The sequence below is a fragment of the Actinoallomurus liliacearum genome, assembly GCF_039542035.1.
In the GTDB taxonomy this organism is placed as follows: domain Bacteria; phylum Actinomycetota; class Actinomycetes; order Streptosporangiales; family Streptosporangiaceae; genus Actinoallomurus; species Actinoallomurus liliacearum.
Window position 1 is genome coordinate 823,988 of the sequence record NZ_BAABHJ010000008.1, and the last position, 110,455, is coordinate 934,442.

Annotated in this window: 120 protein-coding genes (2 of these 120 cut by a window edge); 56 read left to right on the forward strand and 64 right to left on the reverse strand. The window is 70.7% G+C overall.

Translation table 11 applies throughout. The features are described from left to right. The 3 genes from ABD978_RS18640 to ABD978_RS18650 all read left to right on the forward strand — a co-directional run. A protein-coding gene (locus tag ABD978_RS18640; RefSeq protein WP_345355449.1) for an SDR family NAD(P)-dependent oxidoreductase crosses the window boundary here: on the forward strand, positions 1-475 show its 3' portion. 290 nt of this gene lie to the left of the window's left edge; the window shows 475 of its 765 coding nt (coding positions 291-765); its start codon lies off the left edge, out of view; the stop codon is at positions 473-475. 100 nt (positions 476-575) lie between these two features. Then, the gene (locus tag ABD978_RS18645) at positions 576-1,463 is read left to right on the forward strand and encodes a class I SAM-dependent methyltransferase (protein ID WP_345355452.1); all 888 of its coding nucleotides are present in this window, start codon (positions 576-578) and stop codon (positions 1,461-1,463) included. Positions 1,464-1,572: 109 nt separating this feature from the next. Then, positions 1,573-2,283 carry a hypothetical protein gene (locus ABD978_RS18650; RefSeq protein WP_345355455.1) on the forward strand — a complete coding sequence of 237 codons (711 nt, stop codon included), beginning with the start codon at positions 1,573-1,575 and terminating at the stop codon, positions 2,281-2,283. A 24-nt stretch (positions 2,284-2,307) separates the two neighbouring features. On the opposite strand, the gene alaS is transcribed toward ABD978_RS18650, so the two are convergent. From alaS to ABD978_RS18665, 3 genes are all read right to left on the reverse strand, one after another. Beyond that, positions 2,308-4,851, reverse strand: coding sequence for an alanine--tRNA ligase (gene alaS / locus ABD978_RS18655; RefSeq protein ID WP_345355458.1), 2,544 nt, complete (start codon positions 4,849-4,851; stop codon positions 2,308-2,310). A 182-nt stretch (positions 4,852-5,033) separates the two neighbouring features. Next, on the reverse strand, positions 5,034-5,492 hold the full coding sequence (locus ABD978_RS18660) for a hypothetical protein (RefSeq protein ID WP_345355461.1): 459 nt from the start codon (positions 5,490-5,492) through the stop codon (positions 5,034-5,036). Between the two features lie 104 nt (positions 5,493-5,596). Further along, the gene (locus tag ABD978_RS18665) at positions 5,597-5,728 is read right to left on the reverse strand and encodes a hypothetical protein (RefSeq protein WP_345355464.1); all 132 of its coding nucleotides are present in this window, start codon (positions 5,726-5,728) and stop codon (positions 5,597-5,599) included. A gap of 115 nt (positions 5,729-5,843) precedes the next feature. On the opposite strand from ABD978_RS18665, the gene ABD978_RS18670 reads away from it, so the two are divergent. The 5 genes from ABD978_RS18670 (at position 5,844) to ABD978_RS18690 (ending at position 11,077) form a co-directional block, all read left to right on the forward strand. Next, a complete protein-coding gene (locus ABD978_RS18670) occupies positions 5,844-6,203 on the forward strand; it encodes a BlaI/MecI/CopY family transcriptional regulator (protein WP_345355467.1) in 360 nt (119 codons plus the stop codon). Between the two features lie 6 nt (positions 6,204-6,209). Then, positions 6,210-7,127, forward strand: a complete 918-nt coding sequence (locus ABD978_RS18675) for a M56 family metallopeptidase (RefSeq protein ID WP_345355470.1) — start codon at positions 6,210-6,212, stop codon at positions 7,125-7,127. Between the two features lie 132 nt (positions 7,128-7,259). Next, positions 7,260-7,394, forward strand: coding sequence for a hypothetical protein (locus tag ABD978_RS18680; protein WP_345355473.1), 135 nt, complete (start codon positions 7,260-7,262; stop codon positions 7,392-7,394). A gap of 599 nt (positions 7,395-7,993) precedes the next feature. After that, positions 7,994-8,185, forward strand: a complete 192-nt coding sequence (locus ABD978_RS18685) for a DUF6229 family protein (RefSeq protein ID WP_345355476.1) — start codon at positions 7,994-7,996, stop codon at positions 8,183-8,185. Positions 8,186-8,203: 18 nt separating this feature from the next. Further along, positions 8,204-11,077, forward strand: a complete 2,874-nt coding sequence (locus ABD978_RS18690) for a type 2 lanthipeptide synthetase LanM family protein (protein ID WP_345355479.1) — start codon at positions 8,204-8,206, stop codon at positions 11,075-11,077. Here ABD978_RS18690 and ABD978_RS18695 read toward each other — a convergent pair. The 5 genes from ABD978_RS18695 to ABD978_RS18715 all read right to left on the reverse strand — a co-directional run bounded on the left by ABD978_RS18695 (position 11,051) and on the right by ABD978_RS18715 (position 15,609). Continuing rightward, entirely contained in the window at positions 11,051-11,980 is a 930-nt protein-coding gene (locus ABD978_RS18695; protein WP_345355482.1) for a sulfotransferase domain-containing protein, read from the reverse strand. The two genes, ABD978_RS18690 and ABD978_RS18695, sit on opposite strands and share 27 nt — an antisense overlap. 6 nt (positions 11,981-11,986) lie before the next feature. After that, positions 11,987-12,088 carry a DUF397 domain-containing protein gene (locus tag ABD978_RS18700; RefSeq protein ID WP_345355485.1) on the reverse strand — a complete coding sequence of 34 codons (102 nt, stop codon included), beginning with the start codon at positions 12,086-12,088 and terminating at the stop codon, positions 11,987-11,989. A gap of 275 nt (positions 12,089-12,363) precedes the next feature. After that, a complete protein-coding gene (locus ABD978_RS18705; RefSeq protein ID WP_345355487.1) occupies positions 12,364-13,374 on the reverse strand; it encodes an ADP-ribosylglycohydrolase family protein in 1,011 nt (336 codons plus the stop codon). A gap of 153 nt (positions 13,375-13,527) precedes the next feature. Further along, on the reverse strand, positions 13,528-14,334 hold the full coding sequence (locus ABD978_RS18710) for an alpha/beta fold hydrolase (RefSeq protein WP_345355490.1): 807 nt from the start codon (positions 14,332-14,334) through the stop codon (positions 13,528-13,530). A gap of 465 nt (positions 14,335-14,799) precedes the next feature. After that, entirely contained in the window at positions 14,800-15,609 is an 810-nt protein-coding gene (locus ABD978_RS18715) for a helix-turn-helix domain-containing protein (protein ID WP_345355493.1), read from the reverse strand. A gap of 109 nt (positions 15,610-15,718) precedes the next feature. Here ABD978_RS18715 and ABD978_RS18720 point away from each other — a divergent pair, with 109 nt between their 5' ends. The 3 genes from ABD978_RS18720 (at position 15,719) to ABD978_RS18730 (ending at position 18,250) form a co-directional block, all read left to right on the forward strand. Next, complete coding sequence (locus tag ABD978_RS18720; RefSeq protein WP_345355953.1) at positions 15,719-16,318, forward strand: ATP-binding protein; 600 nt, start codon at positions 15,719-15,721, stop codon at positions 16,316-16,318. A gap of 62 nt (positions 16,319-16,380) precedes the next feature. Beyond that, positions 16,381-17,220 carry a methyltransferase domain-containing protein gene (locus tag ABD978_RS18725; protein ID WP_345355496.1) on the forward strand — a complete coding sequence of 280 codons (840 nt, stop codon included), beginning with the start codon at positions 16,381-16,383 and terminating at the stop codon, positions 17,218-17,220. A gap of 394 nt (positions 17,221-17,614) precedes the next feature. Continuing rightward, positions 17,615-18,250 carry a styrene monooxygenase/indole monooxygenase family protein gene (locus ABD978_RS18730; RefSeq protein ID WP_345355499.1) on the forward strand — a complete coding sequence of 212 codons (636 nt, stop codon included), beginning with the start codon at positions 17,615-17,617 and terminating at the stop codon, positions 18,248-18,250. Between the two features lie 29 nt (positions 18,251-18,279). Here the strand turns inward: ABD978_RS18730 and ABD978_RS18735 are convergent, their stop codons facing one another. After that, positions 18,280-18,630, reverse strand: coding sequence for a MerR family transcriptional regulator (locus ABD978_RS18735; RefSeq protein ID WP_345355502.1), 351 nt, complete (start codon positions 18,628-18,630; stop codon positions 18,280-18,282). Positions 18,631-18,691: 61 nt separating this feature from the next. On the opposite strand from ABD978_RS18735, the gene ABD978_RS18740 reads away from it, so the two are divergent. Beyond that, positions 18,692-19,255: an RBBP9/YdeN family alpha/beta hydrolase gene (locus ABD978_RS18740; protein ID WP_345355505.1), complete on the forward strand. Its 564-nt coding sequence runs from the start codon at positions 18,692-18,694 to the stop codon at positions 19,253-19,255. Between the two features lie 80 nt (positions 19,256-19,335). Here ABD978_RS18740 and ABD978_RS18745 read toward each other — a convergent pair whose 3' ends face one another. Further along, complete coding sequence (locus tag ABD978_RS18745) at positions 19,336-19,731, reverse strand: MerR family transcriptional regulator (protein ID WP_345355508.1); 396 nt, start codon at positions 19,729-19,731, stop codon at positions 19,336-19,338. Between the two features lie 94 nt (positions 19,732-19,825). On the opposite strand from ABD978_RS18745, the gene ABD978_RS18750 reads away from it, so the two are divergent. Together ABD978_RS18750 and ABD978_RS18755 are read left to right on the forward strand one after the other, a co-directional pair. Continuing rightward, positions 19,826-20,566 (forward strand): SDR family NAD(P)-dependent oxidoreductase, encoded by a 741-nt coding sequence (locus ABD978_RS18750; RefSeq protein ID WP_345355511.1) that lies wholly within the window; start codon positions 19,826-19,828, stop codon positions 20,564-20,566. 326 nt (positions 20,567-20,892) lie between these two features. After that, entirely contained in the window at positions 20,893-21,027 is a 135-nt protein-coding gene (locus ABD978_RS18755; RefSeq protein ID WP_345355514.1) for a hypothetical protein, read from the forward strand. 19 nt (positions 21,028-21,046) lie between these two features. Here ABD978_RS18755 and ABD978_RS18760 read toward each other — a convergent pair whose 3' ends face one another. Continuing rightward, positions 21,047-23,248 (reverse strand): MMPL family transporter, encoded by a 2,202-nt coding sequence (locus ABD978_RS18760; RefSeq protein WP_345355517.1) that lies wholly within the window; start codon positions 23,246-23,248, stop codon positions 21,047-21,049. Between the two features lie 129 nt (positions 23,249-23,377). On the opposite strand from ABD978_RS18760, the gene ABD978_RS18765 reads away from it, so the two are divergent. Continuing rightward, entirely contained in the window at positions 23,378-24,001 is a 624-nt protein-coding gene (locus ABD978_RS18765; RefSeq protein WP_345355520.1) for a TetR family transcriptional regulator, read from the forward strand. Positions 24,002-24,146: 145 nt separating this feature from the next. Next, positions 24,147-25,172: an ArsR/SmtB family transcription factor gene (locus tag ABD978_RS18770; protein ID WP_345355523.1), complete on the forward strand. Its 1,026-nt coding sequence runs from the start codon at positions 24,147-24,149 to the stop codon at positions 25,170-25,172. Positions 25,173-25,274: 102 nt separating this feature from the next. Here the strand turns inward: ABD978_RS18770 and ABD978_RS18775 are convergent, their stop codons facing one another. Continuing rightward, positions 25,275-25,841 (reverse strand): hypothetical protein, encoded by a 567-nt coding sequence (locus tag ABD978_RS18775; protein WP_345355526.1) that lies wholly within the window; start codon positions 25,839-25,841, stop codon positions 25,275-25,277. A 225-nt stretch (positions 25,842-26,066) separates the two neighbouring features. Between ABD978_RS18775 and ABD978_RS18780 the strand changes: the two genes are divergently transcribed. Next, the gene (locus ABD978_RS18780; RefSeq protein ID WP_345355529.1) at positions 26,067-27,458 is read left to right on the forward strand and encodes a LamG-like jellyroll fold domain-containing protein; all 1,392 of its coding nucleotides are present in this window, start codon (positions 26,067-26,069) and stop codon (positions 27,456-27,458) included. Positions 27,459-27,518: 60 nt separating this feature from the next. On the opposite strand, the gene ABD978_RS18785 is transcribed toward ABD978_RS18780, so the two are convergent. Then, positions 27,519-28,244 (reverse strand): alanyl-tRNA editing protein, encoded by a 726-nt coding sequence (locus ABD978_RS18785; RefSeq protein ID WP_345355532.1) that lies wholly within the window; start codon positions 28,242-28,244, stop codon positions 27,519-27,521. Between the two features lie 50 nt (positions 28,245-28,294). Here ABD978_RS18785 and ABD978_RS18790 point away from each other — a divergent pair, with 50 nt between their 5' ends. After that, on the forward strand, positions 28,295-29,020 hold the full coding sequence (locus ABD978_RS18790) for an SGNH/GDSL hydrolase family protein (protein WP_345355535.1): 726 nt from the start codon (positions 28,295-28,297) through the stop codon (positions 29,018-29,020). Between the two features lie 18 nt (positions 29,021-29,038). On the opposite strand, the gene ABD978_RS18795 is transcribed toward ABD978_RS18790, so the two are convergent. From ABD978_RS18795 to ABD978_RS18810, 4 genes are all read right to left on the reverse strand, one after another. Then, entirely contained in the window at positions 29,039-29,371 is a 333-nt protein-coding gene (locus ABD978_RS18795; protein WP_345355538.1) for a DUF2516 family protein, read from the reverse strand. A 182-nt stretch (positions 29,372-29,553) separates the two neighbouring features. Continuing rightward, positions 29,554-29,934, reverse strand: coding sequence for a hypothetical protein (locus ABD978_RS18800; protein ID WP_345355541.1), 381 nt, complete (start codon positions 29,932-29,934; stop codon positions 29,554-29,556). Between the two features lie 8 nt (positions 29,935-29,942). Next, positions 29,943-30,329: a helix-turn-helix domain-containing protein gene (locus ABD978_RS18805; RefSeq protein WP_345355544.1), complete on the reverse strand. Its 387-nt coding sequence runs from the start codon at positions 30,327-30,329 to the stop codon at positions 29,943-29,945. Positions 30,330-30,429: 100 nt separating this feature from the next. After that, positions 30,430-31,035, reverse strand: a complete 606-nt coding sequence (locus tag ABD978_RS18810; RefSeq protein WP_345355547.1) for a LysR family substrate-binding domain-containing protein — start codon at positions 31,033-31,035, stop codon at positions 30,430-30,432. Between the two features lies 1 nt (position 31,036). On the opposite strand from ABD978_RS18810, the gene ABD978_RS18815 reads away from it, so the two are divergent. Continuing rightward, the gene (locus tag ABD978_RS18815) at positions 31,037-31,846 is read left to right on the forward strand and encodes an alpha/beta fold hydrolase (protein ID WP_345355550.1); all 810 of its coding nucleotides are present in this window, start codon (positions 31,037-31,039) and stop codon (positions 31,844-31,846) included. A 63-nt stretch (positions 31,847-31,909) separates the two neighbouring features. Here ABD978_RS18815 and ABD978_RS18820 read toward each other — a convergent pair whose 3' ends face one another. Both ABD978_RS18820 and ABD978_RS18825 read right to left on the reverse strand, forming a co-directional pair. Further along, positions 31,910-33,079, reverse strand: coding sequence for a neutral zinc metallopeptidase (locus tag ABD978_RS18820; protein WP_345355553.1), 1,170 nt, complete (start codon positions 33,077-33,079; stop codon positions 31,910-31,912). A gap of 13 nt (positions 33,080-33,092) precedes the next feature. After that, the gene (locus ABD978_RS18825) at positions 33,093-33,941 is read right to left on the reverse strand and encodes a neutral zinc metallopeptidase (protein WP_345355556.1); all 849 of its coding nucleotides are present in this window, start codon (positions 33,939-33,941) and stop codon (positions 33,093-33,095) included. Positions 33,942-34,266: 325 nt separating this feature from the next. Here ABD978_RS18825 and ABD978_RS18830 point away from each other — a divergent pair, with 325 nt between their 5' ends. Further along, positions 34,267-35,925: a DUF2207 domain-containing protein gene (locus tag ABD978_RS18830; RefSeq protein ID WP_345355559.1), complete on the forward strand. Its 1,659-nt coding sequence runs from the start codon at positions 34,267-34,269 to the stop codon at positions 35,923-35,925. A gap of 16 nt (positions 35,926-35,941) precedes the next feature. On the opposite strand, the gene ABD978_RS18835 is transcribed toward ABD978_RS18830, so the two are convergent. The 3 genes from ABD978_RS18835 to ABD978_RS18845 all read right to left on the reverse strand — a co-directional run bounded on the left by ABD978_RS18835 (position 35,942) and on the right by ABD978_RS18845 (position 39,255). Next, complete coding sequence (locus ABD978_RS18835) at positions 35,942-36,862, reverse strand: asparaginase (RefSeq protein ID WP_345355562.1); 921 nt, start codon at positions 36,860-36,862, stop codon at positions 35,942-35,944. A gap of 114 nt (positions 36,863-36,976) precedes the next feature. Next, on the reverse strand, positions 36,977-37,807 hold the full coding sequence (locus ABD978_RS18840) for a beta-keto acid cleavage family enzyme (RefSeq protein WP_345355565.1): 831 nt from the start codon (positions 37,805-37,807) through the stop codon (positions 36,977-36,979). A 170-nt stretch (positions 37,808-37,977) separates the two neighbouring features. Further along, on the reverse strand, positions 37,978-39,255 hold the full coding sequence (locus ABD978_RS18845; RefSeq protein ID WP_345355568.1) for a serine hydrolase domain-containing protein: 1,278 nt from the start codon (positions 39,253-39,255) through the stop codon (positions 37,978-37,980). A 139-nt stretch (positions 39,256-39,394) separates the two neighbouring features. Here ABD978_RS18845 and dtd point away from each other — a divergent pair, with 139 nt between their 5' ends. After that, positions 39,395-39,838, forward strand: a complete 444-nt coding sequence (dtd, locus tag ABD978_RS18850; protein ID WP_345355571.1) for a D-aminoacyl-tRNA deacylase — start codon at positions 39,395-39,397, stop codon at positions 39,836-39,838. A 36-nt stretch (positions 39,839-39,874) separates the two neighbouring features. Here dtd and ABD978_RS18855 read toward each other — a convergent pair whose 3' ends face one another. From ABD978_RS18855 to ABD978_RS18870, 4 genes are all read right to left on the reverse strand, one after another. Further along, positions 39,875-40,327, reverse strand: coding sequence for a hypothetical protein (locus tag ABD978_RS18855; RefSeq protein WP_345355574.1), 453 nt, complete (start codon positions 40,325-40,327; stop codon positions 39,875-39,877). 90 nt (positions 40,328-40,417) lie between these two features. Next, positions 40,418-41,380 (reverse strand): CAF17-like 4Fe-4S cluster assembly/insertion protein YgfZ, encoded by a 963-nt coding sequence (ygfZ, locus tag ABD978_RS18860; protein ID WP_345355577.1) that lies wholly within the window; start codon positions 41,378-41,380, stop codon positions 40,418-40,420. A 10-nt stretch (positions 41,381-41,390) separates the two neighbouring features. Further along, positions 41,391-41,807 carry a Fur family transcriptional regulator gene (locus ABD978_RS18865; RefSeq protein ID WP_345355580.1) on the reverse strand — a complete coding sequence of 139 codons (417 nt, stop codon included), beginning with the start codon at positions 41,805-41,807 and terminating at the stop codon, positions 41,391-41,393. Between the two features lie 531 nt (positions 41,808-42,338). Beyond that, positions 42,339-42,824 carry a heme-binding beta-barrel domain-containing protein gene (locus ABD978_RS18870; protein ID WP_345355583.1) on the reverse strand — a complete coding sequence of 162 codons (486 nt, stop codon included), beginning with the start codon at positions 42,822-42,824 and terminating at the stop codon, positions 42,339-42,341. 89 nt (positions 42,825-42,913) lie between these two features. Here ABD978_RS18870 and ABD978_RS18875 point away from each other — a divergent pair, with 89 nt between their 5' ends. The 3 genes from ABD978_RS18875 to ABD978_RS18885 all read left to right on the forward strand — a co-directional run bounded on the left by ABD978_RS18875 (position 42,914) and on the right by ABD978_RS18885 (position 44,713). After that, entirely contained in the window at positions 42,914-43,639 is a 726-nt protein-coding gene (locus ABD978_RS18875; RefSeq protein WP_345355586.1) for a GIDE domain-containing protein, read from the forward strand. A 62-nt stretch (positions 43,640-43,701) separates the two neighbouring features. Further along, positions 43,702-44,340, forward strand: coding sequence for a GIDE domain-containing protein (locus ABD978_RS18880; protein WP_345355589.1), 639 nt, complete (start codon positions 43,702-43,704; stop codon positions 44,338-44,340). A gap of 10 nt (positions 44,341-44,350) precedes the next feature. After that, the gene (locus tag ABD978_RS18885; protein WP_345355592.1) at positions 44,351-44,713 is read left to right on the forward strand and encodes a DsrE family protein; all 363 of its coding nucleotides are present in this window, start codon (positions 44,351-44,353) and stop codon (positions 44,711-44,713) included. A 79-nt stretch (positions 44,714-44,792) separates the two neighbouring features. Here ABD978_RS18885 and ABD978_RS18890 read toward each other — a convergent pair whose 3' ends face one another. The 4 genes from ABD978_RS18890 to ABD978_RS18905 all read right to left on the reverse strand — a co-directional run bounded on the left by ABD978_RS18890 (position 44,793) and on the right by ABD978_RS18905 (position 48,033). Continuing rightward, on the reverse strand, positions 44,793-46,217 hold the full coding sequence (locus ABD978_RS18890; protein WP_345355595.1) for a purple acid phosphatase family protein: 1,425 nt from the start codon (positions 46,215-46,217) through the stop codon (positions 44,793-44,795). A 173-nt stretch (positions 46,218-46,390) separates the two neighbouring features. After that, positions 46,391-46,792, reverse strand: coding sequence for a VOC family protein (locus tag ABD978_RS18895; RefSeq protein ID WP_345355598.1), 402 nt, complete (start codon positions 46,790-46,792; stop codon positions 46,391-46,393). A 164-nt stretch (positions 46,793-46,956) separates the two neighbouring features. Beyond that, complete coding sequence (locus tag ABD978_RS18900; RefSeq protein WP_345355601.1) at positions 46,957-47,496, reverse strand: thermonuclease family protein; 540 nt, start codon at positions 47,494-47,496, stop codon at positions 46,957-46,959. 240 nt (positions 47,497-47,736) lie between these two features. Further along, complete coding sequence (locus ABD978_RS18905) at positions 47,737-48,033, reverse strand: EthD domain-containing protein (protein WP_345355604.1); 297 nt, start codon at positions 48,031-48,033, stop codon at positions 47,737-47,739. Positions 48,034-48,195: 162 nt separating this feature from the next. On the opposite strand from ABD978_RS18905, the gene ABD978_RS18910 reads away from it, so the two are divergent. Beyond that, positions 48,196-48,579, forward strand: a complete 384-nt coding sequence (locus ABD978_RS18910; protein WP_345355607.1) for a MerR family transcriptional regulator — start codon at positions 48,196-48,198, stop codon at positions 48,577-48,579. 76 nt (positions 48,580-48,655) lie between these two features. Here the strand turns inward: ABD978_RS18910 and ABD978_RS18915 are convergent, their stop codons facing one another. From ABD978_RS18915 to ABD978_RS18925, 3 genes are all read right to left on the reverse strand, one after another. Further along, entirely contained in the window at positions 48,656-51,544 is a 2,889-nt protein-coding gene (locus ABD978_RS18915) for an ATP-binding protein (RefSeq protein WP_345355610.1), read from the reverse strand. Between the two features lie 10 nt (positions 51,545-51,554). Beyond that, positions 51,555-52,559, reverse strand: coding sequence for a phosphotriesterase family protein (locus tag ABD978_RS18920; RefSeq protein WP_345355613.1), 1,005 nt, complete (start codon positions 52,557-52,559; stop codon positions 51,555-51,557). A 166-nt stretch (positions 52,560-52,725) separates the two neighbouring features. Continuing rightward, on the reverse strand, positions 52,726-54,657 hold the full coding sequence (locus tag ABD978_RS18925) for a coiled-coil domain-containing protein (protein WP_345355615.1): 1,932 nt from the start codon (positions 54,655-54,657) through the stop codon (positions 52,726-52,728). Between the two features lie 290 nt (positions 54,658-54,947). Here ABD978_RS18925 and ABD978_RS18930 point away from each other — a divergent pair, with 290 nt between their 5' ends. From ABD978_RS18930 to ABD978_RS18940, 3 genes are read left to right on the forward strand one after another with little or no spacing between them, the layout of a single operon-like run. Next, a complete protein-coding gene (locus tag ABD978_RS18930; protein WP_345355618.1) occupies positions 54,948-55,517 on the forward strand; it encodes a hypothetical protein in 570 nt (189 codons plus the stop codon). Next, a complete protein-coding gene (locus tag ABD978_RS18935; RefSeq protein ID WP_345355621.1) occupies positions 55,514-56,134 on the forward strand; it encodes a DUF4352 domain-containing protein in 621 nt (206 codons plus the stop codon). Before ABD978_RS18930 ends, ABD978_RS18935 begins: the two co-directional genes overlap by 4 nt. Continuing rightward, positions 56,131-56,634 (forward strand): hypothetical protein, encoded by a 504-nt coding sequence (locus ABD978_RS18940; RefSeq protein WP_345355624.1) that lies wholly within the window; start codon positions 56,131-56,133, stop codon positions 56,632-56,634. Before ABD978_RS18935 ends, ABD978_RS18940 begins: the two co-directional genes overlap by 4 nt. Here ABD978_RS18940 and ABD978_RS18945 read toward each other — a convergent pair. The 8 genes from ABD978_RS18945 to eccD all read right to left on the reverse strand — a co-directional run bounded on the left by ABD978_RS18945 (position 56,570) and on the right by eccD (position 64,968). After that, complete coding sequence (locus tag ABD978_RS18945; RefSeq protein ID WP_345355627.1) at positions 56,570-57,724, reverse strand: hypothetical protein; 1,155 nt, start codon at positions 57,722-57,724, stop codon at positions 56,570-56,572. The two genes, ABD978_RS18940 and ABD978_RS18945, sit on opposite strands and share 65 nt — an antisense overlap. Before the next feature lie 40 nt (positions 57,725-57,764). Continuing rightward, a complete protein-coding gene (locus ABD978_RS18950; protein ID WP_345355630.1) occupies positions 57,765-59,120 on the reverse strand; it encodes a S8 family serine peptidase in 1,356 nt (451 codons plus the stop codon). 84 nt (positions 59,121-59,204) lie between these two features. After that, entirely contained in the window at positions 59,205-60,485 is a 1,281-nt protein-coding gene (locus tag ABD978_RS18955) for a hypothetical protein (protein WP_345355633.1), read from the reverse strand. A 34-nt stretch (positions 60,486-60,519) separates the two neighbouring features. After that, positions 60,520-60,993 (reverse strand): hypothetical protein, encoded by a 474-nt coding sequence (locus tag ABD978_RS18960; protein WP_345355636.1) that lies wholly within the window; start codon positions 60,991-60,993, stop codon positions 60,520-60,522. Between the two features lie 137 nt (positions 60,994-61,130). Continuing rightward, positions 61,131-61,424 carry a WXG100 family type VII secretion target gene (locus tag ABD978_RS18965; protein ID WP_345355639.1) on the reverse strand — a complete coding sequence of 98 codons (294 nt, stop codon included), beginning with the start codon at positions 61,422-61,424 and terminating at the stop codon, positions 61,131-61,133. Positions 61,425-61,468: 44 nt separating this feature from the next. Next, complete coding sequence (locus ABD978_RS18970; RefSeq protein WP_345355642.1) at positions 61,469-61,792, reverse strand: WXG100 family type VII secretion target; 324 nt, start codon at positions 61,790-61,792, stop codon at positions 61,469-61,471. Positions 61,793-62,073: 281 nt separating this feature from the next. Then, entirely contained in the window at positions 62,074-63,516 is a 1,443-nt protein-coding gene (gene eccB, locus ABD978_RS18975) for a type VII secretion protein EccB (protein ID WP_345355645.1), read from the reverse strand. A gap of 15 nt (positions 63,517-63,531) precedes the next feature. Then, positions 63,532-64,968: a type VII secretion integral membrane protein EccD gene (gene eccD / locus ABD978_RS18980; protein ID WP_345355648.1), complete on the reverse strand. Its 1,437-nt coding sequence runs from the start codon at positions 64,966-64,968 to the stop codon at positions 63,532-63,534. Positions 64,969-65,092: 124 nt separating this feature from the next. Here eccD and eccCa point away from each other — a divergent pair, with 124 nt between their 5' ends. The 4 genes from eccCa (at position 65,093) to ABD978_RS19000 (ending at position 70,510) form a co-directional block, all read left to right on the forward strand. Further along, complete coding sequence (gene eccCa, locus ABD978_RS18985) at positions 65,093-69,055, forward strand: type VII secretion protein EccCa (protein WP_345355651.1); 3,963 nt, start codon at positions 65,093-65,095, stop codon at positions 69,053-69,055. Positions 69,056-69,132: 77 nt separating this feature from the next. Beyond that, positions 69,133-69,648 carry a hypothetical protein gene (locus ABD978_RS18990; protein WP_345355654.1) on the forward strand — a complete coding sequence of 172 codons (516 nt, stop codon included), beginning with the start codon at positions 69,133-69,135 and terminating at the stop codon, positions 69,646-69,648. Positions 69,649-69,722: 74 nt separating this feature from the next. Further along, entirely contained in the window at positions 69,723-70,028 is a 306-nt protein-coding gene (locus ABD978_RS18995) for a hypothetical protein (RefSeq protein ID WP_345355657.1), read from the forward strand. Between the two features lie 80 nt (positions 70,029-70,108). After that, a complete protein-coding gene (locus ABD978_RS19000; protein WP_345355660.1) occupies positions 70,109-70,510 on the forward strand; it encodes a YbaB/EbfC family nucleoid-associated protein in 402 nt (133 codons plus the stop codon). Positions 70,511-70,522: 12 nt separating this feature from the next. Here ABD978_RS19000 and ABD978_RS19005 read toward each other — a convergent pair whose 3' ends face one another. Further along, positions 70,523-71,473, reverse strand: a complete 951-nt coding sequence (locus ABD978_RS19005) for a hypothetical protein (RefSeq protein ID WP_345355663.1) — start codon at positions 71,471-71,473, stop codon at positions 70,523-70,525. 159 nt (positions 71,474-71,632) lie between these two features. Here ABD978_RS19005 and ABD978_RS19010 point away from each other — a divergent pair, with 159 nt between their 5' ends. From ABD978_RS19010 to ABD978_RS19020, 3 genes are all read left to right on the forward strand, one after another. After that, positions 71,633-72,067 (forward strand): hypothetical protein, encoded by a 435-nt coding sequence (locus ABD978_RS19010; protein ID WP_345355666.1) that lies wholly within the window; start codon positions 71,633-71,635, stop codon positions 72,065-72,067. A gap of 118 nt (positions 72,068-72,185) precedes the next feature. Next, entirely contained in the window at positions 72,186-72,605 is a 420-nt protein-coding gene (locus tag ABD978_RS19015) for a hypothetical protein (protein ID WP_345355669.1), read from the forward strand. Positions 72,606-72,716: 111 nt separating this feature from the next. Beyond that, positions 72,717-73,460 carry a hypothetical protein gene (locus ABD978_RS19020; protein ID WP_345355672.1) on the forward strand — a complete coding sequence of 248 codons (744 nt, stop codon included), beginning with the start codon at positions 72,717-72,719 and terminating at the stop codon, positions 73,458-73,460. A gap of 9 nt (positions 73,461-73,469) precedes the next feature. Here ABD978_RS19020 and ABD978_RS19025 read toward each other — a convergent pair whose 3' ends face one another. Together ABD978_RS19025 and ABD978_RS19030 are read right to left on the reverse strand one after the other, a co-directional pair. Beyond that, the gene (locus ABD978_RS19025) at positions 73,470-73,925 is read right to left on the reverse strand and encodes a YbaB/EbfC family nucleoid-associated protein (RefSeq protein WP_345355675.1); all 456 of its coding nucleotides are present in this window, start codon (positions 73,923-73,925) and stop codon (positions 73,470-73,472) included. Positions 73,926-74,009: 84 nt separating this feature from the next. After that, entirely contained in the window at positions 74,010-75,380 is a 1,371-nt protein-coding gene (locus ABD978_RS19030; RefSeq protein WP_345355678.1) for a S8 family serine peptidase, read from the reverse strand. Between the two features lie 208 nt (positions 75,381-75,588). Here ABD978_RS19030 and ABD978_RS19035 point away from each other — a divergent pair, with 208 nt between their 5' ends. From ABD978_RS19035 to ABD978_RS19070, 8 genes are all read left to right on the forward strand, one after another. After that, positions 75,589-76,419 carry a hypothetical protein gene (locus ABD978_RS19035; RefSeq protein ID WP_345355681.1) on the forward strand — a complete coding sequence of 277 codons (831 nt, stop codon included), beginning with the start codon at positions 75,589-75,591 and terminating at the stop codon, positions 76,417-76,419. A 4-nt stretch (positions 76,420-76,423) separates the two neighbouring features. Beyond that, entirely contained in the window at positions 76,424-76,759 is a 336-nt protein-coding gene (locus ABD978_RS19040) for a hypothetical protein (protein ID WP_345355684.1), read from the forward strand. Between the two features lie 4 nt (positions 76,760-76,763). Further along, the gene (locus ABD978_RS19045) at positions 76,764-77,258 is read left to right on the forward strand and encodes a WXG100-like domain-containing protein (RefSeq protein ID WP_345355687.1); all 495 of its coding nucleotides are present in this window, start codon (positions 76,764-76,766) and stop codon (positions 77,256-77,258) included. A gap of 115 nt (positions 77,259-77,373) precedes the next feature. After that, complete coding sequence (locus ABD978_RS19050) at positions 77,374-77,835, forward strand: hypothetical protein (RefSeq protein ID WP_345355689.1); 462 nt, start codon at positions 77,374-77,376, stop codon at positions 77,833-77,835. A 26-nt stretch (positions 77,836-77,861) separates the two neighbouring features. Then, positions 77,862-78,452, forward strand: coding sequence for a hypothetical protein (locus ABD978_RS19055; RefSeq protein ID WP_345355691.1), 591 nt, complete (start codon positions 77,862-77,864; stop codon positions 78,450-78,452). Between the two features lie 81 nt (positions 78,453-78,533). Further along, positions 78,534-79,133 (forward strand): hypothetical protein, encoded by a 600-nt coding sequence (locus ABD978_RS19060; RefSeq protein WP_345355693.1) that lies wholly within the window; start codon positions 78,534-78,536, stop codon positions 79,131-79,133. Then, entirely contained in the window at positions 79,130-79,714 is a 585-nt protein-coding gene (locus tag ABD978_RS19065) for a hypothetical protein (RefSeq protein ID WP_345355695.1), read from the forward strand. The genes ABD978_RS19060 and ABD978_RS19065 overlap by 4 nt, the downstream gene beginning before the upstream one ends. Positions 79,715-79,725: 11 nt before the next feature. Further along, on the forward strand, positions 79,726-80,310 hold the full coding sequence (locus tag ABD978_RS19070; protein ID WP_345355699.1) for a hypothetical protein: 585 nt from the start codon (positions 79,726-79,728) through the stop codon (positions 80,308-80,310). On the opposite strand, the gene ABD978_RS19075 is transcribed toward ABD978_RS19070, so the two are convergent. From ABD978_RS19075 to ABD978_RS19115, 10 genes are all read right to left on the reverse strand, one after another. Beyond that, positions 80,195-81,487: a hypothetical protein gene (locus tag ABD978_RS19075; protein WP_345355701.1), complete on the reverse strand. Its 1,293-nt coding sequence runs from the start codon at positions 81,485-81,487 to the stop codon at positions 80,195-80,197. The genes ABD978_RS19070 and ABD978_RS19075 overlap by 116 nt on opposite strands. A gap of 103 nt (positions 81,488-81,590) precedes the next feature. Further along, the gene (locus ABD978_RS19080) at positions 81,591-81,899 is read right to left on the reverse strand and encodes a DUF1416 domain-containing protein (protein ID WP_345355703.1); all 309 of its coding nucleotides are present in this window, start codon (positions 81,897-81,899) and stop codon (positions 81,591-81,593) included. A 42-nt stretch (positions 81,900-81,941) separates the two neighbouring features. After that, complete coding sequence (locus ABD978_RS19085; protein WP_345355705.1) at positions 81,942-82,781, reverse strand: sulfurtransferase; 840 nt, start codon at positions 82,779-82,781, stop codon at positions 81,942-81,944. A gap of 78 nt (positions 82,782-82,859) precedes the next feature. Then, positions 82,860-83,282 (reverse strand): DUF4395 domain-containing protein, encoded by a 423-nt coding sequence (locus ABD978_RS19090; RefSeq protein ID WP_345355708.1) that lies wholly within the window; start codon positions 83,280-83,282, stop codon positions 82,860-82,862. A gap of 56 nt (positions 83,283-83,338) precedes the next feature. Then, entirely contained in the window at positions 83,339-83,584 is a 246-nt protein-coding gene (locus tag ABD978_RS43925; protein WP_425550728.1) for a putative leader peptide, read from the reverse strand. A gap of 1 nt (position 83,585) precedes the next feature. Beyond that, the gene (locus tag ABD978_RS19095) at positions 83,586-84,002 is read right to left on the reverse strand and encodes a thioredoxin family protein (protein WP_425550729.1); all 417 of its coding nucleotides are present in this window, start codon (positions 84,000-84,002) and stop codon (positions 83,586-83,588) included. A gap of 114 nt (positions 84,003-84,116) precedes the next feature. Further along, the gene (locus ABD978_RS19100) at positions 84,117-84,833 is read right to left on the reverse strand and encodes an anti-sigma factor family protein (RefSeq protein ID WP_345355710.1); all 717 of its coding nucleotides are present in this window, start codon (positions 84,831-84,833) and stop codon (positions 84,117-84,119) included. After that, complete coding sequence (locus ABD978_RS19105; protein WP_345355713.1) at positions 84,830-85,339, reverse strand: sigma-70 family RNA polymerase sigma factor; 510 nt, start codon at positions 85,337-85,339, stop codon at positions 84,830-84,832. The genes ABD978_RS19100 and ABD978_RS19105 overlap by 4 nt, the downstream gene beginning before the upstream one ends. Before the next feature lie 79 nt (positions 85,340-85,418). Continuing rightward, positions 85,419-86,123, reverse strand: a complete 705-nt coding sequence (locus ABD978_RS19110; RefSeq protein ID WP_345355715.1) for an LmeA family phospholipid-binding protein — start codon at positions 86,121-86,123, stop codon at positions 85,419-85,421. Positions 86,124-86,321: 198 nt separating this feature from the next. Further along, the gene (locus ABD978_RS19115) at positions 86,322-86,576 is read right to left on the reverse strand and encodes a MoaD/ThiS family protein (protein ID WP_345355717.1); all 255 of its coding nucleotides are present in this window, start codon (positions 86,574-86,576) and stop codon (positions 86,322-86,324) included. Between the two features lie 135 nt (positions 86,577-86,711). Between ABD978_RS19115 and ABD978_RS19120 the strand changes: the two genes are divergently transcribed. Continuing rightward, complete coding sequence (locus tag ABD978_RS19120) at positions 86,712-87,419, forward strand: winged helix-turn-helix transcriptional regulator (RefSeq protein WP_345355719.1); 708 nt, start codon at positions 86,712-86,714, stop codon at positions 87,417-87,419. 285 nt (positions 87,420-87,704) lie between these two features. Here ABD978_RS19120 and ABD978_RS19125 read toward each other — a convergent pair whose 3' ends face one another. Both ABD978_RS19125 and ABD978_RS19130 read right to left on the reverse strand, forming a co-directional pair. Continuing rightward, entirely contained in the window at positions 87,705-88,007 is a 303-nt protein-coding gene (locus ABD978_RS19125) for a hypothetical protein (protein ID WP_345355721.1), read from the reverse strand. 40 nt (positions 88,008-88,047) lie between these two features. Further along, positions 88,048-88,782, reverse strand: coding sequence for a chromosomal replication initiator protein DnaA (locus ABD978_RS19130; protein ID WP_345355723.1), 735 nt, complete (start codon positions 88,780-88,782; stop codon positions 88,048-88,050). A 129-nt stretch (positions 88,783-88,911) separates the two neighbouring features. Between ABD978_RS19130 and mshD the strand changes: the two genes are divergently transcribed. From mshD to pstB, 5 genes are all read left to right on the forward strand, one after another. Further along, positions 88,912-89,754, forward strand: a complete 843-nt coding sequence (gene mshD, locus ABD978_RS19135; RefSeq protein ID WP_345355958.1) for a mycothiol synthase — start codon at positions 88,912-88,914, stop codon at positions 89,752-89,754. A gap of 289 nt (positions 89,755-90,043) precedes the next feature. After that, a complete protein-coding gene (pstS, locus tag ABD978_RS19140; RefSeq protein WP_345355725.1) occupies positions 90,044-91,144 on the forward strand; it encodes a phosphate ABC transporter substrate-binding protein PstS in 1,101 nt (366 codons plus the stop codon). Positions 91,145-91,251: 107 nt separating this feature from the next. Beyond that, the gene (gene pstC, locus ABD978_RS19145) at positions 91,252-92,229 is read left to right on the forward strand and encodes a phosphate ABC transporter permease subunit PstC (RefSeq protein WP_345355727.1); all 978 of its coding nucleotides are present in this window, start codon (positions 91,252-91,254) and stop codon (positions 92,227-92,229) included. After that, positions 92,226-93,122 (forward strand): phosphate ABC transporter permease PstA, encoded by an 897-nt coding sequence (gene pstA, locus ABD978_RS19150; protein WP_345355729.1) that lies wholly within the window; start codon positions 92,226-92,228, stop codon positions 93,120-93,122. Before pstC ends, pstA begins: the two co-directional genes overlap by 4 nt. Positions 93,123-93,135: 13 nt before the next feature. Then, positions 93,136-93,912 carry a phosphate ABC transporter ATP-binding protein PstB gene (pstB, locus tag ABD978_RS19155; RefSeq protein ID WP_345355731.1) on the forward strand — a complete coding sequence of 259 codons (777 nt, stop codon included), beginning with the start codon at positions 93,136-93,138 and terminating at the stop codon, positions 93,910-93,912. Between the two features lie 86 nt (positions 93,913-93,998). Here the strand turns inward: pstB and ABD978_RS19160 are convergent, their stop codons facing one another. Next, a complete protein-coding gene (locus tag ABD978_RS19160) occupies positions 93,999-94,997 on the reverse strand; it encodes an inorganic phosphate transporter (RefSeq protein ID WP_425550730.1) in 999 nt (332 codons plus the stop codon). Between the two features lie 79 nt (positions 94,998-95,076). Further along, positions 95,077-95,694 (reverse strand): DUF47 domain-containing protein, encoded by a 618-nt coding sequence (locus ABD978_RS19165; RefSeq protein ID WP_345355735.1) that lies wholly within the window; start codon positions 95,692-95,694, stop codon positions 95,077-95,079. A 223-nt stretch (positions 95,695-95,917) separates the two neighbouring features. Between ABD978_RS19165 and ABD978_RS19170 the strand changes: the two genes are divergently transcribed. Further along, the gene (locus ABD978_RS19170; protein ID WP_345355737.1) at positions 95,918-96,199 is read left to right on the forward strand and encodes a metal-sensitive transcriptional regulator; all 282 of its coding nucleotides are present in this window, start codon (positions 95,918-95,920) and stop codon (positions 96,197-96,199) included. 87 nt (positions 96,200-96,286) lie between these two features. Here the strand turns inward: ABD978_RS19170 and ABD978_RS19175 are convergent, their stop codons facing one another. Beyond that, positions 96,287-96,475: a hypothetical protein gene (locus ABD978_RS19175; RefSeq protein ID WP_345355739.1), complete on the reverse strand. Its 189-nt coding sequence runs from the start codon at positions 96,473-96,475 to the stop codon at positions 96,287-96,289. 96 nt (positions 96,476-96,571) lie between these two features. After that, positions 96,572-101,086 (reverse strand): hypothetical protein, encoded by a 4,515-nt coding sequence (locus ABD978_RS19180; RefSeq protein ID WP_345355740.1) that lies wholly within the window; start codon positions 101,084-101,086, stop codon positions 96,572-96,574. Between the two features lie 205 nt (positions 101,087-101,291). Here ABD978_RS19180 and ABD978_RS19185 point away from each other — a divergent pair, with 205 nt between their 5' ends. Both ABD978_RS19185 and ABD978_RS19190 read left to right on the forward strand, forming a co-directional pair. Continuing rightward, a complete protein-coding gene (locus ABD978_RS19185; RefSeq protein ID WP_345355742.1) occupies positions 101,292-101,879 on the forward strand; it encodes an RNA polymerase sigma factor in 588 nt (195 codons plus the stop codon). Further along, positions 101,872-103,020, forward strand: a complete 1,149-nt coding sequence (locus ABD978_RS19190; protein WP_345355745.1) for a CU044_5270 family protein — start codon at positions 101,872-101,874, stop codon at positions 103,018-103,020. The genes ABD978_RS19185 and ABD978_RS19190 overlap by 8 nt, the downstream gene beginning before the upstream one ends. Positions 103,021-103,214: 194 nt before the next feature. On the opposite strand, the gene ABD978_RS19195 is transcribed toward ABD978_RS19190, so the two are convergent. Next, complete coding sequence (locus ABD978_RS19195) at positions 103,215-103,742, reverse strand: gamma carbonic anhydrase family protein (RefSeq protein WP_345355747.1); 528 nt, start codon at positions 103,740-103,742, stop codon at positions 103,215-103,217. 214 nt (positions 103,743-103,956) lie between these two features. Here ABD978_RS19195 and ABD978_RS19200 point away from each other — a divergent pair, with 214 nt between their 5' ends. From ABD978_RS19200 to ABD978_RS19215, 4 genes are all read left to right on the forward strand, one after another. Next, complete coding sequence (locus ABD978_RS19200) at positions 103,957-104,892, forward strand: DivIVA domain-containing protein (protein WP_345355749.1); 936 nt, start codon at positions 103,957-103,959, stop codon at positions 104,890-104,892. 57 nt (positions 104,893-104,949) lie between these two features. Continuing rightward, positions 104,950-105,480, forward strand: coding sequence for a peptide deformylase (gene def, locus ABD978_RS19205; protein ID WP_345355751.1), 531 nt, complete (start codon positions 104,950-104,952; stop codon positions 105,478-105,480). A 191-nt stretch (positions 105,481-105,671) separates the two neighbouring features. Next, positions 105,672-106,415, forward strand: a complete 744-nt coding sequence (locus tag ABD978_RS19210; protein WP_345355754.1) for a GNAT family N-acetyltransferase — start codon at positions 105,672-105,674, stop codon at positions 106,413-106,415. 126 nt (positions 106,416-106,541) lie between these two features. Beyond that, entirely contained in the window at positions 106,542-107,483 is a 942-nt protein-coding gene (locus ABD978_RS19215; RefSeq protein ID WP_345355757.1) for a type IV toxin-antitoxin system AbiEi family antitoxin domain-containing protein, read from the forward strand. A 75-nt stretch (positions 107,484-107,558) separates the two neighbouring features. Here ABD978_RS19215 and ABD978_RS19220 read toward each other — a convergent pair whose 3' ends face one another. From ABD978_RS19220 to arfB, 3 genes are all read right to left on the reverse strand, one after another. Next, positions 107,559-108,122, reverse strand: a complete 564-nt coding sequence (locus ABD978_RS19220) for a hypothetical protein (RefSeq protein WP_345355760.1) — start codon at positions 108,120-108,122, stop codon at positions 107,559-107,561. Between the two features lie 428 nt (positions 108,123-108,550). Further along, positions 108,551-110,011 (reverse strand): DHA2 family efflux MFS transporter permease subunit, encoded by a 1,461-nt coding sequence (locus ABD978_RS19225; RefSeq protein ID WP_345355763.1) that lies wholly within the window; start codon positions 110,009-110,011, stop codon positions 108,551-108,553. Positions 110,012-110,299: 288 nt separating this feature from the next. Next, on the reverse strand, positions 110,300-110,455 hold the 3' portion of the coding sequence (gene arfB / locus ABD978_RS19230; RefSeq protein WP_345355766.1) for an alternative ribosome rescue aminoacyl-tRNA hydrolase ArfB. It continues 273 nt past the right edge of the window; 156 of the gene's 429 nt are visible here — the last part of the coding sequence; its start codon lies off the right edge, out of view; it ends in the stop codon at positions 110,300-110,302.

Here is a 110,455-nt window from a genome sequence, read left to right on the forward strand (position 1 = left end):
CGCGAACACGGACCCGGCCGACTGGCAGTGGATGTTCGAGACGAACGTCCTCGGACTGATGCGCGTCACCAAGGCGCTGCTGCCCAAGCTGATCGACAGCGGCGACGGCCACATCGTGAACGTCACCTCGCTGGCGGGGCACGTCGTCTACGAGGGCGGCGCCGGATACACCGCGGCCAAGCACGGGGCCGCCGCGGTCAACGACACGCTCCGTCTCGAGCTGTACGACCAGCCGGTCCGCGTCACCGAGGTCGCTCCGGGGATGGTCAAGACCGACGAGTTCTCCCTCGTCCGGTTCAAGGGCGACGAGGACAAGGCGAACAAGACGTACGAGGGCGTGGCCGAGCCGCTGGTCGCGGAGGACGTCGCCGACTGCATCGCCTGGGCCGTGACCCGCCCGTCGCACGTCAACATCGACCGGATCGACGTCAAGCCGCGCGCCCAGGCCGCCGCCCACAAGGTGCACCGGGTCTGAGGTCGCAGCGGTCTTAGCGGCCGTGGTGGTCAATGCGGCCACGGTGGTCATTGCGGCCGTGGCGGTCGTGGCGGTCCGCCGGTGGCCGCACACTTGGTGCGTGTCCCGTCCCCCACGGCCCGAAGGCGTCATCACCCGCGGCACGACCGCGCCCAACCGGCTCCGCCGCGCCGACCGCTGGATCGTCTCGGTGCACGGCCCGCTGCTCCGGCGGGCCGACCGGCCCCTCGTCGTGGACCTGGGGTTCGGGGCCTCGCCGGTCACGACGGCCGAGCTGTTCGGGCGGCTGCGCGCGGCGCATCCCCGGGTGGAGGTGGTCGGCGTCGAGATCGATCCCGCCCGGGTGGCCGCCGCGAAGCCGCGCGAACGCGAGGGGCTGTCGTTCCGCCTCGGCGGCTTCGAACTGCCCGTCGACCGCCCGCCCACGCTGGTCCGGGCGTTCAACGTGCTGCGCCAGTACGGAGAGGGCGAGGCGTGGGCGGCCTGGGAGCGGCTGTGCGCGGGCCTGGCCCCCGACGGCGTACTGGTGGAGGGCACCTGCGCGGAGACCGGTCGCCGCGCCGCGTGGGTCACCCTCGGCTCCCGGGACGCGGGCCGGGCGCGGGACCACCGTGCGGTACGGCCGGGCGTGTCCGGCTCGCGGACGCCGGCGGGAGCGCGCCCGGGAGTGTCCGATCCGCGGACGATCACGTTCGCCGTCCACCTTCCGTCGCTGTCCCGGCCGTCGGACCTGGCCGAGCGCCTGCCCAAGACGCTGATCCACCGCAACGTCCCCGGCGAACGGGTGCATGACCTGCTGGCCGCCTTCGACCGCGCGTGGGCGACCGCCGCGCCGCAGTCGGTGTTCGGGCTGCGCCAGCGCTGGGTCACCGCGGTGGAGTTGCTGGCGCGCGACCATCCGGTGCTCACCGTGCCGCCGTTCGGCGGCCGGGCCCGCTGGCGGCTCGGGGAGGTCACGCTCCCCTGGTCCGCCGTCGCCCCGGACTAGATCTCCTTGATGCCGTCTTTGCGCGAATAACGACTTTTCGCCATAGATACGGCATTTCGGGCGAACGACCGTTGGAGTACTGGTCGATTCCACCGAGGGGATGATTCTCATGGGCGAACGCCACGAGATGCGCTGGGGCGGGCTGGCCGGTATCGCCGCCGTCGTCTTCGCGGCCGTCGGCCGGATCGTGCTGGGCCGCATGCCGCGACTCACCGACCCCGCCGGAGTGGTCACCATGTACCTGGCGACCCATCGGGCGCAGATCATGTGGGGAACGATCCTCTACGCCATCGGAATCGCCCTCTTCCTGTGGTTCGGCGCCGCGCTGTCGACGGCGTTCCGGCGCGCGGACGAGGACAGCGCCGCCCCCGCCGTCGTCCTCGCCGGCTTCATCGTCGTCTCCGCGCTCGCGTTCATGGCCTTCTCGGCGTTCGCCGGGATGACGTACGCCATGACGGAGTACCGGGCGCTGCTGCTGTTCGCGCCCGCTCCGTACGCCACGATGACGGTCCTGGGGACGGTGGGGGGCGTGGCCACCGCCCTGACCTTCGCGGCCATCGCCGTGGCCATCGCCCGTACCCACGTCTTCCCCAGGTGGATGGCGTTGTTCGCCGGCATCGTCGCGGTGGTCCGGCTGCTGGCCGCCTTCACCCTCGGGGTCACCGGAGGCGTCCTGGTGCCCGGCGGATGGCTGGAGACCTACGTCCCCGGCATTCTGGCGGCGCTCTGGATGCTGACCGCCAGCGGGCTCCTCATCCATGAGCACCTGCCGGCCCTCCGGATGCGCGCGCCCCGCGTCATGGGCCCCCACCGCGCCTGACCGGGGCGCACACCGACGAACCGGTCAGCCGCTGCCGAGGAGGGCGCGGGCGGACGTCGCGGCCAGTCGCAGCGCCTCGTCCAGCCGTCCCGTGTGCCGGCCGCCGGCGTTCGCGACGGTCCCCTTGCCGCCCGCGCCGCCGCCGATCGCGGTCGCCGCGGCGGTCAGGACCGTACGCGCCGGCTCGCCGAGGTCCGGGCTGACCGCCGCGACCAGCAGCGCCCGGCCCCCGATCTGCGCGCCGAGCACGACGACGCCGCCCCGGCGTTCCAGCACCTCCGCCGCCAGGGGCCGCAGTTCGTCCGCGTCGACGCCGGACACCCGCTGGACGACCAGCCAGCCCTGGCCCACGCGCTTGGCGTGCCCGGCCAGGCGTACGGCCTCCGTGGTCAGCTCCTCCCTCCGGTGCCGCTCCAGCACGCGACGCGCCTCCGCCAGCTCGGCCAGCCGCTGCCGCAGGCGTTCCGGTGCCTCGTCCGTCCGGACCCGCAGCAGGTCGGCGAGCTCGGTGAGCAGCGCCCGCTCGTGATCCTGGTGCCGCAGCGCGTCCGCGCCGGTCAGCGCCTCGATGCGGCGTAGGCCCGAGCCGATCGAGGACTCGCCGAGCAGGTGGACCGGCCCCGCCTGGGACCCGTGGCCCACGTGGGTGCCGCCGCACAGCTCACGGGAGAAGTCGCCGATGTCGACGATCCGGACCCGCTCGCCGTACGTCTCGCCGAACAGCGCCACCGCCCCGGCCGCCTCCGCCTCGGCCCGGTCCGCGTGCCACACGCGGACCTCCGGGTCGCCGAGCAGCCGCTCGTTGACCAGCGTCTGCACCGCGCGCAACCGTTCGGGCGAGAGGGGTTCGAAGTGCGCGAAGTCGAACCGCAGCCGCCCCGCGTCGACCAGCGAACCCCGTTGCGTCGCGTGCGCGCCCAGCGTCCGGCGCAGCATCGCGTGCAGCACGTGCGTCGCGGTGTGGGACCGCGCGACCGCCGCCCGCCGCTCGGCGTCCACGACCGCCTCCACGTCCCCCGGCACGACCTCGCCGGACTCGACCCGCGCGACGTGGACGTGTCCGTGGCGGGTGTCGGTCACGGTGAGCACCGCGCCGGACGCCGTACGGATCACGCCGCGGTCGCCGACCTGGCCGCCCGCCTCCGCGTAGAACGGCGTCCGGTCGAGCAGCACCTCGACCTCGTCCCCCTCGACCGCCGCCGGAACCTCCACCCCGTCCCGCAGGATCGTGCGCAGCCGCGCCTCCGCGCGCGTCGCGTCGTACCCCACGAACGCGGTCGTCCCGGAGCCCGGTCGCGGTCCCCTGCCCGGTTCCGTACGGCCGGACCGGCTGCGCCGCCTGCGCTCCGCCAGGAGGGCGGCGAACGCGTCCTCATCGACGGTGAGACCCGCCGCGCGGGCCGCGTCCACCGTCAGGTCGAACGGGAATCCGTACGTGTCGTGCAGGTCGAACGCGACCTTCGGCGACAGGCGCCGCTCCCGGATCGCGGTGTCGAGGATCCGCGACCCCTGCCGCAGCGTCCGCGCGAAGCCCTCCTCCTCGGCGGTCACGACCTTCTCGATCAGCGGGCGCGCCGTCTCCAGCTCCGGCCAGGTCGTCCCGTGCAGATCCACCACCGCGCCGGTGAGCGCGGGCAGCACCGCCTCGTCGACGCCGAGCAGCCGCGCGTGCCGGATCGCCCGGCGCAGGAGCCGCCGCAGAACGTAGCCGCGCCCGTCGCCCGACGGCAGGACGCCGTCCGCGATCAGGAACGCCGCCGCCCGCGCGTGGTCCGCGACGATCTTCAGCGAGGTGTCGTCCCCGCCGCCCGCCAGCTCCCGTACGGTCTCCAGGATCGGGAGCAGCAGGTCGGTGTGGAAGATGTCGGGCACGTCCTGGAGCACGATCGCGAGGCGGTCGACGCCGAGGCCCGTGTCGATGCTCCTGGCCGGAAGCTCCCCCACGATGCGGAAGTCCTCGTCGCGGACGTCCTGCATGAAGACGAGGTTCCAGAGCTCCAGGTAGCGCTCGCCGTCGACCGCCGGGCCGCCGCCGGGACCGTACGCCGGGCCGCGGTCGTAGTGGATCTCCGAGCTCGGCCCGCACGGGCCCGCCATGCCCATCGACCAGTAGTTGTCCGCCTTGCCGAGCCGCTGGATCCGCTCGCCCGGCACGCCGAGCCGCCGCCACAGGCGCTCGGCCTCGTCGTCGTCCTCGTAGACGGTGATCCAGAGCCGGTCGCGCGGCAGGCCGAACCCCTCGGTGATCAGCTCCCACGCCCACGCGGTCGTCTCCTCCTTGAAGTAGTCGCCGAAGGAGAAGTTGCCGAGCATCTCGAAGAACGTGACGTGCCGGGCGGTACGGCCGACGTTGTCCAGGTCGCCGGTGCGCGCGCACTTCTGCAACGTGGTCGCGCGGCGGAAGTCCGGGGTGGTGCGGCCGAGATAGTAGGGCTTGAACTGGTTCATCCCCGCGTTGGTGAGGAGGAGCTCCGGGTCGGGTGAGACCAGGGAGCTCGAGGGCACCTGACGATGCCCGCGCGCGGTGAAGAAGTCGAGGAAGGTCGAACGGATCTGCGTGGAACGCATGGCGGAGCCTCACGAGGTCGGCGGGACGGTGGCACGCACTCGCCGAGCCGGGCCGGGCCGGGCCTACCCGTCCCCCGGCTCGGCGCGGCTAGCTCGCCGCCCCACCTCGTGCAGATCCATGGTCCGGGACCGTACCTACACGGTCCCGGACGACACAATCGTTTTTTCGCCCGGTGGCGTGACTAGCCGCAGAGGACCTTCTTGCCGGTGACCTCGACCTTGGTCCAGCTGTTGGTGTTGATGGAGCCGTACACGTAGAGGCACCGATGCGGCGCGTACACGTAGACCGGCCCGGCGTACCAGCTGTACCTCTTGCCGTAGCCGTCGGTCTTGCAGCTGCCGTACTTGGTCCGGGCCTTGTTGTAGACGCAGAGCTTGAGCTTGGCGCTGTAGAGCGGCATCGACCCCTTACGGACGACCAGCGCGCAGTTATAGCCGTTCGAGGAGTTGTAGTAGACCTTGAGGTAGCCGCGGAGGCTGGAGTTGATGTACATCCGCTGGGTGCTGCGCAGGGCGTACCTGGACCCGCAGGACGGACCCGACGCGCTCGCCGGCGTGCTCGAGGCCAGCACGGTCGTCAGCGCGAGGGTGGGAAGCACGGCGGCGGCCAGGGCCAGCGAACGCCTTCCAGAAAGGATCATGAGCCGTACCGTCCAGCCGCCGGACCATTCGGCCATCGTCGTACGCGAAGGCCGGAAAGGCCGGATCCGGCCGCCGCGCGACCGGTCGCCGGAGGGCGGCGGCGTTAGGCGCCGGCGTCTCCGGCCGAGCCGGGTTCCGGGCCGTACGTCCCCCAGCCGGAGACCACCAGGCCGCCGTTGAAGATCAGCACCTCGTTGACGAGCTGCCCGGCCTGGTTGCGGTAGTTGATGACCACCGAGTCGATGCCGGCGTAGACCCCGACGACCTCGAAACGGAGGACCGATCCACGACCCGCATCTACATACCGTAGTACTACAGTCAGTAGTACTACGAGAGATAGGATGCATCCCGTGAAGGGTCTCGGAGAGCTTGAACGCACGGTCATGGAGGTCCTGTGGGACCGGGAGAACGGCGCGACCGCCCGTGAGGTCGGCCGTGCCCTCGCCGACGATCGCGACCTGGCGCACACCACGGTCATGACCGTTTTGGACAGGCTGGCAAAGAAAGGTTTCCTGGTTCGGGAGAGGGAAGGCCGCGCCTGGCGCTACCGTCCGGTAGCGACGAAAGAGGCGTACGTCGCCGAGCTCATGCTGGGGGCGCTGAACATGACGGGCGACCGCGACGCCGCACTGGCGCACTTCGCACGCTCCGTCTCCGGCGACGAGGCCGACCTGCTGCGCCGCGCACTCGACGAGGTTGAAGGGACATAACCCGGGATGACCGGCACGGCCCTACTCGCCCTGGTGGCGGCCGGTAGCGCATTCGGCGCACACCGGCTGACGCGCGCCCGCTGGACCTGGCGGACGCCGCGCACCGCGATCCTTCTCTGGCAGGCCCTCGGCCTGGCCTGGGGCCTGGCCTCCATCGGCACCCTGCTCGGGTTCGGCGTCGCGCCGTACGGCCAGGGCGTCTTCGTCGGCGTCGCCCACTTCTTCACGGACCCGCACGCCCTGTCACCGATCCGCATCGCCTCGGTCGCCGCCGGCCTCACCTTCATGCTGATGCTGATCGCCGTGCTGCTGGTCGCGATCGCCGGCGTCGTACGCGCGCGGCGGCGGCACCGCGCCCTGCTCGCCCTGGTGGCGCACGGCGACCCGGAGATGCCCGGCACGCTCGTCCTCGACCACCCCGCGGCCGCCGCCTACTGCGTCCCCGGCGTCCGTTCGCCCAAGGTCGTGGTCAGCGCCGGCACGCTGGAGATCCTCGGCCCGTACGAGCTGGCGGCCGTGCTCGACCACGAGCGCGCACACGTCCGCGAACGCCACGACCTGGTCCTGCTGCCCTTCACCTCGCTGCGCCGGATCTTCCCGCAGGCCCGCATCGTCGGCCGCACCCTCGACGCGGTCGAACTGCTCGTCGAGATGGCCGCCGACGACCGCGCCCGCCGCCACCGCCCCGACAAGGAGCTGGCCACCGCGCTGCTCCGCTTCGCCGCCGCCCGCCCGGCCCCGACCCCGGCCGGCACCCTGGCCGTCACCGGCGCCATCCCCGCCGACGAGACCAGCCCGACCCTGGTCCGCGTCCGGCGGCTGCTCTCCCCGGCCCCGCTCCCCCGCCCGCTCCGCGGCGCGATGCTCGCCGCCGCGACCTTCGTCGCCGTCCTCCCCCTGATCCTCTACGCCATCCCGGCCTGACACCGACCTCGCCCTCGGTGGCCGTGGCCCCTCAACGTCGGACGGTCCTTACCGGTCCAGCCATCAAGAGGCTGACCGTTCCCGCCGGGCGTTTCCGGGAGGGGACGAAGACAGAGCGAGGAGAGGATCCAAATGCCCGACCAGCTTGCGTGTGGCTGCATCGGCACGTGCAACGGCGACTGCGACCGTGCCCTCCGCGAAATAATCGAGCAAGGACAACAGGCCCTGCGCGACGAGGCCGTCCGACGCGCGCTCTCGGACGACTGATCGACAGCACTGGCCGACTCGGGCCGGCCGAAGCGCGGCACCCTTCAGAAGCCAGCGGGCCTACCCGGGTTCCGCTCGTGTCACGCGGTGAGCCGGTGCTCAGTCGACCGGCATCAGCGGCGAAGGGATGACAACGTCAGGCCTTCGCCATCGGAGGGTCCGGTCACCACGCCGGACCCTCTTTTCCCTTATCGCAGAATCCGCAATCAGACCTGTGTAGAGGCGCCTTCCCCGCCGTCCCGCCGACCGTACTGGCGCTCCGCTCGCGGCGTTCCCTGCGGGCCGCAACGCGGTGGGCTCGGGGAACACGGGCGAACGGAAGCGTTCCACGGCGAGTGCCAACGCACCGTTTTCCCAATTTTCGACGCATCAGAATCGGCGATTCGTGTTGAGCGTCGGCTTTTTATGAGATTCGCTGCTGCCCCAAAATAGCGAGCCGGAACGGATGTATCGAGCCCGATACTGAAACGTCACTGCCGAGGATGACTGCGGGTCCTTTAAGCCAGTTCGTGGTCCATTCTGCCGATGGCACGATGAGCCGGATTGGTGATCAGGCCAATTGGCATACTGCCACCCCGCCGACACGCCGGAGGCACCACATGACCGTCAAGGATCTCCAACTCGCCGAGCAGACCGTCGAGCAGTGGCGGACCGTCGCGTGCGCCGACAACCCCGCCGGCCCGCTCTACGCGTCCGGGACGTTCGCCGAGGCGGACCTCATCGAGGCGGAGACGAGCTACACGGGCATCTGCAGCGCGTGCAGCGCCTCGCACACCCACCCCTGCTGCTGAGCCTCCCGGACGCGGGTGGTGAGCACCGACACGAGCGCCGCCATCGGTGACCTCACCCGGTCGCTGAGCTGCCTGGTCGAGCCGGCTCTGGACGAACTGTGGAAGGAACTCGCAGCCGTCCCGGGCCTGGCCGAGTGCGAGCGGACGGCGATCCGGGAAGGAACGGCGGCCGCGCTCTATGAAACGGCGCACCGTAAGGTCGCCCGCGTCCTGATTCTGGAGCTCAACGCCGCGCGGATCACCGGCCGGTTGACGGCCGGTGATCCCGCCGCGCGCTGGGCCGAATTCGCGGAGATGTCGTCGTCTCCGCACTACTGGGAGTCATTGACCCGGCATTACCCGCCGCTGCTGTCCCGGATGCACACGGTGCTGTCCGGGCGGAGCGCCGCGGCGCTGGCGCTGGCCCGCCGGCTGGCCGCGGACCGGGACGCGCCGGCGAGGCTGCTCGGCGCGGATCCCGGACCCTTGTCCCGGGTCGCCTTCGGCGCCGGGGACAGCCACCGGGCCGGCCAGACGGTCGCCGTCCTGGAGTTCGGCGCCGGCACGGTCGTCTACAAACCGCGGCCGGTGAACGTGGACGCCGTGCTCGGCGAAGTGCTGGCCGAGGTCTTCCGCGACGTCCCGGAGAAGGCGCGGATCCGGGTCCCCCGGGTGGTGCCCGGTGACGGGTACGGCTGGGCCGAGTTCGTGACCCACCGCTACTGCGCGGACGCCGGGGAGCTGTCCGACTTCTACCGCGGCATCGGGCACTGGCTGGGCGTGATGCGGCTGCTCGGTGGCAGCGACCTGCACGCTGAGAACATGATCGCCTGCGGACCCGTGCCGGTCGTGGTGGACTGCGAGACGCTGTTCACGCCGGTGCACCCGATTCCTCCGTCCGGGCTCGGGCTGGCGCCCGACCGGGCACGCGCGCTGGTCGGCGCGACCGTACTGCGGACCGGGATGCTGCCCAACCGGGGGACGGCTCTGGGCTGGCGGGGCGTGGACGCCTCCGCGGCGGGATCGCTGCCCGGCGAGCAGCCGCTCACCGAGTTGCCGGTCATCGTCGACGCGGGCAGCGACCAGGCCCGGATCGGGACCCGGCCGGTCGAGCCGGCGATCGGCGCGAGCCACCCCAGCCCCGAACCGGTGCTGGCCGACCACTGGGAACGCGTCCTCGACGGCTTCGCCGAGGCGACGGAGGCGTTGCGGTCGCTCGACCGGACCGGCGCCCTGGAACCACTGCTCACCCGGTTCGCCGACTGCCCCATCCGCGTGGTCCTGCGCTCCACCGAGGCCTACACCGAACTCGCGCGGATGCTGTGGCATCCGGTGTCACTGCACGACCCCGGCCCCGCCACGGACCGCGCCGCCGACCTGCTGACCGCGATGGCCGAGCACGTTCCCGGTGCGCCCGGCGACCCGAAGGTCGTCGCGGCGGAGGTCGCCGACCTGCTCGACGGCGACGTCCCGTTCTTCGCCACCACTCCCCGCCGCGGGCGGTTGGACGGCCCGCGCGGCACGTCGTACCTGCCCGAACAGGACCTCGTGACGGCCGCGTTGCACCGGTGGCGTACGGCCGACCTCCGGCTGGACACCCAGGTCATCCGGGCCACGCTGGTCAGCGCGTACCTCAACGACGGCTGGCTGCCGGGCGATCGGCGGATGCGGGCGGATCGGCCGCGCCGCGACGACCTGGACCGCAGGCGGCGCCGGATCGCCGCCGCGCTGATCCGCGAACTCCGCGACGCCGCGCTCCGCGCCGATGACGGCACCGTCACGTGGATCGCGCCGGTGCTCGGCCCGGCCGGCTGGGCCGTGCAACCGCTGGGACCGGACACCTACGGTGGCCTGTCCGGAGTGGCCGTCCTGCTCGCCGCGTACCGCCGGGAGAGCGCCGCCGGCCGGGCGGACGACGTCGACGGCATGGCCGGGCTGCTCGACGACGTGGTGCGCACCGTACGCGCGGCGGAGGACAAGGACGCCGCCGTACGCCGGGCGGAGACCCGGTTGCGCCCACCGCCGCCCGGCGGGTACATCGGGCTCGGGTCGCAGATCTGGGCGTGGCTGACGCTGCACTCCTGGGAGGCGGCCGGCCCGGACGGCCTGGACCGCGCCCGCGCGCTCGCCGCGGTGCTGCCCGAGGCCGTCGCGGCCGACGACAAGTTCGACCTGCTGATCGGGATGGCCGGGGCGGTCGTGCCGCTGCTCCGACTCGCCGCCGTGACCGGCGAGGAGCGCTGGACACGCCAGGCCGTCGTCATCGGCGATCGGCTCATCGCCGGCGCCCGGCGCATGGCGGGGACCCTGTACTGGCCCTCGCAGCGTTGGCCCGGCGGCATCGGCGGCTTCGCCCACGGCGTGACCGGCATCGGGTGGGCGCTGGCGCGGCTCGCCCTGGCGACCGGCGACACGCGGTTCGCCGACGCCGCACGGGCGGCGTTCTCCTTCGAGGAGACGCTCTACGACCCGGCCGCCGGCGGCTGGGTCGACCTGCGCGACCCGGACGAGGACGTGTTCTCGGCCGCCTGGTGCCACGGCGCCGTCGGCATCGGAATCGCCGCCGCCGACCTGGCGCGGCGCGGCTGGGACGGCGCGGACGTCATCGTAGGGCGGGCGGCCGGCCTCTCCGCCCGGCGCGGGTTCGACTGGAACCACACCCTGTGCCACGGTGACCTGGGCTGCTGGGAACTGTTCGACGACGCCCTGGCACTCGGCCGTGCCCCGGCCGAGCTGGACCGGCACGGGCTCGACGCGCGGATCATCACCAGCCTGGAGGACAACGGACCGGCCAGCGGACTGGCCCGGGACGCGTACTCCCCGGGCCTGCTCGCCGGCCTGGGCGGCATGGCCTACCAGTTGCTACGACTGCACCCCGACAGCGACCTACCGTCGGTCTTGAAGCCGGACTGACCCTGAACCACCGGGCGCGTGGAGCCAGGCGACGAGGTCCGGCGCCGCCAGCGACGCCACGCGGGCGCGATAGGCGGCGAGCTCCTCCCCGGTGAGGATCTCCTCGGCGGCGCCTGGCCGTCCACGCCGGAAGAACGACGTGCCGCTCTTGATGATCCCGCCACCGGGGACGTACCGATCGGCGCCGCCCCGCATCCGCTCGAAGGTCGCCGCCCGCACCAGCGTCGGCCAAGCGGATTCGGGCACCGCGATCCCCAGCCGATCCGCGAGCCCGCGCATCTGACCTTCCAGGTCGCGGCACAGGTCCTCATAGCGGATCAGCAGCACGTTGCCGTCGCCGCGCCTGGCCCAGGCACCGCCCAGGTGCCGCATGACGCCGGGCAACGAATCCGGGTTCGTACGCGGGTCCGCGTCATGGGAGATCCAGTCGAGCAGCCAATCCCGGAGCGTCTTGCGCGCCGCCGACGGCTCGGTGGGCAGGTCGTTGCCGGTCAGTTCCCGCATCCGGCCGATGTCGATGTTCGTGGTGTGGTGGTACAGCGACACCGCCAGGTCGAGCGGCTGTCTGGCCGTCACGATGTACGTGACACGGCGATCGACCGGCAGAGCGTCCAGCGGCATATGCGTCTTGATGAACCGGCGGTGCCGCTGCCGCGCGAGCAGCGCGTACACCTCGTCACGCGGCATCGTCAGATGATCGAGCCACGGCGACAGGCGGCCCAGTGGGGCGGGCAGGTCCGGCGTCTGAAAGATCAGCAAGGCACAGATCATCTGCGTCCAGGTCGTGCCGCTCCTGGGCCGCGTGCTGATCACGATGTCGCCGTCCCGAAACGGAAACCCGTCCCAACGGCCGCTGTCGGCATCAAACGACCGATGCCGAAACGGCCCCGACGCCCCGCCCACAGATTCTCAGCCGCGCCGGTCGGCGACGGTCCCGAGGACAGTCACCTCGACGCAGTCGGATTGAGTGCTGGTGCCACCGCTGTAGCTGGACTTCCGCCAGATGGTCATGAGACTCGCTCCATCGCTTCGACGATCAGGCCCGACAAGGCACCTTGGGCAACGCGACATCGCCGATAAGATCGAACCACACGTGGTAGGAATCTGTCCCAGCCGCCGCCGGTGCGCAAGCCACGAAATGCGGGCGTGCGGGACGCTCGGCCAACGTGGCTCGACGGGTCCGTTTTACGGCGACTCGCTGCCCTTGAAGATCCCCCAAGGGCACCTTCACCGAGCATTCGGCCCGCGCCGCCCGAGAGCGCCCTGCGGCTGCGGCCGGTAACGCGTCACTCGTCCCAGGCGGCGCCGAGGGCCAGCAGACGATCGCGGTACTCGATGTCACGCGCCCATTCACCGGGCCAGGCGTCCGCGCCGTGGTACGCGCCGGCGAAGGCCCCCGCCAGAGCGGCGATGGAGTCGGAGTCGCCGGAGGAGTACGCCGCCCGCCGGACGACCGCCTGCGGCTCCTCAGGCAGCATGAGGAAGCAGTACAGGCCGGTGGCGAACGCCTCCTCGGCGATCCAGCCCTCCCCGGTGGCCAGGCACGGGTCCGCCTCCGGGTCCGCGGCGGCCAGCGCGGTCTCCAGCCGGTCGAGCACGGCCAGGCACTCATTCCAGCCCCGGGCGATGAAGGACTCCCGGTCAGGGTCGTGCGCGTACTCGGCCAGGTCCCCGAGCCAGTCGGCGCGATAGACGGTACGGGAGCGCAGGGCGTGATCGCGCAGCGCGGACAGCAGTTCGGCGGGGTCGGCGCCCTCGGCCAGCAGCCAGATCGCGTACGCGGTCAGATCACTGGCCGCCAGCGCCGTCGGGTGGCCGTGCGTGAGGGCGGACTGCAACTGAGCGGCACCCGAACGCCGCCGGTCGTCCAGCCCCGGAATGAGCCCGACCGGCGCGACCCGCATGTTCGCTCCGCAGCCCTTGGAACTCACCTGGCTCGCCGCCTGCCAGACGCCGTCATGGCTCAGCGCCTCACACGCCTGGAGGCAGGTCATCCCCAGTGCACGATTGTTCTCCGGCGATCGAGACCACTCGACGAAGCGCGTACGGACCGGTGGTTCCATCCGCTCCGCCGTCAGCGAACCGGCCGCGAGGGCTTCGACCAGCCCTTCGCCCAACGCCAACGTCATCTGCGTGTCATCGGTGACGTACGCCCGCCCGGAGGCCACGGGCAACGGCATGGTCCGCCAGGGCCCGCACTTGGCGGCGATCTGCGCCATATCGTTGAACTCCGTCGGGAACCCCATGGCATCCCCGATCGCCAACCCCAGCAAAGCCCCCGTCGCCGCCCGCTTCACGCCGCCCGTCCCTCCTCGCGTACCAGCGGGCAAGCTTCGCCCACCGACGAGAACAGATCAACCGCAGCGATCACCCCGTCGTTCCTACGAGCAGGTCCGACAAAGGGTTCGTGGGCAACGCGACGCCACCGATCGAACCACCCGGCCATCGGGTCAGGCCGGCGTGAGGAACTCGTCGATCAGCCGGTTGATCTGTTCTGGATTCTCGAGGGCGGCGAGGTGGGCGACCTCGTCCAAGGCCAGGAACGTGGATCCGGGGATCGCGTCGGCCATGGCGCGGGTCTCCGCGACGGGGAAGGTCCCGTCCTCTTTCCCGGCGATGACCAGGACCGGGATTTCGATCGTGTTGAGCAGACCGAGTTGGTCCGGGCGGGCCGGTACGACGCTCTTGACCGCCCAGGAGGCCGAACGAATGTCGACGCGCTCCAGTGCTTCACGAACGGTTGCCACGACCGCGGGTCGGGTGCGGAGTGTGGTGGGGCCGAGGAAGGCCTTGACGGCCGACCGGGTCACCGGCGGTCGGATGCCGCCCAGCGTCTTGGCCATGCGGAGCAAAAGGGCGAACTCCGCCTTCTGCCGCCGGCCGGCCGCCGAGCCGGTGCAGTTCATCAGGACGGCGCTGCCGATCCGATCGGGGTGGCGCGCGGCGAAGGTGCCACCGATCATCCCGCCCCAGGAGTTACCGACGAAGTGCGTGGTGGTGATCTGGAGATGGTCGAGGATCTGAGTGATACAGCGGACGTTGTCCTCGAAGCTGAACATCGAGGTGAGCGGCTCGCTACGGCCGTGGCCCGGCGGATCGACCAGGATCACCCGGTACCGGTCGGCGAAGTGGGTCGCCTGGGCCGCCCACATATCGCCGGTCATGAGCAGACTCGGCCAGAACATCATCGCCGGGCCCTCACCGCCGACCCGCACATGGATCCGGCCGAGCACGGTCGGGACCTCATGATCGATCATGCCAACGCCCACCTTCACGGAAGCAGCCCCACCAACGACACCATTGAACCGAATGCGGTTCAGCTCCCGTCAGCCGCCACTGCCGCCAGACCTAGCTCATCCTCTCGAGCCGAAGCCCGCCCGCGGCGGAGTGGAGCGTTCCCGAACGCCCCGCCCGGCCATCTGCGGACGGTCAGCGCGCACAAGTCTCGGCGACCACGGCCGAACGTGCCCGCTTCAACCCCATTGGCCGCCTTTGGCGGGCCCGGTCGGGCCCTTTCACCGAGCGTTCCGTCCGCACCAGGATGCCCAGCGGTGGACTGAAGCGCTCCAGCCAGCTACGCAGCAGCCGATTCCATTACTGCCGAGGATTTCGGTCGCTCCCACGACCGAAATCCTCGGCAGAGACCAGGAAGATCCGAGCCACCTCGACGCAGTCGGATTGAACGCTGGTACTACCGCTGTAGCTGGACTTCCGCCAGGTGCTCATGAGAATCGCCCCATCGCTTCTACGAGTAGGTCGAACGAAGCGTCCTTGGGCAACGCAACGTCGCCAACGAGATCGAACCACACGCGGAAGGAATTTGTCTCGGTTGCGTCCTGAATGAGCCGTCCTCCGCCAGGGGCGAGCGTGTAGACCGTATCCGTACCAGCGACAGTCATGATTTTGAACGAGCCGTCTCGACCGACGTGAGCACCGACGGATTGGGGTACCACTCGTACGCTGATATGCGGCAGCCTGGCCAGTTCGATCACCTGGACGAGTTGCTCGCGCATGATCTCCGCCGAGCCGACCGGTTGCGTCACCACCCGCTCATCGATGATCACCCACACGCGAGGAGAAGGCGTACGGTGCAGGCATTGCTGTCGCTCGAGCCGGGCCTTGACCCCTTCTTCGGCGCCCTCGATACCCGCCGCTTCGAACATCGCGCGGGCGTAGTCCTCCGTCTGGAGGAGACCGGGCATCCAGCTGAGCTCCCAGATGCGAAGTTCGTCGGCGTTGGCCTCCAGCTCTAGGTGGGTCGCGGACCAGGTGACGTCGTGCCCGAGCTTGGCGAATCTGACGAGGCGGCTGTAGAGGCCGCCGGTGCGCCAGGCGTCGTCGATCTTGACGGCGTGCTTCTCCTGGAGCTTCGTTGTGCCGTTTTCAACGTAGGCGACCAGAGATCGATCCCGTCCGATGATGTCGCCGACGACGTTGAGGGATATGTCGCGCTCCTGGCGCTGTCGCCTGAGGTCGAAGGCGATTAAGTCCCACAAATTCTTGTCCGGATCGAACCCGGCGCGGTAGCGCATTGTGACTCCTTGCGTTGAATTTCGTGATCTCTCCTGGTCAAGTTAGCCAACCAGGGCGCATGCTGTCAGGCGATCACAGAAAGTGGTGAACAGAAAGCGATCGGTGACGATGATGACCTTCGACGAACCTCAGATCGCGGGCCACTCGAGCCCCGGCCGCCACGCGGCGCCGGCCGTGGATCCGCTGGCCGCCCTCCCCGCGGCTCCGGCGGTCAGCCGGCCGTCGTGGATCGCGCTCAGCGTCAGCCGTACGTCGGTGGCGAAGGCCAGGCGGTTCGCCGCCGAGGTCATCCGGGACCACGTCAGCGACCCCGACCACGCGGATTCGATCGTGCTCGTCGTCTCCGAGCTCGTCACGAACGCCCGGCGGGCCGCCGCAGAGGTCCGGCGATGGGAGCCCCACGACCTTCCCCTGCGGTTCGGCCTCCTGGCCACCGACCGCTGGGTGCACCTCTACGTGACGGACCCCGATCCCCGGCCCCTCCAGCCGAACCCGGCTCCGGCCAATGGCTGGGGCCTCGGGATCGTCGACACGTACGCCGCCGCCCGCTGGGTCGGCTACACCCAGGTCGACAAGACCGTCCACGCCCTCGTGCCCGCACCGGGCGTCACGCTGACCGCGGCAGAGCTGAAGGAGAGAACAAGAGACATGGGCACGCACAAGCAGGAAGCGGACTGCTCGGCCTGCAACGGGAAAGGCGGCTCCTGAAAGACCCACGACGGAGACCGATTCTGGGCACCCTGTGTGCTGTGCAACGGAACGGGGAAGCAGTGAACGCTCATGAGGCCCTCGCGGCGATCCCCAGAGAGTCCTTCATCCCCGACGAGATCTTCGTTTCGGACGAGCAGGGCCGGCTGGTGCCGATCACGCGCTCCGACGACCCTGAACTCTGGCACCGGCACGTGGCAGCCGACGCTCCGGTCGTCACCCGTACCGCCTTCGACCCCGACGTGCCCGCCGAACTGTGCGACGCGGCGGCGGGCAGGGGCGTCGAGGCGACCAGTTCCAGTAGCGCCCCGTACATCATGGCCCGAATGATCGACGCGCTTGAGCTGCGACGCGGTATGCGGCTCCTCGAGGTCGGGACGGGTACCGGTTACAACGCCGCCGTCCTGGCCCACCTGCTCGGCGCCGAGAACATCGTCTCCATCGAGATCGATCCGGTGGCCGCCGCAAGGGCCGGCAGGGCGCTGGAGAAGATCGGCCATCCGGTAGAGGTGATCGTCGGGAACGGCGAGAAGGGTCATCCGGCGCGGGCGCCGTACGACAGGATCCTCGCCACCGCGTCCGCGCACACCGTCCCGTACGCGTGGGTGGAACAGGTTCGGCCGGGCGGAGTCATCGTCGTTCCCTGGGCGCCCACGTTCCACCCGGACTGGCCCCTGTGCCGTCTCGTCGTGCGGCCGGGCGGAACCGCCGAGGGCCGCTTCGTCGGGCCGTCGCTGTTCATGCCGCTGCGCGATCAGCGCGTACGGCCACGTGTCATGCAGCAGGCCGAGGAGCGATGGATCGCAGCGGGAAGGCCCGACTGCAGCCGTTATGGGGTAACCGTCTCCCCCGAGGGCCAGCACGTCTGGCTCGACACACCGGACAACCCGATCGACTGCTGATGCCGGGTCGACGTCGCGACGTGATTTCCTGGCGAATACTGCGTTCTATCAGCAGCATCTGCCAGTGATCACGGCGACGATAATTGTCGTTACCGACATAGGTCAATTTTTCCCGCTATTCGGAATCGGGATATGCGGGGCCGGGTGAAGAGCGTCCCTCTGATGAGCACGCTCCGATCCCCTTGGTGACCATTACGTCACCGTGCGGAGGCTCCCCGGCGGCGCGTGGTTCTCGTAGGTTCCGCGTGGCTGGAGGGAGTGCCGCAATGGGAGGCACGCCGAGCGAGTCGACCGTTCCCTACGCGCGAAGCGGAAGATCTTAATCGTCGGGGCCGGTCAGGCCGGGCTCCAGCTCGCGCTGAGTCTGCCTGCCGACCGCTACGACGTCACGGTCATGACCGCGCGGACCGCCGAGGAGATCCGCGACGGGCGGGTCATGTCGACCCAGATGATGTTCGGCCCGGACTTGGACCGGGAACGCGAGAACGGCCTGAATCTCTGGGAGAGTCAGGCTCCGGCCGTCGCCGCGTTGAACGTGACCGTGGCCGGGCCGCCGGGAGCCGAGCCGCTCCGCTTCACCGCCGCGCTCGACGCCCATGCCCAGTCGGTCGACCAGCGGGTGAAGATGTCCTCGTGGCTGGAGAGGTTCCGCGCCCGCGGCGGCGAGGTCATCGTCCATCACGCGACGGCCGCGGAGCTGCCCGCTCTGACCGAGCGGTACGACCTCACGATCGTCGCCGCCGGCAGGGGCGACCTGGTCGAGCTGTTCGACCGCGACCCGGACCGCTCGCCGTACGACCGGCCGCAGCGCACGCTATCCGTCATCTACGTCCACGGCATGGCGCCCAGGGACGGATTCTCCGCCGAGCACGTCGGCATCACGGTGCTCCCGGGCGTCGGCGAGCTGTTCACCATGCCCGCCCTGACGACATCCGGTCGGTGCGACATCATCTTCTTCGAGGCGGTTCCCGGCGGCCCGCTGGACCGCTGGGACACACTGCTCTGCGTTGCGTCCTCGACAGTCGCATGACGTCCGCCAGAGCACGGCTCCGGCGGACGTCATGTCGCTGATACGAGCCCGCACAAGCGTCGCCGCGTCTCGCGGAGCTCGGCCTGTTGAGCGTCGAGGCGGGTGGCCAGGGCGTCCAGCTCGGCCCGCAGGTCCGGGCACATCTCAAGGTAAATGCCGTGATCGCCGGTGCGCACGCAGTCGAGGTACCGCTGGATGGTCGAGGTTCCCAGGCCAGCGGAGATCATCGCCTTGATCTGGGCTACGCGCGTGACATCGGACTCGGCGTAGTCCCGGTACCCGCTGCCGTCGCGTGCCGGGACCAGCAGTCCTCGGTCCTCGTAATGGCGTAGCGCTCGCGCACTCACGCCGGTCAGCTCGGCCAGCTCGCTGATCAGCACCGTCGATCCCTCTTCATCGGCTTGACCTTCACGCTGGTGTGAAGGCATAGCGTTCCGCGCCATGACGACTGGAACAACCCGGCGACGTGCCTCGATCATCCACGGCTACGGCGCGACTCCCGAAGATCACTGGTTCGGCTGGCTCGCCGAGCGACTCGAAGCGGGCGGCATCGCGACCACGGTCCCGGCTCTGCCGAACCCCCAAGCCCCGGACCCCGCGCGGTGGGCGGAGGCCGTACGCGCCGACGTGGGGACCCCTGACGAGAACTCGGTGATCGTCGCGCACAGCCTGGGCAGTCTGACCGTGCTGCGCCATCTGCGTTCACTGCCGGATACCTGGCACCTTGGCACCCTCGTGCTGGTCTCCGGATTCGTCGACCGGCTACCCGTGCTCCCGGAGCTGGACTCCTACATCGGAGACGGCTGTGACGTGGAGGGGCTCAGCAAGCACATCGATCGGCTCACGGTCATCCGGTCGGACGCGGACCCGCTCGTTCCGCCTGGTCACACCGACCGTCTTGCCGACCTGCTCGGAGTCTCCGCGGCGGTGGTTCCCGGAGCCGGTCACTTCCTCGGTTCTGACGGCGTCACTTCGCTCCCCGAGGTTCTCAAAGCGATCGTGTGACGCCCCCGCAGCGCCGCGACGCGACGTGGCTCTCTGGCGGATGCCGCTGTCCATCAGCAGCACCCGCCGGAGACCGGCGTTCAGCGTCGACGCGCGAGTGAGGCCGGGTCGGTGGTCGCGCCGTCCGCCGCCGTATCGATCACTTCGTCCAGGACGTCCCGGGAGCGCAACAGGTCGGTGATCATGCGGTCGATGCGGTCGCGCTCCGTGGTGAGCTCGTTGACCAGCGTGGGGGTGGCGATCTCGTTCGGGCGCCCGTCCGCGTCTCTCATGCAGGGCAGCAGTTTCGCGATCTTCTTGCTGTTCAGACCCGCGGCGTAGAGCGTCTGGATGCGTATGACGCGGTCGACCGCCGACTCGGCGTAGTGCCGGTGGCCGCCGGACGTACGCTCCGACTGCAGCAGCCCTTGTGTCTCGTAGTAGCGCAGGGAGCGCTCACTCACCCCGCTGCGCCGGGCCAACTCGCCGATCCGCATTCCTCACCTCGCATGACGACGACTTGAACCTGACATTGATGTCAACTTCTACCATGCCGGCGCGACGAGCACGCCATCTACGGAGGAGGCATCGATGAGTGAGCTGACCGGCAAGGTAGCGCTGGTGACCGGCGGCAGCCGAGGGATCGGCGCGGCGATAGCGAAACGGCTGGCCGACGCGGGAGCGGCGGTCGCGCTGACCTACGTCCAGGCAGCGGACCAGGCGCACGAGGTCGCCGAGCGGATCGAGTCCGACGGTGGCAGGGCCGCGGTCATCCAGGCCGACCTGACCCGTCCGCAGGCCGCGACGGATGCGGTGGAGCGGACGGTACGGGAACTGGGCCGCATCGACATCCTGGTGAACAACGCGGGCTTCCTCACCTACGGCCCGCTGGCGGAGGTGTCCGCCGCGGAACTGGACCGGGTGCTCGCCGTCGACGTCCGGTCGGTGTTCCTGGCCGCGCAGGCCGCCGCCCGGCACATGGGCGACGGCGGGCGGATCATCAGCGTCGGGTCGTGCTTCAACGGCCGCGTTCCCGGCTCGAACTTCGTCCTTCAGGCGATGGCCAAATCCGCGCTCACCGGGCTGACCAAGGGACTCGCCCGGGAGCTGGGACCGCTCGGAATCACGGCCACCATCGTGGACCCGGGCCCGATCGACACCGACATGAACCCGGCCGACGGCGAGACCGCCGACTTCCAGCGCTCCCTCACGGCCCTGGGGAGTTACGGCGAGGCCGAGGACATCGCCGCCGCGGTGGCCTACCTGGCAGGACCCGGCGGCCGCTACATCACCGGCACCGCCCTCGCCGTGGACGGCGGATACACCATCTGACGGTAAGCCGTCCCGGCCCACTCTCCGCGGCCCGACGGAGCACTCGCTCAATCAACGCCGAGGATTTCGGTCGCTCACACGACCGAAATCCTCGGCATAGACCGAGGGCCCATACCTGGTCCTCGGGGTCGGCGGGTTCTATCTGCCGCCCAAGACGCTGGCCCTGTGCCAGGACGATCCGCGGTTCCCCCACTGGCACAACGTCCATGGGGCGATGGTGCACGGCATCGAGGCGGCCTTCCTCGTCTCGCTGATCGCGCTGGTCACGTTGTTCAGCCGGCGACGGCGAACATTCGTGCGCGCTGCGCCTCGCGCTCCTGGTGATCGTGGTGGCCCTGGTCGTCTACGAGGCCTTCGTCAGCTCCGACGTCATTCGCACGGCGACCAAGATGTACTACTCCGGGGACTGCGAGAAGCCCCGCGTCAACATGATCCTGCCCAACGGTGTGCTCCAGCCATAGGTGCCGCCCGGCAGAGAGCTCAGACGTGTTCGAGGGTGCGCTTCTCGGGGTGGACCGGGGGTGCGGTGGGACGGCGGCGGCCGGGGAACCACCAGTTGGCGTGGCCCAGCAGGCTCATCAGGGCCGGGACCAAGACCAGGCGGACGATGGTGGCGTCGACGGCGACGGCGGCCGCCAGGCCGAGGCCCATCATCTTGACCGTCGTGTCCGGCTGCGGGAGGAACGACAGGAAGACGCAGATCATGATGAGCGCGGCCGAGGTGATGAGGCGGGCCGTGGAGGCGATGCCGGTGACGACGCTGCCGTGCGGATCGTTGGTGCGGAGGTACTCCTCGCGGATCCGGGACAGCAGGAACACCTCGTAGTCCATGGACAGCCCGAACAGCAACGCGAACATGAAGAGCGGGACGAACGCCACGATCGGGACCGGTCCGTCGAGGCCCAGCAGGTTGATGCCCCAGCCCCACTGGAACACCGCCACCACCACGCCGTACGCCGCGCCGATCGACAGCAGGTTCATCACGGCGGCCTTGATCGGCACGATGATCGACCGGAACGCGATGACGAGCAGCACGAGCGCGACCGTCACGACGGCGATGACGACGTACTGCATGCGCTGCTTCACGATGGTCGCGATGTCGATGATCGCCGGTGACTCCCCGCCGAGGTAGGCGCGCGCTCCGGGGAACCGGGCGACGGTCGGGGGGATCACCGACTTCCGCAGGTGCCGTACGAGGTCGGCGGTCGCGGCGGCCTGCGGCGGCGAGGTGGGCACGATCTTGACGGTCGCGCTGTCGCCGACGACCAGCGGTGCTTCGGCGGAGGCGACGCCGGGCACCTTCTGGAGGCTGCGCCGCAGCTCGTCGCCGAGGCGGCGGGCCTCTGGATTCGGGGTGGGCCGGTCGTTCGGGCTGAGCGCCAACCGGCCGCCCGGCTCCTGCCGCAGGGCGGTCCATCCCTTGGCGGTCTTCGTGCTCTCGGCGGCCTGCGGCGGCTCGGCCGGGCTCGGGACCGTGGCCACGACCACGAACGGGCTGTACCAGCCGGGGCCGAACTGCTTCGCCGTCACGTCGTACGCCCGCCGCGCGCCGTTGGAGTGCGGCAGGGTGCTGTCGGCCATGATGCCCAGGCGCAGGGTGAGCACCGGCAGCGCGAGGAAGACCAGCAGGAGTGTGGCCGCGATGGCGTACGGCCAGGCGTGCCGGTCGACGTGCCGGCCCCAGCGCTCCCAGCGGTACGTCGAGCGGTCGGGCCGCATCCGGGGCAGCCGGTACCGGTCGATGTTCGCGCCGAGGGCGCCGAGCACGGCGGGCAGCAGGGTCAGCGCGGCGGCCACCATGAAGGCCACGGTGATCGCCGTGGCGAGGCCGATGATGCCGATGAACGTGATCCCGGAGAACCACAGCCCGCAGATCGCGAACACGACCGTGCCGCCGGCGAACACCACCGCGTGTCCCGAGGTGGCCAGAGCCTTGCCCACCGACTCCTCTACGCCGATGCCCTCGGCGAGCTGCTGGCGGTGGCGGGTGACGACGAAGAGGGCGTAGTCGATCCCCGCGCCGAGGCCGAGCATGGCCGCGACCATGGGCGCCGTGGGGTGCACCTGCCAGATCGACGCGCCGAAGTGGATGAGCGAGTACGCCACCACCATCGCGCACAGGGACACGACGATCGGCACACCGGCCGCGAGGAACGAGCCGAAGGCGAACAGCAGCACGCCGAGGGCGAGCACCACGCCGACGCCCTCCTTGGGACCGGCCTTGGGCTGGTTGAGGATGGTCGTCGCGATGCCGCCGAACTCGACGTCGACGCCGGCCTGCCGGGCCGGTTCGGTGGCCTCCTCGAGGGAATGCAGGTCGTTGATGGACAGGTCGCGGGCGGTGCCTTTGAAGTGCGCGACCGCGACGACGGCGTTCGCGCCTTTGGCGCCGCCGGTGTTCCCGTAGGGGTTCTCCGCCATCGAGACGCGCGGCAGCGCGCCCACCTGCTGGATGGCCTTCCCGACCTGCAGCGCGACGCGCCAGTCGGACAGGGACACGCCCTGCTGCGGGTGGAACACGATCGTGGCCGTCGGCCCGGTGAGGTCGGCGAAGTTCTTGCGGAGCAGGTCGATGGAGCGTTGGGTCTCGGTGCCGGGAAGCCGGTCCTGCTGGACGAAGGTGCCGCCCCTGGCCACGCCGAGGATTCCGATGCCGACCGCGAGGGCGAGCCAGATGAGCATCACCCACCGCGCGTGCCGGGCACAGAACCGCCCAACCCTCTCCAGAATCCCCGACATAGTCCCAGAACAGCACGGGCCGGAAAAATTTGCAACGCCTGCAACTTCGCACTGAGTGTATATATTGGTGAGATGGATCACATGGGCCTGCGGGAGCGGAAGAAGCGCCAGACGCGCCGCGCGATCGCGGAGGCCGCCCTCCGCCTGTTCGCCGAGCGGGGCTACGAGGAGACGACGATCGCGGACATCGCCCAGGCCGCCGACGTGTCGCCGCGCACGTTCTTCAGCTACTTCCCGTCCAAGGAGGACGTCGTCTTCGCCGAGATCGACGAACGCCTGGCCGAGGTGCGCGAGGGCATCGAGCGCCGGCCCGCGGACGAGACGCCGCTGGAGTCCATGCGCCGCATCGTGCTGGAGATGATCGAGGCCATCGCCGCCGAGCACGGCGAGTACGGCGCGATCCAGGTGCAGCTCGTCCTGGAACGCCCGTCGCTGCAGGCGCGCGCCCTGAAACGGATGAACGACACCGAGCAGTACGTCGTCGAGCGGCTGACCGAGCTCTGCCCGGCCATCGACGAGATCGACGCGGTCGTGATCGCCGGCGCGCTCGTGGGCGGCATGAAGGCCGTCATCACCCACTGCCGCGCGCACGGATACACCCCGCAGTCGACCCGCAGTGCGGTCGACCGCGCCCTGGCCATCGTCGAACACGGCCTCGGCTCCGTCCCCGCCCTCACCCGCCGGGCGGCCGAATAGCCGGCTCGGCCGATCCACGCCCTGAGCAGCCCGAACAGATTCGAACAGGGTCGAACAGCCCAATCCTTGCCCGCACGTCCGGCCGCTTCCTTAGATCTGCATGGAGGCCGACACCGAACCAGGTCGCATCGACCGGAGGGCTGCAATGCTGCGGATCCATTTCGACTCCGAGGATCTTGCCCGGACCACCGTCGCCCCATCGGCGGACGTGCTCTGGGAGATCCTCCTGAGCCTGCACGCGTTGCAGGAACGCAACGAGGAAGTCGCCCTGGACGGCTGGCGGCGGCGTACTCGTCCCCTCATCCCCGCGTCGCTCCGGCCGCTGCTGGAGATCGCGCCGCCGCGCGGCTACTCGGCCGACTTCCTGACGCCGACGCGCGGCACGGCCGACCTCGGTGAGGGGGTGGACAGGATCCTCGCCACCACCCCGAACGAGCTGACGCGCGACTTCACCGAGTTGGCGCGCCAGGGCGGTACGCCGTTCATCGCGCGGTCCCTCGACGGACGGGAGGCCGTCCGCCGAGTGGCACACGACGTGGACAGGTTCTTCAAGATCGCGCTGGCGCCCTACTGGAAGCAGATCTCCCGCGACATCGAGGCCGAACGCACCCGGCTCGTGCGGATACTCGCCGACCATGGCGTGGAACGCCTGCTGGGGTCGCTTCACCCGTACGCGCGCTGGGAGCACCCGGTCCTGCACGTCGATCACTATGTCGACCAGGACGTCACGCTCGGCGGACGCGGCCTGGTGCTCGTGCCGTCCTTCTTCTGCCGGCACCACCCGATCACGCTGCGGGATCCCGAGCTGCCGCCCCTGCTGGTCTTTCCCATCGGCCGGCGCACGTGGCTGGGGAGGCCGCAGACCGGTGAGCAGGGCGGAACCAAGCAGTTGGAAGGGCTGCTCGGCCGGACCCGTACGACGGTGCTCAAGACGGCCATGACCGGCTGCAGCACCACGGACATCGCCCGAGCCGCCGGCATCTCGGCCGCCTCGGTGAGCCACCACACGAAGGTGCTCCGCGAAGCCGGGCTCATCACCACCCGACGCGACGGCTACTCCGTCTGCCACGAGATAACCGACCTGGGACTGAGCCTGCTCACCTCGGCGGCGAACCGGCCGATCCGGCAGCCCAGGCCCATGCCCGAGGGGCTGAACCGCCAGGCGATCTGACCGGCGCAGCGACCGAGAATTCCAGAACCTGCGCGCGGTGGAAATGACTGATGGCCTCGGCGGATTCCTCCGCCGAGGCCATCAGTCGTCATCTCAATGAGATCAGGAGATCTTCTTGTACCGGTAGGCGCCGAACTTGTGGCCGTTCTTGTTGTCCGTGTGGATGTTGAACGTGTCGATCCGGATCTTCGTCCGACCGTAGTCGTACGCCTTGTAGGTACCCTTCTGCTTGTTCACCCACTTGATGAAGAGACGGACGTGACCGTTGCTCCCATCGCTGCCCGCGCCGAGGAAACCGGTGTAGTCACCGGGCTTCATGTTCTTCGGGCTGATGACGTACCCGTAGGCGGAATTAACGAACTTGCCCTTGCTGTTGCGCTTGCCGAGCAGGACGGTGTTCGGGCCGCCCTTCAGGTGAAGCGCCATGTCGACCAAGCCCGAGCAGTCCTGCCGGTACTTGTGCTTGCCGTCGGGGTCCGGCCGCGCCGGGCCTCCGTAGTGCATGTTCCCGTCTTTCTTCTTCCCGTGCTTCCCGTACGTCCGATCCCACCAGTATTGAGCGCGGTTGAGGACCTCCTTGCGAGAGATCTTGCCGCCGACCTTGCTGGACTGGACGGACACCTGACCGGCGGCCGCCCCCGGGGCCGCCGACGTGGCGGCACCGGCCACCGGGGCTGCGGCGACAGTGCGGTCGAGGCGATCGAGGCCGCAGCCAGCAACCCCACCATCTGCTTGCGCATGCTTCTCCTCTGGAATTCCCGTGGTCCGGCACGGCCGGTCCCGACAAGGGCGGTGATACGGATTTCGACCTTGCTTTGAGACCGGACTTTTCGCGCCGGAACCCCGTGCGTCACAGACTCTGGCAAGCGGCAGCAAGTAGCGGCAAGGCTTTCGATGGCAGCTGAAATCAGCGTTCCAAGCGGACCAGCCGCCTTCGCCATCCACGACCACCCCTCAGGAGGTAAGTTGTCTCACGTGTCTTTGGAGAGTTCCGCCCCGGATCCTCGTGAAGCGCATACCACGGCCGGTTTCCTCGCACAGCTGCGGCGGCTGAAGGCGTGGTCCGGCCTTACCTACCGTCAGCTGGAGAAAGCGGCCGGTCGTCACGGACACGTTCTGCCGCACAGCACCATCGCCTCCGCGTTGAAAAGGGAGTCACTGCCCCGGGAAGAGCTGGTCAAGGCCTTCGTGACCGCGTGCGGCTGCTCCGACGAGACGGTCGAGACCTGGGTGGCCGTTCGCCGTGTCCTGGCCGTCGGTGAGCACCCGGCCGCCCCGGCCGTGGCCGGCTCCTCCGATCACGGCGACCCGCCGATCCGGCAGCCCGTCGAGTCCGTCGGGTCCGTCGGGTCCGTCGACGATGCCGTACGGTCCGCGGCTGGACCGTCGGCTGGTGCTGCCAGCGGTCCGCCACCGCGGCCCGTGACGAATCCGACGACCCGGCCGTCCACGGCCGCTCCGTCTCCCCGGCCGACGGGGACGACGAGCACGCGCGCGGGACGCCGGCGGGCGCGGCGACTAACGCGAGCCGGGGTGCTCGTCCCCGTGCTGCTGGCCCTGTCGGCGGTCAGCGCCGCGTCCCGTCCGGTCCCGGACGAGCCCGAGCGGCCTCCGGTTCGGGTCGCCGTACCACCGTTGCCCGCAGCGGCCGGGTGGTGGCGGTTCGAGGAGCCCGGCGGGCCGACCGCGCTGGACTCCTCCGGCCATGGCGTGCCCCTGCGGATCAACGGCGACGTCTCCCGCGTGGCGGCTCCTCAGGGCCACGCGCTGAGCTTCGGCGGCAACGGGCACGCGGTCGCCGACCGGCCCGTCATCCGCACCGACGCGCCGTTCACGATCACGGCCTGGGTCCTCCTCGAGGAGCCCGGCCGCTTCGGGACGGTGGTCGCCGCGCACGACGCCGGGGGCGCACCGGACGTCGTCCTGCTGGACTACGACTCGGAGCACCAGGACTGGGCCCTCATGGTCCCCGACCGCGCGAACGGCTGGGCGAACGGGCAGGAGACCGTCTTCAGCGGCCGACGTCCCGCCGTCGGGAACTGGACGCACCTGGCGGCGGTGTTCGACCCGGGTGGCCGGCGGCTCTGCCTCTATGTCGGTGGCGTCCTCGGTGCCTGCCGGGCCCGTACGGTCGTCGCCCGCGCGGCCGGCCCGCTGGACATCGGGCGGGCGTTGCTCAAGGGGGCGCCGACCGACGGCTGGCAGGGGGCCATCGACGACGTGCGGGTATTCGACGTGCCGTTGTCGCCGCGGCAGGTCCGCCAGGTCGCCGCCCAGCGGGCGTGACCTCGGGCCGCTTCCTGGCGTTCGCCGCGGCGCGGAACCGCGAACACCTCGCGGCGTCCCTCAGTCGACGATCTTGATGCGGACGCGGCGGAAGCCGCGGCCCTTGTTCTCGATCTTGGCGACCTGGAGGCGGCCGATCTGGCGGGTGGAGGCGACGTGGGTACCGCCGTCGGCCTGGGTGTCGAGCCCGACGATGTCGACGATGCGGACCTCCTCCACCTCCGGCGGCACCAGGTTGGTGGCCGTCCGGATGATGTCGGGAATCGCGAACGCCTCCGCGCGCGGCAGTGCCTTCACGTCGATGCGCCGATCCGCGGCGATCTCCGTGTTGCAGGCGGCCTCCACGGCCTCCTTGAAGCCGGGCGGGACCTCGGGGAGGTTGAAGTCCATCCGCGCGACACCGGGCTCCATATTGCCGCCCGTGACGAGGCAGCCGTAGTCGCGGAAGACGACACCGCACAGCACGTGCAGGCCGGAGTGGGTCCGCATGAGGCTCGTACGGCGGTCGTCCTCGACGGCCCCGCGCACGGTCGTGCCGACCGGCGGCAGCGGGTCGTTCTCGTCGGGGAGCAGGTAGAGCTCGTCACCCTTGCGGGCGCCGACGATCCGGGTCTGCACGCCCTGCCACAGCAGAACTCCGTGATCCGGCGGTTGTCCGCCGCCACCCGGATAAAATGCCGATCGGTCGAGGACGATCCCCCCGGGTCCCGAGTCGAGCACGACCGCTTCCCACTCGCGCAGCGTCTGGTCGGTCAGCTCAAGCCGCCGCGTCCGGTGTGTCGTCATGAAGTGCAGCCTAGAACGCCCGCCCCAGGGCGCTGACCCCAAGGAGCGGGATGAGACGACGCGCCCTTCGTTGCCTCGCCGCGGCCGGCGTGCTGCTCGCGCTGACGGCATGCGGCGGCTCGGAGCGCCGGGCGCGGGCGGAGAGCTCGGCCCGCACGCCGAAGCGGCAGGCGTCGCACACCCCCGTCGTCATGTTCCTCGGGGACAGCTACACGACCGGCAAGCTCGGGCAGCAGCCGGAGCAGACGTACGCCGCCGAGACCGCCCGGCTGCTGGGCTGGCAGGTCATCCTCGGCGGGTACCGGCAGACCGGCTTCATCGCCAAGGGGCAGATCGGCAAGGACTTCGCGCAGTTGTTCACCGACCAGCTCGCCTGGCGGCCGGCCCCCGACCTGGTGATCATCTCGGGTGGTCACAACGACCGGCGGCGTCCGGCGCAGGACGTCGGCGCGGCGGCCCGGGGGCTGCTCGACACCGTCCGGCAGCGCTGGAGCACCTCGCGGCTCCTGCTCATCGGCCCGATGTGGGGCGGCGGCGACCCGCCGCAGGAGGTCCTGGAGATCCGGGACGCCATGGCGGCGGCCGCTCAGGAGACGAAGGTGCCGTTCATCGACCCGCTGCAGGAAGAGTGGATCACCGGTGACCGCAAGAAGGGCACCGGCAACGCGCCGCAGTACATCCTGTCCGACGGCACCCACCCGACCGTGGCGGGCGCCCGGCACATCGCCGAGTGCCTCGTCGCCGACCTGAAGAAACTCAAGCTCACCAAGCCGTGACGGCCCGGCGGCCGACGATCACCAGGGGCCGTACGGACCGGACGAGGAGCCGCCCCGGCCGTACTGCCGCACGGCGGGCCGGACGTCGGCGAGGTAGACCGCGGCGGCGATGAAGCCGATCACCGGCAGCATCTGGATGATCGAGACGAAGCGGACCGCACCGGCCAGGCCGAACAGCAGCGCGACGCCGAGAATGATCAGCCAGAGCTGCTTCGTGAGCTTGCCGGCCGCCGAGTAGGCCCCCGCCGGCCGTCGTACGGCGTCGGCGAACGCCCAGATCTCAACTATGAAAGCGGCGATGGCCACGACCCAGAACAAGATCCCGACGAAACTCTGGGCTGGTTCGAGCACGATCGACCCCCTGTAGCGGGGCGGCGTCGTACGAGCGCCGCGTCATCACTTGTCATCACGTACGGGCCCAGCGTATGTGTTCCGCCGGGGTCCTGCCGATGGTGCGTGCGGACGGAAAGCGCGGGAGCCCGGGCGGATGGTCCGCCCGGGCTCCCGGTGCGTCCTCGGACGCGCTCCGAAGATCAGTTGCCGACCTTCTTGGAGGCGTCGGTCGCGGCCTTGCCGGCCGTCTTCGCGGTGTCCCGAGCGGAGGCGGCGGTGTCCTTGGCGGCGCCGGTGGTCGACCGGGCCTTGCGGGCGGTCGTCCGGGCGGTCTGCTCGAGCTGCTGCGTGGACTTCTGCCGCTCCACGCGGCCCACGATCTTCTTGCCGCGCTCGGCCAGCTCGTCCATGACCTCGGCGGCGCGGCCGCCGACCTGGGTGACGTAGGACAGGGCGGCGCCGCCCAGGTCCTTGTCGATCTTCTTCGGCATCTCGCGGATCTTCTCGACCGCGAGGTCGCCGGCACCGGCCGCGACGTAGAAGGCCTTTGACTCGCGCAGCTTCTCGGTGATGTTCGGCATGTGTGGATTCACCCTTCAGTCGATGGGGTCGCTTCGGTGGCGGCTTCTCCGCCGGGCTCCCCTTCCCGGCGGAACGACTCGTAGATGTCGAGCAAGACCTGCTTCTGACGCTCCGACAGGCTCACGTCCGCCCGGATGGCGGCCTGGACGTCCGTGTCGGACTCTCGCTCGTCGAGGATCCCTGCTTGCACGTACAGGGCTTCGGCGGAGATGCGCAGGCCCTTGGCGATCTGCTGCAGGATCTCCGCGCTCGGCTTGCGCAGCCCACGCTCGATCTGGCTGAGGTACGGGTTGGAAACGCCCGTGGCCTCGGCCAGCTGGCGCAGCGAGACCTTGGCCCGCTCGCGCTGCTCTCGGATGTACTCCCCAATGGAGCCGACTTTGGAAGTCGCCATGTCTCCACTGTGCGCCCCTATGCTTGCTATTGCAAGCAGACTTGCAAGCACTTCGGCGTGAGTCGAGTCACATCGCGATGTGACTCGACTCGGGCGGCCGTCACCGCTCGACTTCGATGCAGGCGTCCAGGAGCGCGGCGAGGCGGCGGGACGGCGGCCCGGGGCGTACGGCCAGGTGGGTCCGGACGGCCGGGGCGGGTGCCGTGAAGCGCCGGAACGAAACGCGGGGAGCGGGCTGGATCTCGGCCTGGGCCGCGTAGTAGACCGTCCAGCTCGGCCTGCCGGAGGCGATGGCGGCGAGCGTGTCCTGGTCGGTGGTGAAGGCCGGGCCCATGATCGGTTCGAAGCCGGCCGCCCGGCAGGCGCCGACGACCGTGTCGACGAGGTGCGGGTTCGCCTCCCGGGGCACGATCCGCAACGGCAGGTCGGCCAGGTCCGCGAGCGCGACCTCCTCCTCGGCGACCAGGGGATGCCGGGCGGGCAGGGCCGCGACCAGGTCATCACTCCAGAGCGGGAGGAGCTCCAGGCCCGGCCCCTGGTCGGCGCCCCGGATGAAGGCGGCGTCCAGGTCGCCGTCGCGCACCTGCTGGAGCCGGGCCGCCGGACCCGCGCTGACCAGCTCCACCATCAGCCGCGGCGCCCGTTCGGTGAGCGCGGTCAGCAGGGCGTCCAGGCGGCTGCCAAGCCGACCTTCAAAGGAGAGCATCGTGCCCATCGTCGACGTCCCCGTCACCGGCGGTATCAGCAAGGCCGGCTACTTCGTCACCGGAACCGGACCGGGGCTGGTGCTCGTGCACGGCACCGGAGCGAGCGGCCAGGCCAACTGGGGACCGCTCATCGAGGCCCTCGGCGACCGGTACACGATCGTGGCGCCGGACCTGCCCGGCTCCGGCGACACCCGCGACCCCGGCGGCCCGATCACGATCCGGGACCTGGTCGCCCACGTCGTGGCGGCGGCCCGGGACGCCGGTCTTGAGGACTTCCACCTCGTCGGGCACTCGCTCGGCGCCGTCGTGGCCACGGCCACCGCGGGCCTCCACCCCGACCTGGTCCGCTCCCTGACCGCCCATGCGGGCTGGGTGAAGGCCGACCCGCAGATGGTGTTCCAGTTCGAGCTGTGGAAGCGCCTGGCGCTCGAGGACCCCGCCGCGATGGCGCGGCTGCTCCTGCTCACCGCCATCGGCAAGGAGACCCTGCGCACCTGGGGGCAGGCCGAGTTCGAGCAGGCGGCGGCCGCGTTCACCGACCTGCTCGACGGCGCCCGTGCGGGGGTCGCCCGCCAGGCCGAGGCGAACATGACCATCGACGTCACCGAGTTCCTGCCGCACATCGCCGCCCCGACGTTGATCATCTCGAGCGCCGACGACCGCATCGTCCCCCCGTACCACCAGCAGGACCTGGCCGATCGCATTCCCCAGGCCACCCTGCTGCGCGTCCCCGCCGGGCACGGGCTGCCGGCCGAGAACCCCGCGCTGCTGACCGCCAAGGTCGCCGAGCACCTCGACCAGGTGCGCTGACGCCGCGCCCCGTCTCACCACTGCCGCCGGGCCCGTACAGGCCCGGCGGCGAGGGCGTCGGGCTCAGTCCACCGAGCCGGGCGAGGCCGCCCAGGTGTTGCAGGTCGACGTCGTGCCGTGGGTGTACCCGAGCTGGACCCAGCCGCGGTAGTGCGCGTCCGTGCCGTGGTCCCGCTGCTCCATCGGGCGCCCGTCGTCCCCGCGCTCGTACGAGTCGCGCAGCGCCACCGCCCACTGCTCGGGCGTCACGGGGAAGGTCCCGCGCACCGAGCTCATGAACACGCCGGACAGGCACTGCGCCTGCAGCTCGCTCCGCTTGGTCACGGCGTTGCGGGCCAGGGTGCTCGTCGCCGCGGCCCGCTCCCGCTGGCTGTAGTCGAGGATCCCGGCCTGGTCCTGGATCGCGTGGCCGTACTCGTGCGCGACCTCCCGGGCGTACGCCACGTTGTAGCGCACGGGCATCCCGCCGGCCGCCTTCTGCGCGTCGGTCACGCCGATGTAGATCGAGGCGTTGCTCGGGCAGTAGAACGCGGCGACGCCCGGCGACGGGTAGGTGCCGCAGGGGCTCGACCCCGACGTCGACCAGAAGACCCGCGTCGGCGCGGTGAACTTCAGGCCCGCGCCGGCGAAGCCCTTCCCCCACGCCTTGTCCAGGCAGTCGGTGGTCTCGTTGAGGAAGGCCCGGAACGACGCTGGGTCGCCCTGGGTGATCTGCCGTCCCCGGCAGCCGTCGGAGGGCAGCCGGCCGACCTTGTACAGCGGGCTGTCGGCGGCGTTCTGGGACGGGGCGGTGGGCGCGCTGACCGGCGGCCGGACCGGCGTGTACCCCGGCCTGGCGATCAGCTTCAGCGCCATCGAGCCGCCGACCCCGACGATCGCGAGCAGGCCGAGCACCCCGATCACGCGTACACCCCCGCCGCCCTTCCGCCGGCGCGGCGGCGCGTACCCGTATCCGGGAGCGGCGTAGGGCTGCCGGCCGTACCCGGGACCGTACGGCGGCCGGGGCGGCGGACCCTGCGGGCCGTATCCGGGACCGTGGGCGGGCGGCCGGCCGTAACCCTGGGGTGCGCCGTGGCCCTGAGGTGCGCCGTACCCCTGAGGAGGGCCGTAGCCCTGCGGGGCGCCGTAGCCCTGGGAACCGCCGTAGCCCTGCGGGGCGCCGTGCCCCTGGGGGCCGCCGTAGCCCTGGCCGTGACCCCGGGGCGGGGGTCCCCATGAGCCGGGTCCAGCCATCACTCTCCTCCTGTCAGGAAACGTCCGAGGGGGCAGCCGTCCACGTGTTGCAGGACGACAGGACGCGCTGCGTGTAGCCGCGGGCCACCCAGCCCGCGTAGTTCGCTTCGGAGCCGTGGTCGCCCCGGTCGGCCGGCTGGTCCACGTCGCCGCGCGCCCGCGCGTCGGCGAGGACCGCCTCGTACTGCTCGGAGGTCATCGGGAGGCTGTCGCGCTCGGCCGACAGGAACGCGCCGGCGAAGCACTGCGCCTGCAACTCGATGCGGCGGCTGACCTCGTGGCTCGTGGCGGCGGCCGAGGCCGCCATCAGCGCGTGGCCGTACTCGAGGATCCCCGCGTCCTCCTGGACGTGGTGGCCGTACTCGTGCGCGATCACCCGGGCGTACACGCCGTAGTGCGAGACCGGTTCGCCGCCCGCCGTCTCCACGACGTCGTCGAGGCCGACGTACAGCGTGTCGTTCGCCGGGCAGTAGAACGCCGCCGCGCCGGGGGCCGGGTAGGACCCGCACGGGCTGGTGCCCGACACGCTCCAGAAGATCCGGTGCGGCGCGGCGAACCCCGGCACGGCCGCCTTGGCGAACTGCCGCCGCCACGCCTCGTCCAGGCAGTCCGACAGCCGGTCCAGGAACGCCCGCATCGACTCCTCGTCGTGCTCCCGGATCCGCGGCAGCGCGCAGTCGACCGGGTCGAGCGGACCGCTGCGGTACAGCGGTCCGGCGAGCGCGGCCTGTCTGCTGCCGGCGCGCGTGGCGCCGTCGGCGGTGCCGATGCCCGACGCGGGACGCCCCGGACCGGCCAGCGAGTAACCGACGATCGCGACCACGCACAGCGCGGCGACGCCGCCGAGAACGCCGACGACCATGCCGGCCGTGCTCCGCCGCCGGGGCGGGCGGCGTGGTGGCAGGTAGCCGAGGTCCCGCGCCGGCCGACGCCACAACCGGGACGGCGGGCCATACGGCTCCGGGCCGCCCGGCGGACGCCGCCGATAGGGACTGACCACTGTCGTCCGTTCCTCCCCCTGAGACCGGGCACGCCGGGCTCCGCGCGGGAGGGGCGACCGCGACGAGAATCATCCCATATCACCGAAAACGGCGATCACTTCACAGCAGCATTTCCGACCTTTCACACGAACCATCAGTGCCGCAGGTCACGCAGGGGGCCGCGCTTCACCGGTACGCTGTGCGGCCATGCTGGTTCGCACGCGGCTCCTGATCGCTCCCCTCGTCGCCGCCGGACTCCTCACCGGCGCGGCTCCCGCGTCGGCGGCCTCCGCGCAGATCGTCAAGGACACCGTCGCGATCACGGTCGCGCCCGACGGGTCCCTCCAGGTCAAGGAGACGGTCACCTACAAGGGGGCCGCGCCCGCGCGCACCCTCATCCGCCGCAAGCACCTCGACGACCGGCAGGACCGCCGGTACGACGTCGGCGACCTCAAGGGCGGCACGCTCCAGAACCAGGGCGACCGCGCGATCCTCCGGGTCTCCGGAGGCGGCGGCGCCGGGCAGCGGACCGCGCAGCTCTCCTACACGGTCAAGGGCGCGATCACACCGCAGCGGAGCGGTGAGCAGCTCGACTGGGTCGCCGCGGGCGGCTGGCACGTCCCGGTCGGGCAGACCCGGGTGACCGTCGAGTCCAGCGCGGTCGTGCAGAACCTCAACTGCTTCGCCGGCGACCTGTCGAGCACGGTCGGCTGCACCCAGTTCTTCACGAACCACACCCACACCCAGGCGGACTTCCGGCAGGAGGAGCTCCAGCCCGGCGAGTACGTCACGGTCATGATCGGTTACCCGGCCGGCACGACCAAGGGCGAGCCGATCATCGAGCAGCGGCACACCGTCACCACCGCCTTCACCGTCAACGGGCTCACCGGCGGCACGCTCCTCGGCCTGCTCGTCCTCCTGCTCGGCGGGGTCGCCCTCCTCTACGTCACCCGGGGCAGGGACGCGCGCATCGTCAACAAGAAGGCCGCCGAAGGAGATCAGGCACCCCTCGACTCGACGGGGTTCGCCCCGCCGGACGGCGTGCGGCCGGGCCAGATCGGCACGCTCATCGACGAGCAGGCCGACGTCGTCGACGTCACCGCGACCATCATCGACCTGGCGGTTCGCGGCTACCTCCTGATCGAGGAGCTGCCCCGCGAGACGTACGGCCGCATCGACTGGCAGTTGCGCCGTCTGCGGCGCGCGCCGGACGACCTGCTGCCGTACGAGCGGATCCTGTACGACGCCCTGTTCACCGGGCGCGACGTGGTGGCGCTGTCCGAGCTCGGCGGCACCTTCGCCGACCAGCTCGCGGCGGTGCGCGGCGCCCTGTACGAGGACGTCGTCCGGCAGGGCTGGTTCACCCGCCGGCCGGACTCCGAGCGGACCCGCTGGACGACCATCGGCATGATCCTGGCCGGCCTGGGCGTGGTCGGCACGATCGTGCTGGCCGTCTACACGAACCTCGCCCTCATCGGCCTGGCCTTGATCATCGCCGGCGCCGCGCTGGCCGTCGGCGGCCAGTACATGCCCGCCAAGACGACGCGCGGCGCGACCGTGCTGGCGCACACGCTCGGGTTCCGGGCGCACCTGTTCCGCGGCGAGGTCCCGGACGCGCCCGCCGGTCACCGCGTGGCACTGTTCTCGCACTACCTGCCGTACGCGGTGGTGTTCGACGTCGTCCCGCGCTGGGCGGAGACGGTGGCCGACGTCGGCGCGGGCAACAGCGGTCCCTCGGACAACCTCTACTGGTACGAGGGACCGGCCGAGTGGGACCTGTCGAACTTCGCCGAGTCGATCCGCAGCTTCACCCTCGCCACCTCAGGAGCGATCTCCGCCTCCCGGCAGTTCCGCAGCCTCTCCTGAGACCCCGGGAGGGCCGTCAGAGACCGACCGCGCGGATCTCGCCGACGATCACGTCGCCGCCGTGCAGGGGGACGGTGGCCAGTTCGTCGGGGACCTCCGCGCCGAGGGCGCGCAGCGTCGCCACGGTCACCGGCGTACGGGCCCGCATCGACCCATCGTCGATCTTGATGGCGCCGGCGCGCCCGTCCGCGAGCGCGAACGCGTCGACGCCCTCGGCCCCGCACTTGACCAGCAGGCCCGGCACGGCGGCCATGAGCCGGCGCTCGTCGCGGTGGGTGCCGGAGGTCCACTCCGGGTGGGCGCGCATCGCGTCCGCCAGGCGCCGCTCCGGGGTGCCCGGCTCGGCGGTCACGATCGCGCGCAGCGCCCGCGCCACGCCGGTCAGCGAGACGGCGAACAGCGGCGCGCCGCACCCGTCCACGCCGGTCGCGGCCACCCGCTCGCCGGTGAGCTCCTCGACCGTCTCCCGGACCGCCACCTGCAGGGGGTGGTCGACGTGCAGGTACGACTCCGTCGGCCAGCCGTTCACGACGCAGGTGGCGAGCATCGCGGCGTGCTTGCCCGAGCAGTTCATCCGCAGCCGCGACTTCTCGGCCCGGACGGCGACCTCCAGGTCGAGCGGCCACTGCGGCGGGCACTGAAGGGCGTCCGGGGTGAGCCCGGCGTCGGCGAGGATCTTGCGGGCGCCCTCGACGTGGAAGTCCTCACCGGAGTGGCTGGCCGACGACAGCGCGAGCAGCTCGTCCTCGAGGGCGAGCCCGCTGCGCGCCATCGCGACCGCCTGCATCGGCTTGTTGGCCGACCGGGGGAAGACCGGCTCGTCCGGGGACCCGACGGTCACCGCCGGTGAGCCGTCGACGGCGAGCGCGGCCACCGATCCCCGGTGCCGGGACTCCACGAATCCGGAACGTTCCACTTCGACGAGGACGGGGTGCATGCTCTCTCTTCGGGGGGTCGGCGATCGGCTGGGATGCTCTGGGGACGGGCGGTCGCGTGCTCTCGGGACGGGCGGCTGCGGCGTGGTCTCGGTCGGGCTCCGGGGCGGACGGCGTCAGCTCGGGCGCGGCTTCACGCCCAGGAACGACCGCGCCTCGTCGGCCGGCATCGGGTCACGCTGGGCGATCCGCGCCAGGGTCGCCGCACGCTCCACGAGCTCGGCGTTGGCCGTCACCGGCCGTCCCTTGGCGTAGGTCAGCGTATCCTCCATGCCCACCCGCAGATGACCCCCGGCCGCCAACGCCGCGTACATCACCGGCAGGCTCGTCCGGCCGATTCCCGTCGCCGACCACGTGGCCCCGGCGGGCAGCGCCTCGACCGCCGCGACCAGCGTCCGGGCGTCCCCCGGCATCCCGCCCGGCACGCCCATGACCAGGTCGCAGTGCACATGTCCCCCGTACGGCGCGCCGTACTTGTCCAGCAGCCGGTGCAGGGACGCGACGTGGCCGAGGTCGAACAGCTCGAACTCCGGCACGACCTGCCGCTCCTGCGTCCGCTGGTACAGCTCGGCCATGAACGGCCACGGGTTCATGAACACGTCGTCGCCGAAGTTCACGGTGCCGCAGGTCAGCGAGCAGCCGTCCGGCTCGGCGTCGAGGACCCGCAGCCGGTGCTCGTACGGGTCGGTGACCGCGCCGCCGGTGGACAGCTGCACGATGAGGTTCGTGCTCGCGCGCAGGGCGGCGACCGTGTCGCGCAGCCGCGCGAGGTCGAGGGTGGGCCGGGCATCGGCGTCCCGGATGTGCACGTGGATGACGGCGGCGCCCGCGGCCTCGCACTCCTTCGCGGTCTGGACGAGCTCGTCGAGCGTGACGGGCAGCGCCGGCGCGTCGACCTTGTCGGTCTCCGCTCCGGTGGGCGCAACTGTTATCAGCGTTCTGGCCATGGACAGCATGATTTCAAGACCAGAGCCCATTTGGCGAGAAAATCTTCAGCAAAGAAGCTCAGGGGAAGGCCCGCGTCCTGGGACGCCCGGGTGCGGCCGACCCACCGGCGACTCGACGCCTACGCCGGCGCGGCGTCGAGTCGCGGTCGAGGTGGCGCTTGCCGCGAGGACTAGAAGTAGGTCGAGGTGAGGTCGCCGGTCGGCCAGGTCTTCACCGCGTCCGCCGCCTTGTGCAGGGCGGGGTCGATGTCGGAGTAGCTGGGGGCGCTGCCCTCCTGCCGCTGGTCGAACAGCACCGCCCACGTCAGCCCGTCGTAGCGGCGGACCAGCAGGGTGCTCGTTCCGCCGAGGCTCCCGTCGTGCCAGGTGTTGATCTTCCCGGTGCCGACGGGCCGCACCATCCAGCCGCACCCGTAATACCAGCCGTCGCTGTTGATGCCGGTTGCGGGCTTGGCGAACGCGGTCTTGATGGAGGCGGCGTTCAGGACGGACCCGCCGTCGTAGACGCCGGCGAAGCGGGTGAGGTCCATCGCCGTGGCGAGCCAGCCGCCATGGGCGTCCATGTTCTCCAGGTTGAACCCGCCGTAGGGGTAGGACACCTTCTTCCCGGAGTTGTCGAACACGGTCGTGCCGGTGTAGGTCGAGTAGTAGGGCACCTCGCCGCTCGTCCGGTAGAGCGTGCGCCCCAGGCGCATCCTATGAACGGTCCGGGGGGTCAGCACCTTGGACTGCACGTATGACCGGTAGCTCAGCCCGGAGACTTTCTCGATGATCCTTCCAAGGAGCATGAACCCGTAGTTCGAGTAGGCATAGGTGGTGCCGGGCGCGTGGTCGAGTTTGCGGCCCGAGGCGTACCGCATGATGTCGGCCTGGCTGATCGGCAGCGGGACGCCGAGCGCCTTGGCGATCGCGAGATCCTGGAACATCAGGTCCGGCGAGATGGCCCGGTCCCAGCCGCCGAGGTGCTGGAGCAGCCGCAGCACCGTCACGTCCTTCAGCCGCGGGTCCGCCGTAGTCGACAGCCCGAGCAGTGTCGCGACCCGGTCGGTCAGCTTGAGCTTGCCGTCCTGGACGAGCCGCAGCACGGCCGTCGCGGTCACCGGCTTACTGATACTGGCGATCCGGAACAGCGAAGTCGGCTGGGTCTTCAGACCGGTGTCCGCGCTCCAGGTGTAGCCGCGGGACAGCACGAGCTTGCCTTTACGGACGACGGCGAGCTGCCCGCACGGGATGTTGCGCGCCTGCATGAAGCTCTTGACCGTCGAGTCGAAGCCGCCGAGCCCCGCCAGCGCCTTGCCCGTCACATTCCAGGTTCGGGTGGCCGCCGCCCCGGCCGCCGTGCGGGCGGAGGCGCCTCCCGAGCAGCCCGCCAGAAGCGTCGGCGCCGCAGCACCGGCCCCCGCGAGCACGGCCGCCTTGCCGAAGTTCCTCCTGGTCAATTGCGTCACGCCGTCCCCCTGAGATCGAATGTCTGAATCGCGCCGTCAACGCACCTTAGGGGATTTCGATCTTGATGACGGGAGGAATGCCGAGCCCGCGCGGAGGGCCTGGGTGCCGGCGGGACCGCGTACGGCAGAATGCGGTGGCGTGCGAGCGGTCGTTCAGCGTGTGAGTCGGGCCGACGTGACCGTCGAGGGTCAGGTCGTCGGCGCCATCGACGGGCCGGGCCTGCTGGCCCTCGTCGGCGTGACCCACGACGACACCCCCGAGCAGGCGAAGAGGCTGGCGGCCAAGCTCTGGGGGCTGCGGGTCTTCGACGGCGCGACGCAGGGCGCGCCGGAGGCGTCCTGCTCCGACCTGGGCGCGCCGCTGCTCGTGATCAGCCAGTTCACCCTCTACGGCGACACGCGCAAGGGGCGGCGGCCGTCCTGGATCGCGGCGGCCCCCGGCCCCGTGGCCGAGCCCCTCGTCGACGAGGTCGTCGCCGAGCTGCGCCGCCTCGGCGCCCACGTCGAGACCGGCGTCTTCGGCGCCGACATGAAGGTCTCGCTGCTCAACGACGGCCCGATCACCCTGATCCTGGAGGTCTAGTGCCGTGTCAAGCGGCGTCGGTCGTGGAGCGCGGCGCTAGGAGCTCAGGCCGGTCACGGCGAGGACGAGCGCGACGATCGTGCCGACGGTGGCGAGCGCCAGGAGGTTGCGGTCGTTCTCCGCCAGTTTGGCGCGGACGCTCGGGGAGTAGACGACGACGCCCGTGTCGCGGTTCGGGTCGGGCGCGGACTCCCGCTTGAAAGGGTTCGGCAGCCGGACCGCGCCCCACAGGGCGTCGTTCTTCACCTGCTGGTGCGCGGCGGAGCACGCGAACAGGCGCCCCCGGATCGGCTCGTGGCAGGCGAACCCCTGCCGGGTCATCACCCGGCACACCGTCGGCACGAGCGAGAACTCATACAGGCACCAGCACAGCAGCCCGATGAGCGCCAGCCGCCACGACGTCAGCAGCACGGCGGCCACCAGCAGCACGCCGATCCCGATCCACCAGACGTAGCCGGGCTCGCGCACCCGCCGCCGCCGTCGCCCCATGTGCTCTTTCCTCGTCGAGGTCTCGTCCGACGGAGAAAACCCTGCCATGTGCGCCGCCCATCATGATCCGGTTCTCGGCGATTTACGGACTTATCGGCGTCGAAGATCGATTTTGGCGTTGGCTCCGGTGTCCGGGGAGACGACGACCTCCTGCGCGGCCGCGACCCCTCCGGCCAGCAGCGGCTCGTCGACCGGGATGTTGCGCTTGATCAGGCCGAGGGCGATCGGGCCCAGCTCGTAGTGCCGGGCCGCGGAGCCGACGAAGCCGACCGTACGGCCGCCGGCCTCGATCGGCTCGCCGTGCGCCGGCAGCCGGTCGACGCTCCCGTCGAGGTGCAGGAACACCAGCCGCCGGGGCGGGCGACCGAGGTTGTGCACCCGCGCGACCGTCTCCTGGCCGCGGTAGCAGCCCTTGTCGAGGTGGACCGCCACGTCGATCCAGCCGACCTCGTGCGGGATCGTCCGGTGGTCGGTGTCCAGCCCGAACCGGGGCCGGTGCGCGGCGATCCGCAGCGCTTCGTACGCCCACAGGCCCGCCGGCCGCGCCTGCCAGTCGCGCTCCAGCTCCTTGCGGGGCACGATCAGCCCGTCCGTCGTCACCAGGGCGTCCGCGGGCGGCTCGGCGCCGCTGAGCGTGACGACGGCGTACGCGTCGGACTCGTCGGTGACCTCGGCGTCCAGCGTGAACTGCATCATGTCGAGGAAGCGCGCCAGCTCCGGCGCCGTGCCCGGCTCGACGTGCGCCCAGACCGCCTCGCCGTCGTCGACCAGGGCAAGGTGGTGCTCCACGTGACCGTGCGGGCTGAGCAGCAGGGCCTCGGTCGGCGTGCGCGGCGGCAGCGCCTCGAGGTGCTGGCTGGTCAGGCTGTGCAGGAGGCGCAGGCGGTCCGCCCCGCCGACCCGTACGACGCCGCGGTTGCTCCGGTCGACGATCGCCGCCCCCGACGCGAGGGCGCGCTGCTCGGCGAACGGCTCGCCATAGTGCGCGGCGACGCCCTCGTCCGGCGGATCGGCCGGTACGGCCCCGGGCGTGCTCAACAGCGGGCTGTCCATGACCGTAAGACTACGTCTTCCGGCAGTCGCGGCAGCGGCCGTAGACCGTGAGGTGCTGCACGTCGGTCTCGAAGCCGTACTCCCGCTCCAGGACGTCGACCAGTCCGTTCGCGACGGTCGGGGTGACGTCGTAGACCTCGCCGCAGCCCCGGCAGACCAGGTGGACGTGGTCCGCCTCGGTGGCCAGGTGGTAGGTCGGCGGCTTGTGCCCCAGGTGGGTGTGCTTGACCAGCCCGAGCTGCTCGAGCAGCTCCAGGGTCCGGTAGATCGTGGAGATGTTGACGCCGCGCGCGGTCCGCTGCACCTCGGTGCAGATCTCCTCGGGGGTGCCGTGACGCAACGCGGTGACCGCCTCCAACACGAGCTGGCGCTGCGGGGTCACGCGATAGCCCCGCGCCCTCAGCTCCTCGTGCCATGGTTCCGCCACGACGCCGAGTTTATGTCCCCCGGCCGCCTTCCCGCCGGGCCTCACGACCGACCGGCGAGGCGAAACCTCCGGAAAATCCACTTGCCATCGGCTCGGCGGGAACCTAATCTGCGGGCTAAGCGGGAAAGGAGGTGGTCCGAAACTTATGCATAGTACGAGGACTCGTGAGGTGGCTGTCCGTTAGCCGCTGTCCCCCCTCAGCCTCGCCCCGACGCGGGTGAGGCGACCGGCCGAGGACGCGGCCGGCGAATATCAGGCAGACACCCGACCCCCGGGCCGGTCGACCCAGTCCTGTCGACCCCTGCGCGAGCAGGAGCAGCCCGGGGGTCGTCCTTTTCTCCGGACGACCCGGCCGCAGGCCCTCCGGTGCCATAGGTCGCTCCCGGGAGCCGGATCCGGTTCCCCGGTGGATTCTCCCGGAACGATCCCGCGACAGGACGGCTCCGGCCCGGCTCCCTGTGAGGCTCAGGACACGCGCTCGAGCTGGGCCGATGAGGCTCAGGACACGCGCTTGAGCTGGGCCCATGAGGCTCAGGACACGCGCTTGAGCTGGGCCGACAGGTGCGACTGCAGGCTCTGCCCCTCCGCCGCCATGTCGTACGCGTAGCCGAGATCCTCGCCGATCAGCCCGTACAGCCGCTTGCCGGCGGTGTACTCCTTCGCGGTCTCGGTGCGCGCCACGACGTCCGTGACCAGCTCCACCCGGTTGAACGCCGCCTGACCGACGTAGATCTCCGCGATGCCCGTCGGGTGCGCCAGGACCAGCTCGACCTTTCCACCCGGGTGCGCGCGCCAGTAACCGCTCTCGCGGGCGAGGGGAGCCGCGAGGTTGCCTTCCTCGTCCAACCGCCAGGTACGGCTCGTGTAGATGAGGTACGGCTTGCCGATGTGGCTGAAGGAGATCTCCTGTCCGAAACGGAAGCTCTCGATCGTCGGATAGCCGCCGACCCCGGCCCCCTCCCAGTCTCCGAGGAGGAACGCCAACGGTTCGAGGTCGGGATGCAGCTCAGGTTCCATGTTCGGCCAGCGTAGTGGCCCCTGCCCGGAGCGACGACACCGCGTGGAATGCAGGATGATGCCCGGAATGATCCCTCGGAGGTATCGGCGTGCTCTACCCCTCGGTCCTTGTTCTCCTCGGTGTCGCGGCCCTCATCTGGTCGTACGTCCAGCAGCGCAAGCGCGACGCGATGCTCGCGACGCCGACCCGTACCTGCGCCGAGATCGCCGAGTACGACCAGCCCGTCACCTGCGAGGTCAAGGGCACGGCCGGGCCGGGGCCGCAGGGGCCGGTCCAGGCGCCGTTCTCGGGGCAGCCGTGCGTCTGGCACCGCACCAAGGTGACGGTCCGCTACGAACACCATGAGCGGCGCGACGGCAAGACCGTGACGACGACGCGCGAGCGGACCGTGCACGACAAGACGTACGGAGCGCCGTTCAGCGTCCGCGACGCGACCGGGGAGATCGTCGTGATCCACGAAGGCCGGTCGATCGACCATGTCACGAAGTCCCTGTCGCACTTCGAACGGGCGGGCACCGACGTCGACCTGTTCGGCCTGCGCCTGCGGGTCAACCTCAGCAACGTCAAGGGCCACCAGTACGAAGAATGGCTCATCCCCGCCGGCCAGCCGATGTACGTTCTGGGCGGAGCGGCGGCGGAGAACGGGCGGCTCGTCATGCGCGACCCCGCCGAGGGGCCGTTCCTCATCTCGACGCGGTCGGAGGAGGCACTGTCGTCGGCACTGCGGATCCGCTTCCTCACCGGTTACATCCTCGGCGGGGCGGTCATCGTCGGCGGCCTGTTCTGGCTTGTGGTGAACTTGATCAACGGGTGAACCGCTCGTTCCCCGACCGCGTCTGATGGTCCCGGGTCCAAGGAGGACGGTTGTACGCGCTCATGACACTGATCACGGCCGGAGTCGAGGCGGGCGCCGACGCGATGGCCAAGACGATCGGGAAGGCCCGCCGCCGGCGGGCCATGGACGCCGCCGAACCCCTCACCGACAACCTCCCCGGCGCGCCCCGCGAGGTCAGCGGGCGCGCGGTCGCCGGCCCGGCCGGACCGGTGACGGCGCCGCTTTCGGGGCGGCCCTGCGTCTGGTACTCCATCACCGTCTCCGAGCGCTACTGGGCCTGGCGGCCGGGCCCCCTCGGCCCGACCAAGGTCGTCCGCCACTCGACGACGGCCGAGCTGATCAGCGGGCCGCTGCACGTCACCGGGGAGACCGCCGCCGTACGCGTCGACGCGCGCGGCGCGGAGCTGGAGCTCGGCGAGCCGGCGTTCGCGGAGTTCGAGGACTCGCCGTACGGCCCGCTGGCCGCGCGCCTCGCGGCGCTCCTGGGCGCGCCTCCCCGTCCGCGGCACCGCGACCGGACGATCGGCTTCCTCGTGGAGGAACGCGTCGTCGCGGCCGATGAGCCGCTCCGGGTCGTGGGGGCCGCTCGTACCGAATTGGGAGACCTTGTTCTTGGTAAGAGCGGACTGCGGCCACTGATCATCTCGCGGAGCGTGCCGGTTTCCGGCCCGGGCGACTAGTGTGCCGGATATGGCACGATCACTCGTCATCAAGGTGACGGCGGGCGCCGACGCGCCCGAGCGCTGCAACCAGGCGTTCACGGTCGCCGCGGCCGCCGTCGCCAGCGGCGTCACCGTATCCCTCTGGCTGACCGGCGAATCATCCTGGTTCGCGCTGCCGGGCCGGGCCAAGGAGTTCGAACTGCCGCACGCGACCCCGCTGGAGGACCTGCTCGGGATCGTGCTGTCGGCCGGCCGGGTCACGGTCTGCACGCAGTGCGCGGCGCGCCGGGACATCACCGACGACGAGGTGCTGCCCGGCATCCGCATCGCGGGCGCGCCGACCTTCGTCGAAGAGATCATGACCGAAGGCGCCCAGGCCCTCGTCTACTGACGCCGGACGGCCCGTCCCCGCGTGCCGCAGCGGCACGCGGCAGTGCGCCGGAGCAGGCGTCAGCGCGCCAGGGCAGGCGTCAGCGTGCCGCGCGCAGGCCCGACAGGTCGCGGGCGGTCACGCTGTTGCGGTCCGAGACGGACGGGCCGAACGAGAACTGCGGCCACAGCCCGTTGATCTCCTGCCGGCTGCGTTCGCTCCACTCCCTGGCGAGGTCGTCACGGGTCTTGTAGAAGTTCAGGGCGAACCCGCCGCTGTGCACGCGCAGCAGGTTGAAGCCGCCGGGGTACTCCTTGGTCGCGCCCACCTCCTGCTGGGTCACATGCCGGCTCCCCGGCAGCACCGTCCGCTTGTTCCGGTGCGTGTGACCCGCGTGGTGCAGGAACACCCCGGGCGTCCGGTCGTACGCCGCCATGATCTCGACCGTCTGCCCGACGTTCAGCGAGGTGCCGCCACTGACCGCGAGCGGATCGTCGAGGGACAGCAGCGGGTGGTGGCCGAACACGATCGTGGGCTGGTCCCTGTGCGCCTTCAGCTCGGCCTCGAACCAGGCGAACTGCTCCGGGGACAGGCCGCCCGCGTCCCCTCCGTTGCCCGGCTTGTCGTAGGTGTCGAGCCCGATGACGCGCAGGCCGCTCAGCTCGTCGCTGAAGTACGTCGGCCCGTCGGAGAACACGTCGCGGAAGCAGTCGTGCCCCTGCCACCGGCCGACTTGGCAGGCGGCGTACGCGGAGCCGTCGTGCGCGCGGTCGTGGTTGCCGCGGGCGACGAGGTAGTCGCGGCGGTAGGTGCCGAAGCCGTCGAGGATCCGCTTGGCCTCGTCGAGGTCGCCGGGCACCGCTTCGGAGGAGACGTCACCGGCCGCGAGGAGGTAGGTCGCGCCGCGCCGCCGCGCGTCCCGCACCATCGCCTCCGCCATGATCTTCGGGTACGGCGGCCGTCCTGGCACCTGCGAGATGCCCTTGAACGGCAGGCCGCCGATCAGCCCCGCGACGGTCTCGCCCAGGTGCAGATCGTTGCAGAGCGCGATGGCGAACAGGAACCGTCCGGGCGGCGGCTGCGGCGTCGTGAACGAGAAGGTGTCGCTCCCCAGCGGGGTGCCGGCGGCTCCGGCCACCGAGGTCTGCGACGCCGTCCGCCCGCGCGAGCGCGCCTGGTAGTAGTACGTCCGGCCGGGCTCCAGGCCGGTCACCTCGACGTAGTGGTACGGCGTCTGGCCGGTCCCGCCGATGACGCGGGTCAGCCGTCCCGGCCGCGTGCCGATCCTGATCTCGCCGTCGGCCGCGGCGGGCCGCATCCGCCCGAGCCCGTCGTCGGTTCCGGCGACGCCGGTGTACCACGTGAAGATGGCGCTGGTCTCGGTGAGGGTGACGAGTTCGAGGTTGACCGGCCGTAAGTCGGACGCGCGCGCCCGCGTCTCACCGATCATGGAGGTGAGCGCGAACCCGGAGACGATCGCGCTCAGGCGCAGCAGGTCCCGACGGCCGGGCCGACAGCAGAACATGGGCCGGACGCTAGGCCGCGGCGAAGCTCAGGTCCATAGCGACACAGCGACAACACCCGAGTCAGGCCACACCCGGCCACCACGGGTCGACGTCGGTCGCGGCCCCGATCCCGCGAGCGATCCGCTCGCGGGACCGGGGTTTTCCCCATGCTGTGGACAGACGACGCCGAGCCTTATCGAGGCGGGTTCTCCCCGCTCGGGGTGACCCACTCGACGAGTTGCACGACCACCCCGTTCGGGTCGGTGACCTGGAACAGCCGCTCTCCCCACGGCTCTTCGCGCAGCGGCATCGTGATCGGGACCCCCTCCGCGCGCAGGCGGGCCTCTTCGGCGGCCAGGTCGGTGACCACTAGCGCGATGATGAGCCCGGCCGCGTGCTGGTCCCGGAAGCCCTCCGGAAGCACCTCGATCCCCCGCCGCAGGAGGACCACGTCCATCGCGTCGTCGTCGCGGTGCAGCGAGACGAACCCCTCGGCGGACATCACCTCCTCGTACCCGAAGTGCGTGGTCAGAAAGACGGCGGACGCCGCGACGTCATCGACGGTCAACGAGACCGCTGACGCAGTGACCTGCATGGGACTCCCCTTTCACAGTTATTCCGTACATCGTACGACGTACAGCGTACTGAATAAGTTCCCGAGCGGTCACCGTGATCGAGGACAGACACCCCGGAGGCCGATGCCGGAGCGCGGACCGCCGCCCCGCCGGCTCGGCAACGGGGCGGGGCGGTCACGGCGGATCACCGGCAGGCACCCCACAACCCCGCTCCCGCGCGGCGCGCCACGGCCTCCGCCGCGCCCAGCACCGCGGCGTAGCGGGTGTTGGGCGGAATGACCAGCGTGCGGGCGAATCCGCTCCGCACCAGGTCCGCGGTGACGAGACGGCCGTTGCCCGTCCACACGTGGAGGAGCCGCCGGCCGAAATGGTCGTACGGCTCGCGGTCGGCCACGACGCGCACCTCGGCACCGACCGGGGCCAGCCGGCGGAGCGCACGGGACGCCTCGACGCCGAAACAGTCATGGCGCGCCCAGCTCTCCGGCGCGTCCACTCCGATGAGCCGGACCCGTCGACTCCGGCCCCCGATCCGCATCACGAGCGTGTCCCCGTCGACGACGCGCAGCACCCGCGCGCCCCCCGCTTCGGGCGGCGGCCCGAGCCCGACTGCGCCCGACTCCGCGACGCCCTCCGGCAGCCGCGCCGCGGTCCGCCCCGGAGCCGTCGCCAGGACGCCGCAGAGCGCCGCGAGCGCTCCCCCTCCGGCGAGAGCCCATCTCCTCATGACGAAGAGTGTCCGACAGGGCACCGACAGTCGCCTGCCACCGATCGCGACGAACGGTGGTCGCGGCGGTGGCGGACGGCGAGCGGGGTCGTCGAACCGCCCGGTCCGCCATCAGGCCGGCTGAGCATCCTTTTGATTCGCCTGAATCATGGAGATTCCTGGCCCAGGACTCCCGAAGCGCCGACAAAGGGAAAGGTGGCGTGACGGCCTTTCATGGTCGCCCGTCCGGGCAGTTCGGTGTCAGACGACGATCGTCTCCTCCGTGACCATCACGCCGATCGAGTTCGGGTCGATGAACTTCGCCTCGTCGGGGTTGACCCGCACCCGGTAGTTCTCGGAATTGAAGAACGCGTCGTGGTCCGCCCAACTGTCGAACCAGATCTCGGTGAGCCCGTCGTACACGGGGGCCGGATAGTTCTCAGCCGGCACCGGGTGCGAGACCGTGTACTTCTTGACGTACTGCTTCGCTTCGGGGATCGAGGTGAACAAAGGTGCGTGATGGTCGCGGTGGTACGCGACGAACTCATCGAGGGTCATGCCTTCGATCCGATTAATGAGGTACGCGAACTTGATCACAGTGTCTTCCAATCGTTGATACGCGGTGCGGCCGCTCAATGCGAACGCGGCGTGGACTACCGTAAACGGTGACACCGATGTGAGGGGCAAGCCGAGATCGTCAGCACGAGGAGAGGGGTGTCGATGAGAATCGGTGAGCTGTCGGAGCGGACCAGGGTCAGCCGACGCTCATTGCGCTACTACGAGGACCAAGGGCTCGTCGTGAGCACCCGGTCCCCGAGCGGTCAGCGCCATTACGCCGAAGACCAGGTCGAGCGGGTCAGGCTCATCCAGTCGTTCTTCGCGGCCGGCTTGTCCAGCCGCACGATCGTCGAGATGCTCCCGTGCATGACGACCAGGCCGACGATGCGGGCCGCTCAGGACTCGATGGCGGTGATGTGCAGTGAACGGGAGCGTCTCTCGACCATGCTCGACGCGATTCTCGCCGCGCGCGCAGCGCTCGATCGACTGATCGACGAGAACAGCACTTATCAAGCCCGGCTAGCCGGCGAATCATCTGCACGTTAGCGGTGGTTCGTTGGCGGCGGCCGGGGTGGGAGCACACCGGGCAATGAGGGTCTCGCTCGCCGTCCGGGGGTGATTCTCAATACCTCACGTCGGGGAAGGGTGGGGCGCCGTCGGGGTCCGCGAAGCCGGCGATGAGGGTGTCCGGCCAGGACAGGACGTGGGGCAGCCACGCGACCCGCATCACCTCGGCGACGTGTCGCAGCCGGTCGTCGGCGTCGACGCCGATCGCGACCACCGCGAGGTCGCGGTCGAACTCGGCGTGGTCGTCGCCGCCGAGGATCGCCGTCCGGGCGATCGGCCGGTTCGCGTCCAGGGCCATCGAGAGGGGGTGCCGGCGCAGTGCGCGGACCCGGTGGCCGAACAGCGGCTCCACGGGCTGCCGCAGCCCTGGCAGCTCGTAGTCCAGCGGGGGCGCGGGCGCGTACTTGTCCGGCACGCCCTGGTCGGCCGGGAACAGCCGGTCCATCTCGTGCAGCCAGCGTAGTTGCGGGATCACCCATTCGGCGCCGGGCCGGACGCCCGCCAGGCCCGCGTCACCGCCGAGCAGCCGGTCCGCGGCCCCCGCGACGGTGGCGGTGAGCTTCTCCGGGGCGTACGCGGTGCGCAGCGCCGCCGAGCGGCGGCCGACGGCGCGGTCGAGGACGGTCGCGAGGGTGCACTCCCGCAGGCGTGGAGGCCGTGCCGCCCACTCGCTGCGGAGGTCGGCCGGTACGGCGGGCGTGGGGCGGTCGGCCACGTGCGCCAGGACCAGCGCGTCCGCCCAGACCCGGAGCCACGCCCACGCGGTGGCCGACGCGAGCAGGTCGGCCTCCCGCAGCTCGTACAGCGAACAGGCCCGGCCGTCGCGGCACGCGCCGCCGCAGGCGGCCGACCGGCGGCCGGCGACCGGCGGGACGGGGCCGGGCAGCACGCGCTCCCGGTCCTGCCCGAGGGGGACGCGGAGCCGTACGGGCCGGTCCATGCCGTCCGCGAAGGCGGCTGCGACGCCGGGCGGCAGCGACACGACCTCGCGGGACTGGTGGTCGTCGAGGTTCATGGCGGCGCCGACGAGGCGGCGGTCGTCGTGGGCGGGCAGCCGGTGGACGACCTTGAGCGCAGTGTTCTTGACGACGTCGGGGACCAGTTTCGTGGGGATCTGCTCGGCCACGACGATGCCCTCGCCGTACGCGCGGATCTCGGCGAGCATCCCGGCGAACAGCTCGACGGCGTGCGCGCCGGCGCTGTTCTCGCCGCGGTTGCGCAGCAGGCGGTGCGCCTCCTCGATGACGATCACATGCCCGAGGCCGTTCGGCGTCCGCCCGCTGCGGGCGCGCAGCCGCAGGTGCTCGACGATCCGGATGATCAGCGTCCCCATGAGGAAGGCCTTGTCCTCGTCGTTGGCGACGTCCTCGATGGCGAGGACGGTGTTGCGGCTCAGCAGCCCTTCGATGTCGGCCGGGTGGCCGCCCTGGAAGAACCGGCCCGCCGAGCCGATGCGCAGCGACCGGAGCCGTACGTCGACGAAGCCCCGCACGTCGGCCATCAGCTCCTTGCCGTAGCCGACGTCGCCGATCACGTCGAGGGCGGCGTCCTGCAGTTGCTCCAGGGTCGGGACGCCCGGTTCGATCGGTGAGCCGGGACGGCCCCGGCCGGTGACGACGTCCCAGCCGTTCGCCTCGTACACGCGCTGCAGCGCCTGCGACATGATCTGCGGGAACGGCTCCTCGGCGTCGAACGCCGCCTGGAACAGCGCGCGGACCATGTCGATGTGCGCCTGCACCGGGTACCCGGGCTCGGGCGCGAGCGGGTTCACCGAGAGGGGCACCGCGGCCGGGTCGGACGGGTTGATCACGGTGACCGGCGCGCCGACGCGGCCGGACATCGCGGCGTACTCGGACTTGGCCGGTTCGATGGCCAGCCACGGGATGCCGCTTCGGGTGAGCTGTTCGAGCAGGTGCCGGACGGTCTGCGACTTGCCCGACCCGGTGGACCCGGTGACGAAGACGTGGCGGTTGATCGTCTGCAGCGGCACCGTGAAGGTCCCGACCCCGCGGTCCTGGCCGTCGAGGATCGCGCCGAGCGCGACCCCGGCCCCGTCGTCCGCCGGCTCGCCGCCGACCTCGGAGGTCACGTCGAAGTAGCCGGCGTCGAGCACCCGCAGGCCCGGCACCTCACGGCGCGGCAGCCCGGCCAGCGCGGAGAGGGCGCCCGCGGTCGCGACGAACGGCGACCGCAGGTCCCGGTCCTGCGTGTCGACGTGCACCGCCTCGTGGAAGCGCACGGGACGCTCGCCGGAGCGGAGGCGGTACGGGTGGTGGCTCATCTCCACCGAACCGACGAGCACCGGGGCGATCTGTTCGAGCGCCTCCGCCGACTCCGCGCCCGCGAGGACCCGGACGTTCCACAGGCCGCCCTCCTGGAAGGCGTCGAGCTCGGCCATCCGCCGCTCGAGGCGCTCGATGGCGAGCTCGTCGTCGCCCCGGCGCCGCATCTGCAGCTCGTACTGCAGGTCGGTGACCTGGTCGCGGAGCACCTGCTCGCCGCACTGCTCGGCGATGACGAGCCAGCCGAACGGCCGGTCCATGAGCGTCACGAGCGTCGACTCGAACAGGCTCGGCCCGGCGTCCGCCCGTGACGAGGCCAACGGCGGCGCCAGCCGTGCCGGGCAACGACTCCACGTCATCGCCGCGGCGTCGTCCAGCCAGTCGTCACCGATCGGGACGCCGCGGGCGCCGTGCGGGAACAGCAGCCCCTGCTGCCGGTCGTGCGTGAGGTGCAGCGGCCCGGCGTTGGTGATGAGCTGCAGCGGCGCCCCGCCGCCCCGCGACATCCAGCCGACCACGAACGGCCGCCGGCTCTGTGCCGCGGACAGCACGGCCGGCAGCACGGTCACGAAGTCCCACTCCGCCGACGCGGTGTGCGCGGGCGACAGGATCGCCTGAATGCGGTACCACGGCCCCTGGAGTCCCCCTGTCACACCTGCCACACCGGAAGGATTACAGGGCCGGGCCCGCCATGCCAGCGGTGGTGAAGTACCGCCGCGGGTTGTCGACCAGCATCTGGTCGAGTTGCGTGTCGGAGACACCGAGCTCGACCAGCGCGGGCAGCACGTCGTCGCTGATGTGCTCGTAGTTCCAGTTGGGCATGGCGGCGGACCGTACCTGCTCCTGGTTGCCGCCCAGCCAGTCGATGAAGCAGCTCGCGTCGTGGCTGAGCACCATGCGGTCGGCGTAGCCGCGCCCGCACAGGGCCGCGATCGTACGGACGCGGTCCGGGGTGGGGTTGTAGATGTCCAGTCCGAACCGGTCCATCCCGAGGATCGCCCCGCTGTCGGCCAGTTCCATGAGGTAGTCGAGGTCGTTGCTGTCCCCCGCGTGCCCGATGACCACCTTGGACAGGTCGACGCCCTCCTTGCGGAACAGGTCCACGGCCAGTCGGCCCGCCTGGGCCGGGCTCGAGGTGTGCACGGTGATCGGCGCGCCCGTCTCACAGTGGGTGCGCGCGACGGCGCGGGCGATCCGCTCGACGCCCGGCGTGAGGCCCTGGGCCTCGATCGCGCACTTGAGGAACGCCGCCTTGACGCCGGTGTCCCCGATGCCCTCGACGATGTCGCGGGTGAAGTCCTCGACCATCGGCTCGGGCACGTCGACCAGCAGCCCCGGTCCCCGGTTCTCGTACTGGAAGGGCAGCGCGTCGTAGGAGTACAGCCCGGTCGCGACGATGATGTTGAGTTCCGGCACCTGCTCGGCGATCCGCTGGATGCGCGGGATGTAACGGCCGAGGCCCCACACCGTCGGATCGACGATCGTGGTGATCCCCTTGGCCACGATGGCGCGGAGCTTGGCCACCGCGTCGCTGACGCGTTCCTCCTCGTCCCACCACGCGCCGGCACCGTAGTTCTGCGCGTACTCGGTGGACAGGACGAAGACGTGCTCGTGCATCAACGTCCGCCCCAGCTCGGCGACGTCGACGGCACCGCCAACGGTCTCGACAGTGGACAATGAACGGCCCTTCCTCAAGACATACCAACCGGTCGGTAGGGAACCTAGGCCCGGTACCGGATCGACGTCAATGATCACTTTACGGAGTGTCGGGCCACCCCTCCTCAAGGGGTGTCACCGGCTCTGGATCAGCCGGATCCCGGCCGGGGAGCGGGCGCCCCGCCGGTCAGCGCTTCTTCTTCCGGAAGTCGAGGCGCTCCGGCGGCGGCCCGAGGTTGGGCGCGGGGCGGGGGACGTCCTGCGGCAGGTCGGGCTTCGCGTGACGAGCCCGGGAGGGGGCCGTGGCCTCCTCGAACTCCTGGATGTTCGCGGTCGGCAGCGTCATGATGCCGGGATTCGCGTCGACCAGGAGGATCCGCCGGCCGGTCGACTCCGCGTGCGTGAAGATCATCGCGGTGGGCGGCAACTGCTGCAGCTCCTGGGGCTCGACCGCCAGCTCGCGAGAGCCCTTGCCCGCCTCGGCCGCGAGGGAGGTGCTCTCTCCCCAGGCGGTGGCGCGGCCGATGCCGTCCGGCAGCGCCGCGTCGGTGGGCTCGTTGTCGTTGAAGACCGGCATGCGCGCGGCCGGGCCGACCGTGCTGACGTACGCCTCGTCCTTCGAATGGGACACCGCGTCCCCGACCTTCTCGGTGAGCTCGGCGACCTCCACGGTCTGCTCCGTGCCGATGTGCTCGGCCGCGACCCGGGCGTCCTCCGCGTTGCCGAGCCGCATGAAGGCGACCGCGGCGTGCCCGCGGCCGAGCCGCTCCTTCACGTGCGGCGGGATCGTGCGGTACAGCAGGACCAGGCCGGTCGACGTGGCCTCACACGAGTCGATCAGCCGGTCCAGGACGTCACCGCGCAGCTTCTCGGCGCCGCACAGCATCAGGGTGTGCTCCCACGGCTTGCCCCGCGCGGAGCCGCGGAGCACGTGGGTGAGCGCCGCGGTGACGTACGTGCCGAGCACCCGGTTGGTCAGCACCCCGGCCCGGCGGTCGGTGGCGATGACGCGCAGCCTGCTGGGCGGTAGCAGTGTCGGACTCGAGCCGAGCTTCTCCAGCTTCCGCAGCTGCGACTCGAGGGCCCAGGCGCGTTCGATGACGACGCGGTCGGCGGCGCCCCGGCCGAACATCGTGGTGACCTTGGCGAGCTCGTCGTCGGTGATGAGGCCGTCGCGCAGGTCGTCGCGCGGATCGCCGACCTGGGCCAGCGCCCGGAGCGCGGCGGTGATCCGGGGGATCGGCGCGCGGCCGCCGAAGACGCCGAGGACGCGTTCGAGGATGGCGTTGTCGAACGACAGGTCGCGGGTGCTGCCCTGCTCCTCGCTGACGCTGACGACGAGCGACAGGACGTCGGCGAGCTCCTCGGAGCCGAGGCCGTGGGTGAGGTCGAGCTGCGGCAGGTCCCCGGGCAGCACCCACACCTGGGGCCGCTCGCCCTGGTCGTTGCCGAGTTCGATGAGCTCGCGCGCGACCGCGCCCTCCGACAGGTCGAGCACGGTGACGTGGGAGCCGGCGGCCAGGCGGGCCGCGCCCATCATCGTCACCGTCGCCGACCAGCCCGCCAGCGTGCCGCCGACGACGTCCACCCGGTCGACGCCCTGCGGAAGGGTGACGGCGTACCACTCGTGCTGGGATTCGTACGCCTCCCGCCGGTGCTGCCACTCCCGGTACGCGCGGGCGTGCTCGGCGTGGGCGGTCTCCAGCAGCCGCCGGCGCTCCGCCTCCTTGCGTTCGAGGCGGTCCCGCTCGGCGGCCTCGCGGGCGCGCAGCGTCTGCCGGCCCTGCCACATGGAGTATCCCGTGATCAGCGCGACCAGGACGCACGCCACCAGCCCGGCGGCGGCGAACGCCCAGGGCAGTGTGCCGGTGACCGCCGCGACGACGAAGAGCACCGCGACGACGCCCGTGGCGATCCCGACGATCTTCAGCGGGCGGTTCAGGAACTTGTCGTCACGCCGCTGGACCGTCACCCACTCCTTGTCGGGCGGCTCGGCCTCGGGCGGAGTCGGCCGCTTGGGCGGCGGTCCGGGATCGTCGTGCACCTGCGCGTAACGCCAGCCGACGTAGACGCGACCCGGTTGCAGTAACCGGGTTTCGCGGGGTGTCACATCGACCACGTCCCGAACTCCTTGAGTGCTCCGTGCGGCACAGCGTAGAAAGCTTCGCCCGAACAGGGGTGCGGTTTCAACCGGGGGCCGCCCTCACCCACCGGTTCGACGCGTTTCGGCCGGAGCGCGCCGGCACCCACCGGCTTGACGCGTTCCAACCGGGGGCCGCCCTCACCCACCGGCTCGACGCGTTTCGGCCGGAGCGCGCCGGCGCCCGGCGGTGGAAGGCCGACATCGGCCCATCGGGTGACATCCCGCACTCGCATCCCGCTACCCTCTCACCTTGACCCGGGGAGATCATGCGACGCCGACTGCTCCTGACCGCCTCCGCGATGTGCGCCGTCGCACTGCTCGCCGGTCTCTGGGCGACGGGCGGGCTGCGGGCCGCACCCCGTCCCGCGCAACGCTCGGCGAGGGGCACCGTCGACCTCGGCCGCTACCGTCTCCGCGTGGCCGACGTGGTCGTCCGCCAGGTCGAGCGGGGCGGTGCCACGCTGGTCGTCACACTCCGGGTCACGGTGCGGGACCGCCGGACCGTACCCGTCATGGACTTCGCGGTGAACGCCCTGTCGCTCGACGTCCCGCGGGGTACGCGGATCACACCGATCAGCGCGGTGGGCCGCAGCCAGGACCTCGAGGTGAGCATGCTGAACCCCGGAGTGCCGACGACGGTCGTCCTGACGTACGGGCTCGGGCACGGGCCGGTCCCGGCCGGATTCCACGCCCGCCTCTCGCTGTGGCGCTACGAGCACCGGGAGGACTTCTTCTACGGGTACCGGCACTGGATCCCCCGCAAGCCGGACAAGCCCAAGGACGGCGACGTCGCCGACTACGTCGTGCCGCTGCCGATCCGGTGGGCGGCCGCATGAGGCGCGCCGTCGCCGTCCTCCTCGGCGTGGCGCTCGCCGGCGCCGCGATCTGGGTCCGGTCCCACGCCCCCGACGACTACGACCGACGGTACGCGCCGCTGGCCGTCACCGGGCACGTCGGAACGGCCGTGACCGCCGGGAGGTTCACCGTGCGGGTGGAGAGCGTGACGGTGGCCCGGTCGATCTCCTCACCGCAGAAGGAGCTTCTCCGGCCCGAGGGCGTGTTCGTCGTGGTGACGACGGCGGCGACGAGCCGCCGCGACCCCCTACAGATCTCGACCGCGCTGCTGCGCACCAGGGACGGGCGGGAGTTCCGGGGCAGCGGCAAGGACGTCACCACCCCGGCCGCGACGACGCTCGACGACGTCACCCTCTCGCCCGGCCTGTGGCGGCGGGGCCCGTTCGTCTTCGAGATCCCGCCGTCCCTGCTGGCCGGGGCGACCCTGCTCATGTCCGACCGGCTGCCGGACGACAAGAAGGTCCCGGAGGGCTTCCCGCCGTTCGGGTTCGAGCTGACCGCGCAGGCGAACGTCCCGCTCGGGATCGGCGAGGCCACCGCCCGGCGGATGGTGGCCGCCGCGGCCGAACGGGTCACCGTCCCCGGAGCCCGCTCATGAGCCGCCGCGGCCGAACGGGTGACCGTTCCCGGAGCCCGCTCACGAGCCGCCGCGCCGCCCTCGCCCTCATCGTCGTCCTGCCGCTGGCGGTGGGCCTGCCACTGCGCGAGAAGCTGCACTACTACGCCACGCACCGGGCGCGCGAGGCGCTGACCACCGTGCCGGCCGGCGGCGCGGGCACGCTGAACCACGCCTCCTGGCGCCTTCGCTCCATCCGGCCGGTCGGGGACCGGGTCGAGGTGGTCCTGGAGCAGACCGCCCTCGACCAGGAGGGCACCGTCCAGATCCAGAACGACTACCAGCTCCGCGACCGGTCCGGCCGCCGGTGGGAGCTGGACCCGGTCTCCGGCGGCGACCCGTACGAGCCCGGCGAACGCTCCACCCGCAAGATGCGCGGGCGCGTTCCGGCGGACGTCGCCGGTCAGGTGGAGTTCGTCATGCTGTTCCGGCCGGCCCCGCCGCGACCGGGTCCCCTTCCGGGGCTGCGGTTTCGTCGCTGACCCCGCCCGCCACCCCGACGGCGGCCGCCAGCAGCGCCACGTGCAGCACGGTGCGTACCAGCTCGCGCGCGAACTCCAGCGGCACGAGGATGGCCGGCCACGCCGCCGGGTCGTGGTCCGGTCCGACGAGGTGCAGCGCGCCGCGGAAGCCGTACGCCACCGCAAAGTCGACCGCGTAGTAGCACAGGCAGAACAGCCCGAGCGCGGGCGCGCCCGCCCGCAGGATCAGGCGCGTGGCGTGCAGGAGCGGCACCCAGCGCTCCCGCTGGCCGGACAGCAGCCGCACCAGGTTCCGGTGTTCGGCTCCCGCCTGCGCCACCCCCTGCAGGCGGGTGCCCTCGAGCACGGCCTCGTGATCGTCGGGCTCGATCCCGAGGCCGTACACGACGCTCGCCATGGCCAGCCACACCAGCGGCAGGGCCAGCGTGCTGAACGCGATGCCGACCGCCTGCTGGTACGGGAGGTCGCCGCCGCCCGGCCAGCCGCGCCGGCTCGTCACCCAGTCGGTGCCCTTGCCCGCGAGCAGCAGGACGGAGGACACGGCGAAGAGGTTGAAGGCCGTCTCGCAGTAGGCCAGCAGCACGGCCAGCGGCCGCCGGCTCCGGTACCGTTCGAGGCCCGTCCTGAGCACCCAGGCGACGGCGGTGGCCACCAGCGCGAGCCACAGGTTCCTGACGTCCAGCGCGAATCCGGCGACGGAGCCGTGCGCCGCGCTGTTCAGGTTGCGCTCGACGTCGGCCCGGCTGAACGCGCGGACGTCGTCGACGTACATCCCCCAGGCCACGTAGATGACGACGAAGGGCAACAGCGCCCGGCCGATCGCGTCGAGGAACGGCTCGCCGTCCGTGCCGCGCAGCGCGTTGAGCATGCCGACGGTCACGGCGAGAGTGATCGTGATCAGGCCGGTCAGGATCAGCACCGCGAGCACCCGCCGCAGCTGCTCGTGGTGTCCGTGGCTCACCGCGACGCCCGCCCAGGTGAGCGCGTACCGCGCGAGATATCCGAGGCCGAACAGGAGCGTGAGCGTCGCCAGATGGCGCCCGGCGAGCCGCAGGGCCGTCACCGGCAACAGCACCACGCCTCGCGACATGCCGCCAGAGCTTACGCCTGCGGGCCGGTCGGCCACGGCGTCAACGGGTCGGCGGATCTCCGTGGTCCGCCGGAGGAAGGAACGACGGCGGCGGGCCGGGGCGGGGCCCCGGCGAACGGTACGGGTCGTCTCCCTGCGTGCCGTACGGGCTCTGCGGACCCGCGGACGGCCCGTACGGGCCCTGCCCCAGCGGCTGCTCGTGGACGACCGGGCGGGATCCCCCGCCCCGGCGACGGGCCAGCAGCACCACGACGACCACGATCACGACGAGAACGACGGCGGCGACGATCCCGATCACCAGGCCGGAGCCGGAACCCGAGCCCGACTTCTTGGCGGCGGGTTTCGCGCTGTGCGCCGGACCCGTGGCGAGGTTCTTCCCATGCGTCGCCAGCCACTGATCGAGTCGCTGGTAGGGCGGATTGGGCGCGGCCTTGTCCACGTCCTTGGTGAGGGCCCAGATCGGAACGACGGCGCCGCTGCCGGTGTAATCGTCGTGGCCCGCCGGGCCTGCCTCCACCGTCGTGTTGATGATCTTTTGCACGACTTCGCGTGCCGACAGGTTCGGGTACTTCGAGCGGATCAGCGCGACGGCGCCCGAGGTGAGGGCGGAGGCGGCACTCGTGCCGTTACCGTTGGGCGCGAAGCGACCGTCCTTACCGACCGAACCGACGCCGACGCCCGGCGCGGCGACCGCGACGTAGGATTGGTGCTCGCTCTGGTTCCAGGCGAGCTTCTTACCGCTGATGGCACCGACCGCGAGGACCCCCGCGCAGTTGGCGGGAGTTATCGGAGAGTTGGTGGTCGTGCCGGAGTTCCCGGCGCCGGCGACGACGACGACATCCTTCTGCGCCGCGTAGGCGACCGCCTCCTGGAGGACGGACGCATAGGTGACGCAGGTCGGGCCGGGATCGTCAGCAGAGCCGAGCGAGATGTTGATGACCTTGGCGCCGTGATCGACGGCATAGCGGATCGAGTCGGCCAGCGTGTACGGGGAGTCGTCGGCCACGATCGGCAGGATCTTCGCGCCCGGGGCGACACCGACCATGCCGTCGTCCTGCCCCTGGCCGGCGATCAACTCGGCCATCTTGGTGCCATGGCCGTACTTGTCCGTGTCGACGCGGCCGTCTCCCGTGCCGTTCCTGCGGGCGTTGGTGCCGCTCAGCACGACGTTCTGCAGGCCGGGCAGGCTGCCGTTGACTCCGGTGTCGATCATCGCGACGGTCACGCCCTGCCCCTGCGTGATCGGCCACACCTTGTTCTGGATGTCCCAGAAGCTGAACCACCACTCCTCGAGGCGCGGGCCGGGAGCGGCTGCCGCTTCCGCCGGTGTTCCCGTCGGCAGGATCGCGACGGCGGCGATCGCGATCGCAGCCACACCTCGGACGAGCTTTCGCACGTGATTCCTCCTGGGTCTAGAACCGGGCGGGCCCTGCGGGGTCCGCCCGCCCGATTCCATCAAGACTGCCGGATCGCGGGTGGCTCAGCCGATCACCGGCGGCGCGACGTCACCGTCGCCTCCCCAGACGTCCTCGTCCTCGGTCAACCAGGTGGAGCGCTCGCGCTCCTGCTCTTGACCACTGCCCGCCCCCATGCCGCCCATCGGCACGCCGGACGCGCCGTTGGCCCCCTTGGCACCTGCCATCCGCGCCGCGGCGGCCTCTTCCTCGGCGGCGAGTCCGCCTGCGGCGCCACCGGACGACCTGCCCCCTGCCGTCCCGAGCCCGCGTGAGCCGCCGAAGCCTCCGACACCGCCGCCGAGACCGTTGCCGAGACCGCCCCCGGAGCCGAGGCCGTGTCCCAAACCGCCGCCGGGATTACCCAGACCGCCGCCACCGTGGCCTAGACCGTCCCCCAGCCCACCAGGGTTCCCTTGGTGCAGCCCGGCGAGATCTCCACCACCGCCACTTCCCACGTGCGGGGTGTTCCCGCCGGTGCCCGGATGGATCCCCCCGCCGGTGCCCGGATGGATCCCCCCACCGGTGCCCGGATGGATCCCGCCGGGGTTGGGAACTCCCCCACTGTTGCCGGGATGGATTCCCGCGCCGGGGTTGGGAATCTTCCCACCGGGGCCGCCCGGATGGCCGGGGTTGGCGCTGGAAGGAATGGGGTGCTGATTGTCCAGCGGAGGCGTCTCTATGGGGGTGACGGTCGGGTTGTTGACCTTCATGGTCTCCGGAACCCCGCCGTTGTCGAACATGGTCAGCTTGCCCAGGGAGTCGTTACCGTTCTCCAGATCGCCGACGTTCATGTAGCGCTGGGCACGGTCCTTGTTCCGCTTGTCGATCTCGTCCTTGCTGTCGTTGAACGCACCGAGGATCGAGAACTCCGACGGGCTGTACCAGTCGGTTCCCGGGTTGTACCAGTGAGCGTCGTCCTTGGTAGGACGATTCTTCACGTTCTCCGCGTAATCCTTGATGGTCTGCGCCTGGTTGTTGAACAGGTTGTTCTCGAGCATGCTCGCCGCGGTGGTGAGCTCACGCGCCTGCGCCCAGAGCTCCTTCAGCTTCTCCTGCATCTTGGCGGCGGAATCGCCCTTCCAGACCTGTGAGAGGTTGTACCCGGTCTGGTAGATCGTCTCCGCGGAGCTGGCCAGCATGGCCGCCGCCGCCTGGTAGCTCTGCTGATTGATCACCAGACCGTGAGACGACATCCCGTCGAGGATGCGGATCATGTCGTCCCATTCGCCGTCCCATTTCCCCTTAACACCATAGGTGTCCTGAAGGTGAACAGGAGGCTTCGGATCCGGATCGCCCGGTGCCATGAGGATTCCTGCCTTTCAGGTCAGCTCGTCAGTGTCAGGTCTGGTCGGTTCCGTCGGTCGCCGAAGGCTGGTTGGTGGTCGTCGGCGTGGTCGGCTGAGTGCCCGTCGTCCCAGGGATCTTCGAGTCCAGTTCGGCCTTCTTGTGAAAGCCCGCCGCATCGTAAAGCCCGTCGACCACGTCTTTGTAGGCCTTCACCCATTCGCCATAAGCCTTGGGGAACTCGGTGACGACGTTCTGGATCGACTGCCAGATGACCTCACCGGCCGGATAGCTGGTCTTCTTTCCGTCGCCGCCCGCACCGACGTCCCGGGCCGAGATCTGCTTGGCGACGTTGACGAGGTCGTCGGGGTAACCCTTGCCGCCCTGGTCCTTGCCGACGATGAGGTCCTTACGATCCTGGTCGAGTGCGTCGATGTACTTTTTGACCAGGTCGTGATTGACCACGACCTCTTTCTCCTTATAGCCCTCGATGGTGGGCCATGACTGCTCGTAATACGGGTTGCCCACTGTGGCCTCCGCGCCTTCGCCACTCACTCGATCGGCTTCGGCCGCGTGGTCGCCTGCGACAGCGCCGATCCTTCAGTCTCTTCGTCGGCCGCCGGCCCGCTCGGCGCCGGCGAGCGGGCCGATGGCCACCACGCGCATCAGTCGAAGAGGTTGACGCCGTACTTCTCGGCCTGCACGTAGTTGTCGTGCGCCGTGCCGATGGCGAGCCCGAGCCGCTGAACGACGGCCTGCATGTCGGCCGCCGCCGCGTCCCACTGGGCCTTGTACTTCCAGTAGGCCTGCTGGGCGTCGCCCTCCCACTCCGTGAGCTTGCTCTGCAGGTGTGTCTGCAGTTCGTCGAGCTCCTTGCGGATGGCACCCGCCACGATCGCGAAGTTCTCGGCCGAGCTGGAGAGAACGCCGAGTTGGGCCGAGGTGGTGATGTCGCTCACTGTTCCTCCGTCAAGAGTCCGTCATGTCCTCGGTGCCGCCGGGATCAGCCGCCGGCCAGGAGCCGCTGCACCTCGCTGGCCGCCTCGCGGTTCTCCTGCTCCTTGGCCTCGAAGGTGATCGCGGTGTTGGTGAGCGCCTCGTGCATGCCCTCGAGAGCCTGGATGACCTTGGCGAAGTCCTCGTTGAACTCCTTGTGGACCGCGCCGAACGTCATCGCCGCTTCGCCGCCCCAGCCACGCATGAGGTCGTCCTTGTGACCTTCCAGCGTGTTCTGCAGGCCCTTGATGATGTTGGCCTTGTCGTTGATCTCTCCCGCGGCCTGACGCATGGCCGCGTGATTGGCCTTGTGTGTACCGGACTCGGCCATCGGTCACCTCCTGTGACGTCGCGTGGTGCGCGCTCTCGCTCGTCGGTCTGGCTATCGGACGTGGGGAACGGTCGCACGGTTCCACCCATGCCACACCCCGTTGGCGACGATGACACCCCACCAGCCGACCCCCGCGACCGGCGCCGTCGAACAGACCGACAGGTGACGCATCATGACGCGAATCGCAAATAACTGTAAAGGTATCGGCCGTCGCCTGTCCATGACATTAGAGGGAGATTCGATACCTCGCATCCGGACGTTCACTAAGTGCGACCGAATATTCATCCGGTCGGTTGTGCGCTCGGCTGACCAGCCTGGACGATCGGATTCCGGGCTGCGGTCGGGTCGAGTATCGGTCCGTTCGGTATGAGTCCCACCACACCGGCCGGAACCGGCACCGCGTCGGTCGACAGCGTGTAACCGAGTTTCTGTGCCACGTCCTTCGACTGCAGCGCGAATCGTCTTCCGTCAGTGACGAGAAAGACGGTGTTGATCTCATCTCTCTTTCCCTGTCCGGGAAGGACGCCGACCAGCGCCGCGCCGCCCGGCGGAAAGATCAACTGGTCCGCGTTGCTCGCTCCGCCGTACGCGTTGTCGGGCGGCGTCGACAGCGCCGCGCCCAGCGTCACCTGGGCGCCGGCGTTGCCGCTCACGTCGCTGTACGTGGCGCAGAGCGGGGTCGTGTCGGAGTAGGTGATGAAGCCCGGCATCCCGCCCTGCAGGTCGGGATTCGTAATGCTCCCGGCGTGCTTCGGCGCGCCGCTGAAGGCGTCGGGGTTGATCCGGTACGGACCGGCCTGGTCGCCGAGGGCGGCCTTCACCGCGGGGTCGATCGTGAGGAGACGCGCCTCGATGTCGCTGACGGGGGCCAGTCCGTCGGCCATCAGCACGTACGACGCGGCGTTGGTCCCGGTCACGTTGGGCACGGTGAAGACCTGGCCCACTCGTCCCCGACCGTTCGGTCCGGTGGTGTTCTGGCCCAGACCCGGGATCGCGGGCGCCCGGAAGTCGGCGCCCGGGGTGAGCGCGTTGAGCCACTTCGGCGCCACCTTGGGCACGCTCGCCGTGGACGTGAGGGCGGGCAGCGCCTGCGCCGACACGCGCATCCGCTTGTTGTGCCAGATCACCCAGGGCTGCTGGTCGGCCTGGACGACGATCGCCTGGTAGGCGGGGAGCGGGTTGCCGCCGACGGCCTTGCCGGCGACGAGCGTGACCAGCGAGGTGTGTCCCCCGTTCGGCAGGTCGGCCGCGCGCACGCAGGCGGACCAGGGCATCTTGACCAGCTTTTTCGCGTCGGGAAGGGTGTCGGGCGCGCCGGGGATGCCGACGGTCTGGCCGCGGTCGTACTTCGCCAGGGAGTCCCGGGAGACGAGGTGCTGCTTCGAGGCGTCGGCGCCGGACAGCAGCTTCGCCGAGGTGTAGTTCGCCACCGGGCAGAGCTTGCGGCTGCCGTCGAGGCACCAGATGTACCGCGCCCCGGTCTCCTTCTCGATGATGATCGCCCCCGGCTCTTCCAGGCCCTGGGTGCTCCCACCGTTTCTGATCAGCCCGATGATGCCGAACCCCGCCATCACGAGGATGGCGACCATCACGCCGATGAAGGACGCGACGTTCAGCCGGCGCATCGGCTGTTCGGGGGTGTCGGGCTCGCCGAGCATCAGCGCCTGGGACGCGCGTTGCGTCATCAGCCGATGCGCCTGGAGGAGGTCCTTCCTGGTCTGCATCTCTTCTCCGCCGGGTCAGCCCGCGAGATCGCGGATGTAGTCGTACAGGCCGAGCACACCGGGAGCGAGCGCGATCAACGCGACGATGAGCAGGATCTCCACGATGTCCCCCGCCCGCGCCCAGAACGGCGACGGGCGGTTCTCCGGCAGCCAGCCGCCCACCGCGACGACGACGAGCGCGCCGACGACCAGGGAGATGAGCACGACGACCCGTGACACCTGCCCGGTGGCGTGCAGCGACTGGCCGACGGCCAGCATGACCAGCCCGGCGAACCCGGAGAGCAGGAACCACAGCCGCTGCGCGCGGCCGCGGAAGATCCTCGAGCGCAGCAGCAGGGTCAGCGACGTCACGGCGCAGGCGACCGGCGCGGCCCAGCCGTCGGTGAACGCGAGCGCGAACTCGCCCACCAGCCCGACCAGCGCGATGCCCACGGCCATCCCGGTGACGAACCGGTCGGCCCGCCGGGTGCGGCCGAGCACCGCCTGGCCGTCCACCATCAGCGTGTCGCGGCGCAGGTCGTCGGCGCTGGTCGGGACCGGCGGAAGCGTCACCCGGGCCATCCGGAACGCCAGCGTCGGGATGAGCGGCGTCAACGCGAGGGTCACCGCCACCGTGACGGCCGCGACACCGCCCGCCGAGACGCCGTCGTAGAAGAGGGCGACCGTCGTGCCGATCGTGCCCATCAGCGCGGCGAAGGCGGCACCGAGGAAGGTCGGCACTCCGTCGGCGATCGCGAACGCCGCGATCACCGCGACCAGGACCACCGCGGCGAACCCGGCGACGAGGTGCGGCGCCCCGAAGTCCCAGGGCGGAGTCGTCTTCTTCATGGGGCCGAGCAGGCCGGCCACGAAGGCGTACGGCAGCGCGACCAGGCCGATGACCGAACCGGCGACGCCGTCGCCCATGGCCCGGGACAGGGTGACCCCGGCGACGAGCAGCAGCAGGCCGACGGCGCCGGCGGTGATGGCGGGCACGATCCAGGGCGGTCCGGAGAACAGCGGGAGCACCGATCCGACGGTCAGCGCGGCCGCGCCCACGCCGATGCCGACGCGGCGGGCGTGCTCCGGACGCCAGCGGTCCGGCTTCTCGTTGACGCCCGTCGCCACCACGTCGGCGACGTCGTCGAAGGCCATCTCCGGCAGCTGCGACATTCCGGGACGGAGGTAGACCACCTGGCCGTCGCGAAGGCCGGCCTGGTTCGGCGTCGCGCTGGGGTCGAGGGGCGGCTCGTCCAGTCGTTGCAGCACCCAGCCGCCGTGCCCGAGGCCGACATTGGCCAAATCGTCACCGGCGTGTCGAAGAATGGTCGGGAAAAGTTCGGCGAAAGGCACATCCGCCGGGAGCGAGATGTCAAGCCTCCGACTCGGCCCCACGACCGTGACCCTGCACAGATCCGCTCCAGCGGTCGGGCTCACGCGACTCCTCGCTTCCTCTCGGGCCGGCGATGACATCGCTCACCACCGGAGGAATCACTTACTCCGCCGGTGATGACTCTTAAGATGACAGCTCAGACCAGACGACGCCAAAATTATCAACAAACGAGCGCTCGACCGCTGGACGCAGGAGAGAAGCCCGATGAGCACCGTCCTCGTGCGACGCAAGGAGCGCCGGCAACCCCCGGAGATGCCGCGCGGCGAGATCCTGCTCGAGTCGCCGCCCGAGCTACCCGAGGTGGTCGGCAACTCGTTCCAGAACGTCCTCATGTACCTGCCGATGGCGGCGGGCGCGGGCGCGATGGTCTTCATGGTGGTGAACCCCAACTCCAGCCCGCTGCAGTGGGTGTCCAGCGGCATGTTCGCCCTGTCGATGTTCGGCATGATGCTGGGCCAGGTCGGCCGGCAGAGCGGCGAGCGCAAGATGAAGCTCAACGGCGCGCGCCGCGACTACCTGCGCTACCTCGGCCAGGTCCGGCGCCAGGTCCGCCGCGCCGCGAAGATGCAGCGTGAGGCGCTGGAGTGGATGAGCCCGACCCCCTCGGGCCTGTGGTCCATCGTGATGAGCGCCCGGCTGTGGGAGCGCCGTCCCGCCGACCCGGACTTCGGGCAGGTGCGCATCGGGACGGGCGCGCAGAAGCTGGCCGTGCAGCTCATCCCCCCGGAGACCAAGCCGGTCGAGGACCTGGAGCCGATGAGCGCGGGCGCCCTGCGCCGCTTCATGCGCACGCACTCCAACGTGCCCGACCTGCCGGTGGCCATCAACCTGGCGTCGTTCGCGCGCATCTATCCGACGGGTGATCCGGCCGCCGTCTACGGCATGGTCCGCGCGATGGTCGGGCAGATCGCCGCCCTGCACTCCCCCGACGACGTGCGCGTCTCGGTGTGCGCCTCCCCGGAGCGGATGCCGTGGTGGCAGTGGGTGAAGTGGCTGCCGCACGCGCTGCACCCGACGGAGTACGACGCCGCGGGGCAGGTCCGCCTGCTCGCCCGCACGATGACGGAACTGGAGTCGCTGCTCGGCGCGGAGATGAAGGACCGGCCGCGGTTCAGCCCCGGCCTCACCGCCTCCGACCTGCCCTACCACATCGTGATCGTCGACGGCGGCGAGGCGTCGTACGACTCCCAGATCGCCGCGGACGGCATCGACGGCGTCTGCGTCATCGACCTCACCGGCACGACCAACCCGGTCGGCGACGCGCACATGCTGCGGCTCGATGTCACGCCCGACCGCGTCTCCATGCTGCAGCGCGACCGTACGGGAAAGGACGTGGCCCGGCCGATCTGCCGGCCGGACGACATCTCGATCCAGCAGGTCGAGGCGCTGGCCCGGCAGCTCAGCCCGCTGCGGACCAGCTCCGCCAGCGCACCGGACGACGACGCGCTGTCGGCCGACCTCACGCTGACGTCCCTGCTCGGCGTGCAGGACCCGTACAACGTCGACCCCACCGTCGTCTGGCGGCCCCGCGCCCAGCGCAACCGGCTCCGGGTGCCGATCGGCATCGACGGTGACGGCCGCGCGGTCGACCTGGACATCAAGGAGGCCGCGCAGGGCGGGTATGGCCCGCACGGGCTGGTCATCGGCGCGACCGGTTCGGGCAAGTCCGAACTGCTGCGCACGCTCGTGCTGGGCCTGGCGATGACGCACTCCTCGGAGATCCTCAACTTCGTCCTCGTCGATTTCAAGGGCGGCGCGACGTTCCTGGGCATGGACGGTCTGCAGCACGTCTCGGCGATCATCACCAACCTCGAGGACGAGCTCCCGCTGGTCGACCGGATGTACGACGCGCTGCACGGCGAGATGGTGCGCCGCCAGGAGCTCCTCCGGGCGGCCGGCAACTACGCCTCGCTGCGCGACTACGAGCGCGCCCGCACGGAGGGGGCACCGCTCGCCCCCCTTCCCACGTTGTTCGTGGTGCTGGACGAGTTCTCCGAGCTGCTGTCGGCCAAGCCCGACTTCGCCGAGCTGTTCGTCATGATCGGCCGGCTCGGCCGGTCGCTGGGCGTGCACCTGCTGCTCGCCTCGCAGCGCCTCGAGGAGGGCAAGCTGCGCGGCCTGGACACCCACCTGTCCTACCGCGTCGGCCTGCGGACCTTCTCGGCCATGGAGTCGCGCGTCGTCCTCGGCGTGCCCGACGCGTACGAGCTGCCGCAGGCGCCCGGTAACGGCTACCTGAAGATCGGCACCGAGTCGATGGTCCGGTTCAAGGCGGCGTACGTCTCCGGGCCTGTGGAGGCCGAGGTGTCCTCCGGAGCCGGTCGCAGCACGGTCGTACGGCAGATCGTGCCGTACCTCCCGGACTACATCCGGCCCCAGGTCGTCGAGGAGCCCCAGTCCGAGGAGGCGGAGCAGCAGAACAGCCAGGACTCCCTGTTCGACGTCGTCGTCCGCCAGCTCGAGGGGTACGGCCCGCCGCCGCACCAGATCTGGCTGCCGCCGCTGGACGAGCCGCCGACGCTCGACCAACTGCTGCCGGCGCTGGCGCCGACGTCTCAGCACGGCCTGACCACCCCGGCGGGCTGGGACGGTCGCGGCAGGATGCTCGCCGTCGCCGGCATCGTGGACAAGCCCTTCCAGCAGCGCCGCGACCCGTACTGGGTGGACCTGTCGGGCGCGGCCGGCCACGTCGGGATCGCGGGCGGCCCGCAGTCCGGGAAGTCCACCGCCCTCCGGACCCTGATCGCCTCGCTGGCACTGTTGCACACGCCGCAGGAGGCGCAGTTCTACTGCCTCGACTTCGGTGGTGGCACGCTGGGGGCGCTGGCCGGCCTGCCGCACATCGGCGGCGTCGCGAGCCGCCTCGACGCCGACCGGGTGCGCCGCACCGTGGCGGAGGTCACCCAGCTGCTCGACCGCCGCGAGCAGGAGTTCGCCGAGCGCGGGATCGACTCGATGGCCACCTTCCGGCGCCTGCGGGCCTCCGGCGAGTACGCCGGGGACGGCTACGGCGACGTGTTCCTCGTCGTCGACAACTGGCTCACGCTGCGCCAGGACTACGAGAACCTCGAGGGCACCATCACCCAGCTCGCCGCGCGCGGCCTCGGGTACGGCGTCCACGTCGTCGCGGCGACCAACAAGTGGACCGAGTTCCGGTCGAGCGTCCGCGACCTGTTCGGCACCAAACTCGAACTGCGCCTCGGCGACGCCTTCGAGTCCGAGATCAACCGCAAGCTCGCCGACAACGTCCCGACCGGACGGCCCGGCCGTGGCCTCACCCCCGACGGGCTGCACTTCCTCACCGCGCTGCCCCGGATCGACGGCGACGTCGCCGCGGACTCCCTCTCCGACGGGGTCGGCAAGCTCGTCCGCTCCATCGCGGACTCCTGGCACGGGCCGGCCGCGCCGCAGGTCCGCATGCTGCCGAGCCTCCTGCCCATCGAGCAGTTGCCGCCGGCCGCGCAGACCGGCGCCCGGATCCCGATCGGCATCGACGAGGACGCGCTGTCGCCGGTGTACCTGGACTTCGCGCACGACCCGCACTTCCTGATCTTCGGCGACGCCGAGTGCGGCAAGTCCAACCTGCTCCGCGTCATCACGAAGAGCATCGCCGAGCGCTACGAGCCCGAGAACGCCCGGATGATCTTCATCGACTACAGCCGGGCGCTGCTGGACGCGGCCGAGCTCGAACACCGCATCGGGTACGCCGCGTCCTCCACCGCCGCCGCCACCCTGGTCAAGGACATCCAGGCGGCGATGACCAAGCGGCTGCCCCCGTCGGACCTGACCCCGGACCAGTTGCGCAGCAGGTCCTGGTGGACCGGGCCGGAGTTGTTCCTGATCATCGACGACTACGACATGGTCGCGACCTCGGAGAACCCGCTGCGGGGCATCGCCGAGCTCCTCCCGCAGGCGCGGGACATCGGCCTGCACGTCATCGTGTCCCGTTCCTACGGCGGCGCCGGTCGCGCCCTGTACGACCCGGTCATCCAGCGCATCAAGGAGATGGGTTCCCCCGGCATGGTGATGTCCGGCAACAAGGATGAAGGCGTCCTGCTCGGCAACATCAAGGGCCACAAGCTGCCCCCGGGCCGCGGCTACCTGGTCGACCGCCGCAGCGGCACCCGCCTCATCCAGACCGCGCAAGTGGACGGTGCGCAGCCATGACCGGAGGTCGCCGGCCTCGACCGGGCCGTCGACGCGGATCCTGGTGAGACACCGAGGCGGAGTAGGGAGTCGGCGCCGTGATCCCTGAGCACCGGACGATCGTGTTACGTCAGCAGACGGCCGGGCTGATCCGCCAGGTCGGGCTGGAGTTGTGCGATCGCGGTGGCAACGTGCTGGCCAGGGCCGCCGGGGACGAACGCGTGATCGTCTCGGCCCTGGACGGTCGGCCGATCATGGCCCTGGAGGGGCGCCGGTGCCCGATCAGAGTCGTCGATCCCGGGGGCGGCGCGCTGGGAATGATCGAGCAACGCTCCCGGAGATTCGCCACCCCCCGACTCGCCATCACGGGCCCACGGGGAGAACCGGTCGCCACACTCAGCGGGCCGTTCCGGGAGATGCGGCTATGCGACACCTCGGGAGCCCTGGTCGCCGACATGCTGATGGAGGGCGGCGCACAGGTGCTGATCCTGCGCGAACCCGCCGAACCACTCAATTCTCTGGTTCTGGCTTCAGCCATTGCAGCAAATCGAATTTTCGGCTGGTCCAGAATTAACAAACGAAACCGAACCGCCGCCGTTAGATGGCGAATGTGACCTCTGGCACGATTCTTACACGATCACGTGAGGTAGGTTGTACGAACTCGATCTACCGGGTTCAGGGGGATTATATGGGCAACGGCGACGAGATCGTACACAACACGGGGAACATCCGGGCACTGGGAAAGCAGTTCGAAACCACGGTTACCCCGGAACTGAACAAGGCCATCGCCCAGGCAGGTGCGTTACATCTCGCGGAAAGCGCATTCACCGCCGTCACGTACGCGCTCGCCATCGCCTACACCGAGGCCAGCGCCTACCTGATCAAGGACATGCAGTCCAAGGTCGAAAAAGCTCACGTGATCGGCGAGAACCTCTACAAGACAGCCAGGATCTGGGACGACTCCGAGCAGAAGAGCACCGTTACCGAGGCATGACCGCCCCGGCCCACCGACCACGAGCGATCGGAAAGACGGCGATGGAGCAGAACGACGGTCTGTGGCAGGCCCTGGACGCGATGGCGGGCGAGGCGACGGAGTACTTCCAGAAGGCCCGGCTGTTACAGGAGAGAATGGCCGGGATCACCGGCACGGCGGTCACCGACGACGGCTACATCAAGGTGACGTGGCGCGACGGCGGGATCGACGGGTTGGAGATCAATCCGCGGGCGATGCGCATGGGGTCGGCCGACCTGGCCGAGACGATCCTGCGGCTGAGCCACGAGGCCAGGGCCGACAGCCGCAGACAGTCCGACGCCGTGATGAGCGATCTGTTCGGTACGCAGAACCCGGCCGGGATCGTCGCCGACAAAGAGGGCCTGCAGGAGAGCATCGACATGATGCGCGACGTCTTCACCGGCGCGATCGGCGATTCCAAAGATCTCATCGACCGGTTACAGCGCCGCCTCCGCCAGGACTGAGCCGGACCCCGGTCAGCCGACCTGGTCGTTGTCCCTGCCGATGAGCTTCCCGGTAAGCGGATAATTCTGCGTCGCCGTGTCGCCGCCGCTTCCCTTGGCCATGGCGCCAAGGCCGACGATCCGTGCCACGGGACCATCAGGAACGATCTTCGTGATGTCGGGAAAGGCGCCGACGGCCTTCTCGAGGAAGGGGATCTTCTGGATCAGCGGGATCTTGGACAGGGCCGTGGTCCTGGTGTCGACCCCGCCGGCCATCAGGTCGGCGGTCGCCTTGCGCTCGAGCCGGTTCAGCGTTCCCCGGAAGATGACGTCGATCGCGGGGGCCTGGGCGAACACCACGTCCTTCAAGGCTCCCGGGTTACCGGTCACGACCTGACCGGCCAACTCCGCGATCAGGGAGCCGCCCAGCAACAGGGCGAAGGAGTTGAGCGTCGTCTCCAGCATTCCCGACATGGGTTCCCAGAAGCCCACGTTGATCGAACTCACCATCGAGCTCACCTCGGCCACGATCGCGCCGTACCCGGCGCCGAGGGTGATCGCGGTCTCCGCGGCGATGAGAATCAGGAACGCGGCCAGGATCGCCGCGATGAACACCATCGCCAGGATGAGCAAGAACAGCAGCACCGCGGTCACCCAGAGCACGATGGCGATGAGATTACACAGCAGAGCGGAGAGCTCAAGCTGGGTCTTGTATTCGCTGAGCTGTTTCTTGAACGCCTCGGGATCGCCGCCGGACCAGTCATCGCTTTCCGCTTTGTCGTGGACTTTCTGCGCCTGGCCGGCGGCCGTCCACATCGTATCCGCCACCTGCCACCAGGTCTCGGCGCCGGACCAGAAGGCCGATGGATCGCATTGCGACTTGTACATGTCGACCGCGAGCGGGCCTGCAGCGGGAATGATTAACGAGGCCGCCGCGGTGGTGTAAACGGCGATCTGGGCCGCCTCGAGGCTTCCTTCGAACACGTCGCCCTCCCTGATTGGACGCTGCACCGCCCACCGAGCCTAATCGAGAGCCCGAGTCCGTGGCGATCGGCTCGATACCATGACGGCATGCCTCAAGGTGAGTTCTGCCTGCACAACAACCGAGCCGGACTGGCTCGGCTCACGGCGGTCTTCGGTGGCGTGGGGGTCGTCGCGTCAGCGGCCGGGTTCCTCTACAACCCGTACTGGTGCATTCTCGGGGCGTTAGGAATCGCAGTCGGCGCGATGTTCGCCGTGATCGGAATACGTAATCCGTTGATGATCACCTTGTCGGGTGCGGGACTCACCGCGCGGGGGCGCGATGGAGCCGGAGTCATCCCCGCATCGGCGATCGAGGCGGTGGGCCTCTCCAAGATCGGTCGCGTGCACTACGTCACTCTCTGGTACGACACGGTCGCCGTCCCATCGATACCCCTGGCCTTCGACCGGTATCTTCGCGCCATGGCACCGGGCGTTCCCGGGCGGATTCACATCGGCGCGTTCAGCGAGACCGACGACGCCGAGAGGATCAGCGAGCTCCATCGCCTGGTCGCCGAGACCGGCCTCGGCGAGTGGCGAGACCATCCTGCCGGCTGATGCCGGGCGGACATGGGAGCCCCACGGGCCGCACAAACGTCCTCCTGCCTAGCGATAGAGGGACACCGGCGGTTAGCCTCTTGTCAACCGATCTTGGATCGGTAGCGAAGGAGGCCACGTGGTCGAAGTCAACACCGCCGCGCTGAAGACCGCCGCGAGCGATTTCTCCAACACGCTCCTGCCGCTGGTCGAGTCCGTGAAGACGCTCGTCGACCAGAACACCGAGCTGCCGGCCATGTCGTGGGGTGTGATCGGCGCCATGACCGTCAGCGGTAATTACCATCCGGCCCGCGACTACCAGCTCCGTCAGCTGAAAGACGCCGTCAAGTGCCTGCACGGCGTGAACGCCGGCCTGTACAGCGTCGCGCTTCACTACGACGAGAAGGAACTGGAGAACGCCCGGGCCGCCTACCAGGCCGCCAACGGTGTCACCGACCAGTCCAAGGCGGCGGCCAAGGTGCACGAACTCGAGCAGCGGGTGTCCAAGGACACCGAGGAGTTCAACACGGCCAAGAAGAGCGACGACTCGTACCACTAGACCGGCGTCCGCCCACTGGACCGGCTCCGCGCGCTGAGCCGGCTCTTCGCACTGGACCGGCCGCGCCCACTGGGCCGGCGTCCGCGCACACCCGAACGAGGAGGACCGTCAATGGCAGGTGAGGGCGAGGCTTACACCGCCGGTGTCGAAGTCGGCGCGATGGGCCTGATGAAGCTGCTGGCGAGGTGGATCCCGGCCTTCTCCAAGATCCAGTTCGCCGGTCGGCTCGCGATTCCCGCGGCGGGGGCGGGGGCGATCTGGCTCCTGGCCAAGCCGTGGGGCGACGACGACATCGAGAAGAGCTGGAACGCCTGGCGCTCGGGGAGCCAGAACCTCCAGGACATGCGGTTCAACGACTGGGACAACAAGGTCAAGGCGATCCAGGCCGCCTGGCCGGAGGGCGCGGACCGTCAGCAGTTCGACAAGTTCATCGCCACGGTCAAGAACGAGTTCTACCAGACCGACCAGGCGCTGGGGACGATGTCCACCGCCGTGCAGAACGCCCAGACGCAGATCCACCAGATCATGCACACGGTCGGCATCGTCGCGGACCTGCTGCTCGCGACCATCATCGCCTGCGAGCTCGCGGAGGCGGCCTTCCCACCGGACGCCCCGATCGTCGAGGCGCTGAAGAACGCCACCGGCGCGGTCCTCATGGGCGTGACGGCCGTCGGGGTCGGGTCGGTCGTCGTGGCGCTGCTCTACAACCTCGGCAACATCGCCGCGCTGGCCTCCTCCGAGACCGCCTTCCCGCAGCCGCAGCCGAACCGCGGGAGCGGCAGCCTCACCAAGGACACCGACTTCGACGACATCAAGGTCAAGAACACGCAGCACGGGGGCTGGACGTACTACTGACCGCGGCGCTCAGAGCCCGTACCGGCGACGCATCTCCTGGAACTGCCGCATCGCGTCCGTGAGCTGCGGGTCGTGGAGGTCGGACTCCGCCTCCGGGTTCAGGCTGAGCAGCTTTCCCTGCAGCATCTGGCTGAAGTCGGCGCTGCGCCCGGTCACGGAGCCCATGATCTCGTTCATGCGGTCGGCGGCCTCTTTGGCGGCGTTCCCGGCCGCCTCGAGGATGGCCTCGGCGAGCGCCTCCGACCCGAGGCGCATCGCCCGCGGGTTGATCTGCAGCGACGACAGCGCGCCGCTGGGCAGGACTTCGACCTCGACCTGGCCGTCGGCGGCGGTGGCCCGCCCCTTCAGCGAAGAGAGCTCTTTCCGCGCCTCCTCGAACCGCTGCATCTGCTCGCCGACCTGCGCCAGGATCCGATCGAACTCTTCGTTCCCGGTGTGACCGAAGAAACCGTTGTCCGACGCCATGTGTCCTCCGGGAAATCGCCATTCAAGGGGCGGTTTCCTCCACCTTAATGGTGTTGATCTTGCTAAGGGAGATCCCGCAGCCCGTCAGCCCGTCTCTTCCCGCTCGGACGACGGCGTACGGCGGCCGGGGCGCCAGTTGCGGCGGCGACCCGCCGGGATGATGATGCCGCCCGCGACGACCGCGCCGGCGATGCCGAGCGCTCCGCCGACGAAGGACAGCGCGACCGTACGGCTGAAGGTGTCCTTGTGCTCCGCGGTGACGATCGCCACCGGCTTGGGCTTGACGGTGGCCGTGCCCGCCTGGCCGTTCTCCTCCGGCAGCACCGCGGTCACGGCCCGGAGGGGATTGAGGATTCCGGCGCCGGAACCGACCGAGGTGCGGCCGTCGGCGGTCACCTCGATCCGGTGCTTGATCTGGGCCGCGGTCAGGCTCGGGTGGTACGCCTTGATGAGCGCGGCCGTGGCGGTGACGTACGGCGCGGCGAAGCTCGTCCCGGGCCTGCTGGCGTAGGAGTCGTGGGGCCACGTGCTGTTCACGTCCACGCCCGGCGCGACGACCGACACGCGTGACTTGGTGTCGGTGAAGTCGGCGACCTTCCCGTCACTTCCGACCGCGCCGACCGAGATGACGCCGTCGTAGCTGGCCGGATAGAGCTCCTGTTCGGTGGTCTTCTTGGTGGTGTCGATGTTGCCGGCGGCCGCGACGACGAGTGCGCCCTTGTGCTGGGCGTACTCCACCGCGCTCTTGAGGAACGAGTAGTTCGCCAGCGTGATGGAGACGTTGATGACGTCGGCGCCGAGGTCGGCGGCCCGCCGGATCCCCTCGGCCACCGGGCGGGGCGGGTTGTCGGTGTCCTGAGTGGCGGCCTTCACGGAGATGAGCTGGACCTTCGGCGCGACGCCGAGGAACGGCACGTGGCTGCTCCGCTGGTCCTGCGCCGCGATGATGCCGGCGACCATGGTGCCGTGACCGTTGCAGTCGCGTTTGTCGGTGTTCGTCACGTCGTACGTGTCGATCGACGGCAACTGCGGATGCGAGGTGTCGACGCCACTGTCCACGATGGCGACCTTCACGCCCTCGCCGCGGGTCAGCGGCCAGACGTCGGTGAAGTCGAGCATCAACTGGGGGTACGGCGCCGCCGTCATGCCGGATGCGGGATATCCGTTGGCGACGTCACACCGCTGTGGTGGCGCCACCGTCTTGGTGACCGTGGGCGCGGGCGTGGGTGTGGGCGTGGGGGTGGTCTTCGGCGTCGGGGTGTGACTCGGCGGCTTCGGCGTCGTCGTGTGCCGGGTCGGCCTCGCGCTCGTCTTCTTCGTCGTCTGGGCCGCTCGCATGACCGGCATCCCCGCCGCGCCGCTCGGTCGTGCGGTCAGCGCGATGGGAACGGTGACCACGGTCGCCAGTCCCAGGCCGCCCGCGACGGCGACGGCCGCCGGCTTCAATCTGCCCACCGCGCACCTCCCCACCACTCGTCGAAGACTCTAGACGATCTGCCGTGAACGAGCCCTGTGCCGGGAAACGACGACGGATCGCCCGGCTGTGGAGGATCCAAATCGAGGTCGCGTGCGTCGTACCTGAGGGGGTGAGCTTGAGGAAGGACACCAAGGTACGGAAAACGTAAAGTAGACACGGTCGAATCGCATAAAGGGGGGACTCTCGGTGCCAGAGCCACTCGACGACGTCGAGCTGGAGCGCCTGATGCGCGAGACGCACGCCGCGATCGAATCGCTGCGCACGAAGAGACCCTCTCCTGAGGAGGCGATGGTCCGCGGCGAGGGGCAGGCTTCCGACGAGCGGGTCCGAGCGTCCGTGCACGGCGGACGCGTCGAGTCCGTCACACTCGACCCCCGCGTGCTCCGCCTGTCTCCCGAGGATTTCGGCGGCCTCGTCACCGAGGCCGTCAACGCCGCGCTCGACGACCAGCGTGGCAGGTCCGCCGCGGCGGCGGGCCCGGTTCCCGACCTCGCGGCGCTCGCGGAGACCCTGCGCGCGGTGCAGAACGAGAGCCTCCGCCGGCTGGAGGTCATCACGCAGGGCATCACGGACGCGATGGCACGCATCCGGGAACGCACCCGGATCAGCGGCGACCCGACTCCGCGCGGCCTGGAGGACCTGTTCGGCCTCACTCGGCGCAACCTGGAGGACGCGCTCACGGTCACCGGCGCCACCGCCGACGCCCGCGGCGAAGGGGAGAGCGCGCGCGGGCGGATCCGGGCCGTCGCGATGGTCGGCCGGGTCGAGTCGGTGACGGTCGAACGGCAGGCGATGCGGATGGCGTCGCACGAGCTGGCCGAGCAGCTCCGGATCGCCGTGAACGCCGCCCTGGACGACCTGGGGGCCGAGGTCGGTCCCGGCGGGCGTGCCGGCGGGGCGGACGCCGAGGAACTGCGCAAGCGGGTGAGTGCGGCCCAGGACATGAGCATCGACCAGATGCGCACGTACACGCGTGCGCTGCGCGACATCATGTCGAGCATCGAAGGACCGGAGTGAGCGGATGGGTGACGTGGGTGACGAACTCGAGGTCGATCCGGCGAAGATGCGCGAGGCGGCCGGTGGCATCAACACGGCGACCAACACACTGCAGTCGCAGTCCGCGGGCTTCCAGCAGGAGCTCGGGGCTCAGTCGGACGCCTTCGGCACCGATGACCTCGGCTCACTGATCGCCGGCTTCTACCAGGCCATCCACGAATTGGCGTTCGGATCGTACGACGACAACACCGGCGCGATGAGGGGTCACGTGCAGGGCGTGCACGACCTCGCGACCGCCTACGAGACGGGCGAGCAGGCGAACACCGGTGAGATGAACGACGTCCGCAAAATTCTGGGGTGATGGGATGGGTCTGCAGTTGCCCGGCGCGCTCGCCACGCTTCTCAACGATCTCGGCTACACGTGGCCGATGAGCGACGAGGACAAGCTGCTCAACATGGGCAGCGGCTGGCTCGGGTTCACCAGCACGATGGATCAGCCGGTCGGCGACGCGAACGCCCACGCCACCTCGATCTGGACTCAGCACAAGGGAGAGGGCGTCCAGGCGTTCGCGAACACCTGGAACGCCAAGGAGGCTCCGCACAACAACCTCCTGGACGGCAAGACGGGCGGCGACATCATCGGCGCCGGTCTGATGATCTGCTCCGCGATCGTGATCGCGCTGAAGATCAACGTCATCGTCCAGCTCGTCCAGTTGGCGATCGAGATCGCTCAGGCCTTCGCGACCTCCGCGGTGACGGCGGGCGGCTCCCTCATGGAGATCCCGGTCTTCAAAGAGATCACCAGCAGGCTGGTGAACCTCTGCGTCAGCCTCGCCATGAACGCCGTCCTGGGTGGCTAGCGGAGCGGGCGCGGGAATCTTCAAGGCTGCGCAGAAATTCTTCCGATTCCTCCGGAAGGAGGAGGGGACGGCGGCTCACGCACGTCCGAGGCCACCGCGCTTCAAGATGAAGGAGATGGAGCGCGAGTACCGGGGCGAACACCTGCCCGCGCCCAACAAGTCCTGGACTCACGGGTCACAGGTCCAGTACCTCGACGACGCGGCACGCCAGCGGTACCGCCTGACGGTGGGGAGCGACGGGCGCCTGTACGACTCCTCGGGCCGTCTCTTCGACACGAGGAGGGGGACGTCCGCATGGACACCCGACCGGGGGCGGGCCATCTACGTCATGGACGAACACGGCAATCTCTACGCCTCGAACACTCAGGTCATCGGTCAGTTCCACCACTCGAGCTTCCTCGCGGGAGGTCCGGTCGCCGGGGCCGGGGAGCTCGAGGTGGTGAACGGTAACCTCATGGCCATCTCGCGACAGAGCGGCCACTACAAGCCGACGCCCCAGCACCTCCGGCAGGTCACCGACCATCTGAGGGGTCAGGGACTGTTGTTCGGGCCTCATCACATCGAGTGGGGGATCTGATGACCGTGGACGGAAGGACGGATCCGTTGACCGAACCGCATGGACTGATCAACGGCATCCTCTACGCCACGCAGTTCGAGCGGACGCTCGACGATGAGGTGGTCGGCCGGATCGCCCGTGCCCTGCTCGAGGAACCGATCCTGCATCTCACCCCTGAGCAGGAGTACGAGGGGATCGTCGCCGGCCTGCGCTCCGAGGAGCCGCTGACAGGGCAGATCCCCCAGCCGCACGACGAGGAGGCCGTTCGTGAGTTCCTCGGGAAGGTCGTACGGCGGCTGGACGCGCTGCGCCCCTGGCCGGAGCTTCCCATCGCGACGATCGGCCCCGAACACTGGACCGAGTTCGGCGGCGCCCGGCCGATCGCCCGGGTGCAGGTGCCGATCCTCGACGTCCAGGGCCGGCTCCGCACGATCTTCCATCGCCTCGACGACGGTCACGACATCCTCCTCCTCCGGCTGCGGTCCGGGGCGGAGGTCGCCCTCATCACCCCCTGGTGGGTCGGCAGCGACGACTCCGCGCTCCTGCTGAAGAGCCAGGACGTACCGGCGCCACAGGTGATCGAGGAGTTCGGAACGGCCACGGGCTGGGGCCCGGACGACGTCGCCCCTCTTCCATGAGAGACGACCTCCCCCTCATTACGGGGTCCCGGCCAGGACGACCGGGACCCCGATATCCGAGCAAATCGTTACGATCGACCAGTGGCTCACACCGTTACCGTCGCGGAACGACCCCGCCGACGCCCGCGGACCGCCCTCGTCGTCATCGGCGTACCGGTGGTCGTCATCGGGGTGACCGCGGCGTTCGGCGGCCTGCGCGCCGCGCCGACCGGCCCGGCGAAGACCGCGGTGGGCAGGCCGATCGACCAGGGCCCCTTCACGGTGACCGCGTTGAACGCCCGTACCGCCGACGTGAAGCAGTTCAGCGGACCGCCCAAGCACTCCCTGATCGTCACGGCGCGGGTCGTGAACACCAGCGCCAAGTCCTGGGGGATCGTCACCTTCCTCGGCGGCGTCGTCGCCGAACCCAAGCCCGGCCGCTACGCCGACGCGGACCCCATGGACTCCATCGGAATGATCTCCGGCGCCAAGACCAGCGACCTCCACCCTCGCCTGCCGCTCGACGTGCAGTTGGTGTGGGCGCTCCCGGCCGGCACCAACCCGGGCGACGTCACGCTGGCCTTCCGCAAGTGGACGTACGGCCAGAGCTTCACCAACGACACCTTCGACTGGACGGTCACGAAGCAGTCGCCGTTCACCGCGAAGGTCACCCTCCCCGTACGAGCGGGGGCGCGGTCGTGACGATCCTCCGGCGAGCGCTCGCCGGCCTGGGCGCGGTCGTCCTGTGCGCGCTGGCCATGTGGTTCACCTCCGTCAAACCCCACCTCGTGGCGCGGCTGCAGACGCCGCTGCTCGCGCACGGCCACGTCGGCGCGGTCGTGGACAACCGCGTCTTCAGCGTCAAGGTCGATCGCATGGACGTGGCGAGCGGCATCGTCAAGCACGACTCCCTCCGCGGTGACCGGCGGATGACCACCCCCGGCATCTTCGTCATCGTCTATGTGAGCGCGAAGAGCAACCTCAAGCCGCTCCAGCTCGGCCACGCGCGCCTGGAGACGCCCGGCGGCCTCTCGTACGACGAGACGGGCCGGTCCGACATCTTCACCTCGGACGCCTCGCTCGAGCCGATGCTGTGGCGGTCGACCTTCTACGTCTTCGAGATCCCCAAGGACCGGCTGGCCGGCGCGCGCTTCGTCGTCGGACAGAGCGACCTGGTCAACAACCTGTCCGCGGAGACCGCCGTGGACCTCGGTCTCACCGCGAGCCGGACGGCCCGGCTCCTGACCGGTCCCCCGACCGACTACGCCCTCAAATCGAGCTGACCATGCACACGATGCCGCCGCCCGATCCGCTGGAGACCACGGTCCCGGACCCGGTCGTACGCCGCCGGCCGCGGCTGTCCCCCGGCCGGCGCCGGATGGTCGAGGCCGGCGCGTTCGCCGTGCTGGCCACCGCGTACCTCGTCACGGAGTGGACGGACCACGTCCATCAGGCGTCCTCGACCTGGACCCGGCCCGAGAAGGTCAGCGTCGTACGCTTCGGGGCGGCCGGCGTGCTGGGCCGGGCCGAGTGGCGGATGCTCGGCCGGGACGCGGCCGCGTCGGCGAAGTCCCGCCTCGCGCCGCCCGGCGCCGTGCACCTGACGCTCCTGCTGCAGGTCCGCCCGCTCGACGCCCAGGGCGTGAAGGACGCCAAGGGCGCCGCGTTCCAGGTACGGGACCCGCAGGGGCACATCTGGACGGCCTACGGCGCCGTCGGTGGCGGCAAGGACCCGGCCGTCGGCTCGGTGACGCGGGTGACGGTCACGACGGACGTCCCGGCGAAGGCGGCGAGTACGGTCCTGCTGGAGGTACGAGCGAACGCGCTGTCCGCGGGGAGGCAGACCGGGCCGATCCGAATTCTGCGGTTCGCGCACTGACGCGGCCGACCACCAGGTCGAAGGCGGCGGCCAGCAGGCACACGCGCAGCACCTGGTGGACCAGCTCGACGGGGAACTCGACCATGGTCAGCCGCGGCTGCCACCACCCGAGCTCGTGCGGGCCCAGCAGGTAGTACACCCCTCGCTCGGTCACCGGGACGAGCGCCTCCAGGCCGGTGAACAGCGCACAGAACACCCCGAACGGCAGCATCCCCGCCCGGAACACCATCCGGAAGCCGTACACGGCGGGCAACCACTTGTCACGCAGCTCCCGCGTCAGCACCTCCCGAGGGGTGTGCGGACGGTCGATGCCGCTCGCGGAGACCACCTTCCGGCCGATCCAGCCCTGGCCGAGCGCCGCCTCCTCCTCCGCGGTGACGCCCAGGATCACGCCCGCGATGACGAGCCACACCAGAGAGCCGAGGACCGCGTCCTTGAAGAGCGGCCACAGCGTGTTGAACGTACCGAACACCGGTCCGAGGAGCCTGCCCAGATCCACCCAGGCGACCCGTCCCGTGATCCAGCCGGTGACGCCCTGCCGCGCCTGGTCCACCGTGAAGATCCCGAAGAGCGTCCAGTTCACCTCGCAGAAGGCGACGCAGATCCCGCCGAGACCGGACCACCGCGGTTCGATGACGCGCTCGGCGACGAACTTCAGGGCGAAGAAGACGGCCGTGCAGATGATCGCGACCCAGACGTGGTCCTGCAGGGCTATCAGGATCTTCATCCCGGCGATCGACCCGTAGACCCCGCCCTGGGCCGTGCCCCGGCCGGCCGCGCTCTGCACGAACTCCTTCGCGTCGTCGGCGAACCAGCCCCAGGCCAGGTAGAAGATCATGAACGGGAGCAGCGCCCGGGTGATCGCGTCGAGGATGCCCTCCTCCTCGTCGGCGGCCCATGACGTCAGGCGCTCGTCGACCTCGCGCGCCTGGACGGCCGGCAGGCCATCACGGACGCTGTGCACCATCGCGGCCGTGACGCCGAGCGACACCATGACCGTGAGGCTGAGCACAATGATCGGGATGACGGAGTTGTGCAGCCCGAAGTGGTATCCGGCGAGGAAGAACAGGTAGCGGAGCACCTGCCCGACCGTGAACCACAGGGCGAGTGGAACCGCGAACCGGCCGGCCAGCCGGAGCGTGGTCCAGGGCAGCATCACCGGGGACGTACGAAGCACAGTTCGCGATCGTAACGACTTCCGGCCACAAGTCCGTAGAGGCGGACAAAACAGAAGGTCCCGCCGCCACCCGAGGGTGACCGGCGGGACCTTCGTGTCGATGCTAGATGGCGACCTCGAGCGCGGCGATCTCGCCGGTCGTCGCGGTCACCTGCGAGTCGACGCTGACGCCGCCCGGAGCGAGCACGCGGATCGTCCAGTCGCCGGGTGCGGCGAAGAACCGGAAGACCCCCTCCTCGCTGGTGACGACCTCACCGGTGAACTCACCGGTCGCGTCGAGCAGGCGCGCGTACGCACCGGACACCGGGGTGCCCGCGCGCACGACCGTGCCCTGGATGACCGCTTCGTTCGCCAGATCGACCGTGGCAGGCAGGCTCGCCGTCTGGGTCGGAGCTCCGCAACCGTCGCTCATTGTTCCTCCTTGCTGCTATGCGCGTCCTTGGCCGGCGAGCGGCTACTTGGCCTCGCCGAGCTCGACCGGCACGCCCACGAGCGAGCCGTACTCGGTCCAGGAGCCGTCGTAGTTCTTCACGTCCGGCAGGCCCAGCAGCTCGTGCAGGGCGAACCAGGTGTGCGACGAGCGCTCACCGATGCGGCAGTACGCGATGGTCGGCTTCGCCAGGTCGACGCCGGCCTCCTCGTAGAGCTTCTTCAGCTCCTCGTCCGACTTGAAGGTGCCGTCGTCGTTGGCCGCCTTCGACCACGGGATGTTGCGCGCGGTCGGGACGTGGCCGGCCCGCTGCGCCTGCTCCTGCGGCAGGTGCGCCGGGGCGAGGAGCTTGCCGGTGAACTCGTCGGGCGAGCGGACGTCGACGAGGTTCTTGGTGCTGATCGCCTCGACGACCTCGTCGCGGAAGGCGCGGATCGCGTGGTCCTGCTCCTGGGCGACGTAGTTCGTCTTCGGACGGGACGGGACGGCGTCGACGAGCTCGCGGGAGTCGAGCTCCCACTTCTTACGGCCGCCGTCGAGCAGCTTGACGCTCTGGTGGCCGTACAGCTTGAAGTACCAGTACGCGTACGCGGCGAACCAGTTGTTGTTGCCGCCGTACAGGATCACGAGGTCGTCGTTGGCGATGCCCTTCTCGGAGAGAAGGTTCTCGAACCCGGTCTTGTCCACGAAGTCGCGGCGCACCGGGTCCTGCAGTTCGGTCTTCCAGTCGATGCGGACGGCGCCACGGATGTGGCCCTTCTCGTAGGCGCTGGTGTCCTCGTCGACCTCGACGAGGACGACACCCGGGTCGTCGAGGTGAGCCTGCACCCAGTCGGCTTCGACCAGGACGTCGGAGCGGCTCATGCGTGGTCCTCCTTGGTGGAGTCGGCGGATCGTTCTTCGGGTGTTCGTGGCATGGCCGTGGTCTCAGGCGAACCCGGCCTAGGGTGCGACTCGCCGTGGAGCGAGCCGCCGGATCAGCAGATAAGCCTCGCAGCCCAGGCAGAACCCGAAGGCCGCGTTGAGGAACGCCGCGACCAGCGCGAACGCCGTCGCGGTCATCCCCACCGCAGGGACCTTCAGGAGGTATCCGATCACCCCGGTGAGGGCGAACGCCGCACCCACTCCCTGTGCGAAGCGGGGCGGTGCCTCCGGCTCGAGCTCCCGCGGAGCGCCGAGCCGAGGGCGGATGAGCGCCTGGTAGATCAGGCCGTACGGGGCGTTGCGGAGCCCGAAGACGACTCCGACGACGAACACGACGGCCTGGGCCGCCAGTAGCAACCAACTACCGGTCACGAGAACGACGACCAAGACGAACGATGTGAGGGCCGCGCCGAAACGCTGGCCCCGTGGGTCGACCTGCATCGGATGATGCTCCCGGTGACTGCTGTGGTGCGACGGGCTGGACGGGCTCAGATGCCTCAGGCCGCAGGACAGAGCGCGGTGGCGACGCGGCAGAAGTCGACCGCCCGTCGCTTCGTCAGCAACTCTGTCCAGGAACGCACGGACACGATGGTAAGCGCCGTCTCGCTCAACGTAAAACCCCGTCTCGGCAATCGAGACGTGAACCCGGCCCCATGAACGCCGTCGACCTGCGCGAACCCGCTGGGAAGGATCTTGAACACCGCGGCACGCCGAGGCCGCTCCACGGGGGTGACGTGGCGCATCTCAGACGACGGCTTCGCCGAGGGCGGCGATGATGTCGGCCTTGCGGGGCAGGCCGGAGCCGCGGCGTACGATCCGCCCGGACGCGTCGAGCACCAACACGGTCGGGGTGCGCAGGACGTTCAGCCGGCGGACGAGATCGAGATGCGCCTCCGCGTCGAGCTCGACGTGGGTCACGCCGTCGACCATGCCGGCCACCTCGCCCAAGATCCGCCGGGTCGCGCGGCACGGCGCGCAGAACGCCGAGGAGAACTGCACCAGGGTCGCCCGGTCCCCCAGGTCGGCCCCGAGCTCGGCGGCGTCGAGACGCTCCACGTCACCCTCCCTCCGCGCACGCAGCACACCGCTCCGGTGCCGCCAGATCAGGCCGAACACCGTGGCCAGGACGAGCGCCGCCACCGCGACGTAGACACCGGTCATCACCGGTTCTCAAGGCGCACGCCGCGCCCGGCATTCCCGCCGGCCGGAGGAGATCGATCACGGCCCGGACCGTGGCCCGGCGAGCGCCGCGATCCGTGCGTCCTCCCCCGGGCCTCAGAGCCGGACGCCGAGCAGCCGCCGGCCGTCGACGGTACGCACCTCGACCGCCGCGATCCGGTCCTTGGGGATCATGGTTGATCCGGCGAACTCGGCGGAGCCCTCGTACTCCACCTCCCAGCCGCCCGCGATGTCCCGCCGCCCGTCCCGGTCCACGGCGACCAGGTGGCAGCGGGTCCCCGCCGGGGCTCCGGTGAGACGGACCGTGAACGCGGTCCCCCAGTCCTGGGCCCGCATGGTGATCCGGGCGCCGACGCCGGTGGCGGCGTCCCTGGCCTGGACGGTCGTGGCGGCCGCCGAGGGATTCGAGGTGGGCGGGCCCGGTGTGGGCGTGGCCGCGGGACCGGCGACCGGCCGGCCCGCCCCGAGGCCGAACCCTGCGGCGACTCCCGCCCCTCCCGTGACGAGGGCGACGGCCGCGGCGACCGCCAGCCACCGGCGGTTCCGGTGGCTCCGCGCCCGGTGCTCGGCGGCGGCGCGGTCGAGCACCGACTCCAGGAGTTCCGGCGGCGGGGCGTCGACCTCCGCGATCTGCTCCTCGGTCACCCGGCCCAGCAGGGCGGGCAGGCCCGCGAGGCCGACCAGTTCGTCGCGGCACCGGCGGCACTGCTCCAGATGCTCATCGACCAGGGCGCGCTCCGCGGGGTCGATCGCGCCGAGGACGTACACCCCGAGCAGCGCCCGGAGATCGGCGCATCGGGCACTCGTCGTCATGGCGCCAACCCCCGCTCCTCCAATGCCAGTTTCAGCGCGCGCAGCGCGTAGTACGTCCGCGACTTGACCGTCCCCGCCGGTATTCCCAGCACCGCCGCCGTCTCGGCCACCGATCGCCCTCGGTAGTAGGTCTCGACCAGCACGGCTCGGTGCTCGGAGCTGAGGTCCGCCAGCGCCTCGGCGACGGTCCACGACTCGAGGGCGCGGTCGATGTCGTCCCCGGCGGGCAGCGCGGCGAGCGCCGCCTCGCCGACCTCGGGCGGTCGCGACCGCCGCGACCGGAGCGCGTCGACGACCAGGTTGCGGGCGACCGTGAACAGCCAGGGCCGTACCGGGCGGCCGACCAGCGCGCCGGGATGACGCCAGGCGCGCAGCAACGTCTCCTGGACGATGTCCTCGGCCTGCTGGCGATCGCCACCGGTCAGCCGCAGGACGTACCCCAGGAGCGGGCCGCCGTGCTCGTCGTACAGCGCGCGGAGCAGCCGCTCGTCCGCAGTGGGTCCCACACCCTCGACACGTATCCGGACGGCGGAAGGTTCATCGGGACTTCCGGGTCGTCTCCCGGGCCGATCGTCCCGACCCTGATCAGTGGACGTTGAGGCTGTCGAGTTTGACGTGCTGCGCGGTGGTCGACACGCGCAGGCCCTGCTGCTCGACCTTGACGTCGGTGATCCGCGTGTTCAGCGGAAGGCCCTTGACGGACATCGTGAACGTGAACGCCTGACGGACCAGACCCACCGGCACGGTCGTCCCGCCCGCCTTGACCGACTGCGGGACGACCCGGACGCCGCGGCCCGCGGGCTGCACGGTCACCGTGGCCGTGACCGTCTGTGTGACGCCCAGGACGGTGTACGGGCCGCGCACCAGCAGGTCGGAGCCCGCGGCCGAGACCTTCATGTCGTGCGGCGCGGACTTGTTCACGTCGTCGTAGCCGACGGTGGCCGTGGAGGTCGCCGAGTCCGCGACCATCTTGGAGGAATCGCCGTGCATCGCGTCGGACATCGGCGCGGTGACGCCCTTGAGCGCGACCGTCGTGCCGGTGAGGTGGACCCCCTGCTCGGTGACGTCCCCCACCTTGATGTCGATCTCGTCGTACCGCCCGTCGATCGCCTGGGTCAGGAACGGGAAGCCCTTGATGGACACGTCGGGGGTGTGGTCGAGCTGGTACTGCGAGGCGACGTTCTTGGCGATCTCGTTCTGCGCCACCCGGCGGCCGATGATGTCGCCGGCGATGGCGATTCCGCCGAAGACGATCAGCAGAATCAGGCAGATAACAAATGCTTTGCGCATGTCTCCCCCGGTCGGCGATAGGCGATCACCATACCGATGGCGTCACCGCGTCGGGGTCACACCGGGTGATGAGATCGGCCACTGCCGGGTCGCCCCGCAGGACCAGGCGAGGACGCGTCGGCCACGGCCGGGGCGCGGCGGACGCCGACCGGCCGGGCACCGGCCCGGGACCGGTTCGGCGTCGCGGCCGTGGCCGTCTCACCCGCCCGCGAACGGGGGCAGGACCTCGACCGTGCCGCCGTCGGGCAGCGGGACGGCCGCGGGGTCCCGCGTGCCGACCGGAGCGCCGTCCACCAGGAAGGAACTGCGGGCGAGAACGCGCCCGAAGTCCGCCCCCCGATCGGCCGCGGCGGCCGTCAGGGCCTCCGCCAGCGTGGTGGCCTCGTAGGGTTCCTCCGCCGTCCCCGCCGCCGCGCGCGCGGCGGCCCAGTACCTGATCAGGCCCTTCGCCATGCTCCCCCTTTCCTGGTCTACACCACTCGGGTAGTGAGTCCTTTTCCCACGTTCGATATCCTCGCCTATTAGGGATCCGGGCAGCGTCGCCCTCGGGTCCTCGACGTCTTTTTGGGCCCCAAACGAGGAGGCCGTATGAGTAGCCTGCTGTTGCTGACCAACGTGCTCGAGCCCTCCGACGAGGTCCTGCCCGCCCTGGGCCTGCTGCTGCACTCCGTTCGCGTCGCTCCGGCCGAGGGCTCCGCCCTCATCGACGCGCCCCCGTCCGACCTGGTGCTCGTCGACGCGCGCCGGGATCTCGCCCACGCCAAGAGCCTCTGCCGCCTCCTCCGCACCACCGGCCTCGACGCTCCACTCATCGCGATCGTCACCGAGGGCGGCCTGGCCGCCCTCACCGCCGAGTGGGGGCTCGACGACGTCTTCCTGCAGACCGCCGGTCCCGCCGAGGTCGAGGCGCGGATCCGGCTGGCGGTCGGCAAGGTGGCCGCCGGCCAGCCCGATGACGTGCCCGGCGAGATCCGCAGCGGCGAGCTCACGATCGACGAGGCGACCTACACCGCGCGGCTGCGCGGGCGCGTGCTCGACCTGACTTTCAAGGAGTTCGAGCTGCTCAAGTACCTCGCCCAGCACCCCGGCCGGGTCTTCACCCGCGCCCAGCTGCTGCAGGAGGTCTGGGGGTACGACTACTTCGGCGGCACCCGCACGGTCGACGTGCACGTCCGGCGGCTGCGGGCCAAGCTCGGCGCCGAGTACGAGTCACTGATCGGAACGGTGCGAAACGTCGGGTATCGATTCGTCGCCGATACCCGGCCGACCGAGGAAGGAGCCCCCGCCCACCGCTGAGCGGGGGCTCGGTCGTCTCCAAGGTCAGCACGGCGACGCAAGCCCCCGCCCGCTGCTCCCGTGGCGGCCGTACCGGGCGAAGGACCGTTCGGGGCCGCCGCAAGGCGTACCGAATGCGCGGCGACCGCGCGGTCCAAAGGGGTCAAAGCCCGCATATCGGCGCCACGGGCGAGGTCTTTCCCGAGCATCCGGTACGCCCCTCGCGACCACCGACCCGGGCGGCCGCCGGATGGTCGCCTCTGAGCGGGGGCCTGGTCGTCCCACACGTCAGGGCCGCGGAACAGATCAGCGCGGCGGCGCGGACCATCCAGGGCCCTGCGTCGACGGGCCGGCCTGCGAAGAGGGGCCGTCCTGCGGATACGAGCCGCCCGGCTGAGATGGGAGGTGGCCGCCGTAGGGGTCGTGGCCTCCTGGACCGGCCTGCGGTGGTCCGTACGGGCCGTTGAGCGCCGGCGGGTAGGGCTGCTGCCCCGGACCGGGGGCGTACGTAGGGCGCTGCCTCCCTCGTACGACCGCCACGATGACCACGGCCAGGATCCCGAGGATCACGACGGGTACCAGGATGACCAGGAGTGCAAGTGCCGCCATCACGCCTTCATCTCGGCTCGGGGTTTCTCCGGGCGTCCGCTCAACGAGAGCCGTACGGGCCGTACGGGAAGCCCTGTGGGTCGTCGGGAGCGGATCTCCGCGAATCACGGTACCCGGACGGCTCGGACCGGTCGTACGTGTAGGCGGTGTCCGCGTACTCGTCCTGCGGAGCGGGTGACCCGTACGAGTGCCGCCCGGCGGAGCCGGGGGTGGAACGCGGCGGCGCGTACGGATCACCGGTGGCCGCGCCGTACGAGTCGGCGGGCGTGCCGTACGAGGGCGGTGAGGGCGTCTCTCGCGACTGTCGCGGGGCCGGCACGTACGGCTCCCACTCCGAGCTCTGAGCGGCCCGGGACGGCGCGTACGGCTCCCAGTCGGAGACCTCGGCGGGCCGGGGCGGCGTGTACGGCTGCTGCGCGGGCCCGCCGTAGGGCTCGCGGGGCTGCGTGGCGTACCCGTCGCGGCGGGCGGCGTGGGAGTCGCGCGGCCGCGCGGTGGATCCGTACGCGTCGTAGGCCGCGGGGGCGGGCCGGTAGGCGTCGTACGCCGTCGAAGCGGTGTGCCGTGGCGGCTCGAGCGCGGGCCGGTACGGCGTGGGCTCGAGGTCGTCTTCCTCGTACTCGGCGTCGTAGCCCTCATGGTCCTCCGCGAAGGCGGCGTCCGGGCCGGTCAGGACCCAGCGGCGGCCCATGAGCGCGAGTAGGAGAACGAGGAGCAGCACAGCGACGGGCACGGCGAGCGCACCGGCCATGATCGGGAGTCCGGGATCGCCCACGACGACCGCCTTCCGCGCAGGTGAAGGCCTGATCGTATGGCAACGTCCGCGCCGGATGGAAGGCTCCAGACAGATCTTCTGACTTCAATGGTCAAAGGGGCCGAGACTACGCTCGCGGTCGTGGACGTGATGACACGGGAACATTTGACGGACGACGAGGTCAGAGGCGCGTTGGCGGTCGTGGAGGCGGCCGCGGCGGCCGACGGCGTAGGACCGCTGGGCGAGAGCGCGCTGTTGTGGTTGCGGGACGGCGGTGGCGCGGTCCTCACGCGCGACGGGGGGACCCTCGCGGGGGTCGGGATCCTCGACCGTGACGTGGCCGAGTTCGCGGTCCATCCGGAGTTCCGGCGCCGGGGGCACGGCCGTGCCCTGGCCACCGCCCTGCGCGAGCAGGCCGGTTCGCTCCGGGTGTGGGCGCACGGCGAGCTGCCGGGCGCGGTGGCGCTGGCCGGTTCGCTGGGCTTCGAGCGGTTCCGGGCGCTGTGGCAGATGCGCCGTCCGCTGGACGCGTCGCTGCCGGAGGTGACGTGGCCCGCGGGCGTGCGGCTGCGGACCTTCCAGGCGGGGGCGGACGAGGACGCCTGGGTGCGGGTGAACGCCCGGGCCTTCGCGGACCACCCGGAGCAGGGCGCCTGGACCCGCGCGGACCTCGAGCGGCGGGAGCGTGAGCCGTGGTTCTCCCCGGAGGGGTTCTTCCTCGCGGAGCGGGCCGGCGAGCTGATCGGCTTCCACTGGACCAAGGTGGAGGACGGCGTCGGCGAGGTGTACGTCGTCGGCGTCGACCCGTCCGCCCAGGGGCTCGGACTCGGCCGGGCGCTGACCCTGACCGGCCTGCACCACCTGAGGTCGCTCGGCCTGCCGACGGTCATGTTGTACGCCGACGAGTCGAACACGCCCGCGACCAGCCTGTACGAACGGCTCGGCTTCGAGCACCACGCCACCGACGCGATGTACCGCGCCCCGGCCCGCTGACCCGTGCCGCGCGCCGGGGCGGACCGGCTGCATGCCGGAGCGGACCGGCGCCGGACGCCCGCTCGGCTCCTTCGGGGGCCGGGCGGGTGCCGCATCCTGGGGTGTTAACCCTACGGATGCCCTACGGAAGGGCTCCTTTCCCGACAAGTCACGATCACGTTCATCTTCCGTTCATCTGGATCGGAGTGACTGGACATCTCTCCTCCTTAGCGTCGGGTCTCGACGGTGCCCCCCGACCGTGCGAACGCTCGGGGCCCCGCCCCCACACTTGATTCGAGGAGAGACTTCGGTGATCAACAGCACTCGGCTGGCCGCTCTTGGCGGCGTAGCCCTTGCGGGTGCGCTCGCGCTGACCGCGTGCGGTACGGACGACAACGGCAGCAAGGGCAGCGGCAGCGGCGGCACCGCTGCGAGCGGCGACTGCGTGAAGACCACGGTGAACGCCGCCGGCTCGACGGCCCAGGCCAACGCGATCAGCGAGTGGACCAAGGGCTACCAGCAGAACTGCGCCGGAGCGAACCTCAACTACAACGCCAACGGTTCGGGCGCCGGCATCCAGGCGTTCACGCAGGGCCAGGTGGCCTTCGCCGGCTCCGACTCCGCGCTCAAGCCGGAGGAGCACGGCCCGGCCGACGCGCGCTGCAAGGACGGCAAGGCCATCGACCTCCCGATGGTCGTCGGCCCGATCGCGGTGGTCTACAACCTCAAGGGCGTCGACGGCCTGCAGCTGTCGCCGACCACCCTGGCGAGCATCTTCGCCGGCAAGGTCAAGAACTGGGACGACGCGGCGATCAAGAAGGACAACCCGCAGGCGAAGCTGCCCAGCACCCCGATCAAGACGGTGCACCGCGCCGACGACTCGGGCACGACGGACAACTTCACCAAGTTCCTCACGGACACCGCGCCGGACATCTGGAAGTTCGAGGGCGGCAAGAAGTGGACCGCTCCGGGCGGCCAGGGCGCGACCAAGTCCGACGGCGTCTCCACGGTCGTGAAGCAGACCGACGGCGCGATCTCCTACGCGGAGCTGTCCTACGCCACCAACGGCAAGCTGCAGACCGCGAAGATCGCCAACGGCTCGGGCCAGTTCGTCGAGGTCTCCTCCGACACCGCCTCCAAGGGTGCGGCGGGCGCCCAGATCGCCGGCACCGGCAATGACCTGGCCCTCAAGGTCGACTACAAGACCAAGGACGGTTACCCGATCATCCTGGTCACCTACGAGGTCGCCTGCGAGAAGGGTCTCCCCGACCAGCAGGCGAAGTTCGTCAAGTCCTACCTGACCTACACCTCCAGCCAGCAGGGCCAGTCGGTGCTCAGCGGCCTCGGCTACGCGCCGCTGCCCGACTCGATCCTGACCAAGGTCCAGGCCGCCGTGAAGGGCCTGTCCTGACCGAAGTGAGTACCGAGCCGGTGCGGGAGACCCGTACCGGCTCGGTCGCATGCATGTGAAGAGATCTCTATGAACGACAGGGTGAGTCGGTGGGCATGGGAGGCCGGATGACCAGCGAGACCCTCGAGCAGGGCGCGACCCGCGCTCTGGGCGGCAAAGCCCGCAAGATGAGTACCGGGCGTCTCGGGGACCGGCTGTTCGGCCTGTCCGCGAAGGGCTCCGGCATCCTGCTGCTCGCGATCATGGCGGCGATCGCGGTGTTCCTCATCGTGAAGGCGCTGCCGGCACTGCGGGCGGACAAGGCCAACTTCCTCACCTCACAGGAGTGGAACCCCGACGCCGCGCAGTCGCGGTTCGGGATCGCCCAGCTCACCTTCGGCACGGTCCTGTCGTCGGTGCTCGCGCTGGTCCTGGCCACGCCCGTCGCGGTGGGGATCGCGCTGTTCATCGCGTTCTACGCGCCGCGGCGGCTCGCGGACGGGCTCGGCTACGTCGTCGATCTGCTCGCCGCGGTGCCCAGCATCGTGTACGGCCTGTGGGGCCTGCAGTTCTTCGTTCCGAAGATGAACAGCGTGGCGACCTTCCTGCACGATGACTTCGGCTGGATCCCGCTGTTCGGCGGCGACACGGTCGGCGGGCAGTGCATCCTGACCGCCTCGATCGTGCTGGCGATCATGATCCTGCCGATCATCTCGTCGATCACCCGCGAGGTCTTCCTCCAGGTGCCGCGGCCCAACATCGAGGCCGCCCTCGCCCTGGGCGCGACGCGCTGGGAGGTCATCCGGCTGGCGGTCCTGCCGTTCGGCCGTTCCGGCATGATCAGCGCCTCGATGCTCGGCCTCGGCCGGGCCCTCGGCGAGACGATCGCGGTCGCGCTGGTCCTGGGCACCGCCTCCGGGATCAGCCTGCACCTGCTGAAGCCGGGCGGTAACACCTTCGCCGCCAACATCGCCAACACGTTCGCGATGGCCGGGAGGACCGGGCAGAGCGCGCTCATCGCCTCCGGCCTGGTGCTCTTCGTCATCACCCTTCTCGTGAACATGGCCGCCCGCGCGGTCATCGCCCGCCGCAAGGAGTTCGTGTGAGCACCCTCAACCAGGTGAGCACCGTCGACCTCACCGGCCCGTCCGGGGTCCGCAAGTTCAAGGACAAGCTCGCCTTCGTCGCGGTCTGCGGCGCGTTCGCGCTGGCCGTCATCCCGCTGGTGACGCTGCTGTACACGGTCATCAAGAACGGCGCCAAGCGGTTCGACATGGAGTTCTTCACCCACTCCATGAACGCCATCGGCGGCCGCGACGCGGGCGGCGGCGCGTACCACGCGATCATCGGCACGATCGAGCAGGTCGGCCTGGCCAGCGTGATCTCGATCCCCATCGGTGTGCTCACCGCGGTCTACCTCGTCGAGTACGGCGGGAACCGCAGGCTGGCGAAGGTCGTGACGTTCTTCGTCGACGTCATGACGGGCGTGCCGTCGATCGTGTCGGGCCTGTTCGTGTTCGCGTTCTGGATCGCGCTGCTCGGCTTCGAGTACATGGGCTTCGCCGGCTCGATGGCGCTGGCGGTGCTGATGCTGCCGACGGTCGTCCGGGCCACCGAGGAGATGCTCAAGCTCGTTCCGAACGACCTGCGCGAGGCGTCGTACGCGCTCGGCGTGCCGCGCTGGCGGACGATCTGCTTCGTCGTCCTGCCGACGGCCTTCACCGGCATCATCACCGGCGTCATGCTGGCCATCGCCCGCGTCATGGGCGAGACCGCGCCGCTGCTGATGACGGTGTTCGTCACCACGGCGATCAACAACAGCCCGTTCAAGGGCCCGCAGATGGCGCTGCCGCTGTTCGTCTGGGACCAGGCGCAGCTTCCCCAGCAGGTCGCCGTCGACCGGGCGTGGGCCGGTGCGCTCACGCTGATCCTCTTCGTCATGCTGCTCAACCTCGCGGCGCGCCTCATCGCCCGCCTGCGCAAGCCCGTATCCCGATAGGAGTACTCCCCCCATGGCCAAGCGGATCGAGGTCTCCGGGCTGAACGCCTACTACGGCAAGACCCGGGCCATCGAGGACATCTCGATGACGATCGAACCGCGCTCGGTGACCGCGTTCATCGGCCCCTCCGGGTGCGGCAAGTCGACGTTCCTGCGGACCCTCAACCGGATGCACGAGGTGATCCCGGGCGCGCGGGTCGAGGGCAAGGTGCTCCTCGACGAACTGGACCTGTACGGGTCGAGCGTCGACCCCGTCGCCGTACGACGGGTGATCGGCATGGTCTTCCAGCGACCGAACCCGTTCCCCACCATGTCGATCTACGAGAACGTCGTCGCGGGCCTGAAGCTCAACGGCGTCCGCCGCAAGGCACAGCTCGACGAGATCGTGGAGAAGTCCCTGCGCGGGGCGAACCTGTGGAACGAGGTCAAGGACCGGCTGGGCCGCCCGGGGGCCGGCCTGTCCGGCGGTCAGCAGCAGCGGCTCTGCATCGCCCGCGCCATCGCGGTCGAACCGCAGGTCCTGCTGATGGACGAGCCCTGCTCGGCGCTGGACCCCATCTCGACGCTGGCGATCGAGGACCTGATCGCCAACCTGAAGGACCAGTACACGATCGTCATCGTCACCCACAACATGCAGCAGGCGGCGCGGGTCAGCGACCGTACGGCCTTCTTCAACCTCGCGGGACCCGGCAAGCCGGGCCGGATGGTGGAGATCGACGACACCAACAAGATCTTCACGAAGCCGAGCGAGAAGGCCACGGAGGACTACATCACCGGCCGCTTCGGCTGATGCCGGACGAGAACGGGGCGGGAGGGCCGCTCGGCCCTCCCGCCCCGCCCGGCGTACCACCGGTGTTGGCCCGTTCCACGGACGGATCAGGCGAACAGGTGCTCGATCCAGTAGGCGAGAGCGGCGACGATGCCCGCCGCCGGAATCGTCAGGACCCAGGCGAACACGATGTTGCCCGCGACGCCCCAGCGGACCGCCGAGATCCGTTTGGTCGACCCGACGCCCATGATCGCGGCGGTGACCGTGTGCGTCGTGGACACCGGCGCCTGCCAGATGAACGCGGTCGCGTACAGGACGCTGGCCGCGGTCGCCTCGGCGGCGAACCCCTTCGGCGGGTCGAGCTCGATGACCTTGCGGCCGAGGGTCCGCATGATGCGCCAGCCGCCGGCGTACGTCCCGAGGGACAGCACCGCGGCGCACAGGAGGATCACCCACACCGGGACATGCGAGTCAGCGGCCCCCTGGTACCCGGTCGTGACCAGCGCGAGCACGATGATGCCCATGGTCTTCTGGGCGTCCTGCAGGCCGTGGCCGAGGGCCATCGCCGCCGCGGACAGCGACTGCGCGATGCGGAACCGCCGCCCGACCTTGCTGGGGTTCGAGTTGCGGAAGATCCACAGCATCACGACCATCACCAGGTAGCCGAGGACCAGCCCGATCAGCGGCGACAGCACCATCCACAGGACGACCTTGTAGATGACGCCGTGCCACAGCACGCTGCTGGACGCCGCCAGGGCCGCCCCGATCAGCCCGCCGACCAGTCCGTGGGTGGACGAGGAGGGCAGGCCGTAGTACCAGGTGACGAGGTTCCACACGATCGCGCCGATCAGCGCGGCCGCGACGATCGACAGGCCGTGCAGGTCCTTCGGCGGATCGATGATGCCGCTGCCGACCGTCTTGGCGACCCCCGTGCCGAGGAACGCCCCGACGAGGTTCATGACGGCGGCCATCGCCAGGGCGGCCCGGGGGGTGAGCGCCCTGGTGGAGACGGACGTGGCGATCGCGTTCGCCGCGTCGTGGAAACCGTTGGTGTAGTTGAAGAACAGCGCGATGCCCACGACGACGATGAGGGCCGTCAACTCCACGTCGGCGTCCCCTTCCTCGCTGCGAACCGCGGACATCGGTTGGCGGGCACGGCGGTCACACGCGTCGGCGACACGGAGATCACGATTCCTTGACCGCGATCGTCTCGACGATGTTGGCGACGTGCTCGAAAGCGTCCGCGGCGGCCTCGAGCTGGTCGACGACCTCCTTGACCTTCAGGACGGTGAGCGCGTCGTACTCGCCGCTGAACAGCTCGGCCAGCAGTCGCCGGTAGGTCTGGTCGCCCTGGTTCTCGAGCCGGTTGATCTCGATCCAGTACTCGCTGAGATCACGCAGCCCGCGCAGGCGCGGCATGGCCTCCGCGGTCAGCTCGGCCGCCCGCTCCAGCACCTCGACCTGGGCGACGACGTCGCGAGGCAGCTCCTCGATCTTGTAGAGCAGTACGAGGTCGGCCGCCGCCTCCATGAAGTCCATGACGTCGTCGAGGGTCGACGCGAGCCGGTAGATGTCCTCCCGGTCGAAGGGCGTGATGAAGCTCTCGTTGAGCCTACGCATGATCGCGTGAGTGAACTCGTCGCCCGCATGCTCGCAGGCGCGCATCTTCTCCGCGATCGCCTCACGGTCGGCCCCGTCGCCTATCAGCTCCACGAGTAGCCTGGCACCAGTCACCAAGTTGTTCGCGGAATCCGCGAACATGTCGTAGTAGCTGTCCTCACGCGGGGTGAGTCGGAATCGCACGTCCTTCTCCTGAAGTGCGGGAACAGTCCGCTGAGGATGGTACGGCTTACCAGGGGGAAAGCGAACCTTCGCCCCCCTGTTACTTCACCGCACCACTCCTCGCGTGTCGGGTCGGTCACGGCGACCCGCCTCGGGTCTCGGGGTCGTTTCGTCCCCTGCCCCGGGGCGTACGCCTCAAACGATCACTTGGGCATCTACCCCCAGGGGGTATAGAGTGGCCGGTATGCACGGGTACGCGAAGGACAAAGACGCCTACCTCGTCCGGTTGCGCCGCATCGAGGGCCAGGTACGGGGCCTGCAGCGGATGGTAGCCGAGGATGAGTACTGCATCGACGTTCTCACCCAGGTGTCGGCGGTCACCCGTGCCTTGCAGTCCGTCGCGCTCGGGCTGCTGGAGGACCATCTCGGCCACTGCGTCGCCCAGGCCGTGAGCGAAGGCGGCCCGGCGGCCGAGGAGAAGGTCAAGGAGGCCTCGGCGGCCATCGCGCGCCTCGTCAAGTCGTGACCGTCACCGGCGGGTGAGCCGGTGAGCGGAGAAGCCGATCGGGGGGAAACCGGTCGGCGCATCCCCGCGTGCGCCGACCCCACGTCGTTACGACCGTGTCGCGTGGCCGATCCCGAGCACCAAGTCGATCTCATCGGTCGTCAACGGCCGATCCGCCGTCGCGACGGCGCTGAGCATCTCGGAGTACAGCTCGATCTCATCCAACGCGACCCGGTCGTGGACGCGCATATCGAGGTTCGACTGGCGCACCGCGTCCACCTCCGTTCGTCCCCACACCTGTGGAAAAGGCTACGCGCCCGACCCGTCGACGGACATGACCCAAGAGGGCCATTCGGCCGCCACCCGCCGAGGTGGGTTCGGGGCCACCCAGGACTACCGCCGGGTACGGTCCTCGTGGAGGCTCCGCAGCAGCCGCTCCGCCTGCGAATCGGGCAGGTCACGCACGGTGAGGCGGGCCACCGTCGCCGCGTCGACCCGGGCCCCCGCGAGTCGCGCCGCCTGCCGCGCGACGATCGCGTCGAACAGCCGGCGCACCGTCTCGGCGAACGCGAACCGCCGCGATCCGCGCATCTCGCCGAACCACCCCAGCAGTTCGACGCGCAGCTCCTCGTCCAACAGGTAGAGCTCGCGCTCGGCGAACCGGGAGAACAACTGCACGAGCTGACGGTCGGTCGGCTCCCGGAACTCCACGATCGCCCCGAACTCCGCGCGGAACCCCGGATTCGCGAGCAGGAAGCCGTCCATCTCGTCCGGTTCACTGGAGCAGACGACCAGGAACCTGTCGCGGCGGTCGGCCATCTGCCGGAGCAGCGCGGCGACCGCCCCGGGCATCCGGTCGAGCAGGGAGGCGTTCTCGATCAGCAGCACGCCCCCGGCCGCCCGGTCCGCCTGCGCCGCGACCTTGGCCGCCGCGTCGCCGCCGGCGAGGTCGCGCGCGTCGCACACCACCACCTGACCCGAGCCGAGGAGACCCAGCGCGGCGTACGCTCCGCCGACCAGCCCGGCGACCGACCGCTTCCCGGTGCCCGGACGGCCCAGGAAGATCAGATGACGGCCGGACGGCAGCCCCCGCGCCGCGCGCTCGGCGGCGCGTCGGGCTTCGGCGACCAGGCCACCGACGGTCTGCTTCACCTCGTCCAGCCCGATCATCTCGTCGAGCGTGCGCAGGAAGCCGTCGACGTCCCCCGGGGCCCGCAGGGCCGGCTCGATCTCCTCGGCCACGCCGCCGAAGTCCTCCGGCGTGAGGACCAGTCGGTCCCGGGACGCCCCGAACCGGTCGGTGTGCCGCGCGACCGCACGGTCGAGGTACGCCTCGACGAGACGCGCGTTCACCAGGTCGCCGTACCCGGACAACCTCGGCAGGTCGGCCCTGACGGTTTGCAGGGCGGGGGCGTTCACCGTCACGCGGCGCTCGTCCGCCAGCACGTGGACGAGCGCCAGCCGGGTCTCCACGTCGGCCAGGTCCGGCAGCCGGAACACCCGGAACACCCCCGCGAGCTGCGGAAAGTCGGTCTTCAGCCGGTCGTACGCGTTCGGCTCGCAGGTCGCGATCAGCGCGGCCGCGCCCTCCCGGGAACGGACGACGGCCGCAGCGACCGCCGCGGGGTCGGATGCCCGCCGCAGGGCCGCGTCGACCCACTCCAGCAGCAGCGGCACGCCGCCGCCCAAGGCCGCGCCGAGAACCCCGGTGGCGTCACCGAGCTCGGTGCCGTCGACCGTACGGACGGAGCCGTCGCCCCGGCCCGCGCCGGCGAGCGTACGGGCGAGGAGGCGGGCGAACCTGCGCTGCCCGCTGTGCGGAGCGCCGACGACGAGCACGGCGGGCGCCGTCTCCTCCCCAGAGGACGCCCGGCGGTGCACATCGTCGAGGAGCCCTGCGAGATCGTCGGCACCGGAGACGAACCGGATCCCGAACCGCTCGGTCACCTCGGGCAGGACGGTCCCGGCGGGCGGCGGCTCGATCTCGCCGACCGGACGGCCCGGCACGGGCGCGCCCAGGAGGTCGCCCACCATCGTCTGCGACATGATCCGCGTGCCCGGCCGCTCCCCCGCGCCCTCGCCGAGGACATGGGTACGCGGAGGTCCGGACGCGGCCCCACCGGCCCACGCGCCAGGCCCCGGCAGCGGCGGCTGCGGCTGCGGCGCGTGATCCGGCCTCGGCTCCCCTTGCTGCGGCCGATCCCCCGGCGCGCCGCCCCGCCACGGGGCATCGGCCGGTCGCGGGGCGCCACCCGGCGACGGCGCATCCCCCGGTCGCGGCATGCCGCCCGGCCACGGGGCATCAGCCGGTCGCAGCGCGCCTGCGGGCGACGGCGCGTCGGCCGGTCGCGGGGCGCCGCCTGGAGTCGGGGGCGCGAGAGGTCCGGGCATGCCCGGTGGGAGTACGGGCGCGGGAGGCACGGGAGGCCCGGCCGGCGAAGGCGGGGCGGACGGCAGCGGCGGCGTGCCGCCGACCGGCATCCATCCATCCGCCCGGGTGCCGTCCACCAGCGGGTCGACGTACGTGGCGTCGGCCGACGCCCCCGGCGACAGCGGCGGATCCAGCATCGTGGCCTCGCCCGCGTGGGGACCCCCTCCCCACACGGGCGCGGACCCCGACTCGGCGGACGACCGCCAGAGCCCCGTCGAAGGCGGCACCGGCACAGGCGAAGCCATGCCGAACGCCACGTCCGCCGAGACGTCCGGCGAGACGTCCGGCGAGACGTCCGGCGAGACGTCCGGCGAGACGTCCGGCGAGACGTCCGGCGAGACGTCCGGCGAGACGTCCGGCGAGACGTCCGGTGCGTCGTCCTCGATCCGCGTCGCGAGGGGGTCGCCCTGCGCCGGACCGCCCCCCGCCTTCTCAACGGCGGATCCGCGAACATCGGCCGAACCGCCGTCCGCCTTCTCCTCAGCGGATCCGGCGGGAACCTGCGCCGGACCGGTGTCGTCCCTCTCCTGGGCGGATTCGGCAAGAGCGGGCGCCGGGTCGCAGTCGGCCTTTTCACCGACGGATCCGTCAGAAACACGGGCCGGACCACCGTCCGCCTCCTCCTCGGCGGAGTCGGCGGAAGTCTGCGCCGGACCGGCGTCCGCCTTCTCCCCGGCGGAATCGGCGGAACCATGTGCCGGGTCGCCGTCCGCCTTCCCGACGTATCCAGCAGGGGTGGGCATCAGGTCGCCTGCCGCACTCTCCCCGACGGAGCCCGCGGCCGCCGCCGCGGCCCCGGCCACTGGCGGAGGGCCCGCGTCCACCATCGTCCCGTCCACAGGCGGCACCGCCGAAGAAGCAGCCTGCGCCGGGCCCGCGCCCATCGCCGCTGCGGGCTCTGCGGGATCGGCGTCCGGGGTGCTTCGGGTCGGGGCCGGGGGGGCCGCCCAGGCGGGGGCCTGACCGGGCGGGCCGGTGGGCGGCTGATGCGCGACCGGCGGTACGGCCGGCGGCGCCTCGGGGGCCGGCGTGGAGGGGTACTGCCGGGCCAGCGGGGCGATGCCGGGGGTCGGTGTCACCGGGTCTGCGGGCGCCGCCGACGCGGCGCGGTCGGTGCCGAGGATCTCGGCCAGGACGGCGACCGGCACGGGGAAGCCGCGCGGGCGGGCCGGGATACCGCCGCCCAGCCGGCACCAGGCGAGGTCCGCGGCGTACACCGTGGCGAGGAGCGCGCCGCGTGCCGCCGGCCGGAGGCTCTCGACGCGCCGCCGGAGGAGAGGCGGCAGCCGGCCGTCCTGCGGCCAGAAGCGCCGCAGCGGGTGGTCGGTGCCGGCGAGGATCGCCTGGGTCGCGCGCCGGGTCTCCGGATCGAGCCATACGATCACCTGCTCGACGACGTCGCGCCGGACGACCGCCATGTCGGCGGCCAGCAGTGCCGCCGCGATGAGGCGGGGCTCGACGTACCCGTGTTCGGCCGGGTCGCCGGCGATCGAGGCGAGACAGACGGCCAGGTCGTAGAACGCGTTGCGGAAGTGCTCGCCCGCCGACGCCTCGATGCGCAGCGCCGGCGCCAGGGCGGGCGGGCACCGTGTGAGCCACTGCTGGACGATCGCCTGGTCGCCGTACGGGAGGGCGCCGTAGTCGACGGTGGGATCGTGCAGAGTGGCGCCGAGGATGGCGAGGAGGGCGTCCGCGCGGGCCCGGAAGCGCGTGTCCTCGCGGAGGGCGCTGGCCATCGCCCACATCGTCCGCAGGATGACGACGGCCGCGTCGACCCGGTGGGCGCGCAGCCGCTCGGCGTACAGGCCGACCAGAAACTCCAGCGGCGGCGGGGTGAGCCAGCGTGGGCCGTCGACCCCCGGCAGCGGGCGGGCGCGGTACGGCGACCACAGGCCGAGCAGTTGGGCGTCGAGCCCGGAGTAGAACACCGGGACCGCGGCGGACCAGAGCATCACGCCCCAGCCGACGGCCACCGTGCTCGGCGTGGACGGGCTGAAGGCGTTCCACCAGTGCGGGTAGTCCTGCGCGGGGAGGGCCGCCGCCGACTCGACCGTGGCACGTACGCGGGCCGTCACCTCGGGCCGTACGTCGACGTCCACGAAGGGCAGCGCCTGCGGCGGTTCGACGGTGAAGTCGGGTCCGGAGGGCACCAGGTGGGGAGGGATGCGCGGCACCGGCATGCCCTGCCCGAGGGGGCGCGCCGACGTCCGCGTCATCGGCAGCCGGGGCGGCGGGCAGAGGTGCCACTGGCCGTCGGCCGGTAGCCAGCGGTACCAGCGGGCCCAGGCGCCGAACAGCCACCACGTGCCGTCGGGCAGGACGAGCATCCGGCCGGCGACGAGGTTCTGCCGCTGGAGGGGCGGCGTCGTTGGCCACCAGCCGGCCGTCACCATGGCACGCGTGTCACGCTCGACCACCGCGAACGGATCCTGGGCGGCGGCCGAAGGCACCTCGCCGTACGCCTGCCCCCAGACCACCATGCAATGGTAAACGCCACCCCAAGACCGTCGGGTCACTGCGATCACGGAGCAGAACCACCCGATCGCCCATACGTGTCGGCCTCGGCGAAGCCCTCGGACCGGAAAATCGCGGATCGGGAGCGAAAGCGATCGGGCGAAGGCGCGGAGTACAGGTGTCCGCTGACCACCTCGCCCGGGAGGCGCCCATGACGGAGAGCAAGACGTGACCGGCCTGGCCGGCACGCGGACGGCCGGGAGGATGAGCGACGCCGACCTCGTCCGGGAGTACCGCCGTGACCCGGACGGGTTCACCGCCGTGTACGACCGGTACTTCGGCGACGTCCACCGGTACGTCGCAGGACGGCTCGACACGCAGGCGGCCGACGACATCGCGGCCGAGACGTTCCTGGTGGCGTTCCGCAAGCGGGAGCGGTTCGACCCCGCGCGCGGGGCGCTCCGGCCGTGGCTGTTCGGCATCGCCACCAAGCTCGTCGCCCAGCATCGGCGCGTCGAGGCGCGGCACTACGAGACCCTCGCCCGCGCGCGGACGGCCCCCGACGACCACGGCCACGAGAACGAGGTCGTCACGGCGGTCGCCGCGGCCGGTCTGCAGCCGCAGCTGGCCCGGGCGCTCGCCGCGCTGACCCGCAAGGAGCGGGACGTCCTGCTGCTCGTGGCGCTGGCCGACTTCAGCCATGAGGAGGTCGCCCAGGCCCTGCGCATCCCGTACGGCACCGTCGGCTCGCGTCTCAACCGGGCCCGGAAGAAGCTTCGCACCGCACTCGAGAAGGAGATCGACGGCAATGGATGAGCTGCGCATGGTCCGCACGATGCTGGACAAGCCGGCGCCCGACCACGTGGCCGTCGCGCAGGGGCGCGACCGGCTCCGTACGGCGATGGGCGGCCGACGCCGTACGATGCCCGCCCGCCGGACCCTGTGGATGACGGGCGGCCTCGGCCTCACCGCCGCGACGGCCGCGGCGGCGGTCGCGATCACCACGACCGGCACCGCGGGTCCGGCCGGCGACCGGTCGGCGGGCCCGCGCGGCGGTACGCCCACGACGACGCTGAGCGCGCGTTCGATCCTGCTGGCCGCCGCGACCGAGGCGGACGGTCAGGCGGACGGCGTCGGCGCGTACTGGCACACCACGATCGTGGACCGGAACACCTACCGGGTGGTCGGCGGCGGCTACACCGTCGTCGAGCAGGGGCAGCACGAGCAGTGGACGCCGAGCCGGCCGGGGCGGCCGCAGTGGGCGAGTGACCGCTCGCTCGGCGCCCGGCCGGCCGGCGCCGCCGACACGGCGGCCTGGCAGCGCGCGGGCTCCCCCGGCACGTTCAAGGTGGCGGTTCCGGGCAAGCGTCTCGCGCCGATGACCCTCTCCACGCAGCCGGGCAAGGCGAGTGTCGACCGCGCTCCGCTCGTCGACGGCGACAAGGTCTTCTGGCTCGGCCGCAACGTCACCATGAAGGACCTCCGCGCGCTGCCCGCCGACCCGCAGCGGCTGAAGGCCGCCCTGAAGCGCTGGTACCAGGGGCACGACACCGAGTCGTCGAGCGAGCCGATGTCCTCGGACCTGTGGCTGTACACCGTCGCCCAGGGCCTGATCACGGAGATGCCGGTGACCCCGAAGGTCCGGGGCGCGGCGTTCCGGATGCTCGCGGACCTGCGGACGGTCACGGCGATCGGCCGGGTCAAGGACGCCCAGGGCCGGCCGGGCACGGCGATCGCCATCACCGAGCGGACGAAGCTCGGCGGCACGATCCAGCACCGCCTCATCATCGACACCGCCGCCGGACGGGCGCTGGGCGAGGAACTCGTGGTCGTCACGCCGGGCGAAGCAACGGCGGGCCTGGCACCCGGTTCGGTGTCGAGCTCCACGACGGTGGTCACGCAGGGCTGGACCGACTCGGCGCCGACCAAGCCCACCGGACCGCAGCGCGGCCGCTGACCCCCGACCACCGCTGATCGCGCGGGCCGGACCGGACCCCACCGGCGTACAGGGGCTCCGGCCCGCGCGACCCGCCCCGGCAGGGCGCGGCGTTCCCGCCGAGCCCAGCGTTCCCGCCGGGCGCGGCCTCCCGGTCGGACACGGCATCCCGGCCGGGCGAGTGCGGCAGATGCGTCCCACGGTCGGGGTGGGCGTCAGCTCCAGCGGGCCTCGCGGTGCAGGGCGGCCTTGCGCACGTACGTCTCGGGGGTGTAGGCGAGCACCGCCCGGTCGTCGTCGTTCAGCTCCCGGACGACCTTGCCGGGGACGCCCGCGACGAGCACACCGGAGGGGATCTTCTTCCCGGGGCCGACGAGCGCGCCCGCCGCGACGAGCGTTCCCGCGCCGATCCGCGCGCCGTTCAGCACGATCGCGCCGATGCCGATCAGCGAACCGGTCTCGACGTACGCGCCGTGCACCATGGCCTTGTGCCCCAGACTCACCCGGTCCTCCAGCACCGCGGGCATGCCCGGGTCCGCGTGCAGGCAGGACAGGTCCTGGATGTTGCACTCCTCGCCGACGATGATCTCCTCGTCGTCGCCGCGCAGCACCGAGCCGTACCAGACGTTGGCCGCCCGGCCGAGCCGCACACGGCCGACGACGACGGCTCCGGGAGCCACCCACGCCTCCGGATGGATGTCGGGTCGGTGGTCGCCGAGGGTGCCGTGGAAGAAGTCAGTCACGGTCGTCAAGTCTAGAAGCGGCGGCGGGGCCGTCCCCGGCCGGTCGGCGCGGCATATTTCCCAAAAACTGCATTTTGCGATATTTAACCTGGGAAGACTCTCGTGTCGCCGCACCGACGGGCCAGGAATTCCTGCGAGTAGCCGCATTCCCCTTGCGTGAAAAGGGGGGAACCATCGAGAGTCGTCACAGACGTTCCTTCGACCCCCAAGGGCTATGAGCAACGAAGCCGAGATCCTGCCGAACCTCTTCCGCGAGGAGCCCCTCCGCGAGGAGACGTTCGAGATCGTCATGCGCGGTTACAACCGCCGCCAGGTCGACGAATACATCGCCCGTACCCGTAACCAGATCCGCGAGCTCGAGGCCCGCCTGTCCCGGGCCCTCGACGAGGTCGAGCGCACGCGCCGCGAGATGACCGAGGTCCGCGAGGCCCGGCGTCCGACCGGTGACGACCTCAGCGAGCGGCTTCGTCAGATCATCAACCTCGCCGAGGAAGAGGCCCAGTCGAAGCTCGGCGAGGCCGAGCGCAACGGCGCCCAGATCCAGCAGGACGCCGAGCGCGCGGCCAAGCAGATCATCGACGAGGCCCAGGGCAAGTCCGAGCGCGCGGTCGCCCAGGCCCAGGAGAACGCCGGCCACATGCTGTCGGCGGCCCAGCAGGAGGCCGAGCGGATCGCGACCGCGGCCAAGAACGAAGCGGACACGCTGGTCACCGAAGCCCGTACGGAGGCCGAGCGCACGCTCACCACGGCCGAGCGCCGTTCGTCGGTCATCAACGAGGACGCCTCCGCGCGCCTGGCTCAGCTCACGAAACAGCACACGAAGGCCCTCGGCCGGCTCAGCGAGATCACCGAGACGCTCGTGACGCTGCTGGAGCAGGAGGAGAAGGCCGGCCCACTGGAGGAGATGGTCGCGGGCGCCGTCGCCCAAGGCGATGCGGAGCGGCCCGCGGCCCGTCCCGAGCAGCCGCAGCAGGCACCGCAGCCACCGCAGGCGCAGCAGCAGCCGCCGCAGCCGACGAGCGGTCGCCACCACCAGCCGTCGGCGCCGGCCCAGCCTCCGGTGCCGCCCCAGGCCCAGCCCCAGCCGGTGCAGCAGCCCCAGGAGCGCAATGTCCAGGTGTTCCCGGCGAGCGGCGAGCCCGCGGAGTGACGATCGGGCCGGTGACCGTTGGTCGGTCACCGGCCCGATCATCTAGAGTCCTGGTCTGTGAGACGACGACGCGGCGGTGCGGGCACCGTACGCCCGATCCGCTACATGGGCGATCCCGTTCTGCGCACCGAGTGCGACCCGGTGCGGTCCTTCGACGCCGACCTGCGGCGACTCATCGACGACATGTTCGCGTCGATGTACGCCAATGACGGCGCCGGACTCGCGGCCAACCAGATCGGCGTCTCCCTCCAGGTCTTCGTCTACGACTGCGATGACGACGCGGGCCGTAACCACGTCGGCCACGTCGTCAACCCGGTGCTGGTGTCCGCCGACGGCGAGACCGTGACGGACGACGAGGGCTGCCTGTCGCTGCCCGGCCTCCGCTTCCCGACGCCGAGGTACGGCCATGCCGTCGTCGAGGGCGTCGACATGACGGGAGCGCCGCTGCGCGTCGAGGGAACCGGCTACTTCGCCCGCTGCCTCCAGCACGAGACGGGCCACCTGGGCGGCCGGCTGTACGTCGACACGCTGCAGGGCGACGCGCGCAAGGCCGCGCTCCGCGCCGTCCGCGCCGCCGACTGGAGCTGACGGCTCCGCCCCTCTCGGGAAGATCGTCTCCTGTTAGAGTCGTCCCGTGCCGACCCTCACCGCCCATTGGTGGCGCCGCCCTTAGGCGGCCTGTCGTCACTGTTCCCCCCAGACCGCCGCTCCAGAGCGCGGGTCTGGGCAGAGGTCGCCCCGGTGCCGGACGCTCGGGAGCCGACCAGAGGACGGACCCCATGCCCAACGACGAGCTCGTCGCGATCCGCGCCCGGATCGACGGACTCGACCACCGGATCGTCGCGCTGCTGGCCGAACGCGAGACCCTCGTACGCCAGGCCGGCCGGCTGAAGACCGACGCCGGCGCGGTACGAGCCCCGCGACGCGTCGCCCAGGTGGTCGAGCGCGCCCGGTCCACCGCCGTGGAACTCGGTGCCTCGCCCGATGTCGTCGCACGCACCTACCAGGCGATGATCAGCGCGTTCATCGACCTGGAACTGGCGAGCGTCGGAGTCGCGGACGCTCCGCCGATCGAATCCGCGGGACCGGAGGACGCCGGGGAACTGCTGACGCTGCAGCGCGCCGCGTACGCGACCGAGGCGCGGATCTACGGCGACCCCGAGCTACCCCCGCTGGTCCAGACCCTTGACGAGCTCGTCGCGGAGCTGGACCAGGGCGTCGCCTTCAAGGTCACGTACGGCCACCGGATCGTCGGCGCCGTACGCGGCCGCGTCGAGGGCGACCTTCTGCGCATCGGCCGGCTGACCGTCGCGCCGGACTTCCAGGGCCGGGGGCTCGGCACCGCCCTGCTCGCGGCCATCGAGGAGTCGGTCGTCCCCGGAGCCCGGCGCGCGACCCTCTTCACCGGGCACCTCAGCACGGCCAACCTCCGGCTGTACGAGCGCCTCGGCTACATCGAGGAACGCCGCGAGCCCCTCCGCCCGGGAGTCGCTCTGATCCACCTGACCAAACCCCTCACCTGACCGCTACGTTGTGCCCCGGATTTCGGTCGTCAGCACGACGGAAATCCGGTGCGTAGTGTGGCCGCTTGTGCACAGACGGCGCCCCAGGGCTTCCGCTGTCCCTTCGCCGACGGTCAGGCTGGTGGCGTGCTCGAAGAGGTGCTCGTCCGGCAGCACGGGGTGGTCGCGCGGTGGCAGGCGCTCGCGTGCGGCATGTCCGAGGCGGCGCTGCGCGCCCGTGTCGGGAGTGGCCGGTGGCAGCGGATCTTCACGGGGGTGTACGCCGCGTTCAGCGGGCCGCTGTCCCGGGAGGCGGTGCTGTGGGCCGTCGTCCTGCGAGCGGGCCCCGGAGCCACTCTCAGCCACCGCACCGCGGCGGAGCTCGAGGGACTGGTCGACGACGTCCGAGGCCCGATCCACGTGACGGTGCACCGCGACCGCACCGTGATACCGGTCGAAGGCGTCCGGCTGCATTATTCGAGCCGGGTCGACGACGCCCGGCACCCCGCGCGGCTACCGCCGCGCACCACGGTGGAGGAGACCGTCCTCGACCTGGCGGTTTCGGCGCCCGACCTCGATGAGGCGATGGCCTGGCCCGCGCGGGCGTGTCAGCGTCGCCGCACCACGCCGGAACGGCTGCTGCGAGCCCTCGGAAAGCGGAAGAGGGTGCGATGGCGGGCCGAGCTGACGGCGGCGCTGGCGGACGTCGACGAGGGCGCGACCACGCCGCTGGAGATCAGGTTCGTCCGTGACGTCGAGCGGGCGCACGGGTTGCCGCCGAGCGCCAGGCAGGTCCGGTCGCTGCGCGGTGGGCGCGTGACCTACGAGGACGTACGCGCCGAGGCGTACGGCGTCGTCATCGAGCTGGACGGGCGGGCGGCGCACCCGTTCGCCGAGCGGCACCGCGACATGCGCCGCGACAACGCGGCCGTGCGAGCAGGCCGGGCGCCGCTGCGGTACGGCTGGGCCGACGTCTCCGAGCGCCCGTGCCTCGTCGCAGCGGAGATCGCGGACGTCTACCGACGCCAAGGCTGGACGGGGACGCCCCACCCCTGCGGAGCAGGATGCCTCCTCACCGCCGCGGCGTGAGCATTACTCTGCGTCCCGGATCTCCGTCGCCCTGACCACCGAAATCCGGGGCACAACGTCCGGCGATCCCCCAACTCAGCGGGCGCGGCGGTACTTCGCGCGGGGGCCCCAGGGTTTGGCGACGGAAAGGACGACGGTGGTCGTGTAGAGGGCGATCGCGACGCACGAGATGATCACGAGGTTGTACGGGAGGAAGCCCAGGTCCATCCGTTCGATCGACCCGGTGGGATGCCGGGTCGCCGCGTGCGCCGCTTCGTGCAGGCGGGCGGTGAGCGCGAGGTTGGACGCCACCGTCGCGGCCAGGGTCAGCCAGAACTTCACCGCCACCCAGTGATACCGGAACAGCCGCCAGGGCGTGCCCAGCGCGAGGACCAGCCCGCTCGCCGGCGAGAGGAGGCTGAGCGGCAGGATCAGCGCGTCGCCCAGCATGGGCATGGCGCGGTAGGCGGTCCGCAGCGTGTCCGCGTCCGAGGTGGCGAGGGCGGAAAGGGCGAGGACGAGCACGCAGATCATCAGCGTCAGCCACCCCATCGACGCGATGAGGTGGGCGACCAGCGTCGTCTTGCGGGCGGCAGGCGAGAGCCGCAGCGGTCTGCGCGAGGCGGACGCCGCCGGAGTCGGGCCGTGCACGTCGGTCATGGCCGACACGATCCCCGTGTCAGCCGGGACAGGTCGTCCCCTCTCTGGAGGCACTGCCCCTACGCCGCCGGGCGTACGGGCACCTGTGCCGCACCTCGACCTCCGACCCCGCCATCAGGCATACGGGCGCCTGTAACCCGGGGCCCGACCGGCCGCACCGTGGCCCCGGCCACTTACGGCGCTCGCTTCCGCCAACGGCGTTCGGCTCCGCGTTGACCACCGAAATCTTCGGCACGACGGCGTTCGCCTGGCCACAGCCTCCCGACGCCTGCATCGGCCAACGGCGTTCGGCTCCGTTGGCGGTGCCTCGGCCGCCGTCGGTGCGCTCGATCGCTCCGGCGGAGCATGGGTGCGGGGGCGGAGTTCGGGGGGAAAGACGCCGGCCCCGCGGCCGGGAGGCTGCGGGGCCGGGTGGTGCTCGGTGCGGGTCAGTGCATCGGCATCGGCATGTCCGACGAGTCGCCCGTCGGCTTGCGGCGGGGCAGGAACAGCGCGGGGATGAAGGCCAGCGCGAGCAGGCCCACCGCCCACCAGTAGGTGCTCTGGAAGGCGTCGGCCATCGGGCCGACGATCTTCTGCATGATCTGCGGCGGCACCTTCGCGGCGGCGGACAGCCCGCCGCCGCCCGCACCGCCGCCGAGCTTGGCGGTCAGGTTGTGGGCGAGCAGGACGGACATCAGCGCGGTGCCGATGGAGGCGGAGACCTGCTGAATGATGTTCAGCATCGTGCTCGCCTTGGGCACCTCGTCGTGGGAGAGCGTCTGGATGGCGGCCGCCATGGTCGGCATCATCGTCATGCCCATGCCCAGACCCATCACGAACAGCACGCCGCCGAGCACCCAGTACGAGGTGTCGGCCTGCAGCACCGCGGTGAAACCGGCCACGGAGCCGACGACCACCACGAGGCCGATCAGGACGACGCGGCCGGGGCCGATCCGGTCGGTGAGCTTGCCGCCGACCGGCATCGTGAACATCGCGCCGATGCCCTGCGGGGCGAGCAGCAGACCGGAGGAGAAGGCGCTCTCGTGCCGCACCACCTGGTAGTAGAGCGGCAGCAGGAGCATCGCCCCCATGAACGCGCACATGAACAGGACCATCGTGCCCGCGGCCGCCGCGACCGAGCGCCGCTTCACCAGCCGCAGGTCGATCAGCGGAACGCGAGCGGTCAGCGCGCGGATCGCGAACAGCACCACCAGGACGGCGCCGGCGACGGTGGTGATCAGGACCTCGGGCTTGCCGAAGTCGCTGTCCTGGGCGCCCTTGGCCAGACCGTAGATGAGCGAGGCCAGGCCGGGGGACAGCAGCACGAGACCGAGGAGGTCGAGCCGCTCGCCCGGACGCGGGGTGTCGCGCTCGAGGATCCTGGCGGCGAGGAACAGCGCGACGACGCCGATCGGCAGGTTGATGAAGAAGATCCAGCGCCAGGAGACGTCGTCGACCAGCCAGCCGCCCAGGATCGGTCCGCAGATCGGCCCGAGCAGCATCGGGATGCCGACGACGCTCATCACCTGGCCGACGCGCGACGGCCCGGCCTTCTGGGTCAGGATCGTCATGCCGGCCGGCATGATCATGCCGCCGCCGAGGCCCTGCAGGACGCGGAAGGCGATCAACGACTCGGCCGACCAGGCCATGCCGGCCAGCGCCGATCCGAGCACGAAGAGCGCAATGGAGATCATGTAGAGGCGCTTGGTGCCGAACCGCGCCGACGCCCAGCCGGTGACCGGGATGACCGTGGCCAGGGCGAGCGTGTACCCGGTGGCCACCCACTGGATGGTGGACAGCGGGGCGTTGAACGCGCTGGACAGGTGGTTGATCGCGACGTTGACGACGGTGACGTCCAGGATCGACATGATCGCGCCGAGGACGACGACCATGGCGACCGCGAGCACTCCCCGATCAAGCCCGGCCGGTGGCGCGGAAGTCTGTGGCGGATCGTCCGCAAGCTCGGGTGGTGGCGCGGTGCTCATTCGGGTGTTCCAATCGTCAGACGCCCACGTGGGCGGTTAGCTGCGCTTTGAGTCGACGGACCATGATGCCGGGTGCCACCGACAAACTCGCAATCGTATTAATCCGCAGGCAGCGCCGCCTGCCGGGCCCCCGGGCGCGGACGCCCCTCCGCGTCCGTCATAGGACGACTGAGGACGTCCCGGCGAGGTCAGGAGGTGATGAACGTCACCTCAGACGTCGAAGCGGCCGGAGCGGCCGCGCTTGACGTCGCCGCGACGGCGCTTGTTCTCCAGGCGGCGTTCGTGGACACGGCGGCTGGGCTTGGTCGGGCGGCGCGGCTTCGGCGGAGGGGCGGTGGCCTCCGCCAGCAGAGCGGCCAGCCGGGC

Excerpts from the sequence above, each read along its gene's own strand:
- ABD978_RS18855 (WP_345355574.1), bottom strand. The coding sequence starts at position 40,327 with ATGGGGCGACGGCGGCGGCGGGTGCGCGAGCCCGGCTACGTCTGGTGG.
- ABD978_RS19125 (WP_345355721.1), bottom strand. The coding sequence starts at position 88,007 with ATGGCGGCACTTGCACTCCTGGTCATCCTGGTACCCGTCGTGATCCTC.
- ABD978_RS18830 (WP_345355559.1), top strand. The coding sequence starts at position 34,267 with ATGCTGGTTCGCACGCGGCTCCTGATCGCTCCCCTCGTCGCCGCCGGA.
- ABD978_RS43925 (WP_425550728.1), bottom strand. The coding sequence starts at position 83,584 with ATGCGCCACGTCACCCCCGTGGAGCGGCCTCGGCGTGCCGCGGTGTTC.
- ABD978_RS18730 (WP_345355499.1), top strand. The coding sequence starts at position 17,615 with ATGACCGCGCGGACCGCCGAGGAGATCCGCGACGGGCGGGTCATGTCG.
- ABD978_RS18945 (WP_345355627.1), bottom strand. The coding sequence starts at position 57,724 with ATGTCGCGAGGCGTGGTGCTGTTGCCGGTGACGGCCCTGCGGCTCGCC.
- ABD978_RS18870 (WP_345355583.1), bottom strand. The coding sequence starts at position 42,824 with ATGGAACCTGAGCTGCATCCCGACCTCGAACCGTTGGCGTTCCTCCTC.
- ABD978_RS18970 (WP_345355642.1), bottom strand. The coding sequence starts at position 61,792 with ATGGCCGAGTCCGGTACACACAAGGCCAATCACGCGGCCATGCGTCAG.
- ABD978_RS18785 (WP_345355532.1), bottom strand. The coding sequence starts at position 28,244 with ATGACGACACACCGGACGCGGCGGCTTGAGCTGACCGACCAGACGCTG.
- ABD978_RS18800 (WP_345355541.1), bottom strand. The coding sequence starts at position 29,934 with ATGCCGAACATCACCGAGAAGCTGCGCGAGTCAAAGGCCTTCTACGTC.
- ABD978_RS18680 (WP_345355473.1), top strand. The coding sequence starts at position 7,260 with ATGCCCGACCAGCTTGCGTGTGGCTGCATCGGCACGTGCAACGGCGAC.
- ABD978_RS18720 (WP_345355953.1), top strand. The coding sequence starts at position 15,719 with ATGATGACCTTCGACGAACCTCAGATCGCGGGCCACTCGAGCCCCGGC.
- ABD978_RS18895 (WP_345355598.1), bottom strand. The coding sequence starts at position 46,792 with ATGCAGGTCACTGCGTCAGCGGTCTCGTTGACCGTCGATGACGTCGCG.
- ABD978_RS19000 (WP_345355660.1), top strand. The coding sequence starts at position 70,109 with ATGGCGGGCGAGGCGACGGAGTACTTCCAGAAGGCCCGGCTGTTACAG.
- ABD978_RS18675 (WP_345355470.1), top strand. The coding sequence starts at position 6,210 with ATGACCGGCACGGCCCTACTCGCCCTGGTGGCGGCCGGTAGCGCATTC.
- eccB (WP_345355645.1), bottom strand. The coding sequence starts at position 63,516 with ATGCAGACCAGGAAGGACCTCCTCCAGGCGCATCGGCTGATGACGCAA.
- ABD978_RS18885 (WP_345355592.1), top strand. The coding sequence starts at position 44,351 with ATGGCACGATCACTCGTCATCAAGGTGACGGCGGGCGCCGACGCGCCC.
- ABD978_RS18880 (WP_345355589.1), top strand. The coding sequence starts at position 43,702 with ATGACACTGATCACGGCCGGAGTCGAGGCGGGCGCCGACGCGATGGCC.
- ABD978_RS18890 (WP_345355595.1), bottom strand. The coding sequence starts at position 46,217 with ATGTTCTGCTGTCGGCCCGGCCGTCGGGACCTGCTGCGCCTGAGCGCG.
- ABD978_RS18790 (WP_345355535.1), top strand. The coding sequence starts at position 28,295 with ATGAGACGACGCGCCCTTCGTTGCCTCGCCGCGGCCGGCGTGCTGCTC.
- ABD978_RS18905 (WP_345355604.1), bottom strand. The coding sequence starts at position 48,033 with ATGACCCTCGATGAGTTCGTCGCGTACCACCGCGACCATCACGCACCT.
- alaS (WP_345355458.1), bottom strand. The coding sequence starts at position 4,851 with ATGCGTTCCACGCAGATCCGTTCGACCTTCCTCGACTTCTTCACCGCG.
- ABD978_RS18825 (WP_345355556.1), bottom strand. The coding sequence starts at position 33,941 with ATGGTCGTCGGCGTTCTCGGCGGCGTCGCCGCGCTGTGCGTGGTCGCG.
- ABD978_RS19025 (WP_345355675.1), bottom strand. The coding sequence starts at position 73,925 with ATGGCGTCGGACAACGGTTTCTTCGGTCACACCGGGAACGAAGAGTTC.
- ABD978_RS19045 (WP_345355687.1), top strand. The coding sequence starts at position 76,764 with ATGGGTCTGCAGTTGCCCGGCGCGCTCGCCACGCTTCTCAACGATCTC.
- pstC (WP_345355727.1), top strand. The coding sequence starts at position 91,252 with ATGACCAGCGAGACCCTCGAGCAGGGCGCGACCCGCGCTCTGGGCGGC.
- ABD978_RS18685 (WP_345355476.1), top strand. The coding sequence starts at position 7,994 with ATGACCGTCAAGGATCTCCAACTCGCCGAGCAGACCGTCGAGCAGTGG.
- ABD978_RS19040 (WP_345355684.1), top strand. The coding sequence starts at position 76,424 with ATGGGTGACGTGGGTGACGAACTCGAGGTCGATCCGGCGAAGATGCGC.
- ABD978_RS18765 (WP_345355520.1), top strand. The coding sequence starts at position 23,378 with ATGGATCACATGGGCCTGCGGGAGCGGAAGAAGCGCCAGACGCGCCGC.
- ABD978_RS18995 (WP_345355657.1), top strand. The coding sequence starts at position 69,723 with ATGGGCAACGGCGACGAGATCGTACACAACACGGGGAACATCCGGGCA.
- ABD978_RS19090 (WP_345355708.1), bottom strand. The coding sequence starts at position 83,282 with ATGCAGGTCGACCCACGGGGCCAGCGTTTCGGCGCGGCCCTCACATCG.
- ABD978_RS18715 (WP_345355493.1), bottom strand. The coding sequence starts at position 15,609 with ATGCGCTACCGCGCCGGGTTCGATCCGGACAAGAATTTGTGGGACTTA.
- eccD (WP_345355648.1), bottom strand. The coding sequence starts at position 64,968 with ATGTCATCGCCGGCCCGAGAGGAAGCGAGGAGTCGCGTGAGCCCGACC.
- pstB (WP_345355731.1), top strand. The coding sequence starts at position 93,136 with ATGGCCAAGCGGATCGAGGTCTCCGGGCTGAACGCCTACTACGGCAAG.
- ABD978_RS18910 (WP_345355607.1), top strand. The coding sequence starts at position 48,196 with ATGAGAATCGGTGAGCTGTCGGAGCGGACCAGGGTCAGCCGACGCTCA.
- ABD978_RS18750 (WP_345355511.1), top strand. The coding sequence starts at position 19,826 with ATGAGTGAGCTGACCGGCAAGGTAGCGCTGGTGACCGGCGGCAGCCGA.
- ABD978_RS19170 (WP_345355737.1), top strand. The coding sequence starts at position 95,918 with ATGCACGGGTACGCGAAGGACAAAGACGCCTACCTCGTCCGGTTGCGC.
- ABD978_RS18780 (WP_345355529.1), top strand. The coding sequence starts at position 26,067 with ATGGCAGCTGAAATCAGCGTTCCAAGCGGACCAGCCGCCTTCGCCATC.
- ABD978_RS18760 (WP_345355517.1), bottom strand. The coding sequence starts at position 23,248 with ATGCTCATCTGGCTCGCCCTCGCGGTCGGCATCGGAATCCTCGGCGTG.
- ABD978_RS19115 (WP_345355717.1), bottom strand. The coding sequence starts at position 86,576 with ATGGCGAAGGGCCTGATCAGGTACTGGGCCGCCGCGCGCGCGGCGGCG.
- ABD978_RS18820 (WP_345355553.1), bottom strand. The coding sequence starts at position 33,079 with ATGGCTGGACCCGGCTCATGGGGACCCCCGCCCCGGGGTCACGGCCAG.
- ABD978_RS18745 (WP_345355508.1), bottom strand. The coding sequence starts at position 19,731 with ATGCGGATCGGCGAGTTGGCCCGGCGCAGCGGGGTGAGTGAGCGCTCC.
- ABD978_RS19020 (WP_345355672.1), top strand. The coding sequence starts at position 72,717 with ATGGCAGGTGAGGGCGAGGCTTACACCGCCGGTGTCGAAGTCGGCGCG.
- ABD978_RS19190 (WP_345355745.1), top strand. The coding sequence starts at position 101,872 with ATGGATGAGCTGCGCATGGTCCGCACGATGCTGGACAAGCCGGCGCCC.
- ABD978_RS19085 (WP_345355705.1), bottom strand. The coding sequence starts at position 82,781 with ATGAGCCGCTCCGACGTCCTGGTCGAAGCCGACTGGGTGCAGGCTCAC.
- ABD978_RS18935 (WP_345355621.1), top strand. The coding sequence starts at position 55,514 with ATGAGGCGCGCCGTCGCCGTCCTCCTCGGCGTGGCGCTCGCCGGCGCC.
- ABD978_RS18660 (WP_345355461.1), bottom strand. The coding sequence starts at position 5,492 with ATGATCCTTTCTGGAAGGCGTTCGCTGGCCCTGGCCGCCGCCGTGCTT.
- ABD978_RS19100 (WP_345355710.1), bottom strand. The coding sequence starts at position 84,833 with ATGACGACGAGTGCCCGATGCGCCGATCTCCGGGCGCTGCTCGGGGTG.
- ABD978_RS19050 (WP_345355689.1), top strand. The coding sequence starts at position 77,374 with ATGGAGCGCGAGTACCGGGGCGAACACCTGCCCGCGCCCAACAAGTCC.
- ABD978_RS19080 (WP_345355703.1), bottom strand. The coding sequence starts at position 81,899 with ATGAGCGACGGTTGCGGAGCTCCGACCCAGACGGCGAGCCTGCCTGCC.
- ABD978_RS18740 (WP_345355505.1), top strand. The coding sequence starts at position 18,692 with ATGACGACTGGAACAACCCGGCGACGTGCCTCGATCATCCACGGCTAC.
- ABD978_RS19095 (WP_425550729.1), bottom strand. The coding sequence starts at position 84,002 with ATGACCGGTGTCTACGTCGCGGTGGCGGCGCTCGTCCTGGCCACGGTG.
- ABD978_RS18930 (WP_345355618.1), top strand. The coding sequence starts at position 54,948 with ATGCGACGCCGACTGCTCCTGACCGCCTCCGCGATGTGCGCCGTCGCA.
- ABD978_RS18835 (WP_345355562.1), bottom strand. The coding sequence starts at position 36,862 with ATGCACCCCGTCCTCGTCGAAGTGGAACGTTCCGGATTCGTGGAGTCC.
- ABD978_RS19220 (WP_345355760.1), bottom strand. The coding sequence starts at position 108,122 with ATGACCGACGTGCACGGCCCGACTCCGGCGGCGTCCGCCTCGCGCAGA.
- eccCa (WP_345355651.1), top strand. The coding sequence starts at position 65,093 with ATGAGCACCGTCCTCGTGCGACGCAAGGAGCGCCGGCAACCCCCGGAG.
- ABD978_RS19070 (WP_345355699.1), top strand. The coding sequence starts at position 79,726 with ATGCCGCCGCCCGATCCGCTGGAGACCACGGTCCCGGACCCGGTCGTA.
- ABD978_RS18770 (WP_345355523.1), top strand. The coding sequence starts at position 24,147 with ATGCTGCGGATCCATTTCGACTCCGAGGATCTTGCCCGGACCACCGTC.
- mshD (WP_345355958.1), top strand. The coding sequence starts at position 88,912 with ATGACACGGGAACATTTGACGGACGACGAGGTCAGAGGCGCGTTGGCG.
- ygfZ (WP_345355577.1), bottom strand. The coding sequence starts at position 41,380 with ATGGACAGCCCGCTGTTGAGCACGCCCGGGGCCGTACCGGCCGATCCG.
- ABD978_RS18805 (WP_345355544.1), bottom strand. The coding sequence starts at position 30,329 with ATGGCGACTTCCAAAGTCGGCTCCATTGGGGAGTACATCCGAGAGCAG.
- ABD978_RS18700 (WP_345355485.1), bottom strand. The coding sequence starts at position 12,088 with ATGACCATCTGGCGGAAGTCCAGCTACAGCGGTGGCACCAGCACTCAA.
- ABD978_RS18940 (WP_345355624.1), top strand. The coding sequence starts at position 56,131 with ATGAGCCGCCGCGGCCGAACGGGTGACCGTTCCCGGAGCCCGCTCACG.
- ABD978_RS18840 (WP_345355565.1), bottom strand. The coding sequence starts at position 37,807 with ATGGCCAGAACGCTGATAACAGTTGCGCCCACCGGAGCGGAGACCGAC.
- ABD978_RS19200 (WP_345355749.1), top strand. The coding sequence starts at position 103,957 with ATGAGCAACGAAGCCGAGATCCTGCCGAACCTCTTCCGCGAGGAGCCC.
- ABD978_RS18710 (WP_345355490.1), bottom strand. The coding sequence starts at position 14,334 with ATGATCGATCATGAGGTCCCGACCGTGCTCGGCCGGATCCATGTGCGG.
- ABD978_RS19110 (WP_345355715.1), bottom strand. The coding sequence starts at position 86,123 with ATGCGCAAAGCATTTGTTATCTGCCTGATTCTGCTGATCGTCTTCGGC.
- ABD978_RS18810 (WP_345355547.1), bottom strand. The coding sequence starts at position 31,035 with ATGCTCTCCTTTGAAGGTCGGCTTGGCAGCCGCCTGGACGCCCTGCTG.
- ABD978_RS18650 (WP_345355455.1), top strand. The coding sequence starts at position 1,573 with ATGGGCGAACGCCACGAGATGCGCTGGGGCGGGCTGGCCGGTATCGCC.
- ABD978_RS19120 (WP_345355719.1), top strand. The coding sequence starts at position 86,712 with ATGAGTAGCCTGCTGTTGCTGACCAACGTGCTCGAGCCCTCCGACGAG.
- ABD978_RS18900 (WP_345355601.1), bottom strand. The coding sequence starts at position 47,496 with ATGAGGAGATGGGCTCTCGCCGGAGGGGGAGCGCTCGCGGCGCTCTGC.
- ABD978_RS19210 (WP_345355754.1), top strand. The coding sequence starts at position 105,672 with ATGCCCAACGACGAGCTCGTCGCGATCCGCGCCCGGATCGACGGACTC.
- ABD978_RS18955 (WP_345355633.1), bottom strand. The coding sequence starts at position 60,485 with ATGGCACCGGGCGATCCGGATCCGAAGCCTCCTGTTCACCTTCAGGAC.